This window comes from Paraburkholderia saeva, assembly GCF_907164555.1.
Lineage (GTDB): Bacteria > Pseudomonadota > Gammaproteobacteria > Burkholderiales > Burkholderiaceae > Paraburkholderia > Paraburkholderia saeva.
The window spans coordinates 57,672-173,014 of sequence record NZ_CAJQZC010000009.1; the positions used below are offsets into that span (position 1 = coordinate 57,672).

Consider the following 115,343-nt stretch of genomic DNA (forward strand, 5'->3'; position numbering starts at 1 on the left):
CAGAACCTGCAGGTCGCCCGGAGCGGCAGCACCCGCTCCACCCGTCATGACGAGCAGGCTTTGCACGACCGGCGCCGGGTCGGCGGCAAGCGAATCGTGTGCGGCGCCGGCCAGCGCGTCGAATCCATCGGGCATGGTGGCGTTCGCGCTGCGCGCCATCGACGCGGTCAGCAGAACTGCGATCGCTCTGCCGCGGGCCGTATCCGCCTGCGCGAAGACGACACTGTCGGACGCACCGAACGTATCGGCGTGGGTATCGACCGGCTTCGCGCCCTCGAGTGCCAGTTGAGCGGCCACGCCAGAGAGCGGTGTGGCGATGGGCAGCCCCATCTGCTGCATGAACCAGAGCGCGAGCGCGCGGTGCAGCAGCGGCTCCTTGCTGGCCGCATCGCGGTAGACGTCCATCGCGTGCTGCCAGTTGCCGGCGGGCAGCGAAATGCCGAGGCTGCGACTGGCCAGCCAGTCGGCGTAATACGCGTACGCGGTAATCAGTGCACTGCCGCGCGCGGTGTCGCCCCACCAGCCAAACGTACCGCCGACGCCCGCGAGCATCGCCAGACGCTGGCGCTGGTTGCGCAGCAGCGCATCGATGCCTTGCGTCGAACGGGTCGCGTCGCCACGACTGAGCGCGTCGCGCGCCAGCGTCAGCGGAATCAGCCGGCTCGACGTCTGTTCGGCGCAGCCGTACGGATACGCGATCAGATCGTCGGCGATGCGCCCGAACTGGCTCGCTGCGCTGCCCATCAGACGCACGCTGATGTCCTGCGCATCGGGCGCCAGCGTGAGCGGTTTTTGCGCGGCGTCCAGCGAAACTGCCGTCTCGTGGAGATCGAGCCAGCCGGCCGCATCGAGCGCGAGTGTCGTCTGCAGGCGATCAACATCCTTGCCCGCCTGTCGCAGGCTCGCGTTCACCACGCCGGGCTTCAACGCGCCGCCCGGTAGCTTCAGATAGTTCGCGCCCGGCTTCAGGGTCACCTTCTGGTTGACCGACAGACCGCCGCCTTCGACGATCCACCCTGCGTCCACATCGGCCGTTGTCTGGTTGAACGCGAGCATGTCGATGACGGGCTGGTCGTTCGCGCGGAAATGCGCCGGCCCGCTCCATTTCAGATACAGCGCCTTGTCCGAACGAACGTATGCAGTGCGCTGGCCGACCATGCCGTCGCCGTTGACCGCGCGGACGGTAATCCGCCAGCGCGCGAGCGCGTCCGGCATCCGGAACGTCATGCGGGCGTGGCCGTCCGCGTCCGCGTGCAGGCTGCCCTCCCACGCCGCGGTGTCCATGTCGTCGCGGCGTGGCCGCTCCAGAACCTTCACGCCGCGTTCGTTGTACTGGCCGCGCTGCGGACCGCCTGGCGCGCCGCGCAACGCGGACATCGCCAGATCGTACGTGATGAACGACAGGCTCGACGACGTCCGTACGTTGTTGCGGCGCGGGTGATAGAAGAAGTCGACGATGTCCGGCGCGATCTCCGGCTGCAGCACATAGACCATTTCATCGACGACACTCACGGTCAGGTTCGACGTCACCGGTTTGCCGTTCAGCGCGCTCGTGAGATCGAGCGTGACGAGCTCGCCGGGTCCGTACACCGGCTTGTCGCTTTTCACGCCGATATCGATCGACGGTCTCGCCACCACGACGCCCGCGTTCTGGAACACGTATTCGCCGGCGTGAACGTAGAGTACTGAGAACGTCATGTTCGGCGCGAAGTCTTCGCCGACCTTGATGCGCGCCTTCCATTGCGCAGGCGCGACACGTTGCAGGGTGACCCAGTCAGCGCCCGAAGACAGCAGCGCGCGGCGCTCGACGTTGTCGCGTTCGAGCGTCAGTAACGCATCGTCGACCGCCATCGGGAATGTGATCAATGCCTCGGCCGTGTCGCCCACGCGATAGCGCTCGCGGTCGAACACAATCTCGACGCTGCCAGGCACGGCCTTCACGCCGTCGCCCGCGACCCAGTGGCTGGTCGCGGCGAGCAGATTGCCGGTGTCGTCCCTGACGGACAGCATGTAGGAACCCGGCGCGTCGAACCGGACGGGAAACGCAAGCGTGCCGCCCGCCTTCGCGCCCGTGAGCGTGCCGCCAGCACGCGTCTGCGATTCGAGGCGCACCCATTCCCACGTGGCTGGCGCGCGGGCACCGGATACCGCTGAGGCAAGCGCCTGCAGGTTGAAGCTGACCGCTTCCTTCGGCTGCGAGAACGACTTCGGCGAAGACAATTTATACGGCGTCGCGCCGCGCGCGACCAGCACTTCGCGTGTCACCCGCACGCGGTACGCAGCGCCGTCCTGCGCGAACACCGTCAGCGCATAGCGACTCGGCTCCTTCGCGGCGGGCAGCGTCAGCGTTGCGTTGCCATTGCTGTCGGTCGTGAGCTCCTGCTGCTCCAGCTTGACTGGAAAGAGCCCCGCATAACGCAGCTCGCCGTCGACGATCGTCACACGCTGCGCACGCAACGTGACCGACACCCTGGCGTCGCGCACCGGCTTGCCGTCCGGATAGCGCAACGAAATGCTTCCTTTCGGCGCATCGCCGGTTGCGTAATCAGCCTTGTCCATCGTCAGGTTGACGTCGAAATGCGGCTTCACGTATTCGGCGACGCGAAACGCGCTGCCATACACATCGCCGTTATAGGTGAACCGGAGCGTATAGCCGCCGCCCGTCGCCTCCGATGGAATATTGAAATCAGCCTGTGCGCCGGTATCCGACGAGAAGTGCACCTTGCTCGTTGCGATCGGCGCGCCGTTCGGATCGAGCACGTCGAGGTTGATATCCGCGTCGGCGGCGGGCGTCGAGGTGGTCGCGCTCTGGAACGTCCGGCCGATGAATTTCACGTGTACCAGGTCGCCCGGCCGGTACAGCGGACGGTCGGTGACCGCGTAAATCTTCGTGTTGTAGATTTCGCTGTCGTAGTAAAAATTCTCCGACACGAACACGCCGCCCGCCGGATCGGTCCCGAGCACGTAGCTTCGCTCCGGGCTCACGTGCTGCAACATCAGCGTGCCGTCGCTGCCCGTCGTTCCGCTTTGCAGGACGCCCACCCCGTCGGTCCAGCTCACGGCCGTGCCCGGCACGGGTTTGCCGTTGTCGCGCCGCGCCGTCCACACGAGAAGACTGCCGGACGCGGCCTTCACCACCGCGACGGTATCGGACACGAACAGCACCGTATGCGCGCGATAGTTGCCGATGATCGCCTCGACGAGATACAGGCCCGGCGGCAGCTTGCCGACCGGAATCATCACATTGCCAGCCGATGCCTCGATAAAGTTACTGCTGCTGCCCGCGAGGTCGACGCCCTTCGGCGGCTCGATATTCTTTGCGTCCCAGACCGGATAGCGGAAACGCGCGACCACGTCGTATCCCTTCAGCGGCGCAAACCGCGACGTCGGCTCGAAGTGCGTCGGCTTTCCCGCCTGGTCGCCGAGCCTGAACCGGGGTTGGGCCACGGTCACCTTGCTGCGCGTGGCGAACGACAGCACACGCTGCCATGCGCGCCGCGCCTCGGTGTACCAGCGATCCCACAGATACGCGAGCGTGTTGGCGAGCCCTTCGCCCTGGTAGTTCGGCGCGATATTCAGACGATGGAGATTCTTCTGCGCCTTCAGGAATTCGAGCGGCCGCGGCACGCGATAGACCACGACGTCCGCGCCGCCGTACGCTTCGAGCTCCGACTTGAACTCGCGACCCGGCGCTTCGAGGCGCACCTGCGCGACCTGATCCGCGCTGAAGCTCTTGTCCGACAGCAGAAAGAACGGCTGGCCGTTCACCACCTGGGTGTCGTATCCGCTCGGCGTGGCAGACGCGAGCGTCGGGTTGTCGGGTGAATTCTGCCCGTCGTCGCCGGCACTGGCAGCAGCCGGGTCTTGCGCGGCTTCAGCGGCCATCGCGGGCGACGCGGCCAGCGACACACACAGCGCCAGCATCGATACCAACGCCAGCACCACCGCGCCTGCGCGACGTCGCGCGCCGGCTGCCTGTTCACCGGAAGCAACGTTCAGGAATAGACGGATCACGGCGTGAGAAACGCAATGCGAAAAACACCGACGAAATTCGGATTGCCGTCGAACGGCTGCCAGCGGGAGTCTTTCCATTGCATGAGGTCGGAAACGGCGACGGCCCGCAGACCGGTATCGGTCGGCGTGACGGAGCCTGTGTGATAAGCGATATAGCGGTCGAGCCAGATCATCAGGTGCTGGTCGTCGCCCTGGTCGAAGAAGAGCAGATCGCCGGGCAGCGCCTGATTCACGTCCTTCGCGACAAAACGGCTGTTGCGTTGGACCAGCGCAATCGCGGAGGCATACGGACCCACGCTGCCATCGATGTGCGCCCAGCGATTCGCGAGCGAACGCTGCGACGGCGTGAGCTGGAGTTCCGGCGGCACACGGCTCACGTCGGCGATACCGCTCATGCCGTTGGCGCGCAACCACTTCGCGTCGTGCGGCTTGAGCGCTTCGCCGGCCGCGAAGCGCACAAGCCCTGCGCAGTCGCGTTGCGTCCAGCGCGGCGTCGGGCCAATGCGCATCTGCTGATCGACGATGCGGACAAACCACGCTCGAAACGCGGCCGACTGCTCAGGCGAGAGCGCATCGGGATCGGGCATCACGGTCGTGCCCGACAACGCGTACGCGCTCGATGCAGCAAGCGGCACGACCAGCGGTGCAACCAGCGCCGCAGCCATGCGCGCCAGCCACGCGCGACGATGCGCACTGGCGACGCCCGTGATGTCGCTGGGGTGCATATCAGTCGCTCCCGGCGCCGGGCGGGTCCGGCGGCGTTTGCGCCGCGGCATCTCCTTCCGGGCTCGCAGTAGCCACGCCCGCGCGATCGAAGTGCCATTCGACAGGCACCCACGACACCGACGACGGCAAATCCGCCGGCAAACTCAGCGAAAGCGGCGGATAGTGCGCGAGCGCGCGCAGCTTCGGCGTCAGGTGCGTGCGGGCCGCATTGCGAAAGATCGGTTCCTGATCGGCGGGCAGCGCCGCGCCGGCTTCGCGCTCGATCAGCGCAGCGGCCGTAGCGGGCGTCAGCGTGACGATCGTGCGCGCGAGGCGCTGCGGCGCAAGCGTATCCGCGAGCGCGGGATAGCGCTTGTCGAGCACCGCGAGCGTGTCGTCGACGAGACGCGCGTCGGGCGAAAACACCACGTAGCCGTGCGCGAGCGCGAGCGTCACCGGGAAGTAGCGTTGCGCGGCAAGCTGTGCGCCGAACGGCGCCTTCGCGGCGACCGCCGTGCCCGAGCGGGCACTGACGGGCCGCTGCCAGACAGTGACCCCAGCGCCCTGCTCCTGCGTGGTTACCGGCAGACGACGGTATCCCGCTTGCTTGCCCGCCTTCACCTCATACGCGCCGATCACCTCGCCGAAGGCGCCGGCGAGAGCCGTCTTCAGCGCAGGATCGGCCGGCCTATCCGGCGACTTCAGGCGAGCGATGAAAACCGGCGCGACCAGCGTCGACTTCGCGTACCAGCACACCGCGGCCGGACCCGCGAGACGATCGCTGATTTGCGCCGCCGCTTGCGGACCGCCGGTGATGACATTGCCCAGCAGGCCCGCGACGTCTTTCCAGTCGACCGGCAGGCTCGCACACGCCGCCGGACTGGCCGGCAACGCGCGCCAGAGCCCGGCGCCGTTCCATTGCTGCGGCAGCCGCGCGGGATCGATCAGCGCCGACGTCTGCCAGCTCGCAGCCGCGCCCCCGGTCGACGAAAAATCGAACCGCAGTGCCACGATGCCGGAGAAAAACGCCTGATAGCCGAACGACAGATAATTCGCCGACACGGCCACACGGTGCCCCTTCAATGCGGCGGGCGACGCTTCGAGCCGGAATGCAGAGGCCGCATCGTCATGGCCGGACAGCAAGGTCGTCACAAGCTCAGCGCGTTCGCCGACCGGCGCATTGTCGGCGTCGAGCAGCACGCCTGGCGCCGACAGCACGACGAGGCGATCGTTCTTCGCCGCGAACAGCACGGTGCGGCCAACGGCGAGCCTCAGCGCGTAGACGGGCACCTCGCCCGACAGCTTCGCAACCTGGCTCAACTGCGTGTCGCTCGCGGCCACCGCGCCGAGCCCCTGCAACAGCTTCGCGAGTCCGTTGCGATGCATCGACATGATCCAGTAACCTGGACGGCCGTCCGGCGAGCGCCAGAGCAACACATGCGCGGGCTCGTCGAAGACGCGCCGGATGAGTTCTTCGCGCAGATCGAGTTGATGCTCGAATGCAAGCCGCCGGAGCGCGCCTTCCGCGGAAAGCCGGCTACTGTCCGATTCGTAATAGTCGACGAAGTCCTGCGTCAGCACGTCGTGCAGCAGCGGTACGCGCAGGATGTCGCGCGGCAGGCGCGACAACGCCTCGCTATCGATAATGACGTCGGGATGGTAAATGTCGAGAACAACTTCGGCCGTTTGCACTGCATGCCGTTTGCCGAAATGCCGCAGACCTGCCTGAATGACGACAGCCGCGATAATCAGGGCACCGGCTGCAATAAGGGCGATTTTCCTGCGCGACGTCTTCATCGGATTTGAATGCTTATTGTTGTCGCCCGACACTGCGTTCGGGAAAGCCGCGGACCGACACCCATATCAGCATCGAATCGTTGAATGCCAAACGTCACGCTGAAAACGATTGCCTGCTGACGCCCCCAGCGTTGTTGCGAATTGCGCCAGCGCGGCCTTTGCAGTCCTGCACGCGCCGCTGCGCCGGGCATCCAGCCTGCCTGTACAGGCCGCCGATCGAGGCGATCATAACCGATATTTTTTGGCGAAAACCGCGCCGGTCCGAAATTTGACACGGCTTAACAATTGCCTGATTCAAACGGGAAAATACCGGGATATTTCAGAACCGGGATACCCGAAGCGACCTGAGTGGCGACGTTGTCCGACCGCTTATATGCAACTCGAATAAAACCGTGCAACAGAAACCGGAATGGAGAATCCCGGCAACGAAGCGGATGCCTCGCGCAACGCAGTTATTTCTGTTTCTATTCTTCGCATCGGGTTTTCGTCCGGCCTCAGACCACATTCTTCTCAACAATCGGCCGGTTCTCCAGCACACGCGCAAAACCCAGCGACGACAGATCGAGCGTCGTATAACGCCCGTGCAGGATCAGCTCGCTGATGCCGCGCCCGGTCGCCGGCCCCTGCTGCAAACCGTGCCCGCTGAAACCGTTCGCGAAGATGCAATTATCGACATCGGGGTGATGCCCGATGATCGCGTTCTGGTCGAACACGTTGTACTCGTAATAGCCCGACCAGCTATTTTGCACACGCAGCGCCTCGAACTGCGGCACGCGATGCGCGAGCGCCGGCCAGATCACGTCGTCGAAGAGCGCGTGATCCACTTCGTCGAGCGGCAGATCGTCGGGATCGTTATCCGCCGAAGGCGACGTGCCGCAGATGAACGATCTGCCTTCCGGACGGAAATAAACGCCCGAAGGATCGATCAGCAGCGGACAGTGCGCCAGCTGCGCGGGCGAACTCACATTGAAGATGCTGCGGCGGCGCGCGAAAACGGGAATGTCGATGCCGACCATCGCCGCGACCGTGCGCGACCACGCGCCCGCCGCATCCACGACAACATCGCACGGATACGATTCGCCGTTCGACGCGATCACTTCGGTCACGCGTCTTCCCGTACGACGCATCGCGCTCACTTCGGCGGCCACGTAACGCGCGCCCAGCGCCTGCGCTTTCTTGCGCAGCGCCTGCACGAGGCCGTAGCCGTCGAACCAGCCTTCGCCCGATTCGCCGTATGCACCAGCGGCGAGGTCATCGGTATTCAACCAGGGAAAGCGTGTTTGCAGCGCCTCACGATCGAGCAGGCTGATGTTCGCGCCGAGGCGCTGCTGCAACGCATGATTCTCGCGCAGCGTGCCGAGGCCAGCGGGCGTCGCGAGAAACAGATAGCCGCCTTCGTGCAGATCGATCGAAGGCTTCGCGCCGTCGATCTCGAGCCGCTCACCGATAGAGCGCAGGAATTCGATGCCGTAGAGCGACATCTGGATCGAAAGCGGTGTGGAAAACTGCTGACGGATCGACGCCGCCGATAACGCCGACGACGATCGCGCGTAAGTCGGATCCCGCTCGATCACCGTGACGCTCACGCTCGGGTCAGACGCACGCAGAAAATAAGCAATCGAACTGCCAATGACGCCACCACCCACGACCACGACTCTCGAATCCACGTCTCACTCCGTGATGAAGCTGCGTGCCGGGCGCGCTGCGGCGCCCGGGCGGACGGCCTGAATGGCTAGCCGATGTTGAAGTCGATACCCTGCGCGAGCGGCAGCGCCGACGAGTAGTTCACCGTGTTCGTCGCGCGGCGCATATACGCCTTCCACGCGTCCGAGCCGGATTCGCGCCCGCCGCCGGTTTCCTTCTCGCCGCCAAACGCGCCGCCGATTTCCGCGCCGCTCGGCCCGATGTTGACGTTCGCGATACCGCAGTCGCTGCCCGCGCCGGAGACGAAACGCTCCGCTTCGCGCAGATCAGTAGTAAATACGCACGATGACAAACCATGCGCCGCCGCGTTGTTCGCTTCGACCGCTTCGGCGAAATCCGTGTAACGCAGCACGTACAGGATCGGCGCGAACGTTTCCTTCAGCACGACCGGCGTCTGCTTCGGCATTTCGACGAGCGCCGGGCGCACGTAGTAGCCGTTCTCGAAACCCTTCACTTCGACGCGCTCGCCGCCCGTGATCTTGCCACCTTCGCTCGTCGCCTGCTGCAGCGCTTCCTGCATGCGCGCAAACGACTGTCTGTCGATGAGCGGACCCATCAGCGTGCCCTTTTCGAGCGGATTGCCGATCGGCACCTTTGCGTAAAGCTGCTTGAGGCGCTCGACGGTCCGGTCATACACGCTCTCATGCACGAAGAGGCGCCGCAGCGACGTGCAGCGCTGCCCCGCCGTGCCGACCGCCGAGAACAGGATGCCGCGCAGCGCCAGTTCCTGATCGGCCGTCTGCGTGACGATGCCCGCGTTGTTGCCGCCGAGTTCCAGCAGCGAGCGGCCAAAACGCTTCGCAACTTCGACACCCACCGTGCGGCCCATTTCCGTGCTGCCCGTGGCGCTCACCACCGAAGCCCGCGGATCGGCCACGAGTTTCGCGCCGACTTCGCGTCCGCCATTGATCACGGCCGTGAGCCCGGCCGGCGCATCGCCGAATTCCTTCAGTGCTTCAGCCAGGATATGGTTGACCGCGAGCGCGGTGAGCGGCGTTTTCTCGGAAGGCTTCCAGATCACCGCGTTGCCGCAGACGAGCGCGAGTGCCGCATTCCAGGACCAGACCGCCGCCGGAAAGTTGAACGCCGAGATCACGACGCAGGTGCCCATCGGATGCCACGATTCCGCCATCCGGTGACCGGGGCGCTCCGATGCGATTGTCAGGCCGTACAGCTGGCGCGACAGGCCAACCGCGAAATCGCAGATGTCGATCATTTCCTGCACTTCGCCAAGCCCTTCCTGGAGGATCTTGCCGGTCTCCAGCGTGATGATGCTGCCGAGCGCCTGCTTCTTTTCGCGCAGCCGGTTGCCAAGGAGGCGCACGAGTTCGCCGCGACGCGGCGCCGGTACCTCGCGCCACGCGGCGAACGCCAGCTTCGCGCTGGCAAGCGCCGTGTCGACTTCAGCGGTGGTGTTGCTGGCCACGCGCCCGATCAGATCGCCGGTGATCGGCGAGTGCACGGCGATATCACCGGCTTCAGCCAGATGGGCAATGCCGAGATCGGCGAGGATGGTCGAAGCGTTCATGGCATGAATCCTTTAATTTCCAATACGAAAAAAAAGTAAGTTCGGAAACTATACACGGGGGGTTTTGGGCCGACAACCCCGGATCCGCCCGGGCATGCGGACATTTACGAGGTGTCGGGCCGAGAAGCAAGCCGGTCTGCGCCCGCGCCCATCCAGCACTGAAGTGCGCGCAGGCCGCCTCCAACTTGCGAAAACCGCTGGAGTTTCTTATCGGAAATTCCGTTTCAGGCGAATCGCAGGAAGACCTGAATCGCAATTGCGGCAATATTTTCTGATTTCTCTTAAAACATTGTCTCCAGAACCGATAACCAGGTGTAAACCATCACCGGATACATACATTTCTTCCGATGAATTGCTTAAAAGCGCTTAATCCATTTAACAGATCAGTATTTTTTTCTGATTACAGTTTCAGCAATTCATGAATACCTCTGGTTTAAGTCAACAATTCGCTTTCAGGATGCGTACAAACCCGAGTCATCGCGAGGCGCGAGGCGGCGGACAGGAGGGATAACTGGGTCTTTTTACGCCCTTTCGCGGAAGACCCTTTGCTAATCTATACGAGTAGCAAAAAATAAGTGTCATGGTTAGACTGCGCGGAATAGACCGCAATTGTGAAGTGCAACTGGCTCCAATAATTTCGCAAATCGGTAATTCGTGCGGATTTACATTTGCCTGATCAAACGATTTCGTCTGGAAACCCATGGCCCCAATTATTGATTACCTGCTGGATCGACAGGTTTCCCCTCAATGGCGCGGCGTGCTCGGTGCACTGGCTGCCGAATTCGAGACGCAGATTGGCCGCGATGACCTCCGGCAGCTGATGTACCGGGTGGGTTGCCGCTTTGCGGACGCGCACCCGCTGCCGCAATGCGGATCAACTGCCGATCTGGCGGACGCATTGAACGCGTGCTGGGATGAAACGGAATGGGGATTTGTCGAGCTTTCAGACGAATCGAATTACCTGCGCATCATCCATTTCTGCGCGCCCTTGCAGGCGTTCGGCACAGGCGCGCTGGCATGGACGCCCGCATTCTTGCAGGGCGTCTACCAGACATGGCTAAGCGCGCTTGGCGCCGAAGGGCTCGCCGTCGAACAGGCGAGCGACTTTAGCGCAGACGCAGTCATTGAATTCCGCCTGGGCCGCCATCCGGTTTAACGCAGTCAGGATGCGCCTTCCAGCAAACCATGAAAAAAATGCCGCACAGAACGGCACACAACAACGGGGCCGCCAGCGAGACAGCAACGAAATCAGGGACCACGCCACTATGACTTTATCGCGCGACATTCAAACGTTATTCGACCATTTCGGCGGGAATGCTGAGGACTATCAGGAGATCGGTCGGGAAAACGAAGCCCGCACGGCGCGCACGCGTTGGCCGCTTCTCGTCACGCTCGATCTGACGCAGCCGGAGATTCCGGCCGTGGCGCAGCGGCGCGAGCGCGCGCACACGGGCAATCTGTCCTCCACGGATGGCGAGCCGGGCGACGCTGCTTCGACCGCGGTTCCGCGTAGCCGTCCACTCTTTGCACGCGCGCATCGCCGTAACATTCCGCCCGTCGCAAATGTCGCGCTACCCGTCGCACCGACGGGCGCCCCGCGCTTTTCCGCTGCGCCTGACGCCACGCCCGAAGAGCAGGCGCCCCCGGGCGCCGCGGGCATGGCGTCTGCAGCGGGCGCGCCGGCTACGCTTCCTACGCATGCGCCGACGCCCTCGTCTGCTGCGATTCCACCCGCGCAGGCTCGCGCACGGCTGGCCACACCGGGCGCGAGCGCGCACGCCGCATCTTCGTTCGGCAGTTTCACACCCACCGCGCCTGCTGCTGCGCGTCCGATGATGCCGGCTGCCGCGGCCGCCCCGTCGATCCTCGGCAGGCTGTTCCAGCCGGCGGCGCCGCAGGCACGGCCGCAACCTGCATCACACGCTCCCTACGCGCCCCCCGTGCCCGCCGCGCCGTTGCAATCGATGTTCGACAGGCTGCGCGGCACGCCTTCGCACGCTGTCTTCGGCACGGCCGCGGCGCCCGCCGCGGCTGAGCGCAACGCACCGCGATCGCCTGCATCCCCGTCCGCGCCTGCCAGCAACGCCTGGCTCACCCGAGGTCCGCGCCGCCCATGAAAGTCATTGCCGTGGTGTCCGCCAAGGGCGGCGTCGGCAAAACGACGCTCGCGGCCAATCTCGCTTCCGTGCTCGCCGCACGCGGACGGCGCGTGATCGCGATCGACCTCGATCCGCAGAACGCGTTGCGCCTGCATTTCGGCGTCGCGCTCGACAGCATCGAGGGTCTCTCGCGCGCCACATTGAGCGGCGACTCGTGGCAGACCGTCATGATGGATGGCGCGGACGGCGTCACGGTGCTGCCGTATGGCGCCGTCGTCGAAGAAGACCGGCGCCGCTTCGAGGCGCATCTCGATCACGAACCGTCGTGGTTCGCGCAGACGCTCGCGTCGCTCGGCTTCGATCCGTCCGACATCATAATCATCGACACGCCGCCGGGATCGTCGACGTACACACGCAGCGCGCTGACGGCGGCCACGTTCGCGCTGAACGTCGTGCTCGCCGACGCCGCCTCGTATGCTGCGATTCCACAAATGGAGCGCATGCTCGCTGCGTATGCATCGCCACGCCCGGACTTCGCCGGCGAAGGCTATGTGGTGAACCAGGTGGACCAGTCGCGGCAACTGAGCAAGGATGTGCTGAAGGTGCTGCGCCAGTTGCTCGGCGCGAAACTCTTCTCAGGCGTGATCCATCAGGACGAAGGCGTCAGCGAATCGCTTGCCTGCGACACGACGGTCATTCACTACGACCCGCTCAGCCAGGCCGCCGCCGATCTGCGCGCATGCGGCGACTGGCTGCTGGCGTCGATCGATGCAGTAGGCATTTCGCCCAGGAGCGTTGCATGAGCACCGCATCTTCAGGCAACGACGCGCCGGCGAATCCCACTTCGCGGCTCGAGCGCTTCGCCGATTCGTGGATCTGGGGCGTGCGCCCGCTCAGCTTTCTGCTGACGTTGTTTGCGCTGGCCGCGCTCTGCTTCGTGTTCACCGTGCCGCTCGCGTTCACGCAGCAACTGGTGTTCGCAACGTGCTGCTTTGTCTGCGCGCTGCTCTTCCGGCGTCTCGAAGGCCAGTATGCAACGCTCGTGATGATCATGCTGTCGATCGCCGCGTCGGGCCGGTACATGTACTGGCGGCTCACGGCAACCACCTATTGGGAACATCCGCTCGACGCGATCTGGGGTCTGCTGCTCGTCGCAGCCGAGCTGTATTCGACGGTCGTGCTGCTGCTTGGCTACTTCCAGACGGCGTGGCCGCTAAAACGCAAGCCCATGCCCCTGCCCGCCTCGCGCGACGCGTGGCCCACCGTCGACGTGTTCATCCCGACGTATAACGAGCCGCTCTCCGTCGTCAAACCGACGATCTTCGCCGCGCTCGCGCTCGACTACCCGCACGACAAGCTGTCGATCCACGTGCTCGACGACGGCCGCCGCCCGGAATTCCGGGCGTTCTGCGAAGAAGTCGGCGTGAACTGGACGATCCGCACGCACAACCGTCACGCGAAAGCCGGCAACATCAATGAAGCGCTGAAGATCACGAACGGCGAATATCTGGCGATTTTCGACTGCGATCACATTCCGACGCGCTCGTTCCTCCAGATCGGCCTCGGCTGGTTCCTGCGCGACAAGCTGCTGTCGATGCTGCAGACGCCGCACCACTTTTTCTCCGCCGATCCGTTCGAGCGCAATCTCGGCACGTTCCGCAAGGTGCCGAACGAAGGCGAACTGTTCTACGGCCTCGTGCAGGACGGCAACGACCTGTGGAACGCGACGTTCTTCTGCGGCTCGTGCGCGCTGCTGCGCCGCTCGATGGTCGAGGAGATCGGCGGCATCGCGGTCGAGACCGTCACCGAGGACGCGCACACGGCGCTGAAACTGCACCGGCTCGGCTACACGACCGCCTATCTCGCGATCCCGCAGGCCGCCGGGCTCGCGACCGAAAGCCTCTCCGGCCACATCGGCCAGCGCATCCGCTGGGCGCGCGGCATGACGCAAATCTTCCGGATCGACAATCCGCTCACCGGCCGAGGCCTGAAGATCGGCCAGCGGCTGTGCTATCTGAACGCGATGATGCACTTCTTCTACGGCATCCCGCGGCTCGTGTTTCTGACAGCGCCGCTGTCGTATCTGTTTTTCGGCGCACACGTGATCGAAGCGGCCGCGAGCACGATCGCGATCTTCGCGCTGCCGCACATGATGCACGCGAGCATCACGAACTCGCGCATGCAGCGCGCCTTTCGCCATTCGTTCTGGGCCGAGGTGTACGAATCGGTGCTGGCGTCGTACATCACCGCGCCGACACTGCTCGCGCTGATCAACCCGAAGCTCGGCAAGTTCAACGTCACGGCCAAGGGCGGCAATATCTCCGACGACTACTTCGACTGGTCGATCTCGCGTCCTTACCTGATCCTGCTGATGCTGAACCTGCTCGGCTTCGTGGTCGGCATCGTGCATATCTGGCTGAACTGGGGCGTGCGCAGCGAAGTGCAGACCACCCTCCTGAACCTGGCATGGACCGGCTACAACATGCTGATTCTCGGCGCGAGCGTCGCGGCTGCGAGCGAGCGCCGCCAGATCCGCACGGTGCACCGCGTCGCGATGAAGATGCCGGTCATGCTCAGGTTCGCCACCGGCCGCACGCTTGCCTGCGAAACGATCGACTACTCGGAAGGCGGCGTCGGCGTGATCCTGCCGGCTGCCATCGAAGTGCCGATGCATGAGCGCGTCACGGTCTCGCTCTTTCGCGGCGACGAGGAATACGCGTTCCCCGCGACCGTGGGTTTCACGGCGCCCGGACGCGTGGGCCTGCGCTTTTCGGCGCTAAGCCGCGAGCAGGAATTCGAGTTCGTCAAAACGACGTTCGCGCGCGCCGACGCGTGGACCGGCTGGGCCGAAGGACGTCAGGCCGATACGCCGCTGCGCGGCCTGTCGCACGTGCTGCTGGTCGGCACGCGCGGCATCGCAGGGCTCTTCGAGCATCTGTACAACGACCTTCGATCCTGGATGGGAAGCCGCCCAGCCGACGTCAAGAAGTTAAAAACCAAAGACTGACTTATATGGGCAAAGGGATGGATAAAGGACGCCTTGACGACACGCAAGGCGCGTGCGGCACGACTTCGCGCGCGACGCATCCGCACTCACGCTGCCTCGTGCGGCCACTCGCGCTATGGCTCGCGTTTCAGACCCTCGCGGCGCCCCTGGCGTCGCTGGCGCTGGCGACACCTGCCCTCGCGGCATCGGATGCCGTCGTGGTCGCCCGTCCGGCAAGCGCCGTGAGCATCGCGGCGCCCACGGGCGCCTCGCAGAGCGCCGCGGGCAATCTGGTTGCCACAGGCGTGGGCGCCGTGCCCGCGCCCGGCCCCGCCGCTCCGTACAACCCGCAGACGATCGCGCAGCCCGCGCTGGCGATGCCCGCGCCCGCGCTTGCCGCATCGACGGTCAAGGCGCTCGGCATGCGCACGCCGACCACGGCCGAACCCGGCACGCTCGTGCCGGGCGGCCGCCGTCAGACGCTGTCGTTCGCCGATCTGGGCGCGCTCGATCCGCTGCAGTTGCGCGGCACCGAAGGGCAGAACGGCGTGCCGTTCTCCGTGCGCAGCGACGAAGTCGTGACCGGCGCGATCCTGCATCTGATCTACAGCTATTCGCCTTCGCTCTTGCCGAACATCTCGCAGCTGAAGGTGCTGGTGAACGGCGAAGTTGCCGCGACGCTGCCCGTGCCGCGCGAGCAGGCCGGTATGCTCGTAACGCGCGATGTGTCGATCGATCCGCGCTTCATCACCGAGTTCAATCATCTGAACGTGCAGCTGATCGGTCACTACACGCAGTCGTGCGAAGACCCGTCGAACTCCGCGTTGTGGGCGACCGTCAGCAACGCCAGTTCGCTCGACATGACGTATGCGTCGCTCGCGGGCAAGCCCGACCTCGGCGCGCTACCCGTGCCGTTCTTCGACCGTCGCGACGTGCGGCGACTCGAACTGCCGTTCGTGTTCGCGCAGAAGCCGGGCGCCGATACGCTCGAAGCGGCCGGAATCGTCGCGTCGTGGTTCGGCTCGCTCGCGGGCTATCGCGGCGCGCTCTTTCCGGCGCAGGTCGACAACGTGCCGCTGTCGGGCAACGTGGTCGTCTTCGCGACCCCCGACCAGCATCCGGCGGGCGTCAACGTGCCGGCCGTGTCGGGGCCGACGATCGCCGTGGTCGATCGCGAGGCACCGGCGCGCGGCAAGCTGCTGCTCGTGCTCGGGCGCAACGAGGCCGAACTGAAGACCGCCGCGAAGGCGCTCGGCATCGGCCAGAACGCGTTGAGCGGCCCGAGTGCGACGATCACGCAGCTCACCGAACTCGGCCCGCGCAAGCCGTACGACGCGCCGAACTGGCTGCCCGCCACGCGCGCCGTGCGTTTCGGCGAGCTGGCCGAAGCACGCGACCTGACTGTGTCGGGCTACGGCGCGGACGCCGTGCGCATCAACCTGCGCGTGCCGCCCGACCTCTTCATGTGGCACAGCAAAGGCGTGCCGATCGACCTGCGTTACCGCTACACCGTGCGCCCGACGCCAGACCGCTCGTCGCTGAACATCAGCGTGAACGACGGCTTCGTGCAGTCGCTGCGTATTCCGGCGGTGAGTTCGTCGATGTTCGATCTGGGCCGCTATTTTGGCCGCGTGCTGCCGGACAAGACCGCCGACGCGCGCCATGAAATCTATGTGCCGCCGCTCCTCCTCACGCCGCGCGCGCAGCTGCGCATGCACTTCTACTACGACGTGCCGAACACGGGCGAATGTCAGGGACGTCTGCTCGAAAACGTGGTCGGCTCGATCGATCCGAATTCGACGATCGACGTGTCGTCGTTCCCGCACTACATGGCGCTGCCTGACCTCGCGGCGTTCGCGAACAGCGGCTTCCCGTTCACGCGCATGGCGGACCTGTCGGAAACCGCCGTGATCCTGCCGAACGATCCGGGTTCGAGCGACTACAGCCTGTTCCTGCTCGAAATGGGCCGCATGGGCGCGTCGACGGGTTATCCGGTGACGGGCGTGACCGTCGCGCTGCCCGATCAGGTGGACCGCTTCGCGAACAAGGACCTGTTGATTCTCGGTGCGCCCGGGCGCCAGCCGCTCCTGCAACGGTGGGCGAAGTCGATGCCGTTTTCCAGCGACGGCGACGCCCGCACGTTCGAACTCTCCGACGTCGTGTTCAAGCTGGAAGACTGGTGGCATGGCGCACAGGGCGTCGAGCGCGCGCCGGCACGGGCCGATCTCACGCTCGTCAGCTCGAACGGCGATGCGCTCGTAACGGGCTTCGAATCGCCGCTCGGCAAGTCGCGCAGTGCAGTCGCGCTGATCAGCGCAGCCGGCCAGTCGGATGCGGACCTCACGTCGGCGCTGCTCGACAACGACGTCCTGCCGGAGATCCAGGGTGCGATGGCCGTGATTCACGGCCGCACGGTCACGGTGACGTCGAACGGCAATGCCTACTACATCGGCCAGCTGTCGCCGTTCGAGTACCTGCGCTGGGCGCTCTCGTCGCATCCGTTGCTGCTGGCGCTGGGCGGGCTCTTCGCCGCGCTCATCTTTGCCGCACTGCTTTACCGGACGTTGCGTGCCATCGCGACGCGCCGTCTGAGGGACTGACATGCAGGCGAGACTCAAACCGACGCCTGCCGCGCTCGTGTTCGGCGTCGCGGCGCTGGTCAGCGGCGCGACCTCCGCGGCCGCTGCGACAGCAACGCCTGCGCCGTCTGCTTCGCCAACGCAGACGCAGACGGGCGCGTGCGACTGGCCGTCATATCGCACGTTCGTCGCGCGCTTCGTGCAGGCCGACGGACGCGTGATCGACTTTTCGACGCCCACGCAGCAGACGACGTCCGAAGGACAGTCGTACGCGATGTTCTTCGCGCTCGTCGCGAACGACCGCGCAACGTTCGACCGCCTGCTCGGCTGGACACGCACGAACCTGGCGGCAAACCAGTTCGACCCGGCGAACGTGCGGCTGCCGTCGTGGCAATGGGGCAAAAAACCGGACGGCACGTTCGGCGTGCTCGATCCGAATTCCGCGTCCGACTCCGACCTGTGGATCGCGTACGACCTGCTGCAGGCAGGACGTCTGTGGAAAGAACTGGCGTACACGAAGCTCGGCGAGGCGCTCGCCGCGCAGATCGCGCGCACGGAAGTGAGCGACCTCGCGGGTCTCGGGCCCATGCTGCTGCCGGGCCCGAAGGGGTTCAAAAATGGCGCCGTCACGCGCCTGAATCCCAGCTATCTGCCGTTGCCGGTGCTGCGCGGTCTCGCGCACGACGCGCCCGGCGGCCCGTGGAACAGACTTGCCGACAATGCGCTGAAGCTGGTGAAGACCACTTCGCCGCGCGGCTTCGCGCCAGACTGGGCGGCATGGCGCGCGGGCCAGTTCGTCGTCGATCCGAAAAACGGCGATATCGGCAGTTATGACGCGATCCGCGTGTATCTGTGGGCGGGCCTCGCCGCTTCCGCCGATCCGCTCGCGAAGCCCTGGCTCGCCGCGCTCGACGGCATGCGCGAGCGCGTCGCGCAGACAGGCATTCCGCCGGAGAAGGTTGCCGCCACGACGGGCGTCGGCACCGGCGAAGGGCCGCTGTCCTACTGGGCCGCGCTGGCGCCCTATTTCCGCGCGCTTGGCGACGAGCGCGGCCTCGGTCTTGCTCGCACGCATCTCGCGGCGCTTGACGCGACAGGTCAGGGACGTGACCCTGTGTATTACGACCGCGTGCTCGGCCTCTTCGGCACCGGATCCATCGACGGCCGCTATCGTTTCGACGAAGCCGGCCGTCTCGTGCCAAGCTGGAGAAACGCATGCGACTGAGCACGCTCGCACTGGCACTGAGTCTCGCCACCCTGGGCGCCGCCACGTGCGCCCCTTCGGCGTTCGCGCAGGCAGCCGGCGGCGATCCCCTGAACGTGCTGATCGATCAGGGCAAATACTGGCAGGCGCATCATCGCGGCGACCTTGCCGAGCAGGCCTGGCTCAAGGTGCTGCGCATCGACGCGAAGCAGCCGGACGCGCTCTTCGGCATGGGCATGGTGCTCGCCGACCGCAAGGACGGCGCGGGCGCGCAGCAATATCTCGCGCGGCTGCGCCAGGTCGCGCCCGACTATCCGAACATCGACGAACTCGGCCGCCGGCTCGGCGAAACAAGCGTGCGCGACCAGACGGTCAACGACGCGCGGCGTCTCGCGCAGACCGGGCAAAGCGCATCGGCGGTACAGGAATATCAGCGCGCGCTGAATGGCAAGCCCGCCACGCCCGCGCTGCAACTCGAGTACTACCAGGCACTGGCTGCCACGCCGCAGGGCTGGGACGAGGCGCGACGCGGTCTCGAACAGCTCACACGCGACAATCCCGACGACCCGCACTACGCGCTCGCCTATGCACAGCATCTGACGTATCGCGACGTCACGCGTCGCGATGGCATTGCACGTCTCACGCGCCTTGTGAGCGACAGCACAGTCGGCGCCGCGGCGATCAAGAGCTGGCGTCAGGCGTTGCTGTGGCTCGACGCACGCCCGTCCGACGCGCCCCTTTACGAAGCGTATCTACAGGGCGCGGGCGGGGCCGACGCCACCGTGAAGGCGCGCTTCGACAGCATGGTCGAGCAGGACAAGGCCGCGCGCGGCCGTGCGCAGGAAAACGCCGCCGTGGATGCACGCGGGCGCACCATTGCCGACGGCTTCGCGGCGCTCGATCGCGGCGACCTGGTGAGCGCGCAGGCAAAGTTTTCGTCCGTGCTCGCGACGAATCCGAACGACGGCGATGCGCTGGGCGGCATGGGCATCGTCGCGCTGAAACAGGAACGCTTCCCCGAGGCACGCAACTACCTCGAACGCGCGTCGCGCGCGGGCAGCCCGGCGCGCTGGAAAGATGCGCTCACGAGCGCCACGTACTGGACCTACACGAGCGAAGCGATCGGCGCGCGCAGCAATGGCGAAATCGCGAAGGCGAAGTCGCTGTTCGAACGCGCCATCGCGCTGAATCCGTCGGACGTCACCGCGCAGGTGCTGCTCGGCGAGACCTTGCTGACGAACGGTGACCCACGCGGCGCGGAACAGGCGTACCGGATGGCGCTGCGTCGCCAGGCCGACAACCCGGACGCGATTCGCGGGCTGGTCGGCGCACTCGCGGCGCAGGGCCGCGGCGACGAAGCGCTCGCGTTCGCGAACGAACTGAACACCGAGCAGCAGGCGAAGGCCGGCGGCATCAACCGTCTGCGCGGCGAGGCGCAGGCCGCGCAGGCGCGCGCCGCCGAAGCGCGCGGCGATCTGGGCGCGGCGCGCAGTCTCTTCGAAGATGCGTTGCTGAACAATCCCGACGACCCGTGGCTGCGTCTGGACCTCGCGCGCATTTATGTGCGTCAGGGCGCGGTCGCGAACGCACGCAGCATGATGGACGGGTTGCTCGCCGCGCATCCCGACATGGTCGACGCGCTCTATGCGAGCGCATTGCTTTCGGCGGAAACGCAGGACTGGTCGGCGGGTCTGCAACAGCTCGACCGCATTCCGGTCGCCAAACGTACCGACGCGATGACCTCGCTGCAGCATCGGTTGTGGGTGCATCAGCAGGCTGATCTCGCGACACGCATGGCGCGCAATGGACAGACGCAGCAGGCGTACGCGACGTTGCGCGCCGCCGAACCCGTCGCGGGGGGCAACCCCGAACTGGCCGGCGTGCTGGCTTCGGCGTATCTCGAAGCCGGCGATCAGAACCGCGCGCTGTCGCTCGTGCGCAGCGCGATGGCTTCCGCGCCTGGCGACACAGGCTTGCTGCTGCAATACGCGGGCATCCTGCTCGCGACCCAGCAGGACGTCGAACTCGGCAACGTGATGCGCCGCCTTTCGTCGATGCAGCTGACGCCGGAGCAGCGCACCGACTTCGAGAAGATCAATCTCGCGATCGTCATCCGGCAGGCGGACAGCGTGCGTCAGCGCGGCGACCTTGCGAGCGCGTACGACGTGATCGCGCCATGGCTTGCCGCGATGCCGGACAATCCCGATCTGCAGGCCGCGCTCGGGCGCCTGTATTCGTCAGCCGGCGACGACCGCAATGCGCTCGCGAGCTATCGCGTTGCGCTAACGCGGCGCCCGGACGACCTGAACCTGCAGCTCGCGGCGGTCGCGGCGGCGACGGGTGCGAAGAGTTTTCGCTACGCCGAACAGATCATGAACCAGGCGCTCCAGGCTGCGCCCGACGATCCCCGTGTGCTCGCCGCAGCGGGCCGGATGTATCGCGCGGAAGGCAAGCTTTCGCTCGCTTCGACCTATCTGCAACGCTCGCTGGTCGCGGCCAATACGCCCGTCGGCGGCACGGGTGCGCGCAGTGCTTCCGGCCAGCAGGGCAACGTCCCGCGCGGCTGGGAAGTCGCGATGCGCAGGATTGGCGCGACGCCGCTGCCCGGCACAAATCCGTTCGAAGGCAAGACGGCAATCGACCAGCCGTCCGCCATGACGGTGCCCGCTTCCACGCCGCCCGCGCAGTCGCGCGGACTCTTCGTCGGCTGGATCGCCGCGCCCCAGGCCGCCGCGCCCGGTTATGCGCAGCCGTCCGCCGCGCAACCTTCCTGGCCGCAGCCAACCACATCGACGCAAACCGTGCCGACCTATCCGCCGCCCCCGCAACCCGCGCCCTATGTGGCGCCCTACGTCGCGCCCGGCGCACCGAACGTCGCACCCGGCGTCCCTCATTCGAGCGCTTACCCAGACAGCTACGGGCAGGACATGACCGGCACGAGCCAGTCGGGCGGCCCCGGCGCTGCGCCGTTGCAGCCGTATCCGGGACAGGGCGGCGTGCAGCAGCCGTCCTACGCACCTGCGGCACCGTATCCGCAGCAGCAACAGCCGTATCCGGCACCGGACACGTATGTGAGCACGCCGTGGCCGATGTCGCCTGCCGCGCGCGAAGCACAGGCCAACGCAGGCTCGATGCCGCTGCCGAACGGCGCTTATGGCCCGGCGCCGACGACGGGTTCGAAACGCGCGTCGTCCAGCAAGAAGCAGACAGCCACGCGCAATGCCACCGCGAACCGCAACGCAACGAACGCAGGACAGGCCTACCCGCAGCCGCCATATCCGCCCCAGCCGGTGTACGGGCAGCCGGCCTATCCGCAGCAGCAGCCGGTGTACGGTCAGCCGTATCCGCAGCAACCTGCGTATGGACAGCAGCCTTATCAGCAACAGCCGGTGTACGGACAGCAGCCCTACCAGCCCTACCCGCCGCAGCAGGCGTACGCACAGCAACCGTATATTCCGCAGCCGCCGGCCGGCTACGCCCAGCCGTACTATCCGCCGCAACCGGGCGCGCAGGGCAACAACGCCCCGATGACGCCCGCACGCATCGCGAGCGCGCAGACACTGGGCGTCGCCGAAGAGCTCGCGCAGGTCAACCGGGAGCAGTCGAGCACGCTCTCGGGCGGTCTCACGTTCCGCAATCGCGAAGGCGAGGACGGCCTGTCGAATCTCACGGATATCGAAGCGCCGATCCAGGGGCGCATCAAGGCGGGCAACGGTCACGTCGTCGTCACGGCGACACCGGTGACGCTCGACGCCGGCACAGCCGCAGGCGATCTGCCGACGCTCGCGCGGTTCGGCTCGGGGCTCTCGTCGCCCGCGCTGGCGTTTCCGGACAACGTCAAGAACCTGTCGAACAACTACGGCTCGCAGCACGCGAGTGGCGTGGGCCTCAGCGTCGGTTACGAAAGCCGCAGCATCGAGGCCGATGTCGGCGTAACGCCGATTGGCTTCCAGGAGACGAATATCGTCGGCGGCGCGAAGTACAACGGCGGCATCACCGACAAGGTGTCGTACTCGCTCGCCGTCGCTCGCCGCGCGGTGACCGACAGTCTGCTGTCGTACGCCGGTGCGCGCGACTCGGGTGCGAATCTCGAATGGGGCGGCGTCACGGCGAGCGGAATTCGCGGCGACCTCGGATGGGACGACGGCACGAGCGGTATCTATCTGAATGCCGCGTTCCAGTACTACGAGGGCGATCACGTAGCAAAGAACTACGCTGGCAAGGGCGGCGGCGGCGTCTATACGCGCGTGTACAAGGATGACGACCAGGTGTTCACCGTCGGCGTGAATACGACGCTCATGCACTACGACAAGAACCAGTCGTTCTACACGTATGGCCAGGGCGGCTACTTCAGTCCGCAGCAGTATGTGATCCTGAACCTGCCGGTCGAATACATGGGCCGCAACGGCCAGTTCACCTATGACCTGAAGGGCTCGATCGGCGTGCAGCATTACCGCCAGAACGCGACGGACTACTTCCCGCTCGATCCGGGTATGCAGAACCAGGCCGCTTCGAACATGAACGGCGTCACCACGGCGACGCTCGACAAGAATGCGGTCTACCCCGGCCAGAGCAAAACCGGTGTGTCATACGCGCTGAACGCGACGGGGGAATATCAGCTCGCGCCGCAGGTCGCATTCGGCGCGACGGCCTCGTTCGGCAACGCGTACCAGTACCGCGAGTGGATCGCAGCGGTCTATGTGCGCTACAGCTTCACGCGGCAGGCAGGGCTTCAGCCGTTCCCACCGAGCGCGTTCACGTCGCCGTATCTGTCGTTGTCGAACTGATCGGGTGAGTTTCGTTGCGATCCCGGTGCGCGTGTAGCACCTGGATGGCTGCGTCAGGAGAGATCGTGGAGGTCCTTTTCGCGTGGCGGTCCGACCTCGAAGTCCGCAAAGTCGACCACCAGCCCCGCGCGTTCCGGCGTGCAGCACATCGGTCCGACGAAATAGCTTTGCGCGACGGGAAACGGCGCAAGCCTCATTAGCGGCCACATCTTGCCATCGGTCGAGAACTGCAGCTTGAGCACGCCTTTCGATACCGTTGCGCGCAGCCAGAATTCGCCCGCCGTAGTGAGGCCCGACCCGACGGCCCAGTCCGACTGACCGGCCGTCAGCACGCTGCTCAGGCGTAGCGCGCCATCGGTGAATTCGACGCCCGCCTTCACCCAGTTCGCTTCATCGACACGCACCATCAGACCGGCCTGGTCGTACAGCGATTCGAAGCCGCCGCGAATATGCACCTGCGCCGTGAAATCGCCAGCGGTGCGTGTGCCGAAACAATGCCCTGAATCGCGCACGAAGCCGTAGTGCGTCCTGCGCCAGAAATCGGTACTGGCGTCTGTGGTGACGCGCAGCAGGTCGTCTTTCAGAACCCACGTCGCGGGCTCGTTCAGCCATTCGCATTGTTCGAACACAGTGTGTCTCCTGTCGACCGGAATTAGCGTTTTAGCCGTCGGTCGGAGTTCGCGCTTCAGCGCGCTACGCCGAGCCCATGCAGAGCACTTACTCGGGTCCCATGCAAGTTGTTGTTCTGAGTGGGTACCGTTCCACACGACGTTTCGCACGAAAGCGCCTAATGCGCAGCCCGCAATGCCTCGTCGGCGACGGCGAGCCGCGAGGCCATCACCTTCACCACGAACCGATGGAACTGCTGCGCCGCCAGCGGATCGTTTTCTTCGAGCGCGCGCAGCGCCGCATGCGAAAGCCGCCGCACGCGCGCGGGACCGTCGGCACACACATCCGCACTGCGCGCCCTCTGCGTATATACCGCCATCTCGCCGACGATCGTCCCAGGGCCGAACGAACGCAGACGGATCGTGCGGCCATCGACAAGCGGCAATGATACGGTCACACGCCCGCGCTCAACGAGATACATCGCATCGCCCGCTTCACCTCGACGAAAGAGCGGTTGCCCTGCTTCGAGCTCCTGCACTTCGAGACACGCCAGCAACGCAGCGAGCGCCTCTGGCGAAAAATGCGGCGCGAGCGTCGCTTCGAAACATTCATCGCCAGGCGCAGCCGGGTTCGCATACGGCGCGAGCAGCCTGCCTTCGATCCACTCAAGACCCGAATCGAGCGTCGCAAACTCGTGAATCCGCAGATTGAGCGTGCCAGTCCTGGCGAGCAGATCGCGCGAGCGCGCGGGCAACGCAGTCAGCACGAGATCCGCGTCGTTCGTCGCGCACATCTGCCGCAACTTCACGAAGCTGATCGAAACCGATGCATCCATGCCGTTCGTCGCCGCAAAATCGAGCACGACAAAACGGACCGGCGCCGCACCGCGCGCCGCCAGCCGTTCACGCATGCGCTGCAGGATCGAGTTCGCGGTACCGAAGAACAGGAACCCCTGCAGGCACGCGCCGCACACCTGCGGCCCGAGTTCGTGCAGCCGCTGCATCTCCTCGATGCTGCGTTCGACGTTCGACGTGCGCGTGCCCGCATCGAACTCCATGCGCACGCAACTGACGCGCCCATACAGCAGCGCGAACATCACGCACGCCGCGATGACGCCGACCACGACGCCCGCCACCACACCATAGAACACAACGACGCCAAGAATGACAGGCACGAGCAGATACTCATGCCAGTTCAACCGGCCATACGCGGTAAAGAGCCACTGGATCAGCAACCGCAGGCCCATGAAAAACTGCAGGCCCACAAGAACGGGCACAGGAAAGAGCGCACGAGGTCAGGCGAGACGGCCAGCACGACAAGACACGCCAGCGAGGCGAACACGCCCGCCATGCGGCTCGTCGCACCGGCACGCATGTTGAGCACCGAGCGGTTGAACGATTGATAGCCGACCATGCCGCCCAGCATCCCGCTGGCAATATTCGCAATGCCCGCCGCGCGCATCTCGCGATTCAGGTCGACTTCTTCGCCCGTTTCCGCGCCAAGTGCGGTCGAGTTCATCAGGATCGTGATCGCGGACACCGAGGTCACGACGAGCGTCTCCGGCAAATGCGAGACGATGGCCGACCAGTCGATCGCGCCCTGCACCACTGAAGCCCGCAGATGCAGTTCAGGCAACTGCATCGCGTGCATCGGCACATGCGGCAGCAGCAGGCCCATGTGCCGCGCGTCTTCGATCGAGAGGCCCGAGATGTTCAGCAGGAAATAGAACAGCGCGATGCCGCACGCGAGCGTCAGCGGTAAAACGGCCGCATGATTCCACACGCGCGACAGCACGGTGAGCAACACGCCGATGATCACCGCGGGCACCCATGCGAGCCAGTGCAGATGCGCGAGCGCGGCGAGCAACGTGTGCCACTGTGGCGCTTCGCCGGTCATCACGCGAAACGCGCCGGCCAGCAGCAGATAACCCGTGCCCGCCAGAAAACCGCCCACCACCGGATACGGCAGGAACTGCAGCGAGCGGCTGCGCTTCGAAGAACCGATGGCGAAGAGGATGATGCCCGTCACGATCGAACAGAGCGCGATGGCGATGAGGACCGTCAGCAAAATGGTGCGCGGCGAGCCGCCATTGGCGCGCACGCTGCTCGCCACACCGGCCGCGACGCCGACGAGAAACGCCGTCGCGTTGCTGTCCGGGCCGCCGATGTTCGCGCGCATCGAACTGGTGAGCGCGATCACGAGCGCCGTGACCACGCAGCTGACGAGCGCCGTCGGCACGCCGAGTTCGGCGTAGCGCGCGAGATCGGCACTGAAGATCATCGTGCCGAGACTCATTGCGTAGCAGAGCATCACCAGCGTCGACACCGCGCCGGCCGTCAGGTCGCCGATCAGGGCGACGGCACGCGGCCGGGCGCGTGCATCGGTGGCGGAAGTTGTCGGACCTGGCTTCACGGGCGCTCTCCCGATGACTGCGGGTCAACTCCTGGCCGCACGAGTATCCGCCGCTGCGCCGCAACGTGTCAATTTCCCCGCATCCGGTGCCCGCTTAAAAGTGCGCGACGTACACTAGCCGTGGCGCTCATTCATGTGACTGCCCGCACCCGAACCCGTTTTAAGGTCGGCGGCTCTGCTGCAAAACCCGCTTCAGGCGACGGCGATGGATATCGATCAGTGGCTCGATACGTTAGGGCTTGGGCAATACGCGGACACGTTCGCCGCGAACGACGTCGACGTGGCCATGCTTGCCCAGCTCACCGATGCCGATCTCAAGGAACTCGGCGTGCTCTCGCTGGGCCATCGAAAGCGCATGCTGGCGGCCATTGCCGGCAACACCGTCGCGCCGCCCGCGCCGGCCGCCGAAGCGGCTGCATCTGCTGGATCCGCCGCCGCATCCACCATTTCACCCGCCGCGACCGCCGCCACGCCTTCAGGCGAACGCCGGCAGGTGACGATTCTCTTCGCCGATCTCTGCGGTTTTACGGCGCTTTCACAGACACTCGACCCCGAAGAACTTCGCGACCTGACGGGACGCTACACGGCGCTCGTCGATGGCATCGTGCTCGGCTATGGCGGCACGATCGACAAGCACATCGGCGACGCCGTGATGGCGATCTTCGGCGCGCCGCGGGCGCATGACACCGATCCGTTGCGCGCGGCCCGCGCCGCGCTCGACATTCACGAAGCGCTGGCGGGCTTGAGCGAAACCGCCACGCGCCCGCTGAAGGCGCATGTGGGCATCGCCAGCGGCGAAGTCGTCGCCGGCACGCTCGGGCGGGCCGACGCGCAGGACTACACGGTGCTCGGCGATTCAGTGAATCTGGCGGCCCGTCTCGTCGCGGCCGCGGGTCCTGGCGAGACGCTGCTTTCCGACAGCGTGCACCGTGCGCTGGGCGGTTGCGTGTGCGCCGATGCCGTCGCCGAAATGCGCTTCAAGGGCATCGATACGCCGGTTCGCGTCTGGCGCCTGCAGGGCATCTCGGCCGAAGCCGTCGCCGCGAGCCGCAGTCAATTCGTCGGACGTAAGGCGGAACTGGAGCAGTTTCGCGGCATCGCACGTGCCTGCCTCGAGCAGCGTGCCGGACAGGTCGTCTATGTGCGCGGCGAAGCCGGCATCGGCAAAACACGGCTCGTCGATGAAATGCGCCGCTTCGGCGCGACGCTGGGCTTCGGCATCCATCGCGGGCTCGTGCTCGACTTCGGCGTGGGCAAAGGGCAAGGACCATTGCGCGCAATCGTCAGCAGTCTGCTCGGCCTCACGCCCGCATCCAGCCTGAACGACCGCACGGAAGTGGTCGCGCACGCGGTGGCTTCGGGTGTCATCGAGCCCGCGCAGCTCGTGTTTCTTCACGACATGCTCGACGTGCCGCAGGCGGGCGAATGGCGCACGCTGTACGACGCAATGGACAGCGCCGCGCGCATTCGCGGCCAGCGCGGCGTCGTGGCGACGTTGACCGCGCACGCGTGCCGGCGCGAGCCGACGATGATCGTCGTCGAAGACCTGCACTGGGCCGATCCGCAGATGCCCGGCTTTTTGTCCGCCTTCGCAACCGCCGTTGCCGATGGACCGGGGCTGCTCGTCATGACGTCGCGCGCCGAAGGCGATCCGCTCGATGCCGCGTGGCGCGCGAGCTGTCGCGGCACGCCGCTCGCCACGATCGATCTCGGACCGCTGCGCAGCGACGAGGCGTTGAGCCTCGCGGGCTCCTTCATCGATGCGACACAGCGCATTGCGCTTGCCTGCGTCGATCGCGCGGGTGGCAACCCGCTCTTTCTCGAACAGCTGCTGCGTCACGCCGAAGAAGGCAGCGGCGAGGCCGTGCCGGCGACGATCCAGAGTCTCGTGCTCGCGCGTATGGACCGCCTCGCGCCGCTCGACCGTCAGGCGTTCCAGGCCGCCGCCGTGATCGGCCAGCGCTTCGATCTCGCGCTGCTGCGCAGCCTCATCGATACCCCTGATTACGAGTGCCATGGTCTCGTCGCGAATGCACTCGTGCTACCCGAAGGCGACGATTATCTCTTTGCACATGCGCTGATCCAGGAAGCCGCGTATTCGACGTCGTTGCGCGCTCGCCGGCGCGAGCTGCATCAGCGCGCCGCCGAATGGTTCGCCGCCAGCGATCCGATCCTGCATGCGCAGCACCTCGACCGTGCCGGCGACGATCGCGCACCCCACGCGCTCCTTGAAGCCGCCACGGCGCAGCGCGCCGCGTATCTCACCGATTCCGCGCTGCGTCTCGTCGAACGCGCGCTCGCCATCGTGGAGCGGGACAGCGACCGTCACGCGCTGATCTGCCTGAAGGGTGAACTTCAGCGCGACCTCGGCGACATCGCGGGATCGATCGCGACGTATCGAAAGGCGCTTTCGATGGCGCCGGACGAAGCGAGGTTGTGCGAATCGCAGCTCGGACTCGCGGAAGGCCTGCGGGTCAGCGAAGGCCTCAGCGAAGCGCTCTCACTGATCGATGCCGCCCAGCACATCGCGGAGCGCCTCGATCTCGTCGCCGAGCTTGCACGGCTGCATCATCTGCGCGGCAACATCTTTTTTCCGCTTGGCCGGATCGACGAATGTCGCACCGGCCACGAACAGGGGCTCGTGTATGCGCGCCGTTCGGGTTCCGCGGAAGCGGAGGCGCGCTCGCTCGGTGGCCTGGCCGACGCGGCGTATGCGCAGGGCCGCATGCGCACGGCGTTCGATCACTTCAGCCGCTGCGTCGCCCTTGCGCGCGAACACGGCTTCGGAAGGATCGAAGTCGCAAACCGCTCGATGGTCGGATTCAGCCGGGTCTATCTGAACGAGGCGCGCCTCGCACTCGAAGACGGCGCCGCTGCCGCGCGCGTGGCGGCGCTCGTCGGACAGCCACGCGCCGAATTGCTCGGTGAGACGATGGGTGTGTTCGCAAGCCACGAACTGGACGACACGGCGGCGATGCGGGTCCATCTCGAACGCGCGATGCAGCTTTCGCGCCAGTTGGGCGCGCGGCGCTTCGTGGCGCAGACGCTGGAAATGGAGGCCCGCCTCGCGCTCGACGAAGGCAATCGCAGCGAAGCCATTGCAGTGCTGCACGAGGCACTTGCCATCTCGCGCGAGGTCGGCGCGCAGTTCTCGGGACCGAAGATCCTGGGCGCCCTCGCCTGCGCAGCGCAGGACGATGCGGAGCGCGCGCAATGCCTCGCCGAAGGCGCGGATCTGCTCCGACGCGGCGCGGTGGGCCATAACCATCTATGGTTCTATCGCGATGCCATCGACGCGATGCTATCCGCGGGCGACGCTTCGGGCGCACTGCAGTACGTCACGGCAATCGAACACTACACACATGCCGAGCCGCTTCCGTGGGCCAATCTTTTCGCCGCACGCGGACGCGTTTTGGCGCGCGTGATGCTGGGGCACCAGGACGACACCACGCGCCGCGAACTCGAACGGGTTCGCGACGCGCTCGCCGAAGCGGGATACCGGCGCTACCGGCCGGCCGTGGAGGCTGCCCTCGCCGGCTATGGCGACATCGATGCAACCGATGCCGCCCGCCCGTAGCGGCGCGAACTAGCGCTCGTTCTCGGGAAAATCCGCGCCCACGGTCGTTGCTTCCCACGCATCGAAGTCCTTCTTCAGCAGATCGATCTTGCCGCGCGCGAGATCGAGCGCCACGCGGCCGAGCAGCAGTCGCAGCGGCGGCTGGTCGGACAGCGCGGCATCGATGATTGCCTGCGCGGCACGCACCGGATCGCCCGCCTGGTTGCCACTGCGAGCCTCGGTCTGCTTGCGGCGCTCACCGGCCGTCGCGTCGTAATCGGCAATACGTGTGGCCGATTGCTTGATCGACGGCCCCGCCCAGTTCGTGCGGAAAGGGCCAGGTTCGACGATCAGCACGTCGATGCCAAGCGGCCTCACTTCCAGCGCGAGCGATTCGGAAATGCCCTCCACCGCGTATTTCGTGCCGTGGTAGTAGCCCGTCGCGGCAAAACTCGCGATGCCGCCAATCGACGACACGTTCACGACCAGACCGCTGCGCTGCTTGCGCATCTGCGGCAGTACAGCCTTCGTCATGTCGACGAGACCGAATACGTTGGTCTCGAACATCGCGCGCACGGCGTCGTCCTCGCCTTCCTCGATGGCGGCGAGATAGCCGTAGCCCGCGTTGTTCACGAGCACGTCGATGCGGCCGAACTGCAGCTTTGCCTGCGCGACGACCTCATCGATCTGTCCGCGCTTCGTCACATCGAGCGGGAGCACCAGCGCGCGCCCTGCGTGTCCTTCGGCGATGTCCTGTACCTTCGATACGTCGCGCGCCGTGACGACGGCCCGCCAGCCGCGTTCCAGCACGAGTTTTGCCAGTTCACGTCCAAAACCGGTCGAACAGCCTGTAATGAGCCATACGGGATCGTCTCGATTCATCATGTGAGAACTCCAGTGGGTGTGGGGGGACAAACAGGAAAGGGAGAACGCGAGGGGTCAGGCGCGCACCGTGCTAGTACTACGGTAACAAAAATCCGGACTTCGCGACGGAGTCCATCACGGGAGGAACCATGCGAAAGCCGATTGTCAGCAGCCTGTGCGCAGGCGCGGCCGCCCTGCTGATATTGCCCGCGGCATCTTCTGGACAGTCTGCCGGGGCGTTCACGAACAGTCCGGTGAACCTGTATGCCGGGCCGTCGCAGGAATATCCGGTCGTCGCGCAGTTACAGGGCAACGTGCCCGTGCAGGTGATGGGCTGCGTGAGCGGCTATTCGTGGTGCGATGTCGAGGTGTCGAACCTGCGGGGCTGGGTCTACGGCGCCTATCTCAGTTACCCGTATCAGGGCAGCAGTGTGCCCGTCATGACGTATGGGCCGACCATCGGCTTTCCGATTGTGACGTTCGCGATCGGCACGTACTGGGGCCGCTACTACCGCAACCGTCCGTGGTACCACGATGAGCCGCGCTGGGAGCACAGGCCGCCGCCCTCGGCGTCGCCTCATGGGCGCCCGCCTGGGCCGCCGCCTCCGCACGGGGGACCGCCGCCCGGCCATGAAGGCCGGCCGCCTGCGTCGCCGCCAGCGCACGGTGGACCGCCTCCTGGTCATGGTGGACCGCCGCCGTCGCATGGGGGACCGCCGCCCGAACCGGTGAACAATGCCCGCCAGCCGCCCGGGCAACAGCCGGTGCACGGTGGGCCGCCACCCGGCCCGGTGAACAACGCCCGCCAGCCACCTGGACAGCAACCGGCACAGGGCGGAGGCCGGCCAGCAGGCCCGCCTCCTGGTCAAGGTGGCGGTGGACATCCCGCCGGACCACCGCCCTCGCACGGCGGCGGAGGTGGCGGCGGCGGTGGCGGTCATTCCGGACCGCCGTCCAGCGGCGGCGGTAACGGTGGTAACGGCGGCAATGGCCCGCCGCCTCAGCACTGAGAGCGCGAAGCAACGCGCCGCTCCCGCACCGTTCGCGGGAGCGTGTGGCACGTACCTCGCTCAATCTGGATCCGGCATGCCTGGAAAGAGACTCGATCCGTCTTTCTCTTCGACGTCGGAAAGGTTGTATTCGGCGCGAACCGCCTTGAGTACCGTTTCGATATCGCGCTCGTAGCCGATCGCGCCGCCGAAATGCTTCATGGTCCAGTTGCAGCCCGACGCATCGGGCTCGATCTTCTGCGGACGCGGCACGCGGATCTTCACGCCGTCTTCGACGATTTCATGAATGCGGTGAAGGCGCCGGCTCACTTCCGCCTGCAGGCGCGACGCATTGAGCAACTTGCGTAGCACGACATTCTCCTTCTGGTTTCACTGTGCAATACAACAGCGGTGTGTTGTTCAACTCAGTATTCGTTCAGTGGCGGAAGCGGCCGCTTTTCCAGCCGCTTTTTACGCGTCTTTTTTGTTACCCGGCGCAGCGCCGCCTCCGTCTCGTTCCATTGCAGCGAAGCGCCCGCACGGCCTGCATAGTAAGCCCTGACCGCCTCGATCAGGCGGCGGACTGGCGGATCCTGCGTGGCATCGATGGCATCGATGGCATCGACGCGCGCGGGGTGGGCGAAATCCGGGCTTCGATCCATCCATCGATAAAGCAGCGGAATGGTTTCCTTCAGCGACCCGCCACGTGCCGCACGACGCAACGCGCGCCACGCGGGCGCATCGCCCTGCGCGTAACGAGTGCGCGTCGCCGCCAGCGAAGCGCTCAGGCGCCGGAACAACGCGCGCACCCGTGGCCAGGCCCACACAAGTGCCAGCACCACAGCCAGCACGAGCGCCGCAACGGTAATCTGCGTCCGGTCGATCACAACGATGCGGTGCGCAGCGCCCTTTTCGATTGCGTCGACGGGAATATCGAAGAGCGGCTTTTCCTTCACCGCGACCGCCGAGAAGCTCACGGCAGGCAGGACGATCGTCTCCTTCTTCTGCGTCGCGGTGTTCCACCATTCGATCGACACGGACGGGAGCGTGTAGTGTCCGCTGCGATTGACAACATAAGTCATCGTGTCGGTACGCTCGCCAGCGACGAGCCCCACGCGATCCTGCATGATGTTCTTCGTCGCCTGAGGCTTCGGATACGGTTTGAGTCCCGCCACAGGCGCGAACGCGACCGGTGGAATCAGCATCGATTCGGTGGCTTGCGCGTGTTGCGTGATCGTGCGCGTAATCGCGTCGCCCACTTTCACCCGCGACGACGATGGCTCGACTGTCTGCGTCGCGATCAGCTTCGGCGTCGGGAAAAACACGCGCATGCCTTCGGCGCCTGCGGGCACGGTCGCGACGAGTTTCAGCGCTGGCGTCGTGAGTTTCGATGTGCCCGTCGTGCCCGTCATCCCGCCCGGAAAGACCTCGATGGTCACAGGCGGAATGTCGAACGTTTTCGCTGTTTGCGGCGCGATCCGGTACGCACGGCTCACGCCGAACCAGCTCACGCCGTCGATCACTTCGTGCAGGTTGACCGCCTGCTCGTCCGGCAGGCTGACAATCGCGCCGGGCACGGTGAAGAGCGGCCACGTCGGCGCTTCGGTGAACCACGTCGTCGTCAGCAGATCGACGACGAGCTTGACCTGCGTGCCCGCCACCACCGTTCCGGCCGGTTCGAGGTGCGCGCGCGCCATTAATTGCGGCGGCGTGTCGGCGCGCGCGTAACCTGTGGCTAGCAACGCGAACATCGCGCACGTCGCGGCCAGCAGCAGGCGGAAAGTTCGCAGCGGTCTCATTGCGCACCCGTATTGTCGATGCCCGATTCCTGCTCGAAGCGTTGACGCAAAAACACCGCCGGCGACGTGTTGAGGCTTCGCATCCACACATCTTCCGAAGGCGTGGCGATCAGCGTGCTTTGCGCGAGCTTGCCCTTCTTCTTCTTGATCTTGACGTCGTCCGACTCTTCGTCTTCCTCGTCCTTTTGCGGTTCCTGTTTTGGCGCTGCGAGCAGTTTGCGCATCAGGTCGCGATTGTCGCCGGCTTCGCGAAACACGGGCTGCATCGCAAGCGTACGCTCATAGGCCTTGAGCGCACCCGCGTAATCGTCGAGATGCGCGAGTGTGTTGCCGATGTAGAAATACGCCTGTGCCGTTTTCAGGCGCGAGAACGATTGCAGCGCGGCGGCATAGTCGCCATCGAGATATTGCGCGCGGCCTTTCCACATCGGATCGTCGAAGTGTGCGGCCGCTGCCTTGTAATCGCCGTGCCCGAAATACCAGCGGCCCTGCTGGTCGTGCGTCGCGAAGAGGTCGATCCAGTGCCACGCGGCCGCACCTGAAGCCGCGTGGGCTTCGCGCGGTGTCGAACCGAACGCAAGCGCAAGCAGCACGACGGGCAGCCACTTCACCGTCCAGCCGCGCCGGAACGCCAGCAGCGCAAGCGCCAGAAGCGGAATCACGAGCCAGTAGCCCGTTTCCTTCCAGCGCGCAATCCGCTTCGATTCATCCGCTTCAGCGAGCGCAGCCTGCGCGCGACGCATCACCCACGCGACGTCGTCATCGTCAGCTCGCATGCTGGCAAGCGGCACGCCCGCTTCGTGCGCGACCTTGCGGATGCCGTCCGCGTCGAACGTGCCCATCAGCGGCAGCCCTTCTTCATCCATTTCGACGCGGCCGTCGGCGCCGCGAATCGCGCCGCCGTTTTCAGTGCCTACCGCGAGCCACAGCAGTTGATGCTGCGTATTTTTCGCTTTCTGCACGAATGCGTCGGTCTGCTTTTCATCGAAGCCGTCGCTCATGAACACGATCGTGCCCGTGGCGGGATCTTTTGCGAGCAGACGCTCCGCGATGTCGAGACCCGCGGTCGCGTTCTTCCCGTCACGCGGCATCACCGAAGGCGAGAGCGCGGGGAGGTACAGTTCCAGCATCGCGGGATCTTCGGTGGGCGGCACGACCAGATGTGCGGTGTCGGCGAACACCACGAGACCCGTGCGCGCGCCCTTGCGCGCATTCGCGAGATCGAGCACCTTCTGCTTCGCACGCTCAAGACGCGTCGGCGCCACATCGGTCGCGTCCATCGAACGCGCCACTTCGAGCACGATGACAAGCGGCGCCTTGTCCTGATCGAACGGCGGACGTTCCTCTTCCCATGTCGGTCCCGCCACAGCAATTGCGGCAATGGCGATGAAGAGCGCAAGCGTGTGCACCGGCTGGATCCGCCGGCGGCTCGCGTCGCTGACGATCAGGTGTTCCAGCAGGTGCGGCGCGATGATGTTGCGCCAGCGCGAGCGCACGTTGTTGCGACGGAACCAGAGTACGGGCAGCAATACGGCGGGCACGAGCAGCCACAGAAAGAGCGGACGCAGGAAATGGAACGCAGTGAGATCAATTGCCATGACTCGCCTCGCCCATCTTCACGCGCGCAGGGGCCGGTTCCTGACGCGGCGCGCGCATCATCGCGAGCACGAGCGCGAGACAGTGATACAGCGTGTAGACGAGAAGCGCGAGCGCCAGCGGAATCCAGTAGTAATCGCGCTGTGGCCGATAGATTTCGCGCTTGACCTTTTCCGGCGTGATGCGGTCGAGCGTCGTATAGACGTCGGCCAGTTCCTGCTGGTTGCCCAACGCGCGAAACGCGCGGCCGCCCGTGACGTCGGCTATTTTCTGCAGCGCGTCGAGATCGACCTTGTCTTCGCCGGTTGCGTTGGGGTCGCCAATGCCTATCGTGTGCACGACGAGTTTGTGATCCTTTGCGATTTCAGCGGCACGTTCGGGCGGAATCGCGCTGCTTGTGTCGTTGCCGTCGGTCAGCAGGATCAGCACCTTTTCCTGCGCGGCCGATTTGTCCATCAGCTTGACTGTCAGGCCGATCGCATCGCCGATTGCCGTGCGCTGCCCTGCCATGCCGATCTGCATCTGGTTCAGCAGGATCAATACGCTGTCGTGGTCGAGCGTCAACGGCGCCTGCGGATACGCCGCCTGTCCGAACACGACGAGCCCAATGCGGTCGCCCTTACGCTTCGCGACGAAATCCGCCACCACGCGTTTCACCGCCGTGAGCCGGTCCATGCGCTCACCCGTAGCGGTATTGACAAAATCGCGTGTGCTCATCGACCCCGACAGATCGATGCCGAGCATCAGATCGCGCGCAGGTTCCTCGTGCGTGACAGGCGCTTCGACATAGACGGGTTTTGCCGCTGCGGTGACAAGAAGCACCCATAGCAGCGGCATCATCAGACGCTGCAGCCAGTTACGACGCAGACGGACGCCACCGGGCGCAGGGGTTTCGCCGGCCGCTTCGGCCATTTCGTGGAAGAACGGCATGCGCACGGCGGAGGCCGTCGTGCGCCACGCAGGCACCAGCCACCACACCAGGAGCGGCACGGGCAGCAACAGAAACGCCCACGGAAAATCAAATTTCCACATGATGATTGCGGATCCAGTCGCGGGCGTGTCCGACGAGCGCTTCGGCATCGTGTTGTGAAACGGCACCAAGCTCGCTGGGTGGCGCGTAGCTCAGGAACGACAGCAATGCGCCGCTTCGGGTGTCGAACTGCCCACGTGTACGCGCGAGAAACGCTAGCCATGCGTCACCTGTCAGCGACGCGACGCGCTCGCGCGGCGCGGCAGCGAGCGCCGTGCGCTTGATGAGCGGCGCAATGGCAGCGAGCGCGGCGTCGCGACGCGACGCGTCGTTCAGGCGCGCGGCGATCGCGTCGAGTTCAGCAAGCGCGATCTTCCGGTAGCGCTCTCTCTGGTGACGACGCCATGCGATCCAGCCAATCCACATTGCGATTGCCAGCATCGCGAGCGCAACGGCCAGCCAGCCCGGTGTTTGCGGCGCCCACGAAACGGGCGCGGGCAACGGCAGTTCTTTTAGCGGCTGAAGTGCGAGCGATGTGTTCGCGGGCGTCAGCGGACTAGCGGAAGCAGCAACGCTCATATGCCGCTCCCCGTCGACGGCCTTGCGCGCTGGCCGAAGAGACGCCGCACCTGCTCGACCGTGGGCTCGTCCGTCGAAAGCGCCATGAGCGGCACGCCGCTCGAACGCAGCAGTTCCGCGACTTCAGCCGTGCGTCCGCTAAAGAGGCTCGTGAGCGGCGCGCGCACGCGCTCGTTCTGGATGCGCAGTTCCACCTGCAACTGCCCTTCGCTCACCACCAGCGCGCGATGCTCGGGCATGCGCTGCCACAGCGGATCGAACACCATCGCCGCGATCACGTCGTTGTGCCGGGCGAGTTGCCGCAGCAGCTGGCGCGTCCGGTCGCCCGCGCCGGCAAAATCGCTCATGATGCAGACCAGATAGTCGTGCCCGGCGAGCTGCAGCACGCCTTCGAGCGCGTCGTCGAGCTGGCTGTAACGGGTCCGCGCCGTGCTGTCCGCGTGCAGCGCGGAATTCATGCGGGCGATCGTGCCAAAGAGCGTTTTGATGCGCGCGCGGCTGCGCAACGGCCGCACGGGCACAACGGCGCTGTCGTTGAAAATCACGCCGCCGACGCGATCGCCCGCGGCAAATCCCATCCACACGGCGAGCGCCGCCGCTTCCGCTGCGACCACCGATTTGAACGCGCGCGTCGAGCCGAAAAACATGCTCATGCGCTGATCGACGACGACGAGCAGCGGCCGGTCGCGCTCTTCGGTGTACGCGCGGATCTGCGGCTTGCCCGTGCGCAGCGAGACTTTCCAGTCGATGTGACGGATATCGTCGCCGGGCAGATAGCCGCGGATCTCTTCGAAATTCAGCCCGCGTCCGCGCAGACGCGACGCGTGATTGCCCGACAGAATGCTCGACACCGGCGCAGGCGCGACGAAGCTCAGGCCGCGCGCGCGAAACTCCAGCTTCGCGAGATGCGCGGCGTCAACGTACACACTGCCGATTGCCGGTCCGGACTGCGTTGCCACGGCCTTCCCCTTGTTAGTGTGTCGACTTCGTCAGGCGTATCACACAGGCTCACGCGGGCACGGCGACCTTTTCGACCAGCCGGTCGATCACCGTGTCGGCGTCGATGTTTTCCGCGTTCGCGTCGTACGACAGGATCAGCCGGTGACGCAACACCGGATGCACGACCGCACGCACGTCGTCGGGCGTCACGAACGTGCGGTCTTCCAGCCATGCGTGCACGCGGCTCGCGCGGTCGAGTGCAATCGCCCCGCGCGGGCTCGCGCCGATGTCGATCCATTTGCCGATGCCGGGGTCGAGCGTGCCCGCGTGCCGGGTGGCGTTCACGAGCGACACGATATATTCGTCGATGGCGGGCGCCACCGTAATCTGGCCGACAGCCCGCCGCGCGGAAAATATAATCTCCTGCGAAAGCGTATCCACGACGGCTTTCACATCGCTGCTTTCGCGGCGTAATAACTGCAGCATTTCCCGTTCACTTTCTGGAGACGGGTACGTAATCAATACCTTGAAAAGAAAACGGTCCATTTGCGCTTCCGGTAATGGATAGGTGCCTTCCTGTTCGATCGGATTCTGCGTCGCCATTACCAGAAAAAGGTCAGGCATCGTGTGTGTCTTTCCAGCCACGGATATCTGGCGCTCTTCCATCGCTTCGAGCAGGGCCGACTGTACTTTGGCCGGCGCGCGGTTGATTTCGTCGGCGAGAATCAGATTGCCGAAAATCGGTCCCGGCTGAAACGTGAGGGTTCGCTCAGTGCCGGACTGCAAAAGCGTTTCACCGCCCGTAATGTCGGACGGCAACAGGTCGGGCGTGAACTGGATGCGCCGCATCACCGCCGCAAGCCGCGCCGCGATGGCCTTCACGGTGCGCGTCTTGGCAAGTCCGGGCAGGCTTTCGAGCAGCACATGGCCGTCCGCGAGCAGCGCGATCAGAATCTGCCTGACCACCGCTTCCTGTCCGACCACCGCTTCGTTGACGCCCGCCTCGAAGCGCAGAATAGTTTCACGCATGGTTGTCTATTCCCCTGATTATTGCATTTTAAATAGCGCGAGGTCGTACCACTAAAAGCCTGATGCCAGTGACGTTAAAGTAGCTGGAGCAATTCGTCAAAGCACTCGTGCATTAAAAAAAGCGTGAAATGTCATCGGAAAATTGTTAGCCTGTTTCCGGCAATAGCTATCAAACACGAAATCCAGCTGTCAATTCGCATTGAATTGAAACGCGAATTCAGGGATTTCAACCGCTTCACATGCACGTGTCATTTCGTATTCATGCGTGCATCGTTCTGAAACAGGCAGACAGTTCAGGGTAGCCAGCGGTCGAAGCGGCACCCATGCGTTGACGAATCTGTTTCGCCGGGTACGGCTCGCGGGCCGCTGCCCCGGCGAAGCGCCGAAGGTTTAAGCGGGTGCGGGTGCAACGCGAGGCAACAGATGCCCTGCGGCACGCTCACCGGCGTACGGGACCAGAGCCATGAGCGGAAGAAAGCGGTTAGCGGCAGGCGCGGGCGGCACGGCGAGCCTCCACCCCAGTGTATCCCCTCCATCGCAACGTCCTTCCGGCGCGAGCCCTTCGCCGGGTTTGACGCGATTGCGCAAGCTGATCCTGTGGGGCGCGGCGCTCGTGCTACTGCCGGCGGCCGTCGGTGCGGGCATCGTGTGGAAACTGTCGTCGCACGCGCAGCCGCATCCACAGGTCGTATACGGCGACGGTACGAACGGGCCCGCCGGCATGGCGCTCATTCCCGGCGGCCAGTTCCTGATGGGCAGCGATTACAAGATGGCGCAGGCCAACGAACGCCCTGCGCACAGCGTGCGCGTCCATGCGTTCTGGATGGATCGCCATCACGTCACGAACGCCGAATTCCGCAAGTTCGTCGAAGCGACGCATTACGTCACGACCGCCGAAAGAAAGCCCGACTGGGAGACGCTCAAGCCCCAGTTGCCGCCTGATACGCCGCGTCCGCCGGACAGCGCGCTGGTGGCGGGCGCAATGGTGTTTGTGGGCACGAACCAGCCGGTGCCGCTCGAAGACTATTCGCGCTGGTGGCGTTACGTGCCGGGCGCGAACTGGCGTCACCCGACGGGACCGGACAGCACGATCGAAGGCAAGGACGATCACCCTGTCGTGCAGGTCTCCTACGAAGACGCCGAGGCATACGCCAAGTGGGCCGGCAAGCGCCTGCCGACCGAAGCCGAATGGGAATTCGCCGCGCGCGGCGGGCTCGAACAGGCAACCTATGCATGGGGCAACCAGTTCTCGCCGGAGGGCAAGCAGATGGCGAACGTCTGGCAGGGCCAGCAGCCGCAGGCATTCCCCGTCGTCAACCCGAAAGCCGGTGGCGCGCTTGGCACAAGCCCGGTGGGCAGCTTTCCGGCGAACGGCTACGGCCTTTCTGACATGACCGGCAACGCATGGCAATGGGTCGCCGACTGGTATCGCGCGGACCAGTTCCGTCGCGAAGCATCGACGGGTGGCGTGATCGACAATCCGCAAGGCCCGACCGATTCGTGGGACCCGGCAGACCCCGGCGTGCCCGTGAACGCGCCCAAACGCGTCACGCGCGGCGGCTCGTTCCTCTGCAACGAAGCGTACTGCCTCAGCTATCGCCCGAGCGCACGGCGCGGCACGGACCCTTACAACAGCATGTCGCATCTCGGCTTCCGGCTCGTGATGGACGAAGACAAATGGACCGAGTTGCACAAGCGGCAACAGGTAGCCGGCCAGGCCGCGACACCGGGAGGTTAGGCGCCTCTCCCCTGGCAGTAGATCGCATTCGCGTTTCGGATACACAACATCAACGGGAGTCCGGATGCAGTTGCCTTTTCGTCGGAGCGGAACGTGTCGTGCGTGGAGCGTAGCGGGCGTTGCGCTGCTGGTCTTTGCACTCGCAGGTTGCGCGGGTCAGGGCGCCTCGACAGGCGCGGCGGCGCCAGGTGCCGCGAGCGCGGCGAATGCCGCCACGGCGTTGCCTTCGTGGCGCGACGGCGTGGCAAAACAGAACATCGTGAAGTTCGTCAACGACGTCACGCGTGAAGGCTCGCCCACGTACGTCGCACCGGCCGACCGCATCGCCGTTTTCGATAATGACGGCACGTTGTGGAGCGAACAGCCGGTCTACTTCCAGTTCGTGTTCCTGCTCGATCAGGTGAAGGCCGCCGCGCCCAGCCATCCGGAGTGGAAGAACAATCCCGCGTACAAGGCGCTTGTCGCGAAAGATTACGGCGCGCTCGCCAGCCAGCAAAAGGCGCTGATGCAACTGGTCGGCGTGGCGAACAGCGGCATGACCGTCGACGAATACGACGAGACCATCCGCAAGTGGCTCGCCACGGCGCAGCATCCGAAGTTCAGGCGTCCCTATACCGAACTCGTCTATCAGCCGCAGCTGGAACTCCTTGCGTATCTGCGCGCGAACGGCTTCAAGACGTTCATCGTCTCGGGCGGCACGATCGAATTCATGCGGCCATGGGCAGAAAAGGTGTACGGCATTCCGCCCGAGCAGGTGATCGGCTCCAGCCAGCTCGTGCAGTTCGAAATGCGTGACGGCAAGCCCGTGCTCGTGCGCAGGCCGAAACTCGATTTTGTCGATGACGGTCCGGGCAAACCGGTCGGCATCTACCGCGACATCGGGCGCAAGCCGATTCTCGCGTTCGGCAATTCCGATGGCGACCTGCAGATGCTGCAGTACACGGCATCGGGCGCGGGTCCGCATCTCGCGCTCCTCGTGCATCACGATGACGCGGTACGAGAATTCGCCTACGACCGTCAGTCGAAGGTCGGCAAGCTCGACAAGGCGTGGCATGAAGCCGTCACCGATGGCTGGACGGTCGTCAGCATGAAAGACGACTGGGCAACGATTTATCCGGCACCGAAGCAGTAGGCCATGCGTGTGCGGGTTGAAAAGCGGTGGGTATCAGGCTGTTCGCAGACATCGCGATCAAGGAGAAAGCGCTTACCAGGCGCACCGTTTGAGCTGTTGTAACTCCATTGGAGCAACACAATGAAACTGTTCTCTGGAAAGGGGCGATACGCGATCGGGGCGTCGTTGTTCGCACTCGCCGTCGCCTTCGCGGTTATCGAGCCCCACGTTTCTGAAGCCCAGACCCAGACGCAGGGCACCGCCAAACCGGCACAGCCTGCGCCGAAACCCGCGCCCGCGGCTCAGAAAACCTCAAAGCCGAATATTCTCGTGATCTTCGGCGATGACATCGGGCAGTCGAACATCAGTGCCTATACGCATGGCCTGATGGGTTACAGGACACCGAACATCGACCGCATCGCGAACGAAGGCATGATGTTCACGGATTACTACGCCGAGAACAGTTGCACAGCGGGACGCTCATCGTTCATCACGGGGCAGACGCCGCTGCGCACCGGCCTGTCGAAGGTCGGCTTGCCGGGTGCGCCGGTCGGCCTGCAAAAAGGCGACATCACGATTGCCCAGGCGCTCAAGCCGCTCGGCTACGCGACCGGCCAGTTCGGCAAGAATCACCTTGGCGACAAGAACGAGTACCTGCCGACCAACCACGGCTTCGATGAGTTCTACGGCAACCTGTATCACCTGAACGCCGAGGAAGAACCGGAGCGTCCATACTGGCCGAAGGACAAGAACGACCCGTATGTGAAGAACTTCTCGCCGCGCGGCGTGATTCACGCCACAGCCGACGGCAAGATCGACGATACAGGCCCGTTGAATACCAAGCGGATGGAAACCATCGACGATGAAACCGGGCAGCACGCCGCCGATTTCATCCGCAAGCAGGTGAATTCGAACACGCCGTTCTTCGTCTGGATGAACTTCACGCGCATGCACATCTACACGCACGTGCGCCCTGAGTTCCGCGGCAAGAGCGGCATGCCCGGCAACGAATACGCGGACGGCATGTGGGAACACGACCAGGACGTCGGCAAGCTGCTCAAGCTGCTGGACGACCTGAAGATCACGCAGAACACGATCGTCGTCTACACCACGGACAACGGGCCGAACATGTTCACGTGGCCGGACGCCGCGATGACACCGTTCCGCAGCGAAAAGGATTCCAACTGGGAAGGCGCGTTCCGCGTGCCGGCTATGGTGCGCTGGCCAGGTCACGTCAAGCCGGGTGAAGTTTCCAACCAGATGATTTCCGGGCTCGACTGGTTCCCGACGCTCGTGGCCGCCGCGGGCGATGCAGGCGTCAAGGACCGGCTCCTGAAGGGATGGGCACCCAAGGCGGGCAGTACGTCGTTCAAGGTCCACCTGGATGGCTATAACCAGTTACCGTTCATCACCGGACAGACGACGAAGGATCCACGCAACGAGTTCTACTACTTCAACGACGATGGTGAACTCGTCGCCATGCGCTTCGATCAGGACGGCAACGCGTGGAAGGCCGTGTTCTGCGAGCAGCGCGCAAAGGGCAACCTGAATATCTGGCAGGATCCATTCGTGTGTCTGCGATTGCCGAAGATCTTCAACCTGCGCATGGATCCGTACGAACGTGCCGACGTCACGTCCGACCAGTACAACGACTGGCTCACGAAGAATGCCTATCTGACGGCGATTGCATCGATGAAGGCAACGGCTTTCCTGCAGACGTTCGTCACGTATCCACCAAGCCAGCGTCCTGCCAGCTTTAGCGTGGATCAGGTGCGTCGCCAGGTCGATAAAAAGATCGACGAGTCGTTCAGGAAACGCGGACTCGAATAAAGTAAAGTAGCTGTGTCCGCTGCGCCCACCGGCCTTCAGGCGGTGGGCGCCGTCGTTTTCAGCATCACCCTTTTCGAGGTGGATTCCCGCTTGCCGACCGACAAACCGATGACCTCCTCGCTGGCCGGCCGCGCCAAAACCCCACGTCGAGAACGGCGCGAACAGGAACGCGCGCAACGACGTGCCACGCCCGGTTCGAACGACACGCAGGCGCCGTCCGGGCAATCTTTCACGCCGACGCTGCCCGTCGCATGGCCCGCGCTGCTGCTCTTCATCTCGGGTGCTGCCGCGCTCATCTATCAGGTGTTGTGGATCAAGCAACTGTCGCTTGTGGTTGGCGTCGAAGTGCAGGCCGTGACGACCGGCGTCAGTGCATTTTTCGCGGGGCTGGCGCTCGGCGGCTGGCTGTTCGGGCGGATCGCCGACCGCAGCACGCGTCCGCTTCGCCTCTATGCGCTGCTGGAAGCCGGCACGCTGTCCGTCGCCGTGACCAGCACGTTCGCGCTTGCGCACGCAGCGGCACCGTTCGCGATTCTGCAGAACCACGCCGGTCTGGTTGCGTGGGCCATTCCGTTTGCGCTCGTGGGCGTGCCCGCCGTGTTGATGGGTGGAACGCTGCCTGTGTTGATGCGCTCGCTTGCGCCGCGCGAGGGCGACGTCGGCCGTGCGGGCGGGCGGCTGTATTCGGCCAATACGCTGGGTGCGATCGTGGGCACGCTCGCCACGCCGTTCGTGCTCATTCCTTCGCTTGGCGTGCACGGCAGCGCGTGGGCCGCCGCCGTGCTGAACGGCATCGCGGGCGCCGGCGCGATTGTGCTCGCGCGTCGCAGGCACGCGGCCGTACCCGCTGTTTTGCCTTCGTCCGAACATAAAGACGCGCGCGGAAACATTGCGCAGCTACGTGGTTCGCGGCTCGCGCTTGCGCTGTATGCGGTGGCGGGCGGCATTGCGCTTGGCTACGAAGTGGTCTGGTCGCAGACCATCGTGCAGTTCATCAGCACGCGCAGTTTTGCGTTCGCAATCGTCCTCGCCACCTACCTGTGCGGTCTCGTACTGGGGAGCGCCATCGGTTCGCGTTACGTCGATCGCGCGCGCGATCCGTGGGGCGTCTTCGCGATCCTGATCGCCTCGGCGGGCGTAATCGCGGTGCTTGAAATTGCGGGCCTCGGCGGATGGCTGCTGCAAGGGCAGTCGATGGTGGCAGGTGTGGTGCTCGAATCGACCGGTAGCCTGCTCGCCGCCATGTGCGCGCGTTTTGCACTCGCGGGCGTGAGCATCGTTTTCATCCCGACGCTGCTGCTCGGCGCCGCGTTTCCGTTCGCGCTGCGCCTCGGCGTGAACGCGCGGCGCCTGGGTCGCGATGTCGGCGCTGTGGTCGCACTGAATACGGCGGGCGGCATCGCCGGCACCGTGATTGCAGGCTTCGTACTCGTGCCGGTGCTCGGTCTCGTGCGCGCGCTGGCAGCGCTCGCGATTGCCGCCGCGCTCGTGGGCGTCGTCGCAGCATGGCGTGGCTCGCGCGGCATACCGGGCGCAACGCACGTCACGCGCTGGAGTATGGTGGTGCTTACCCTCGTCGCGATCGCAACGGGTGTGCTCACGCCAACGGACCGCCTCGCATCGCTGCTCACTGCGGCGCGCGGCGGCACGCTTTCGCTCTACGAAGAAAGCGAGGGCGGCACGGTTGCCGTCGTCGAACAGTCAGCCGGCGAGCATACGTTCCGGCGTCTCTACATTCAGGGTGTGTCGAATTCCGGCGACGCGATGACGTCGCTGCGCTACATGCGTCTGCAGGCGCTGTTGCCGCTCATCATCCATCGCGATACACCGCACTCCGCGATGGTGATCGGCCTTGGAACCGGCATCACCGGGGGCGCCCTCCTCGCCTGGCCCGGTCTCGATCAGCGCGTCGTCGCGGAACTGCTTCCCGCTGTCAAACGCGCGGTGCCGCAGTTCAAGGGCAACTACAACCTGAGCACCGACCCGCGCATCGACATCCGCCTGCGCGACGGGCGCCGCGAGCTGCTGCGCAGCACGCAGCACTATGACCTGATTACGCTGGAACCGCCGCCGCCTTCGGCGGCTGGCGTCGTCAACCTGTACTCGACGAACTTCTACAGGCTCGCGGCATCGCGTCTTCAGGCCGGTGGCATCGTCGCGCAATGGCTGCCGTTGCCGACGCAAAATGAAGACGATACGCGCGCACTCATCAAGAGCTTCGTGCAGGTGTTTCCCTACGCGTCGCTCTGGACAACCGAACTGCACGAGATGATGCTCGTCGGTTCGATGCAGCCGATGGAACTCGACGCGACGCGCATTCAAGACCGCTTCAACCAGCCGCCGGTGGCCGCAGCGCTGCGCGAAGTCGGCATCAACTCGCCGGCGGCGTTGCTCAGCACATGGATCACGGATCGCGCAGGCCTCGAGTATTACGCGGCCGATGCGAAGCCTGTGACCGACAACCACCCGCGCATCGAGTACGCCACGTGGGTACGCCGCGACGATTTTCCGCAGACACTCACGCATCTGCTCGCGCTGCGCACCGAGCCGCCCTTGCGCAACGCCAGTGACGCCCTGCGCACGGCCATGCAACTCGAAAGCGGCACGCTGCAGATGTTCTACGGCGCGGGCCTCGATGCGATACGTGGCGACCGCGACGCGTGGCAACGCGATATCAGCAACGTCATGCATGCGGACCCGGACAATCCTTATTACCGCTGGTTCACCGGCGGCCCCGGCTGACAGACGAAAACGTTTCGACACACATGCGGCGGCACTACTACGATAGAGTACGCACCGCACGGCTCGCGCGACAGGCGCAGCGCAGCACTAACCTGTTCTGGAGGGTAGCTTGAACCAACGCGATCCGATCGATATTGCCCGCATCCTGCTTGTGATCGTCATTCTGGTTGCACTGACGGTCGGCAGTATCTACGTACTGAGTCCGTTCATTCCGGGCCTGATCTGGGCGACGACGATCGTGGTCGCCACGTGGCCGCTGATGCTCGCCATCCAGCGACGCTGCGGTAACCGGCGGTGGATCGCCACGCTCGTAATGCTGCTGTGTCTGCTCTTCGTCATCGTGCTGCCCTTGTACCAGGCGATCTCCACGCTTGCGTTGCATGCCAGCGAAATCATGGGGGCCATCAAGAGCCTGCCGAATTACGCATTGCCGCCGCCGCCCGACTGGATCCGCGAGATTCCGCTCGTCGGCGCACGCATCGGCACGGAATGGCAGGGACTTTCGGATGCGGGCCCGGGCGGCCTGCTGGCCAAGATTGAACCGTATGTGAGCATCGGCGCGCGCTGGATGTTCGGGCATGCCGCTGTGGTCGGCGTGTTCGTGATTCACATGTTCATCACGATCATCATTTCCGGCATTCTCTACATGAATGGCGAAGAGGCAGCGGCATTCATGGTGCGCTTTGCGAACCGTGTCGCCGCGCAACGCGGCGAAGGCGCAATCAAGCTCGCGGGCCTCGCGGTTCGCGCCGTGGCGCTCGGCATCGTGGTCACGGCGGTTACGCAGTCCGCGCTGGGTGGTATCGGTTTATGGGTGGCAGGCGTGCCCGGCGCGGGGATCCTGACCGCCCTCATGCTGATGCTGTGTCTTGCGCAGATCGGGCCGCTTCTGCCGCTGCTCGGTTCCGTCGCGTGGCTCTTTTTCCACGCGTCGCATCTGGTCGCGATCCTGCTGCTCATCTGGTCGATCATGATCGCGATGCTCGACAATGTGCTGCGCCCCATGCTGATCAAGCGCGGCGTCAACCTTTCGATGCTGCTGATTCTCTCGGGCGTGCTGGGCGGGATGTTCGCGTTCGGCATCGTCGGCCTCTTCATGGGGCCGGTGATTCTCGCCGTCACGTCGACGCTGCTGAATGCGTGGATCAACGAAAAGCCGGTGCCGCCCGGCGTTCAGGGCGTCGACGATCCGGCTCACGTCAAAGGGGAAATCTAGCGCGCGGACGGGACGGGCGCCACGCCTGTCGCGTTCGAACGGCCTTACGCGTAGCGCAGGTGTTCGTCCTTGAGCTCGGGCGAAGCAGCGATCGCCGCTTCGAGTTTTCTGCTGAGTGTGTCGGCATGGCGGATACCGGGCAGACGACGCATCGGGCGCCTTCCGTCGCCGGTGTCGAGCACGATCGAACCGGTACCGAACGCGCGCTGCCAGCGCGGATACACCACCGACACAGTGCGGATACGCGCGAGTTCGAGACTCGACGTACGCCGGCTGAAAATGCCCTGCGTCCACGTAATCCGCTCGGTATCGATGACAATTTCTGTCGACGCTGTCTTCAGAAACGGCATCGCAACGCCGATCATGATCGCGGCGGCCTGAACCAGCACGAGCGGCCACTGAAAGGGAAAATCGCCTGCCGTCACCAGATCGATCACGCCCACCAGCGCCATGACAACGCCGCCCTTCAGAAAGGCCGGGATATTGATGACCTGTGAAGGCGTGCCGCTGTAAATCACCTGCCTCGCCATCGCGTGTGTCCTGTTCGATGCCCGCTATTGATCAACTGCCGTAGTTTTCTGTCGAGAACGGCAACTCGCCCTGAACCGGTAGCGGTGCGACAGGCTCGCTGCCTGCGGGCGACAACGCCGATACGCGTACGCCAAGCAGACGCAATCTTCGATCGAGCGGTACACGCTTCAGACATTCTGTTGCAGCGCGGCGAATTTCGGTTGCGTCCGCCGTCGGATGCGCAATGGTCAGATCGCGCGTGACGGTCTTGAAGTCGTCGTAACGCAGCTTGATGCCCACGGTTCTTCCAGTATAGCCTTTGCGCCGCAGGTCGTCCGCGACCCGCACGCACAGCCCGGTAAACGCCTCGGAAAGCGTGGCCCGGTCGCGCCGCGGGTGCAGGTCGCGCTCGAACGTCGTTTCGCGGCTCATCGAGCGCGGCTCGGAACTCACCACCACCTGCCGCGTATCGATGCCCTGCGCGATGTCGGCAAGCCACGCGGAATAGCTCCGGCCGAAGTGCGACTGTAGCAATTCGGGCGCAGCCGCCGCCAGATCGCCAACCGTCGCGATACCGATCGCCGCGAGTTTTTCGCTCGCTTTCGGGCCAATGCCGTTCACCTTGCGCGCCGGCAACGGCCAGATGCGCTTTGGCACGTCGTCCATGGTCAGCAGCGTGAGGCCGTCCGGCTTGTCGAGTTCGGAACCGATCTTCGCCAGCAGTTTGTTCGGCGCAATGCAGATCGAACACGTGAGGCCGGTCGCCTCACGAACCGCCGCCTTGATGCGCGTACCGATATCGGCCGGCTCACCCGGCACGTCGGTAAGATCGATATAGATTTCGTCGATGCCGCGGTCTTCGATCTGCGATGTAAACGTTGCCACTGCCGCCTTGAAGAGGCGCGAATAGTGACGGTAGGAATCGAAATCGGTGGGCAGCAGGATTGCGTCGGGCGCCAGCTGTGCCGCCTTCATCATCCCCATCGCGGAAAAGACGCCCAGCGCGCGGGCTTCGTACGTCGACGTCGTCACGACGCCACGGCCCGCGTAGTCACGCAATTTCCGAAAGCGCCGGGTGCCGTCTTCGAGCGTCTCGGGCACGGCATTGCGGCCCCCACCGATCACCACCGCCTGGCCGCGCAGCTCGGGATAGCGCAATAACTCGACGGACGCGTAAAACGCGTCCATGTCCAGATGCGCGATGCGGCGCGTGTCGGGCATGGCAGGCGTAGCGGAAACGGAATTCATCGTCCGGACATCGTACCTGAAGCGGCTAGCGCAGGCGCCCCGTCACGTCGGCAATCCGGTCAAGCAGCGACTGCAGCGAAACGGGTTTGGCCAGATGTCCGTTATAGCCCGCGCGGATCGCGCGCGCGATGTCCTGCTGGCGCGTGAAGCCGGTCATCGCAAGTGCCGGCACGCACCTGCGCACCACCAGACCGCGCAGGTTCTGGCACGCCTGTAGTGATTCGACTGCGTCGTCGGCGAGCAGAATCCGCATGCCTTGCAACAGCGTCGATCCCACCTCACGGTTCCCCGGTGTCTGGGGACGGCGCATCGGGCGTCGGCGTCGGCGAAGAAGCGGGCTCGGCGGCGCCAAATCCACCGGTTTCCTGCGGCGCGCTCGCAACGACCGGCGGCAGAAGCGGCGGCAGCGCTCGCGGCGTGGAAGCCACCGAAGAGGCAGGCGCCGAAGCCGCTGCTGCAGCCGAAGACGCCGCCAACGGCGTTGTGACCGCCGGACGCGGACGCGGCGTGTGACGCGTACCGGCCGCCACTTCAGGTTTCGGCTTCGTGGCGAAAAGCTGTCCAGCCCATTCGCGCGCCTTCGCCAACCACACGGAGAACGTGCCCGGCTCTTCCTTCGGGAAACGCGCCTGCGGATCGATCACACGCGAGCGCAACGCGCGCTGGTAAAAATCGCCCACAACCGGCAACGCACTGTGCGCGCCCTGCCCCCAGTAATCGCTGCGCAGCGTCACGCGGCTGTCGTTGAAACCGACCCACGCGCCCGCGACGAGTTGCGGATGCATCAGGATGAACCAGCCGTCGGCGTTGTCCTGCGTCGTGCCGGTCTTGCCCGCGACATCGCCACGAATGCCGAAGCGCGAACGGATCGTCGAACCGGTGCCGCGATTGACGACGTCGCGCATCACGTCGAGCAGTGTCTGGTCCGCGTCGACCGATAACGCCTGGCTACCGGTAACCGGCGCGAAATCGGCCAGCACCTCGCCGTTACGGTCCTCGATGCGCGTCACCATCACCGGCTCGATGTAAGCGCCGCGATTCGCGATCGTCGCGTAAGCGGAGACCATTTCCTTCAGCGTGACAGGGCTCGTGCCGAGGCCAAGCGACGGTACTACATCGAGCCGGCTGTCGCGCACGCCCATCGCACGCGCAAGACGCGCGACCTTCGAAGGCCCGACCTCCTGCATCAGTTGCGCGGTGATCCGGTTGCGCGAATACGTGAGCGCATCGCGCAGCGTCATCGGGCGGCCGGTGGGCGCTTCGTCGTCGGAAGGTTTCCAGACCTCGCCGCCCGCGAGCGGGATTTCGACGGGCTGGTCGATGAACGTGTCGTCGGGTGTCGCGCCGTTTTCGAATGCGGCGCCGTATACAAACGGCTTGAACGTCGAGCCCGGCTGGCGACGCGCCTGCTGGACGTGATCGAACGGGTCCTGCCCGAAATCGCGGCTGCCGACCCACGCGCGGATCTGCCCGTTGCGCGGATCGATCGCAAGAAAATCGGCCTGCACGCGCGTCTTGCTGTCGCACAGCGCCTGCATGAAATGGCGATCGGACGCGAGGCGCCTGAGCGCGTCCTCATCGCTCAGTCCCGAATCTCGCGCGGCATGGTAGTCGGGCGTTTCGCGCACGAACGTCTGCATCAGGTCGTGCCCGTTGCTGCATCCGGCGCGCGCGCCCCATGCCGAATTCGCGATGCCCTGCAGCGAATTGCCCTGCAGCATGACGGCCTGGGTCGCCATGGTCTGAAGCCGCGAATCGATCGTCGTGCGCACGACCAGACCGTCGGAGTAGACGTTGTAGTCGTTGCGGTCGGCCCATGAAATCAGCCATTTGCGCAGCTGCTGCGCGAAGTGCGGCGCGGGGCCGGGCGGTTCGATCTGGCGTTCGAAATCGACGCGCAGCGGACGTTTGATGAGCGACGCATACGACGCCTGCGAAAGACGTCCGTACTTCACCATTTGCGCCAGCACGATATTGCGCCGCTGCAGCGCGCGATCCGGATTGATCACCGGGTTGTAGTAGCTGTTGCCCTTCAGCATGCCGGCGAGCGTCGCGCTTTGCAGCACGTCGAGATCGTCGGCGGATTTGTCGAAGTAGGTGCGCGCCGCCATCTCGATGCCGTACGCGTTGTAGAGAAACGGCACCGTGTTCAGGTACGTTTCGAGAATTTCGGGCTTGGTATAGACCGCTTCGATCTTGAACGCGGTGATCGCTTCCTTCAGCTTGCGCGTGAGCGTGGGCGCGCGGCCCACTTCGTCGGGATACAGGTTGCGTGCGAGCTGCTGCGTGATGGTCGAGCCGCCCTGGCGGTCGCCCGAGAACGTATGCAGCGCCGCCGACGCGGTGCGCCGCCAGTCGAGGCCGTGATGTTCATAGAAGCGATGGTCTTCGGTTGCGATCAGCGCGTCGACCACATGCGGCGAGATATCGGCGAGCTTGACCCATTCGCGGTTGCTCGGCTTAAACTCGGCGAGCAGTTTGCCGTCGGCGGAAAAGACGCGCGCCGGCTGCTCGACCTTCGCCTTGCGGATGTCGCCAATGCCCGGCGTGAACGGAATCAGCACCAGCACATACAGCAGCATGAGCGCCGGAAACGCGGCGAGCGTAAGCGCGACGCCGCGAAGCGTCGGATGACGCATGCGTTGCAGCCGGTCTGCTACAACCGGCTTGATCCGGGCGATTTGAGCCTGGCAATAGTCACGAACAAATGACGTGTTTTTGCGGTCCACGCGGGCCTGCCATCAGCTTGAAAAGGCTGAATCGTACCAAAAGCCGTGGGACGTCAAGGCTTAAGGCCAGAAATCGCGTGGAACAAAAGCCCTTACCACGGGTTTGCTAATGCGTTGACCCTCGCGGGTCGGCATAGGTATCGCCGACCATCAGGCGCACGATCTCTTCGCCATTCGTGCCCGCCACGAGCCGCTCGCCCGCCACTTCGCCACGACGCAGCACGACGATACGATCGGCAATCGCGAAGATATCGTGCAGGTTGTGCGAGATCAGAATGACGGCGACGCCCTCTGCCTTCAGCGCGGCGATCAGCTCCATGACCTTGCGCTGTTCGGGAACGCCGAGCGCGGCCGTGGGCTCGTCCATGATCAGCAGATGCGCGTTCCAGTAGATCGCACGGCCAATCGCAATCGCCTGACGCTGGCCGCCCGACAGCATCTTCACGGGACCGCCCAGCTTGCGCTCGGGAATCACGATGTCGAGCCGCTCCAGCACTTCGCGCGCGACCTGCGCCATGCGTTCGCGGTCGATCACCTGGATGCCGAACTGCCGGCGCACCGGTTCGCGCCCGAGAAAGATGTTGCTGCCGACATCGAGATTGTCGGCGAGCGCGAGGTCCTGGTAAATCGTTTCGATGCCCTGCGCGCGTGCGTCCTGCGGATCGCGCAACTGCATCGGCGTGCCGTTGAACAGCAGCTGGCCGGCGTCGGCATGATAGACGCCCGAAATCACCTTGATGAGCGTAGATTTGCCCGCGCCGTTATCTCCGGCAAGCGCGAGCACTTCGCCCGGCATCACATGCAGCGAGACGCGCCTGAGCGCCTCGACGCCGCCAAAGCGGATCGAAATGTCGCGTGCTTCGAGTATCGGGGTGCTCATTGCGCACCTCCAAGCCGTTCCTTGTACTGGTCGATCAGCACCGACATGATGATCACAATGCCCACCACGATGAACTGCCAGAACGCGTTGACGTCGATAAACACCAGCCCGAATTCGATCACCGCGATGATCAGCGCGCCAATCAGCGTGCCGATCACATTGCCCGTGCCGCCAAAGAGACTCGCGCCGCCAATGACCACTGCCGCGATCGAATCGAGCAGCATCGGTTCGCCGGCGTTCGCGGCGCCCGCGGCAAAGCGCGACGTATAGACGATGCCGCCAATCGCAGCAAACGCCGCGGCGATCAGGTAGATCACGAACAGATGTCGCCGCACGTTGATACCCGCGCGAACCGCCGACTGTGGATTGCCGCCGATGGCGTACGTGTACTGTCCAAAGCGGGTTTTTGAAAGCACGAAGTGCATGATGAGCAGCAGGATGGCGGTCAGCACGACGGGCGTCCAGCCATGACCGAACCACGCGAGACCGGGATTGTTCACCGGCACCGTCATGCCGCTGCCCGCCGCGAGAAACCCCACGCCGCGCGCGACGCCATACATGCCGAGCGTGCCGATAAATGCCGGCACGCCAAGCCGCGCGATCAGCACGCCGTTGACGAGCCCCGGCACGAGACACACGAGAATCGTCGCCGGAATCGAAAGCAGCACGATCCACGGTGCGTTGCCGCCGGGAATCGTGAACTGTGCGACGCATACGGCTGCAAGCCCCATCACGAAGCCCACCGAAAGATCGATGCCCGCCGTGATGATGACGAACGTCTGCCCGATGGCAAGCAGGAGCGGCGCGCTGGCCGCGAGCCCGATCGATTGCAGGTTGTACGCGTTGAATATGAACGAGCGATGATCCGAAATCTGCGCCCAGACTTCGAAGAACACCAGCAGCGCGCACAGGAAGAGCCAGGGCCAGATTCTGCTGATAAGCGCGAGCCGGTCGAGACGTGAGTTTTCCATGAATTGTCCGGTGGTCCGGGATGGCGGGAGCGGCGCCCGTGCGCGCGTTCGCACGCACGGGGCGTATGGCCTGATTCGCAGGCGTTCTGCGGGTCCGGCCCGTTCAGCTAGTTCGAATAGATGTACTGCTTCATTTCCGGCTTGTCGACGTTGTTCTTGTCCAGCACGATAAAGCCCGTGCTCTTCATGGTCGGCACCTTCTTGCCGCGGATCACGTCGGCGGCGAACTTCACGCCGTAGTAGCCGATTTCATCCGGACGCTGCGCAATCGCGATATCGACGAGGCCGCTGCGGATCTGTTCGTCGATGCCCGGCACGGCATCGAACACGACGACCTTCACGACGCCCTGCTTGCCCGCCGCCTTCACGCCCTGCGCCGCGCCGCTGCCCGAGAACGTGTTGGCGCCGAACACACCAGCAAGATCGGGGTTGCGTGCGAGCACGGCGGCCACGTGCGATGCAGCCTTGTTCGCGTCGTCCTCGTTGTATTGCGTTTGCAGCACCTTGATGTTCGGGTGCTTCTTCATTTCATCCGCGAAGCCTTCGGCGCGCGCATCGGTACTCGAGATGCCAGGCTTGTTGTTCTCGCAGTACACGGTGCCCTTGTCGCCGATCGCTTTCGCGAGCGCGCGTGCGGCGACGCGTCCGCCTTCGAGATTGTCGGAAGCGATATAGGAGAGCGGGAAATCCGCGTCGCCCTTGCCCGTCTGGTAATGGCCATCGCCGATGTAGGTATCGACGGTGATCACCTTGATGCCAGCATCAGCGGCTTCTTTCAACGGTCCGATCAGCTGCTGCTTGTCGACGGGCGAAACCAGCAGGACGTCCGGGTGTCTCGCGATATACGCCTTCAGAATGGGCACCTGCTCCGTGGTGTTCCATGCCTTGGGCACCTGGAACAGCAACTCGACGTGCTCTTCCTTCGCGGCACGCTCAGCGCCGCGGTGCATCGTGAAATAGAAAGGATCGGTGACGCCAGGCAAGAGCGCGACGACCGGATGCGCTGCGTCCGCGTGCGCGAGACCGGCGAATGAACAGCCAGCAACGGTTGAAAGGGCAACCAGATAGCGGGATACGATGTGCTTCATACCTGTCTTCCTCCTGTTGAGTCCGACTGACGGTGCCTGGCCATCCTCATCTTCCCAAGGCTTCTAACGCCGGGCAGTGGGCCAGTATACCCACGCACGCCTCAAGCGGCCCTGGTGTTTTCCTGCATCGAATCCGCATGAATGCATCCGTCTGGACGTGACGCTGCGGAGCGACAACTTCCGTTGTCACGCTGTAGCGTTCAAATCGTGGGACGCGCCGAAACGGCCTAGAAGATGAAGCCCGTATTCACGAACTTCGACTGATGGTCGTTCACGATTGCGTCGAGCAACGCCTTGCTGTCCTCGGTCTGCTTTGCGGCGACCATCGAGCGGATCGAGAACGCGCGCAACGCGTCGGTTACGGAAAGCGTGCCTTCCGCCGAATCCTTGCGGCCGGCAAACGGGAATACGTCGGGCCCGCGCTGGCACTGACAGTTCAGATTCACGCGGCACACCTGGTTCACGAGCGGATCGACCAGTTCGCCAATCTGCGCCGGATCCGAACCGAAGATGCTGACCTGCTGGCCGTGATCGGACGTGATCACATATTCCAGTGCGGTTTCGATGTCGCTAAACGTCGTCACCGGGATGAGCGGGCCGAACTGCTCCTCGCGATAGAGCTTCATCCCTTCTTTCACCGGATAAACGACCGCCGGATAGAACAGCGTCTGGCAGAACGTGCCGCCCGCATCGTTGACGACGTGCGCGCCCAACGCCCTGGCATCGTCGATGGCGTCTGTCATATACGCGGTTCTGTGCAGGCCCGGCAGCGGTGTGATGTTCACGCCCGTTTCCCATGGCATGCCGACCTTCAGCTTGCCTAGCGCTTCGGTAAAGCGTGCAAGGAATGCGTCGACAATCGATTCGTGCACGATCAGCATCTTGAGCGCGGTGCAACGCTGACCGTTGAACGACAACGCGCCTAGCAGACATTCTTTGACCGTCAGATCGAGATCGGCGTCGGGCAGGATGATCGCCGCGTTCTTGGCGTCAAGACCCAGGATCGCGCGCAGACGGTGCGATTTCGGATGTTGCTTCTTGAGATGGTCGGCGACCTTGCTTGAACCGATCAGCGCGAGCACGTTGATCTTGCCGGTCGCCAGCATGTGCGGCACGACCACGGCGCCTGGTGCATAGATCGTGTTGATCACGCCTTTAGGGAAGGCGTCACGGAAGGCCTCAAGCAGTGGATAGAACAGCAACGTGCCATATTGGGGCGGCTTGAAGACCACCGTGTTGCCCATCAGCAGCGCCGGAATCAGGGTGGCGAACGTCTCGTTCAGCGGATAGTTGTAAGGACCCATGCACAGCACGACGCCAAGCGGCGTGCGGCGGATCTGGCCAATCGTGCCTTCGGCGATGATGAAGCGCGAATTGCTGTTGTCCTGCTCCTTGAGCGCCTCGATGGTAGCCGCCATGTATTCGACGGTGCGGTCGAATTCCTTTCGTGAATCGGCAAGGCTCTTGCCAATTTCCCACATGATGAGGTTAACAATCAGCTGACGCTGCGCCACCATGCGTTTGATGAAATCCTGCATGCACGCAATGCGCTGCGCGACGGCCATCGTCGGCCATTCGCCGCGGCCCGAATCGTAAGCCTTGACCGCCGCATCCAGCGCGGCTTCGCTTTCGGTGTCGCCCATCACCGGGTAGCTGCCGATCTCGACCTGCTGCACGGAGCCGTCCGGCTGCTGCACGCAAATCGGCGACAGCACGGTCTTGCACGCGCCGTCCCAATTGACGAACTCGCCGTCGACGAGCGAAATGCGTTGATGGATCGGCGACGCGAGGCGAAACTCCTCCGGAATGTCAGCGGCCGCAGGGAAGCGTTGCTTCAGCGTTTCGAAATCGATCGTGGACATGGTTTTCCCTTCGGGTCGTTCGCGTGAACGGCCATTATCACGTCAAAGATCGATCACCTGCATCCTCGAAGGACGGGAAAGCGCATCGCCTTACTGGCAGGCTGTCACATACCTGACATCGCAGCGGCCCTGTCGCTCGCGATCGCAATGTCGGCGACCGGCACCGATAGCAGTTGCTGGTCATGCAGCATCAGGATCGCGGCGAAACGGTCTGCCGTCTCCCGTTCAAGAAACCATTCGCCGGCCTGCTGGCCGCGTGCAAACGCAGCGCTCGCGCCGTTCATCGCGCTCAGGAATTCCGCCGAAGGATATTCGCCGTACCCCGCTTCCACGAGGACGTACGTCAGCATCAGGATCTGTGTGACGTACGAGAGGTGATGGTGCGAACCGTGTCCGGCGTCGAGCACCGCGAGAGAAAGGTGATAGCGCAGCGAAAGCGCGTCGGCGGCCTGCCGTGGCAGCATCATCACGCCCGCGCGCGCGTGGAGCGCCCGCACGACCGGAGCAGCGTGATGAATGGAACGGCTCACCGACATACGTTGTGACCCCTGGATTGCATAGTCCGGATAACGACAGCCATGTCGCAATCTTAAGCAGCGTCATCGGCTGCAATAACGGCATAACGCGATCCGGTGACGATACTGTGACTAATCAGGGAACATGATCGTGCGCGGGCGTCAGGCAATATCGGTTTCCGATGGGAAAAGAAGGGGCCTTTCCGGGGCAGGAGCGTCAAACCCTGAGCCGGGCCCGCGCCGCTCACGCAATGTTATGATCGGAAACACATTGCGCCTGAGCGCGCGCTTTTCGCATCGTTAAATGGATACCCACACCCTCAAGCCGGTCGAATCGCCCACGTCCGATCTCGGACGGCGCGTGCGCGCGGCACGCCTCGCGCACGACCTGACGCTGGAGAACGCCAGCCGCCTGTGCGGCGTTTCACGCTCGACCCTCTCCAAAGTCGAAAACGGCCTGATGTCGCCGACGTTCGACGTGCTGCAGAAAATCGTAAACGGCCTGAAGATCGATCTGGGCGAACTGTTCGGCTCGACACCGAAAGTCAGCGCAAGCGGGCGGCGCGCGCTCACGCGCAAGGATGCGGGGCAACGTCACGCGTATCGCGGCTATCAGATGGAACTGCTCGCCACCGATCTCGCGCACAAGGCAATGCTGCCCTTCCGCATTCGCATCTCAGCGCACACGCTCGACGCGTTCGACGACTGGGGTCGTCACGAAGGCGAAGAGTTTCTGTATGTCATCAGCGGCAGCGTGTGCCTCTATTCCGAGCTGTACGCACCGACGCATCTGAACGCCGGCGACAGTCTTTACTTCGACAGCCGCACAGGGCACGCAGCGGTGTCCACCAGCGAGGAAGACGCCGAAGTGCTCTGGATGGCGACGGGCTCGGACGTCCCGCAGCCCCCCATCGAATCGGCGGCAAAGAAATAGGACCGTTTAGCGCGCTTCGGCGAGCGCCTTGAGATTGCCTTCGCCGAAACCGTGATGACCGCGCCGCTGGACGATTTCAAAGAAGATCTCGCCGGGGTTCCGCTTCACAAACGTCTGGAAGAAAAGCAGCGGCACACCATCGGCGCCAATCTCGCCGTCCACAAGAATGCGGCCGCGCCGCAGCCGCTCGACATCGAGTCCGTGGCCAGGCAGCCGCGCGTCGATCTGCTCGTAGTAGCGCGGCGGCGGTTCGACAAACGACAGGCCATTCGCGATCAGCGCGTCGACGCAGCCGAAAATATCCTCCGTCGCGAGCGCGATGTGCTGCACGCCTTCGCCCGGATGATCGGGCAGATAGTCGTGCATCAGGTTCGTGCGCGGCGTGCCTTCCTCGTAAAGCGGAATGCGGATCGCGCCGCACGGCGACACCATCACACGCGAATCCGCCGACACATGCCAGTTCGCGTGCAACTCGTGAATCTCGCGGAAATTCAGCAGCCCACGATAGAAGTCGAGCCATTCCTGCATACGGCCCGCGCCGACTGTCTGCGTCAGATGATCGACGGCGATGAGCCCGTTTCCCGCGTGGCTCAGATCGGCTCGCGCGGTGTCGATGTCCACCGGACGAAAGTCGATGTCGTAGATCGAGATGTCGCCGAGGCCGCCCTGCTGGCCACCGCGTCCGCGCCAGCGGTCGATGAAATAGATGTGTGAATCGCCGATGCCCTGAATGGCGGGTATCCACAACTCGTTTCTGCCGACGTTCTCGCCTTCAAATTCCCACGCCCCAAACTCGATCGCGCGATCGAACGCCTGCTGCGCGTTCGCCACGCGAATGCCGATCGCGCACACGCCCGTGCCGTATTCCTCTGCATAGCGCGAGGCGAACGAATCCGGCTCGGCGTTCAGCAGGAAATTCATCTCGCCCTGCCGGAACAACGTGACGTCCTTGCTGACGTGCCGCGCAATCGCCTTGAAGCCGAGCTGCGTGAACGTGCGGCCAAGCGCCAGCGGATCGCGCGCGGCGAACTCCACGAACTCGAGGCCCGCTGTGCCGAGCGGATTGTGTTCGACGTCGGCGATGGCACTGAGGGCAGCGGTCGGACTGGGCAGATCGCTGGGCATGACTCTCTCCTTGACTGTTGCGGTAACGCCTGACTCCCGTGCGCGCCGGTAACCCATCACACCCGGCGCCTTTTGAACCGTGTTTGTACACCGTCCGCGTGATCTCCCGCAACCCGCATTTTGTACCGGACGGTTCACACTCGTCCAGACTGGCGACCGCCGTGCTGCAATGGCGACCGACAGCAACCCGTAGCAATCAGCGCGCCGGGCCGCGGTGTTTGCGCGCCCGCGGCTTCCCGGCGACGGGCGCGATGCGCTGCCGCGTGACGGCGCGCACGGCGTCGATCAGGGCGCGCGCAACGGGCGAAGGCTGCGTATCGGTGCGCAGGATCAGCCCGACGGGCTCTTCCGTTCCCGCGAACGGTAGCGCAAGGCGCACCAGCTCACCGCGCGACAGATCGTATTCGACCGCGCTGACGGGCACGAACCAGACCGCGTCGTTCTCGAGCGTCAACGCGCGTCCGACCGATACCGAGAGCATCTCCACAAACGATTTTAGCGGCGGCACGCCCCACGCCGCGAGCAGGCTTTCCGCCGACTGGCGGATCAGCGTGCCGTACTGCGGCAACACAACCGGAAAGCCATCGAGAAGCGCAGCGGGCGGCGCTGTGCGCGTCGCGAGCGGATGCCCGGCCCGCACGACCGCAACCAGCGGCTCACGATAGAGTTGCTCGAAGCTCAGCCCGACCATTCGCTCCGGATCGGCGAGGCGCCCGATCGCGCACTCGATCGCACCCGCCTTCAGCCTCGCGAGCAATTCCGTGTTCGAAGCCGTCATGAGCCGCACCACGACCTGCGGCCATTGCGTTGCGAAAAGCTTCAGGACCGGCGGCACGAGCGCGTTTGCGACGGTCGGAAGAATGCCAACGTCGAGGGTGGCGGGCGCCGCGCCTGCCTCCCGCGCCAGCAGATCGACGCCCTGGCGCAGCGCGCTTACGCAGGCGCTCGCATGGGGCATGAAAAGCTGCCCTTCGCGCGTGGGCACGGCGCCATGCCGGCCGCGCTCGAAAAGCCGCACGCCAAGGATCGACTCCAGCTCGGCAACCGTCTTCGAGACGGCCGGCTGCGTAATCGACAGGCTCTCCGCGGCCTTCTGCACGCCGCCAAACTGCGCGACGGCAAGAAAGCACTGCAAATGACGGAATTTGACGCGGCTGTCCGCGAGACTGCGTTGCATAACGTCAGGTTATACGAAACTCAAGAAAACGTCATTTTGCATAACCGCTCAGGTTCGATAAAGTCGCGTCATCCCCAGCCATCAAATCAACATCAGGAGACACCCGATGGACGATTCCCTCCTTCTGGCGCCGCGCGACTTCGCGTCCCACCCGGCGTACGTTTACCCCGGTTATGGATCTTCCGTGAAGCGCGGGCCGACCCGTCCGCTGATTCCGTTAAAGGAACGGCTTCGCGACCAGCATGTGCCTGTCTATGGCGCCGAAGACCTGGGCGCGCTCGACAACGACCTCACCCGCAATGCAGCAAAAAACGGTGCGCCGGTAGGCGAGCGCATCATCGTAACGGGCCGCGTGCTCGACGAAGGCGGCCGCCCGGTGCGCAATACGCTCGTCGAAGTGTGGCAGGCGAACGCCGCAGGCCGCTATGTGCACAAGACCGATCAGCACGACGCGCCGCTCGACCCGAACTTCCTTGGCGCAGGGCGCTGCCTGACGGACAACGACGGCCGCTATCGCTTCATGACGATCAAGCCGGGCGCGTATCCGTGGGGCAACCATCCGAACGCGTGGCGTCCGAATCACATTCACTTCTCGCTCTTTGGCGACCACTTCGGTTCGCGTCTCGTCACGCAGATGTATTTCCCCGGCGACCCGCTGCTTGCGTTCGACCCGATCTTCCAGGGCACGCCGGAGCAGGCGCGCGAGCGGCTGATTTCGCGCTTCTCGCTGGATGTGACTGAAGAGGGCTTTGCGCTTGGCTACGAGTTCGACATCGTGCTGCGCGGCCGCAACGAAACACCGATGGAGCGTTGATCATGACTCTCAAACAGACGCCTTCACAAACAGTCGGCCCGTACTTCGCTTACGGACTGTGCCCCGAGCAATACAACTTCGATCTGAAGAGCCTTTTCACGACAGTGCTCGTCGACCACGAAACGCCCGGCGAACACATCACGATCGTGGGCCAGGTATTCGACGGCGACGGCAAGGTGATCGGCGACGCGATGGTGGAAATGTCGCAACTGGATGCGGCCGGCAACTACCCGAAGTCGCACGCCGATATCGGGCGCACGGGCTTTCGGGGCTTTGCACGCGTGGGTACAGGAACGGACCCCGAAAAGCGTTTTATCGTGCAGACGGTGAAGCCGGCCGCGGCGGCCGGCGATGACGCGCCGCACGTGAACGTGATCGTGCTGATGCGCGGCATGCTGCTGCACACGTTCACGCGCCTCTACTTCGAGGACGAAGCGGAAGCAAACAGCAAGGACACAGTGCTGGCGTCCGTCCCGGCTGAGCGCCGGCATACGTTGATCGCACGGCGGGAAACCGGTGCGGGAAACGCCGTGTACCGTTTCGACATCCACATGCAGGGCGAGAACGAGACGGTTTTCTTCGACCTGTAACGCATGTAGCGGCGAGGGACCAGCAAGAACAGACCGCAAGCGTCTTCACGAAAGTTTCACACTCGCACTTCAGAATGCCCGTGCGAAAACTTCGCGAAACTCCAACGTAACCTTTTGCCCGCCGCGAGCGGGCATTTTTTTTGGGTCTTCGCGGCGCGAGGCAAAGGGGAAAACCTAGCTCTGGTAATCCACCGCGCCCTGATCGACGAGCCTCAACGCCGCCTGCCAGGCAAGTTCGGCGATGCCGTCGGAATCATCGCGTTGAAACTGGTCGGCGGTGAGCCGGCAAACCGCTTCGGACGGAAAACTCAGTTCCGCGCCGCCAGCAAGCGCCTGGACCTGAATCTGACATGCGCGTTCGAGGAAATGAATTTCCTGGAACGCCAGCGCGGCGGACCGTCCGCCCACCAGCAATCCATGATTTCTCAGGATCATCGCGTTGCACGAACCGAGATCGGCCACGAGTCTTTCGCGCTCGCCCAGATCCAGCGCGATGCCTTCATAGTCGTGATACGCGAGACAGCCGTAAAACTTGAGCGCGTGCTGGCTGATCGGCAACAAGCCCTGCTTTTGGGCAGATACAGCCGAACCCGCCGCGGTGTGTGTATGAATCACGAAATGCAGATCGGGCCGCGCGGCATGCACGGCGGAGTGAATCGTGAAACCAGCGGCGTTCACGCGATATGACGCGGGATCGCGCGCGGCGCTCTCCGCATCGACGACGCGGCCCGCGCTATCGATTTTCACGAGATCGGATGCGCGCATTTCGTCGAACAGCACGCCGTAGCGGTTAATCAAAAAGTGATGCCCTGGGCCCGGTACACGCGCGGTGATATGCGTGTCGATAAGGTCCGTCATCCGGAAATGGGCAATCAGGCGATAAAGCGCTGCAAGCTCGCAGCGGGTAGCCCATTCTTCAGCACTGAAAGCGTGCGAAGGCGCGACCGTTGCCATTTTGTGTCTCCGATAATCGCGCAATGACGGCGCGTTTAAATCAGCACCGGAAATGATCGATATTCTGTCCGGCGTGAATGGCACGTGTCAGCCATTCCGGCCTGTCGCCTTCACCGTCCCAGGTATTTCCGTACGCATCCCGATACATCGGCGCCTTTAATGCGGCTGCGTCGGCTTCAATGGCCGCTGCGAGGTCCGTCATTGTGATGCCGTACTCTTCCATGCGGCGGCGTATCCACACGATCAATCGATCGCGCGCTTCTCCGTCGGCGTCGAACATCCGCTGTTCCTCCCGCTCCATCATGATGCACCGCTCCCCTTGCGGGAAAGGCGTGCGCTGAATAGACAAAGGCCCCGCAATTGCCAGCGAAGCCTTTTATTGGTGTTGACGCGGCCCCGGTGAATGAGATTCACGCGGCATTTCCGGCGAAACCGGGTTCCGGAATTTCCGGAAATGAGAGTGGGCCAGTCAGCGTGTCAGAAAAAAATCCGGTCGGCATTGCGGGACCGGATGACCCACTGTTGCCAATTGTAAAGCAACGCGCGGCGCGCCGCCCTTTTTACGCCATTATTGTTCTGGCGCGCGCCGCGCAATGAGCTTTCGTTCGACATAACCGCGAATCGCGCGCGCCATCTGCGGATACCGATAGCCCGGCACTGCGAACAGCACGAGCGCACCGAGCGCCAGCAGGCCGCAAAACACAAACGTGCCGCGATAACCGAACGTTCCGACGAGCACGCCCGACAAAACACCCGACAAAATCGACCCGAGCCGCGCCGCATTGAAGAACAGCGCGGTCGCCTTGCCGGGCGATGCCGGCATCAGATCCTGCACGTAGGTCATGCCGAGGCACGACGTGACGGCGACCACAAACGCGTTCAGGAGCTGCATCGGGATCAGCACGTCCACGTTGCCCGCAAGCGCCATCGCGACGAAATACACCGCGTGCACGGCCGCGCATGCGGCGAGCCAGGTCGGCTTGTGCAACGTGGACGAGCGTGCGCCGAGCGCGAGCATCATCGGGATTTCGCTCAACGCGCCGAGCCCGAGCATGATCGACACGTCGAGCCGCGATCCATTCAACCCGTGCACGATGTAAAGCGGCAGCACGATCATCGTCGCGTTCGCGGCAAGCCCGATCAGCGTCAGTGCGACGACCGCGCGCCAGATGTCGTTTGCCGAGGCCGCGGCAATACCGGCTTCGTGGGCGTCGTCGCCAGGCGCTTTCAGCGGCGGCACGGTGATCGACGAAGCAGGCTCAGAGGCCGTATCTGCGACCGTATGATCGCCGAGGTGCCCGGACGGCTCTTTCGTGCGCGAGACGATTGCGGCACACGCCGCGAAGCTCGCGGCGGCGAAGAGGAAGAGCCCGTAGAAGCCGGTCCCCGCGAGCACGAGCGCGCCCACGGCCGGCCCGAACACCCACGCGGCCGACAGGATCGTGCGTAACGAGGCGCTCGCGAACGCGCGCCCGGCGTCGTCGGCGACGGGCAGCGCGGCGCGGCTGAACGAGAACACCAGCGAAATCGCCGAGCTGCCCGCGCCGATAAAAAGAACGCCCACCACCAGCAGCAGCCGGTAGTCGCGCACAACGCACAGACACAGGTAACCGAGCGTCGCCGCGCCGAGCGAGGCGAGCAGGAGCGGCCGGTGACGCCCGCTTGCATCGCTCCAGCGGCCCGCGAGCGTGCTCGCCAGCACGCCGCTTGCCGCGATCAGCGTCATGAACAAGCCGAGGCGAAACGGCGTCATGCCTGCACGTTCGATACCGAAGAGCGAAAGATACGGGGCGGTAAACGACATCGCCACGCCGAGCATCAAGGTTGCGCCCGCAAGCGGCTTGAAGCCGGGGATGCGCAACAGATCGAAAAAACGTGAGTTCTTCAGCACGGAGCGAGAGTCAGGTGAAGGCACGACAGGGAGCCCGGCATGGGCAGAACGCAGGCTGCGACCGGCTGGAACGCCGCGCCGGCATGATCGCGTTCAATGACGAAGCATTATCGGGTGTAGCGGTCCGATCGGTAAACCCGAAGTCAACGTTCCCAACATTCGTACGTGCGCGAGCCATTCATGTCGCATGGAAGTCGCGGGGCCTGCGCGGTTGAACACAGGCATCGGGCAGGTGGTTCATAATCCCGTGGAACATTGCAGGCACCCGGATTGCGGCCGACTGGCACAGATTCTGCGGCGACGCCTGGATCATCGAACTTCAACCGGACTCACGATCATGCCAACATCATCTGTCAGCCGCCGCGCTGCGTTCCGACGCAGCGTGAATGAACGCCGGGGCCTTCTGGTACCCGGCGCGTTCAATGCGATGAGCGCACGCATCATCGAGGACGCCGGTTTCGAGGCGCTCTATCTCACGGGCGCAGGCGTTACGAACATGTCGCTCGGCCTGCCCGATCTGGGCTTTGTCGGCCTGAACGAAATCGCCGAACACACCGCGCGGGTGCGCGATGCTGTGGAATTGCCGCTGATCGTCGATGCCGATACCGGTTTCGGCAATGCGCTGAACGTGCGGCACACCGTGCGCACACTGGAGCGCAGCGGTGCCGACGCGATCCAGTTCGAAGACCAGGTAACGCCGAAGAAATGCGGCCACTTCTCCGGCAAGGAAGTGATCGCTGCGGGCGAGATGACCGGCAAGATCCGCGCCGCCGTCGACGCGCGCGAGGACGGCAACCTGCAGATCATCGCCCGCACGGACGCGGCCGCCGTGGAAGGCATCGAAGCGGCGATCGAGCGCGGTCACCGTTTTATCGAAGCCGGCGCGGATATTCTCTTTATCGAAGCCACCGAATCGCTCGCGGACATCGAGCGCCTGCCGGGCCTCTTCGCAAACACGCCGCAGCTCATCAACATCGTGATCGGCGGCAAGACACCGGTGCAGTCGCGCGACGTGCTCGCGAAGCTCGGCTACGGCATCGTGCTGTATGCGAACGCCGCACTTCAGGGTGCCGTGCTCGGCATGCAGCGGGCGCTCGGCACGCTCAAGGAAAACGGCCGCCTGGACGAAGACCCTGCGCTTGTCGTGCCGTTCGGCGAGCGCCAGCGGCTCGTCAACAAACCGCTCTACGACCAGCTCGACAAACAGTACGCCGCCGACGGCAAATAAAAACACGCTGCACGACATGACGACCCACACGACCCCACCCGCCTCACCGGTACCGCACATCGGCCTGTTGCCTTACATCGTTGCGGCGACCTTCTTCATGGAGTACCTCGACACGACAGTGATCGCCACGGCGCTGCCGCAGATGGCGCACTCGTTCGGCGTCGGGCCGAACAGCCTGAGTCTTGGCATGACGGCCTACATGCTCGCGCTCGCGATCTTCATTCCGGCGAGCGGCTGGGTCGCGGACCGGTGCGGGTCCCGTACCGTGTTCTTCAGTGCGATTGTCGTGTTCACGCTGGCTTCGGTGCTGTGCGGCATCTCGCAAAACGAGGTGCAGTTCACCGCGGCACGCGTGTTACAGGGCATGGGCGGCGCGATGATGGTGCCGGTCGGCCGGCTGATCGTCGTGCGCAGTACCGACAAAAGCCGCCTCATGCAGGCGATCTCGACGATCACATGGCCCGCGATCGCCGCGCCCGTGGTCGGGCCGCCGATCGGCGGCTTCATCACAACTTATGCGTCGTGGCGCTGGATCTTTCTGCTCAACGTGCCGGTCGGGCTTGCCGTGCTGGTTGCCGTCGTCGCGCTCGTGCCGAATCTGCGTGGCGGCGAACGACGGCCGCTGGATGTCGTCGGTCTCATGCTGAGCGGCGCGTCGCTGACCGCAATCCTGTTCGGCGCCGAACTCGCGAGCCAGCCCGACAGCAATGCGTGGCACGCTGCGGGTCTCGTCGTCGCGGGATTCGTGCTGGGATGGATCGCGTTCCGGCACGCGCGCAATCATCCGCATCCGCTCATCGACGTCTCGACGCTCAAGATTCCGACGTTTTCCGTGACGATCGTGACAGGTTCGCTCACGCGGATCGGCATCGGCGCGGTGCCGTATCTGATGCCGCTGCTGTTCCAGATCGGCTTCGGGCTTTCCGCGTTCAAATCGGGCTTGCTGCTGCTCGCGAGCGCGCTTGGCAATCTCGGCATGAAAGCGCTGACCACGCGCATCCTGCGACGCTTCGGCTTTCGCTATGTGTCGATTGTCGATGTTGCGATGGCGGGTCTTTTCATCATCCTGATCGGTCTGCTAACGCCCGCGACGCCGCTTGCGCTGGTGTTGTTTGTCGTGATCGTCTATGGCGTCGGGCGTTCAATGCAGTTTTCGCTGCTCGCGACGCTCGCCTACGCCGACGTCCCGCAGCCGCAGATGAATGCCGCGAGCACGCTGTGGAGCGCAGCCGCGCAGATGACCATCGGTCTTGGCATTGCGTTTGGAGCGGTGTCGCTGCGTCTCGGTGCACTGCTCAATGGCGAAGAAAGCGGGCGCGCATTTACGCTCGACGACTTCCGCCTCGCGTTCCTGTTCGCCGGTATCGTGACGCTCCTTTCCGTGATCGGCTATATGCGCATGGCACACGACGCGGGTCACAGCGTCGGCGGCGGTGCGCGCCGGCAAGGCGCGTCATGAAGGTGTGATGTGCAGGAAAAGCGGGACCTTTACCCGCTTTTCCTGCCTCACCGCGTTACAGCGACTGCACCTGAACCGCTGCACCCGGCTTGCCGCCCACCGAAGGCGCAATCACCAGATAACGGCGGCGGTCGCTGGTCGTTGCGCCGTTCGTCGTCACCACCTGACGGATCTGTCCGATCGCGTTGACGATCGCCGAACCCGCCGGGTTCGTCATGAACGACGCGAGGGGCTCGATGGTGCCGCTGCCATCCGGCGCGTCGGCCAGCCCGAGAACATACGGCTGCTTCGGCTGCAACCCGGTTGCCGACGCCTGCAATACCTGCAGCAGACCCTGATCGAAGAGCGCAACACTGGTCGGCGCCGTGGCACCGGCAGTCGTGCCTGCGCCTGATGTGCCCACCGACACGAGTGTCAGATGCCCGGCCTGCCCCGCTACGCCCAGCGGTTGCGTGTTCTGCGTGCCGTCGCCTTCGGGGACCGCGTTCGGCACATAGGCAATGGCCTGCGGCGCCTGTCCGACCGGCACCGTCGCGACGACCTTGTTGGTGCGCGTATCGATCGCCGTCAGCGCATCGGCGTTTTCGAGGCCCACATAAATGCGGCTGCCGTCACCCGAAGGCCACACGCCGTGCGGCAGATTCCCAACCGGAATCGTTGCAACCTGCGAATAGTCGTCGGTGCGGAATACCTTCACCACGTTCAGGCCGCCGACCGTCACGTACGCAAACGTGCCTTTCGCATTGTGCGCAAAGTTCACGTGATTCGTGATCGGACCGGTATCGATCGTCTTCAGCAGCGCGAACGGCGGACGCGCATCGAATACCTGCGTCCTGCCCACATCCTTGAGCGTGAACCAGACCTGCTTGCCATCCGGCGTCGCGGCGATGTTCGGGCAGAACGGGCTCGCCTGCTGCACCTTGCCGACGATCTGATGACCGGCCACCGAGATCACATCGACTTCGGGATTGAACGACGAACACACGTAGCCGTATTTGCCATCCGGCGAGAAGATCTGCATGCCTGGGCCTGCGGGCACGATGATGCGGGTCTTTTCCTCATACGTGTTCGCATCGAGCACCGACACGTAGTTTTCGCCGCGCACGGTCACCCAGACTTCGCTGCCATCCGGCGTGAAAAACGCTTCATGCGGCGAGCGGCCGACATACGTCGTGTGCTTCACGGCATTCGTCTGCGTGTCGATGAACGTCACCGAGTTTGAACCGATCGACACCACGGCGAGCGTGCGATGGTCCGGCGAAAAACCCATGCCATGCACCAGCACCTGGCCTTTATAGAGCGGACTGAAATTGCCCGGCGACGGATCGCCCAGACGAATCACGCCAATCAGTTTGTTGTCGACCGGGTCGGTCACCGAAACCGTATTCGAGAACTGCTCGGCCGCGTAGACGCGGTCGTGATGACTGACAGGCACGTCGGCGTCGGCGAGCGCGCCGGGCGCCTGGCCGGCCCATGCGAACTGCGCAGTGGCCACCGCGGCGGCGGTCAACATCGTGGAGAGGAAGGACACAGGTTTCATCACGGTTCCGTTGGCGTGGTCATGGAAGGGTTCATCGATGTGGCGCCATGCATGTTGCCCATCGAGCTCATGCTGTGGTCTGACATCGGATGCGCGGATGGCGCAGAGGAATGCGGCGCGCCCTGCTGGTCGGGTGCAGGCAGGGAAGGCGGCAGCGGCTGGTTTAGCGCGACACGCATCGCGACAATCTCCTGCTGCTGCTCGACCACGATTTCCTGTGCGATGCGGCGCAACTGCTCGTTGTGCCCGTGGCGCAGTTCGGCCTGCGCCATGTCGATCGCGCCCTGATGGTGCGGGATCATCATCGCGACGAAATCCTCGTCGACGTTGCCGGTCGGTTTGATCGACATGTCGTTCATCATTTTCGTCATCGCGTCGTCGTTCTCGGCAATGAACGACGACTCGTCCGTGTGAATCGTGGGGGTAGGTCCGGCATCGCCGGCGAACGCGGGCGATATCATCAGCCCATTGCAGAACGCCAGCGCGATCGCCGCACGTACGCAGTAAGGTAAGCGGGACTGCATGAGAGATGTCTCCTCTGCGGCAAGACGTGTTTGTTATCTGCGCGAACACGCGCATGCAGGTGTTATTCCACGCCTTTTGCGCTTTATTTGCGCATTCGTCGTTCAGCGCGATTCGCGATAGCATGGCGACCAGCGCGGCGACAACAGGGAATAAACGAATGGCGTTCGATGAACGGGTGCTGAACGGAATGGGCGTGTTGACAGCGATCGTCGACACCGGCAGTTTTGCCGCGGCGGCCGAGACGCTCGATATGTCGCAGTCCGGCGTCAGTCGTTCCATTGCACGGCTCGAAGCGCGGCTCGGCATTCGCCTCTTCGATCGCACGACGCGTTCCGTCACGCTCACCGACGAAGGCCGGCGCTTCTACGAGCAGATCATGCCGCTGCTGTCGGGTCTCGAAGAAGCCGCGGCATCGGCGACGCTTGGCGCGACTGCCGTGCGCGGACGGTTGCGTATCAACGTCGATCCGTTCTTCTCGCGACTCTTTCTTGGGCCACGTCTTGGCGCGTTCATGGAACGCTATCCGGATCTGTACGTTGAACTCGTGACACGCGATCAGCTCGGCGACATGGTGGCAGACGGTTTCGATCTCGCGATACGTTTCGGCGAACCGCGTGCGTCGACACTGGTTGCACGCAAGCTGCTCGACACGCGTATCGTCACGGTCGCCTCGCCCACCTACATCAAGCGGCACGGACGACCGCTCGCACCCACGGATCTCGAACGCGAACCGCACGTCTGCATCAAGTTTCGCGAACCGAAGACCGAGCGGCCGTTTCCGTGGGAGTTTCATCGCGGCAAGAAGAAGGTCGTCATCGAAGCACGCGGGCGCCTCACGATGAACGATGGCGGCACGTTACACAGTGTGTGTCTGGCAGGTTATGGCATTGCGCAGATTTTCGCGCTGGGTGCGGAGCAGCTGATCGCGAGCGGCAAACTCGTCGACCTCTTTCCCGACTGGGCCGACGAATCGTATCCGCTCTATGCGATTTATCCTTCGCGCCAGCATGCCCCCGCCAAAGTGCGGGCGTTCTTCGATTTCATCGCCTCGCTGACGGACAGCCCTTTCGACACACCTGCGATGTAGTCCCGACAGGATTGGCAGCGCGTGCCCCGGATCAGTTCGTACCCTGCGTGGCCGAAACACCCGAAGGCGCTGTGCCGTTCGCGGTTAACTGCGCGTACACATCGTGCGAAAGCTCAAGCAGCGCCTTGCGATCGATGCCGCCCGACACCGCGTAGCCGAAATCGCCGTCGATCCAGTAGAACACGTTCACCGGGCCATCCTGGTAGAGCTTGAACGCGGTCGTATCCGAACTGACCTTGCGGTGCGAAATGCACAGCGTGATGCGTTCGCCCTTCGCATCGTGATACATGAATTGCGCAACGGGACCATCGACGCCCGGCAGCAACCGTCCGCCCATCAGTTCGAAACCGGTCCGTGTGAGAACCGGCGGACGTACGTTCGTGCCCATCCGGTTCGACACCCACGTCACCAGTTCCTGTTCACGGTCGACGCCCACTTCCACCGGCCGCATCACTTCCGGCGTGTACAGCACGTGCGCAATCGCCGATTGTCGCGCGAACGATTCCGGTCCCTCGACGCTGACACGACGTTCGATCGCATTGCCCGCACCGTCAGTCACAATGGTGACAGCCTGACGGCCCATGTTCGTGCCCACGCCGATACCGACGCCAAGCATCAGCGCAGCGGCCATGCCAGCGAACTGCGGCCAGTTCAGTGCGTCGTGCCAGCGCCGCTTCACGGAGGGAAGCAGGCGCGCGGGCACCGGTTCGCTGAGCACACGGTCATAGCGCTCATGAAACATGTTGTTCAGCGAAAAATAGTCGCTCACGCGTGCGGCCAGTTCGTCGTTCGCTTCGAGCAGACGGTCGATTTCCTCGCGGCGATGGGCGGCCAGCGATCCGTCGACATAGGCGTGCAGTTCTTCTTCGCTGATCTGATGTTGATCGTTCATCGCACCACCTTCAGTTTCGCACCCGGCTGTTTGCCGGACATCAGCGCGCGCAACCGCTCGCGTCCCCGCGAAAGGCGCGACATCACCGTGCCGATCGGCACGCCAAGCGCCAGCGCCACGTCGGCATAGCTCATTTCTTCGAGACCGACCAGCAGCACGACCTCCCGTTGATCGTCAGGGAGGCGCTGCAGCGCGAAGTCGAGATCGCGCACTTCCAGCGACTGCGACGGGTTCGCCGCCACCGCGAATTCGCTTTCCGGTACTCCGTCGTCGACCGATACATGCACCGCGCGGGAGCCCGCCTTGCGGACCTGATTGATGAACACGTTGTGCATGATCGTGAAGAGCCATGCGCGCAGGTCCGAGTCCGGCCGGAACTGCCCTGCGTTGCGCAGCGCGCGCTCGAGCGTGTCCTGCACCAGGTCGTCGGCCAGCTCGCGATTGTTGATCAGCGCGCGCGCGTATCGACGCAGCCGCGGCACCTGATCCATCAAACCATCACGGACGCTCATCGCGCTTCCCTCTTCCTTTCAGTTCCGGTGCTGCCGGCTCGAACGCAGGATCCATATGATACAAACCGCCCAGTGAGCGCTTTATTCCGCGCGCGTTGCATTTTTTCTTCCGGCCCATGCACTTGCTATCGCGGGGCCAGCAGATCGGCTGCGCGCATCAGGCCGTGCGTCGTGGCGCCGCCGGCAAGCACATAGCGGGTATGCCCCGCACTCCATTCCAGCACGCGACTTCCACCCACCCGGCGCGCCTGCCACTGCGGTTGCGCAGCCGCCGTCATATCGCGCACCGAAAGCAGTACCGCCCGCTCGCCCGCTGCATTGCTATAGACATAACCCCGCGCCTCCGCAAACGCGCCTACCGGTAGCGACGAGACGGCAATCGCCCGGAAGCCGACGCTGGAAAGATCGGGGGCGTCGGCCAGTAATGGCGCATCGTTTCGCCCGTCGACGGGCGTATGCGCGGCGTTTGCCTGTTCGAGCGCCATGATCGCGCCCGCCTCCAGCGCCGCGGCGGGCACGCGCATCGCGTACAGCACGGCGGTTACCGCGACGCCAGCCAGAAGCAGGATGATCGTGATGCTGCGGGCGTGCTGCCGCAACCACCCCCCGAGCGTTGCCCGATACAGCGCGAATGTGGCGTGCCGCGAACGACCGCCCTCGTCAGCGTGCTGAAAGGTGGAATGCATGCGCAGATTGAGTTTGCCGTAAAAGGCCACGCGGCGCGCTTCGTCGGGACGCTCCTCCAGATAGCGCTGGATCTGCGCGGCACGATCTGGCGCCAGCAGGCCATCGACGAACGCCTGAATATCGGCTTCGGTAACAACGGCATCGGAGGGGGGCTGGATGGGGCGCATACGGATATGAAATGGAGCATCAGGTCTTCAAGGCACGAACACGTATGTGCACTGTTTTATTCCATTCGTTGCCGGCTTTATTTTTCGACGTTCGACGCGCTGAAAACCAGCGCGGCCAGAGAGTGTTAACCACCGTTCCAGCCGGTTTATTTCCATTCAGTTCGACATCCTCTGCAGATATCCATTTTTTTCGTTCATACGTGTTTTCCCGTGTTTTTGCGGGAATTTTTGAAGGCACGCCTTTGTTATCCCGAGTGCGTACCGCGCAACTCACTCAGGAGCCGAACATGAAAAAGCTTGTCATGGTGTCTTTCTCGCTGGCCCTCCTCGCATCGTCGAGCGCATTTGCCGAAGGCAAGACGCGCGCCGAGGTCTACCAGGAACTGATCGAGGCACAACAGAACGGACTCGCTTACGTCACCGATGCGTCGTATCCGGATGTCAGTCCGGCCTTCACCGGAACCGTCGCGTGGATGAAGGCCCAGCGTCTCGCGAAACAGGAACAAGCCGCGGATATGGCGAGCGGCGCCAGCGCGGCGCCTCGTGTGCAGTGATCGCCACGGGCTACCGGCCAGGACGTTAACTGCAAGGTAGGGGGGCCAGACCGGAATGCGATCTGCTCACCATGTAGATAAAACGAGGATTAAAAAACAGGACGGGTATGAACCCACCGCGTGGCATTTCGCCATGAAACGCGGCGTTGCGCGGCAGGGTGGCGCGGGTTTTCGCGCCATCTGCCCTCTTCTGCCTGCGGCTAGCCCTTGCCGCCGGGCGACTGGCGCAGGTTATCGCGCACACGCTTCGCGACGAGGACGGGCAGAAAGTCGCGAATCCGCGCGCCGTTGTCGTACTCTGCCCACGTGTCGGCGAACATCTTCGACACGGTTTCAGGCGGCGTGCGGGTCTCTTCGGCGATTGCGTTGACAACTTCCTCGACGTTGGGTTGGGCCATGATGGTGCTCGCTCCAGAACAGGGACGGAAGGATGGGAAAGACTGGCAGAAGGATCATTACAGGACGCAACGGTAAATGTTGCAAATTGAATTCATCAATCAACCGGTGGGTTGGCTTTTTGTGTTCCGTCTGGTGAGATGACGCTTACGGATGCGCAAGGTGACACCTTGAACGCCATCAGGAGCCCAGGTTCCGATCCGCCGATGACGCGCCGCAACACGCGTTTTCGATAGTAACCCTTCCCGACGCTACGCGTCTGCCCGTGCGGCGAGTACGTCCTTCGCCGCGAGCGCAGCGTTGATCGCGCGCGGAAAGCCGGCGTACACGGCGATCTGCGTGACCACTTCGACGAGCTGTTCGCGTGTTCCGCCCACGTTGAGCAGGCCATGCATATGGACCTTCAACTGCGGCGTGGCCGAACCCATTGCCGCCAGCGCCGCCACGCTCGCGAGTTCGCGCGACAGCAGATCGAGACCCGGTCGCGTGTAGATGTCGCCGAATCCGAACTCGATGATGAACCGCCCCAGATCCGGTGCGATCTCGCGCAGCGAATCGATCACATGTTCGCCCGCCGCGCCATCGATTTTCCGGAGGCTCGCAAGACCGTCGTCGTAACGCGCGGTGCCTTGCGCAACCCGGCTCGTGTTCGCCACGATGCCCTTTTCGCTGAACACCGCCTTCGCTGCGAACACGCCGTTGAGCGCCGCAGGGAAACCCGCGTACACGGCGAGATGCATCATCAGCTCGACGACTTCCTCGGGCGACGCGCCCACGTTCAGTGCGCCCGCGATATGGAACTTCAGTTGCGGCTCCGCGCCGCCCATCGATGCGAGCGCCGCAACCGTCACGAGCTGGCGCTGACGCAAATCGAGGCCCGGCCGCGAATAGACCTCGCCGTACGCAAAGCTGATCGTGAGGCCCGCGAGATCGGGCGCGATGCCTCCGAGCGATTCGACAATCGAAGGATGCTGCGCGCCTTCGATCATCGCAAGATAGTGGAGACCGATAGCATGAGCGGAAAGTGCGTGGTTCATGGTGTCCTCAGGGCGATGGACCGTGCGTGATTGCCGGTCCGCTGAACACACGATATCGGCCTCGTTTGCGTGGCGCCAATTCATTCGGTGTGATACCTTTTACGTATCAGAACAGGTAAGGAACGTGAACGATGCAGGCACGCGTCGAGCTGTGGCAGCTGCAATACTTTGTCGCCGTCGCGGAAGAGCTGAGTTTTCGCCGTGCGGCCGAGCGTCTCTCGATCACGCAGCCGCCGCTCACGCGGCAGATCCAGGCGCTGGAGGAAACCGTCGGAGCGCGGCTTTTCGAGCGCGACCGCAGCGGCGTGGTGCTGACGGCAACAGGCACGCATCTGCTGAAGGAAGCACGCAAGCTGCTGGGCGACGCCGACGCGATGCTTGCCCGCGTGCGGCAGCGCGCGGAGCAACGTCTTGAACTCAGGCTGGGCATCACGACCGTGCTCGATCCCGCGCTCTTCACATGGCTCGAAGGCGCACTGAAGGCTCGCGATCCCGCGCTGCAACTGACGCAAAAACGCCAGTACTCGAAACAGTCGGTGGCGGACCTTCGGCGAGGCGCGCTGGACGCGGCGCTGATCGGCCTGCCCTCTGAGGTCGCGGATCTGAAGGTGCAGCGTCTCTTCGTCGACCCGCTCGTGGCGGCGTTACCGCGCGGGCACGAGCTCGCCCGAAAAAAACGCATCTCGCTTCTCGACCTTTCCGCCGATACGCTGTTCTGGCCGCAACGGCGCGCCAATCCGGCCTGGTTCGATCACTATGAGAAGCTGTTCAGGGCATGGCAGTTCGATCCGCCGCGCGCGGCGGAACCCGCCGATCATCATGTAATGCTCGGGTTGATCGCGGCGGGCGAAGGCGTCGCGCTGATTCCGGCGTCGCTCAAGTCGATGTCGCGCGAGGGTGTCGTGTATTGCGAGCTGAAAGAGCACGCGGATCTGCGCGTGGACGTCGCGCTTGCGACGCTGCCAGACGCCGCGAACCCGGCGTTGTCGTTACTGATGACCGTGCTGCGCACCCGTTACGGTCAGGCAAAGTTGACTTCGCAACGACGCTGATTTCAAAGCACGAGTCGCGTCGCGAGGAAATCGAGGAACGCACGCGTTCGTCCCGACATCGCCGCGCTCTGATAGAACACCGCGCTCACCGGTTGACGCGCATCGACGAGCACGTCGTCGAGTATCGTCTGCAGCCTGCCCTCGCGTACGTCCGCGCCGGTCATGAACTCGGCCAGACACGCAATGCCGCCGCCCGCGATGGCCAGTTGCCGGATCGTCTCGCCGCTGGATGCCTCGATGGCCGGCTCGATCTTGAAGACGTTACGGCTGGCGTCCCGCAACGGCCAGTCGTTCAGGCTTTCCGGCGCGGTAAAGCCGATCAGCCTGTGACCCATCAGTTCCTGAACGGTGCGCGGCTCGCCGGATTGCGCGAGATACGCCGGGCTCGCCAGCACACGCAAACGGCTGCTGCCGAGTGAACGTGCGTGCAGCGTCGAATCCTGCAACGCGCCAATGCGAATCGCGATGTCCACGCGCTGTTCGAGCAGATCGACGATCCGCTCGTTACTGCTTAATTCAAGGGATATTTCCGGATATAGCGTAGCGAACTCCACCACGTGCGGCACCACGCAATGAAGCATGAAGGGCGACGCAGCGTCTACACGCAGGCGGCCAGCGGGACGCTCGCGCTTTCGCACGATCAGCTCTTCGGCGTCTTCCATTGCGGCAAGAATCGCACGTGCGCGCGCGAGGAACAGCTCGCCCTCGTCGGTGAGCTGAAGGCGACGTGTGGTGCGATGGACCAGCGTCGCATCGAGCTTCTTTTCCAGACGCGTCAGCGCGCGGCTCACGCCGGAGACGGTCTGCTGCAATGTCTCCGCAGCCGCGGTAATCGAGCCGGCGTCGATCACCGAGACAAACGCCAGCAGTTCTTCCGTGGTGGTTTTCATTGTCGATGCGCGGCGCGCGACAGTCGTTTCATTGATGCGCCACTGGAAAGCCGGCGCTGCAATGGCAGACTATAAATGAATCCAGCCGGATTCAGGATGTCGTCGATGCGGGGTCGCGAAATGGAAAGCACCTGCATTCTCACAACGCGCGATAAGAATCGCAGCAATGCTTCGTTGCCGCGCAAAGCGCTCCTCGTTTAACGTGGACATTTGCGCGCGCCGCCCGCGCGCGCGCTTCGTTCTGGAGAACGCATGTCCACTATCGAGTCTGTCACACGTCCTTCCGTTTTGCGGGCCACGCTCCCTACGTCTCCGCATCGCGCCGCGGCGTCCGAAGTCACCCATGTCGCCCTTTCGGCAGGCGACGACGCGCTGATCGAGCGCTTTGCGCCCGTGTTCGACCGTATTGCGGCAGGCGCCGTGGAACGTGAGCAACGTCGCGATCTGGCTTATGCGCCCGTCGAATGGTTGCGCGAGGCCGGCTTCACCCGCCTTCGCGTGCCACGCGACTATGGCGGCGACGGCATCAGCCTTGCATCGTTCTTCAAGCTCATCACGCGTCTTGGCGAAGCCGATTCGAATCTGCCGCAGATCCTGCGCGTGCACGGCGGCTTCATCGAGTCGCAGATCGAAAGCAGCGAAGAAGCGTTTCGCGATCACTGGTTCAGGCAGATCGTGCACGGGAAGATCATCGGCGGCGCCGTTTCGGAGCGCACGGGCGTGACGAACAACAGCGTGCGCGTGAGCCGCGCCGAAGACGGCTGGCATCTCGACGGCGAAAAGTACTACACCACCGGATCGCTTTACGCCGACTGGATCGACGTTGCCGCACACGACGGACACAGCGACGTGCGCGTGCTTGTGAAAGCGGATGCGCCAGGTCTGGAGCGCATCGACGACTGGGATGGTTTCGGTCAGCGGCTCACCGGCAGCGGCACGACGCGCTTCACGCGCGTGCGGGTTGCCGATGAGCATGTGTACCGGCGCTTCAATGCATCCGAGCCTCGCCGCAATACACTTCTTACCGCGTACTACCAGACGCTGCACATTGCGAATCTCGCGGGCATTACACGTGCGGTGCTCCGCGATGCGGTGGCGTTCACGCAGGGACGTACGCGCACGTTCGGCATTCCCGGCGAATCCAGCCCGCGGGACAATCCGCTCGTGCATCGCGTTGTGGGCCGGCTTGCGAGCCTTGCGTATTCGACCGACAGCATCACGTCCGCGCTGGCCCGTACCTTCGATGACGTAACGTCCGCCCGCGCCGAAGGTCGTGCGACGGAAGACACTTATATCCAGTTCGACATCGAGGTGTTTCAGGCACAGCAGATCGTGATCGAGCAGACACTGCAGGCAGCCACGCTGCTGTTCGAAGTGGGTGGCGCATCCGCCACCAGCGAAGCACGCCGCTTCGACCGGCACTGGCGCAACGCACGTGTGCTCGCGTCGCATAATCCGGCGATCATTCGCGAAGCCACCATCGGCAATTTTTATCTGAACGGCACACCGAACAACGAACGCTTTGGCGTCGCACGTGAGCCTGGTTAAAGCTGCGACTCGAAATGCGCTGGCCCGCGTCTGGCGGGCCAGCGTGTGGTGTGATTTCATGAGATGGCAGCATTGCCACCTGAATCCGCTTACTTCGCAGTGGGTGTCCAGATGCGGATATCCGTCGCCCTCAACGCATTCGGAATCAGGCCCGCCGCACGATACGTATCCGCGATCCGTTGCTGCTCGCCCAGCTGGTCACGCCTGACGGGCACGATCTCATAGCTGCGGCGACTGTTCGCCAGTTCGACCGTCGGCGTGGGAATGTTGCCCCACAGCGGCCCGAGAATCTGCGCCGCTTCCTGCGGATGCGCCTTCACCCACCTGCCCGTTTCGCCAAGTTCGTCGAATACGGCGCGCAGAACGTCCGGGTGCTTTTCGGCAAACGACGTCGTCGCGGTATAGAACCGGTTGTACTGTGCAACGCCGTCTGAGCCGTCGGCCACGACACGTGCGTGCGTTTCCCGCTGTTGTGCGGCAAGGAACGGGTCCCAGATCACCCACGCATCGATATTGCCGCCGCGATAGGCGGCGAGCCCATCGGGTGCTTCGAGGTAACGCACCTGAACGTCGTTGATCGTCAGCCCCGCTTTGGCGAGCACGGAAAGCAGCAGGAAATTGCAGCCAGTGCCTTTCGCCACGCCTACACGCTTGCCCTTCAGGTCTGCTGCCGTACGGATCGGCGAGTCAGGCGGCACGATAATCGCCTGCGCTGTGGGTGCCGACGTTTCTTCCGCGTAATACGTCAGCGGCGCGTTCGCGGCCTGCGTGAACAACGCGAACGCGTCTGCAACATCCGCATGAATATCGACGCTGCCCGCATTCAGCGATTGCAACAGCCCTGCGGAAAACTCGTGCCAGCTGACGTCATAGCCCAATGCGTTGAGTTTCTTTTCCAGCGCGCCCGTGCGCTTGAGCAGAATGAAAAGCGTCGATGAGCGCTGGTAACTGATCGACACCGTTTCATTGGCATGCGCAACGCCTGCGCAGAGCACGCCGCAAATAACGGACAGCGATACGATCAGTCCTGGCAAACCGGGAAAAACACCACGAAAAAAACGCATTGAACAGGACCTTTGACGAACGAAGAGTCCCTGACTATAGAAAGAATAGTGCGCAACCCAAATACGGATTTCATCGATCGATATGGAGACAAATTAGATCGCGTTCCGACGCTTTTCGATGATCGGTGAGGCATGATTCCCCGTCTAAAGGAACACGATTTCGTGGAGGTTTTCGCTTCATGCCGATATCCCCTGTCCGCTTCGGCGTCTGGGCACTCGTTCACGGCAGCCGTGCCGCGCTTCAGGATCCAGACGAGCCTTATGACGCATCCTGGGCGCGCAACAAGGCGCTCGTGCTCGAAGCGGAGCGCCTTGGTTACGACTCAGTGCTCGTCGCGCAACATACGGCCAATCCGCACAATCCGGAACTCGACCAGCTCGAAGCATGGACTGCCTCGGCTGCATTCGCCGCGCTCACGGAGCGGATCGAGATCATCGCGGCCATCAAGCCGTATCTGTATCACCCCGTCGTGCTCGCGAAGATGGCGCAGCAGATCGAGCACATCAGTGGCGGGCGCTTTGCGATCAATCTCGTCAACGCGTGGAACCGCCCGGAGCTGGAACGCGCCGGCATCGGGTTTGCGGAACACGACGCGCGCTACGCCTATGGCCGCGAATGGATCACGGTGGTCGATTCCTTGCTGCGCGGCGAACGCACGCGCTTTAACGGCGAGCACTTTCATATCGACGACTATCTACTGCGCCCCGCCGATCCATTTCGCAGCCGCCCGCGTATCTATGTCGGCGGCGAATCGGAGCCTGCGCGCGAACTGGTCGCGGACAAGGGCGACGTGTGGTTTATCAACGGGCAGCCACTGGAAGATGTCGAGCGCCTGATCGCCGATGTGGCCGCACGCGCGCGGCCACCGGCGCATTCGCCATTGCGCTTTGGTCTGTCGGCATTCGTCATTGCGCGCGAATCAGACGCTGAAGCCGAGCGGCATCTTGGGCATCTGTTCGAACTTGCCGCTAAAGACACGCCGCTGCGTGAGCAGCAAAAGGCCAATACCGATCCCCAGGCGGTCATGTTCCGCACGTTCGCGCAGACACCGCGGGTCGGCTCGAACGGTGGCACGGCGGCGGGACTCGTCGGCAGCTACGATACGGTCGCGCGCCGTATCGCGGCGTTTCATCGCGCTGGAATCGAGCTCTTCATGCTGCAGTTCCAGCCGTTCGAAACGGATATGCAGCGCTTTGCGGAACAGGTCGCGCCGCGGGTTCGCGCACTCATTGCGTGACGGCTAAACGAGGGCCTGAGAAAGCGCAGTTGCCTATTATCCCGGCAAAGCGGCAACCAGGCCCCCAACGCCCGCCTCACGGGCCGTTCCCGCCGGCCATACCTCAAAGGCATGGCCACGAGCCTGGAAAGTCTTTTTCACGGCACCAATAGCCGGCTAGATTACACATCAAGGCAGCGGCACGAGACGAAACACAGCGCCGCCTCCCACCGGCTCCCGGGCGCTTTAGCGCGACCGCCAGCGCGATTTTCCATGCGGCCTTATGCTCACGGAAACGCGCTCTCCGGGCACGCGGCAGGCCGCCCGCGGGCGGGTGCCGCGAGCGGGCGCTGAACACCAGCCGTCCTTAACGCAAACCCCTGATTGATCCACCTTACGAGGTCGACATGTCGAACACCACGCAGCAGCCCGCACGCACCGTGAAAATACCGGGCCCCGATCATCCGATCACGATTGAGCCGAATGCCACGCGCGTCGTCGTTTCCATCGCGGGGCGCACGCTCGCCGATACGCGTCGCGCGCTGAAACTGCGCGAGGCCAGCTATCCGGCCGTGCTGTATATCCCGCGAGAAGACGTGGACATGACGCTGCTCGAACGCACCGATCACGCGACGTACTGCCCGTACAAAGGCGAATGCGCGTACTACTCAATCCCGCTTGGCGGCGAGCGCTCGGTGAACTCGGTATGGACGTACGAAAGCCCGTACGATGCCGTCGCGCAGATCAGGGATCACGTCGCGTTCTATCCGGACCGCGTCGATGCAATCGAGGAACGCGATCCGGCCGCGTAAGCGTCCCGACGTTTGCGCTTCAAAGGCGCGCCGCAATCGCCTTGCCGACTTCCGTCGTATTCGCGCGGCCGCCCAGGTCCCCCGTGTGGGGACCTTCCTTGAGCACCGCTTCGATGGCGCCCAGCATCGCGTCGTGCGCGTCATGCTCGACGCCCTCGCCCTTGCCAAGGAAATCGAGCATCATCGCCGCGGACCAGATCATCGCCACCGGGTTCGCGATGTTCTTGCCGGCAATGTCCGGCGCGGAACCGTGCACTGGCTCGAACAGCGAAGGAAACACGCGATCGGGATTCAGATTGCCCGACGGCGCAATGCCAATCGTCCCGGTGCACGCCGGGCCGAGGTCCGACAGGATGTCGCCGAACAGGTTGGTCGCCACCACCACGTCAAAACGATCCGGGTTCAGCACGAAGCGTGCGCACAGGATATCGATGTGCTGCCTGTCCCATTTGACGTCCGGATAAAGCGCGGCCACTTCTGCGGCGCGTGCATCCCACCACGGCATGCTGATCGAGATGCCGTTGCTTTTGGTCGCCACCGTGATCGTTTTCTTGCGGCGCTGCGCAAGATCGAACGCGAATTTCAGCACGCGCTCGGAGCCCTTGCGCGTGAAGATCGACTGCTGCATCACGAGTTCGCGCTCGGTGCCTTCGAACATCGTACCGCCCACCGACGAATATTCGCCTTCCGTGTTCTCGCGCACGATCATGAAATCGATATCGCCTGCCTTGCGCCCGGCAAGCGGTGAAGGCACACCGTCGAACAGTCGCGCGGGGCGCAGGTTGATGTACTGGTCGAACTCGCGGCGAAATTTCAGCAGCGATCCCCACAGCGAGATGTGATCGGGCACGGCATCGGGCCACCCGACCGCCCCGAACAGGATTGCGTCGGCATCCGCGAGTTGCGCTTTCCAGTCGTCGGGCATCATCTTGCCGTGCTGCGCGTAGTAATCGCAGCTCGCCCATTCGATGTGCCGGCAATCGAACGCAATGTCGAAACGCCGGCTGACCGCATCGAGCGCGCGTAACGCTTCCGGCATCACTTCCTTGCCGATGCCATCTCCTGGAATCACAGCGATGCGGTATGCAGTGCGGGGCATGCGAGTCTCCTTTATGTAGCAATTGCGATCGCGATTGTGGGTGCGACGACCATTCTATTGCGAATGGTTTCCCGCGGTGTTCGCGTAGCGCCCTCCACCCTTGTCGTTGAAATCCGCGCGGTGATGTCTCGTCTTTCAAATGGTTGACGCTGACTTACGGCAGTGAACTTTCATTGACGGCAGCAGCGCCGATTGAGCAGGCATCCGCCACACCACGCGGAGGCCGGGTCACGGATTGCCTTTTTGCATCCCTCAATCCTCTCCGAGTGGAGGTCGCGATGGTCAGCAGATCGAGTTCCGGCAAGGGCGCGGCAAAGCCCGCTGCCCGCAAAACCGGTGTCAAGGCAAAGGCGCCGGACGATCCGGTCGTCCAGGTCCGGCTGATCGGCACGGACGTGGCCGCATTTAAACAGTTTATCGAGACGACACCGCTCAATTTCGCATGTGCAGGCCCGCGCGTGAACGCCGAAGGCATCGCTACCGCGCACGTCCTGATGAAACGCAGCGTCGCGGACGAAGCCGCGAAACGCGGCATCGTCAAGGTCGAAATCACGGCCGAACTTTCAGCGAACAGGGCCGGACAGGCAGCCCAGATCGGCAAGGGCAACCGGTTCGCGGACCCCAACGTGCTGCCCACCGGCCGCGGCGTTTTGCTGAGGAAGCCATCATGACCTACCTCAACGTGGTCGAGGTCGAGTCAGCCATCTCCAACCTCGCAAACGCCTACCCCAGCCTGACGAGCCTCCTCACGCTGCCCCATCCGTCGATTGAAGGCCGTACCTGCCGCGCGTTGCGCATCTCGAACGGCGGTTTCGGCACGCGCGATGCCGTCATGATGATCGGCGGCGTGCACGCGCGCGAGTGGGGAAGCTGCGACATCCTCGTCAACTTCGCAACCGACCTGCTTTCCGCGTACACGAATAACGCCGGCCTGCAATATGGCGGCAAATCGTTCGATGCGCCGACGGTGCAGGACATGGTCAACGCGCTGGAATTCGTGGTCTTCCCGCAGGTGAATCCGGACGGTCGCCTGTACAGCATGACGCACGACGTCAACGACCCGAACGGCTGGCGCAAGAACCGCAACCCGGCTTCGAACAACGGCGACCCTGACAGCATTGGCGTCGACATCAACCGCAACTACGAATTTCTCTGGGACTTCGCGACGAAAATGGCGCCGTCGGCGCCCGGTGCGTCGGCCGATCCGGAAAACGAGACGTTCCATGGCGCCGCGGCATTTTCCGAGCCAGAGACCCGCAACGTCCAGTGGCTCGTCGATGCGGTGCCGCGCACGCGCTGGTTCATCGATGTCCACAGTTTCTCCGAACTGATTCTCTACAACTGGGGCGACGACCAGAACCAGACGACCGACCCGTCGCGCAACTTCCGCAACACGGCGTGGGACGGCAAGCGCGGCATCGGCAACGACGTCTACGCGGAGTACATCCCGAGCGACGACCAGGCCGTCGCAGCGGCGCTCGCGAACCGGATGCAGGCGGCCATCACCGCCGTGCGCGGCAGGAACTACACGGCCGAGCCGTCGTTCGGCCTCTACCCGACTTCGGGCGCAAGCGACGACTACGTGTACGCGCGTCACTGGGAAAATCCGGCGAAATCGAAGATTTATGGCTTCGTGATCGAATGGGGCACGACGTTCCATCCGGACTGGAGCGAAATGGCGTTGATCGTCGACGACATCACCGCCGCGCTCATCGATTTCTGCAGTGCGGCGCCGTGCGCGGGCGGCATGATTGCCGTCGGCCCGCTGACAAACCAGCTTTCGTTCGTCGATGTTCCCGCCGGCACCGGCACCGCCCGCGCGATCGTCTTCTCGGCACAGAGTTGCCAGCCGCTCACGTTGCAGGTTACGGCCGGGCCGGCGCTCACGTCAGGCCCGGGCACGCTCGGCCTGCCGCTTGGCGGCATCGTGTCGTTGCCCGCCGCGTCTTCCGCTGCGGCCCGCCAGGCGCTCATCTGGGTCAGCTATACCGCCGGTGCGGCGAACACCAGCGCGGCCGGCAGCGTGACGGTGTCGTGCCCGCAAACCGGCGCGCAGTGGGTCATTCCGATTACGGCGAACGCGATCGTCAAGCCGACCGTCGCTTCCATGCTCGTACTCGACCGCTCGGGCAGCATGGACAGCCCGTCCGGGATCCCGGGCAAGCGGCGCATCGATGTGCTGCACGACGCCGCGCCGACGTTCGTCGAACTGCTGGGCGATATGGATGGCATCGGCGTCGTCGCGTTCGACCAGAACGCTTCGCTGCAAATGGCGCCGGTGCAGGCCGGTCCGCTCGGTTTCGTCAACGGCCGTGTGCTGGCGAAGAGCGCGATCGCGGCGCACGTGACGAATCCCGCGGGCAGCACGTCGATCGGCAACGGCGTCGAGCTGGCGCACGACACGCTGGCCGGTACATCCGGCTTCGATAAAAAAGCGGTCGTCGTATTCACGGACGGCGAAGAGAACACCGCGAAATTCATCGCCGACATTGCGTCGAAGATCGACGACCGGGTCTACGCAATCGGCCTTGGCACGGTCGGCGAACTGAACCCGGTTGCGCTGTCGCAACTGGTCGACAACACCGGTGGATATCTGATGCTCACCGGCGCGCTGGACGCGTCCGGCCAGTTCCGCGTCGCGAAGTACTACCTGCAGATACTGAGCGGCGTCGTGAACAGCCAGATCGTCGTCGATCCCGATGGTTACATCGCGCCAGGCCAGGTGGTGCGTATTCCGTTCAACCTGACCGAAGCCGATACGTCCGCCGATGTCATCCTGCTTTCGCCGTGGCGCAAATACATCGACTTCAAGGTCGAGACGCCGGCTGGCGATCTGATCGACGCCTCCGTTGCGGCGGCGCTCGTCGACTCGGCGTTCGTGCCTGGCGCGAGCCTGGACGCGTACCGTGTGTCGCTGCCCGCGATCTGGCCGACGCACGCCGCGCACGCCGGACAGTGGTACGCGCATCTGCAGATCGGCGATTCGCGTACCGGCCCGTCGATTGCCAGTTCATATCGCGAGGCCGATGCCGGTCGCAGCCAGCTCGTCGCACATGGCGTGCCGTTCAGCGTGTCGGTGCAGGCGCAGTCTTCGCTGGCGATGTCGGCAAGCGCCACGGCGCAGCGCGCTGTTCCCGCCACGACGATCGACCATCGGGTGCAGTTGAGGCAACTCGATATTCCGCTCGATACGCCGTGTTCGGTGAGCGTCGAGGCGACCGACCCGAACGGCGTGACCAGCACAGCCGCGCTGATTGCGACGGGCACCGGCACGTTCGCCACAGCCACCGATGCGCCCGTCGCGGGTGTCTATGCGTTCCATTACGTGGCGCGCGGCACGAGCTTCGCGGGTGTTGCGTTCACACGGGAGCAGGTGCGCACGGTCGGCGTGTGGGCGGGCGGCGACGCGCCGCCGCCGCGCTCGGGGCCACGCGGCGACGACGGCTGCTGCACGAACGTCGTGGCCTGTCTGCTGGAAGAGCGCGGCGTGCAGGCGCTGCTGAAGCGCTACGGAATCGATGCGGCTTCGATTGTGCGTTGCCTTGAGAAACACGGCGGCAAATCCTGAGGTATTCCGCCTTGAAAAGCCGGCATCGCCTGAATGTACGGGACGATGCCGGCAATTTCTTTCACAGATACCACCACGCCCGGGCACGCATCGCTGTCAGAGGTTGCTGCCTGCAAGCTCGGGGAGCGGAAACGTCCCGCCTGGAAGACCGTCGTACGCCCGCTCGACAAGCACAATATCGCGCGCCTGACTGCTCGCATGGATACCGCGCAATTGGGGCACCGGCAGTTCGATCGCGTGGCACGCCGGATAGTCGCGCACGCGCAGCGCGGGTTCGATCGTCGTAAAGAATGCGATGGTGGGGACGTCGAAGCCCGCTGCGGCGTGCACGGCCGCTGTATCGCCGCTCATCACGCAGCGCGCGCCGCGGATCAGCGCAAGAAAGTGCGCCGTGTCCGTGGACGCGGGTTGCACGTCGATATAACGCGCGTGCTTGACGGGCCCGAATCCGAGTACCGGCAGATCGTATCGCTGCACGAGTCGTTCGACGAGATCCGCGCGCACGCGTTGGGGAATGCTGCGCACCGCCGTACTCGCTGATGCGCAGAACAGGACGTACGGCTGGTTCTGCCACGCGGGCGGCAGCGGCGGCAGCGGTACGCCGGCACAAGCCAGCGGTTCGCTTTCTGGCTGGACGTCACGCTCGATGCCTCGACGCCCAGCGCGCCCAGAAAGAAATCGATCATCGGGAGCGCAGCGAAGTCCGGCCAGAAAAGATGATTGCCGATATCGATGACGGTCGCGCCAACCGGAAAATCGCGCGGCGAAAACGGCAGCGCGATGCGCGCCGACACGAGATGTCCCGCTAGCGCATAGAGTTCCTCGACGTATCGAGGCGCGCGGCCCGGGCGGTAGAGCGTGAACTTCACGTCGGGGAACGTGTGCTTCAGGGCCGAAATCGCCGTGAGCCCGATGATCGAATCGCCGAGCGTGACGCCCATGCCGTTGACGATGTGAACATCAGGCTTCGTGCGGTAGTCGATCCTGAACGCCTTTAAACCCGCATTGAAAATGCCGGGCTGATGCGCGGCTGCCCGGTAGCCCGCGATACTGCTGTCGCCCTCTTCCAGATCGTACGAAGCCACGAGGCGTCCGTCCGGGGACAGGAGCGACCCGGGAAATGTCAACGCTTCGGCGGGGCTCAGTCGTTTCACGCAAGCACTTCCGTTTGAAGACGCTGGACGAACCAATTGATCAGCCACGTCGCAGGCGGGCATCGAAGTGCCCGCGCGTGATTGATTACGCGGCTTTCGCTCAGCCTGGCAGCAGACCGCGCTTGCGCAACATCGGCGTGGCCTGCGGATCACGTCCGCGAAACGCGCGGAATGCAGCGCGCTGTTCGCGGCTGTCGCCCGCGCTGTAGACGTAGCGCTGCAGCTTCTCGGCAAGAGCCGGATCGAACGCGTTACCGGATTCCTCGAACGCTTCAAATGCCTCGGCTTCGAGCACCTCCGCCCACATGTAGACGTAGTAGCCCGCCGCGTAGTAAGACCCGCCAAAGATGTGACCAAAGTGCGGCAGACGATGACGCATGCCGACTTCGCGCGGTACGCCGAGACGTGCGTATTCCTGCGCCTCGAAGCGCGCGATGTCGATCGATGCCGGATCGTCATGCAGATGCAGCGCGAGATCGATCAATGTCGACGCCGTATACGCCACCGTCGAAAAGCCCTGATTGAACGTCTGCGATGCGCGAATGCGTTCGATCAGCGCGGCCGGAACCGGCTCGCCCGTCGTCACGTGGCGCGCGTGTTTTGCCAGCACTTCCGGCACCGTCGCCCAGTTCTCCATCAGTTGCGACGGCAGTTCCACGTAATCCTGCGGAACATGTGTACCGGACAGACGCCTGTAGCTGACATTCGACAGCAACCCATGCAGACCGTGGCCGAACTCGTGAAAGAGCGTGCGCACGTCGTCAAAACTCAGCAACGTAGGACCGTCGCCGCCATTGGCAAAATTATTGTTATTGATGACGATGGGAATGGCGTCGCCGCCGTTACGCTTCTGCGTGCGGAAAACGTGCATCCACGCACCGCCCTGCTTGTTCGGACGCGCGTAGTTGTCGCCGAGGAAGACACCGACTGTTTTTCCGTCGCGCCGCACTTCCCACAGACGCACATCCGGGTGGTACAGCGACACGCCATGCTGCTCGACAAACTCAATGCCGAAGAGGCGGCCCGCGCAATCGAACATCGCGCCGAGCATTGCGTCGAGGCTGAAGTACGGTTTGACTTCGGCGTCGTCCAGCGCGAAGCGTTCCACGCGGACTTTCTCGGCCAGGTAATACCAGTCCCACGGCTCTACAGCGGTGGGCAGATCCAGCGCCTTGGCCTGCGCCACCAGTGCCGCGCGCTCCCGTTCCGCGCTTGCCTTCGCGGGCTCCCACACCTGATCCAGCAGGTCATACACCGCGGAAGCGTTGCCGGCCATGCGGTCGGCCAGCGCGTAATCGGCGTAGCTGTTGTAGCCGAGTAAACGCGCCTGCTCCTGGCGCAGTACGAGAATTTCGCGCGCGAGCGGACGGTTGTCGCGCTCCGGCGTTTCGCCACGACAGGTCCACGCGCGCCACGCGGTTTCGCGCAGATCGCGCCGCGTGGACCAGGTCAGAAACGGCACCACCAGCGAGCGCGACAGCGTGACGATGTGACCGTCCACACCACGCTCGACGGCCGCGCTGTGGGTCGCCTGACGCAGAAAATCGGGGAGCCCGGCAAGATCGGCTTCGGTTGTGAGCGACAACTGGTAGCTCGATTCATCGGCCAGCACGTTCTGCGAGAATTGCGTATGCAGATTCGCGAGCCGTTGCGCGGTTGCTGCGAAGCGTGCACGCGCATCGCCTTCCAGCTTCGCGCCGGTGCGCACGAAGTCTGTGTGGATGCGTTGCAGGAGGCGGCGCTCCTCTTCGTTCAGATCGAGCGAATCCGCCTTGCGGAACACCGTGTCGAGCCGCGCGAAAAAGCCGGCGTGCATCGAGACGCGGCTGTCGTGAGCCGCCAGCAACGGCGCCATCTCGCGCTCGACCGCCTGCAGTTCGGGCGATGTCGCGGAGCCACACAGGTTTTCGAACGTCAGGCGGACGCGGTCCAGCTTCGCGCCGGCGGCGTCGAATGCGGCCACCGTGTTGGCGAATCCGGGCGCATCGTCGCTCGCGACGAGTGCGTCGATTTCCGCCAGATGCTGTGCAAAGAGCGTGTTGAAGGCGGGGACGAAGTGTTCAGGTTTGATCTGCTCGAAGGGTGGCAACTGCCAGGGCGTGTGCCAGTCCTCCAACAGCGGGTTGCTGTGTCCGGTCATGTCGATCCGCCTTGTGGGCGTGAGCGTGGGAGAGCAAACATGATAAGACAGGATACGAAGACCGGTATGGCCAGCGACTAACGGCGCTGAGTGTCGGCTGTCGGCCTTCGGCGGCGCCAGCAACGGCGCCGTACGTGTTTTCTACGCGCGCCGGTCGAGATACGCATCCACCAGTTCGACGAGCCGCTCCCGCCCAAAGCTCCCGTCATGCCCCGCATGAACGACCTGCACAGGCAGTTCGCGCAGGCGCTTCATCGTGCGCACGTAGGTCGGGATGTCGGCGCCGCTGATCTCGTCGAGGAGCGGGCCGTCATAGAGCGCGTCGCCGGAAAAGAGCGTGCCCGTCGCCGCTTCCCACAGGCCGATGCTGCCCGGTGAATGGCCCGGCAGGTGCAGCACCTCGAAATGCCGGTTGCCCAGATCGACGACGTTGCCCTCGTTGACAATTTCCGTGACCGTCGCGGCGCGCACGCGATAATCGGACATCGCGTAATCAGCCTCAGGCAGCGCGGTAATCAGGTCGCCGTCGAACGGATAGCCCCAGTCGCGATAGCGGCATATGGCCTCTTCGCCGAGTTCAGAGGCGAGCAGCGTGTTGCGCCCACCCGGCGCGCGGAGGTTGTCCGCTTCCAGTTCGTGGACCAGCGTGTGCTCGAACTCGTGATGGCCGCCGATGTGATCCGAATGCGTATGCGTCGCGACCGCCGTCACGTTCTTCTGCAGCAGGTGTCGCGCGGCGTCACGCAGGCTGGCGATGCCCATGCCGGTGTCGATCATCAGATCGCGGTCGCGGCCGCGCACGTGCCAGATATTGCAACGCATCAGCGGAACGACATGCGGCTCCCACAGGAGCGTGATGTCTTCGCTGATGCGTCTGATTTCGAACCACCGGTCGGCGATCGGCAAGAGAGTCATGCGACGGGCTCCACAGGAATAAGCCGCTACTGTGACACACCCTGCGCGTCCGCGATCAGCCTGCGCGATTTGCGTTCAATAGTATGGGTACGGTGCGTACATGACGGGCGGCGCAACGTAGCGCGGCGGCGGCGCCATGTACACCGGTTGCGGCGCGTAATACTGCTGCGGCTGCGCAATCGTGTTGCCCTTCGACGTCATGCACTGCGCGTAGGCCGCGTCGTAACGCCCCTGCAGACTGGCCGCTGAATACTGCGCGCCGTTCGCGCCTGCCGCGCCGCCGACCAGCAACCCGCTGCCGGCGCCGATCGCAGCACCGGCGCCCGGATTGCCCGCCGCCGCGCCCAGCAGCGCGCCCACGGCCGCGCCGCCGAGTGTGCCGATTGCGGCGCTATTTACGCCGCTCGCTGTTGCGCTTTGCGACGCGCCAGCGGCGTCGCTGGCGTGGAACGCGTAGTCGCGGCACGCGTAATCATCCTGCTGGAACTGGTTGAGCGGCTCGCCGCTACGCGGCAGTGCGACGATGCTCGGGCCGCTCGGCGGCACGACGGCGCAGCCGCCGAGCGCCAGTGCGACGAGCATGGCAGGTAGTGCGATGCGAATCATTTTCGGGCTGTGACTCATGGTGGCGCGGAGGGAATGACATCAGAGTCATTACGTTAGGCCAATCGTCCCGTTTTGTGGTTACGAGATCGTTACTGAAAGTTTTTTTGCTTACATTTGGACGTTCCCGCCCGCCCCGCGACAAGGGATCCCGATGCAGGGTGTGGCGCCTGCCGGCTGCGGCTATCCGGCGAGGCGCCTGCTGGCATTACTTGCCGATGCTGATCAGTTCGACTTCGAACGTCAGATCGCTGTTCGGTGGAATCGCGCCGACACCGCGTTCGCCATAGGCAGTCGCTGCGGGGCACGTGAGCTTCGCCTTTTCGCCGACCTTCATCTTTTGCACGCCTTCCGTCCAGCACGGAATCACGCGGTTCAGCGGGAAGCTGGCCGGGCCGCCGTGTTTGGACGACGCGTCGAACTCGGTGCCATTCGCGAGCGTGCCGCGATAGTTGACCGTCACGACGTCGGTGGCCTTGGGCTGCGCGCCATTGCCTGCCGTCAGGTGTTCGACGATCACGCCTGAAGGAAGCTTTTCCGTGGTGGCTGCCATGGCGGGTGCTGCGGTGAATGCCGTCGAAACGAGAACGGCGGCTGCGAGTGTGCCAACGATAGATTTCAAATGAACCTCCAGTTAAGTGCGTCGCTATTGTAAAAGACGCCGCTCCGAAATTCTGTGAGCGGATGTTGCAGCCGCCGATTTGATCGCGGCCGTGCCCGGCGCGCGCCTGCACACGAAATCCGGCGGACAGTGTAGTGGATAGCGCAACACCGCTATGAAAAAACGCTGAACACGTTGTGCGGGCCGCAGAAAACGCGTCGAGCGCATGATGCGCCCGCCGGCGTCGCCCGCTATGCGTATTGAACGCCCAGGGTATCGCCGCGTTTGCCGCGAGCGAAGTGGCCGCTGGCGGCAAAAAGCTGACGTGGAAGACGCACGGCGATTCGCTGGACACCACCGTGATCCGAACCGGCCGGCTATCTCCGGAAGACCGCAGGATCACGCTGACAATCTCGCCGGATCTCGTGTGGACGGCATCCGATGGCAGCCGTGTCGAAACGAGCCTTGTCAGCAGCTACACCGCGCCTGAAGACATGGGCGCTGCCTGGCAGTTGTACAAGGTGACCCGCAGCAGCGGCGACGGCATTCTGGCCGGCGCCGCATACATCCAGCGTGTGATGACGGACGGCGGACTGCCTCCCGCAGGCGCGCCCAGGTCAGCGGGCGCGACTGTACGTACGGCGTTCACCGCACAGTACGTTCTGTCTGGAAAGGAGCGGCCTTGAGGACGGAGTCAATCCGACGCGCAGAGATCAGGCGTGACCGACGCCGGGGCAGTCAAGCCATCGCCAGATGCGATCGTCGTGCTCGCCCAGCAGCACACGCGAAAAAGATGCGCCACAGGCAACGCAGCGATAGTGCTCCACCGCAGTCTCACCGCATAACGCGCCCACGCCGAGCAGGGCAAGCCCCTGACGCCATCCCGTCGCGGACGGAGAGCCACTGAGGTCCAGACAGTCGTCACAAGGGGACATTGCGCGGCTCCTTCTGCTCTGCCCTTCCGCATTGCAGTCCAGCCGTTCAATGTCCGGCCAGGTACTTTGAAAACAAGGAAGGATTGCGTGGACATCCGCCCGCTCTGAAACGTGATTCGTCTGCTGTTTAAAGCGGTTTTTATCCGCGCTTTAAAGCAGCAATCCACGTTCGCCGAAGCAGCGATCTATTGGGATACTTTAGGCGCAAGCATGCTGCGACGCAACAGTCATGAGGCCCGATGTCGCTTTCACGGTAAAAGAAAAAACGCGGGAACCCTGCGTTCAGACGGGTTCCCGCGTTATTCATGCAGTGCGCCAGAACGTCAGCGCCTGATCGTCGGATCAATTCATCCGGCAGCTTGCAGAAGCGCCCTCAGGCAGCCTTTGCGTCCGAAAGGGTTTGCTCGCGCAGCCGCATGTAGTCGACCTTGTCGACCGGTGTAGCGCTGCGTTCGCCCAGATCGTTGAGATGAATACGGTACGTTTCACGCACGCTGTACGCAGCGATCGCCGAGATGACCGTGATACCCAGTGTGATCGAGCCAATCATCATCGGAACGTTGGTCGATCCCGGCGGCGCGACGGTTGCAAACAGGGCCGGCAGCAGCGCGGTAATCGTGGTGCCGACGTTCTGCGCAATCGCCATCGCGGAAACGCGCGAGCGCGTCGGGAAGAGTTCCGGATAAAAGCTCGGGAAAATCGCGTTGTAGCCCTGGTAGACCACGCCCCACATCAGCAGCGACATTACGATCGCGAGCGGCACACTCTGAATGCTGATGGCGTACAGGTAGCCGAACGAAAGCAGCCCTGAACCGAGCGCGCCACCGATGATGAGCGGCCGGCGGCCGATCTTGTCCGAGAGATTGCCAACGAACGGAATCACGAGCACGGCGACGATGTTGCCGAGCACCGGGATCCACAGATAAACGCTCTTGTGAAAGCCGATCCCGTACGACGGCTGCACGGCATAGGCCGCACCGAAAATCGTCGTGACAACCGGAATGACGTTCATCAGCGCGCAGCACACCACGACAAGCATTTCCTTCCAGTTGAACTTGAAGGCCTCGACGATCGGTGAGCGCGGCGCAGCACCTTCCGTGGCGAAGGCGGGTGTTTCCCTGACCTCGCGACGGATGATGTAGCCCGCAACCAGCACCACGGCACTCAGCAGGAACGGAATGCGCCAGCCCCATGCGTTGAACGCGTCTTCGGGCATGTAGTGCGCAAGCGGCAGGAACACGGCGGCCGCCAGAATCTGGCCGGCCTGCACGCCCTGCAGCGTAAAGCTCGCGTAATAACCGCGTCGCCCGAACGGAGCGTGTTCAAGAATCATCGAGCTTGCACCCGAAATCTCGCCAGCCACCGCAAAGCCCTGGATCAGACGCAGGATGACGAGCAGCACCGGCGCGAGCATGCCGACCTGATGGTAAGTCGGCAGCAGGCCGACAGCCATCGTCGAAAAGCCCATCATGAACATGCAGACCAGCAGCACGTTCTTGCGGCCCTTCGTGTCGCCCCAGTGCCCAAGGACGAACGCACCGATGGGACGCGCGACGTAACCGACGCCATAGGTCGCGAGCGAAGCAACGATCGCGATCTTCGGATTGCCTGAAGGAAAGAACAGCTGCGGGAAAATCAGCGAAGCCGCAGTCGCATAGATGAAGAAGTCGTAGTATTCGAGCGCAGAGCCAATCCAGCCGCTCACGGTCGCCTTTCGTGTCTGATGTGCGCCTTGCGGCTCGTGTTCGGTCAGGCTGCCAGCCATTTCAGTCTCCCATATTGATATGTAACTACGGTGGTTCCGCACTGCAGCGTCAGCTAAAGCCATCGAGGCTGGCTGAACGCTTCCGGGTCCGGTCAGTTGAAAACAGATCATCAGCGAAATGATCCGACCCCGGTCGCACTTCATACACCGCAATGCCGTGCGCCGCAAGTCTGGGTGCGCAAGCTTCAAGGGCGTCCAGATCGCGACCATCGACATCAGCGCATGTCGGGAAATTACCCGTTCACTCCCCACACCACAACGGCGTCCAGCATAAAATGGGCGCTATTCGCGCACGCCGCGCGAACTTCGCCCGTAATTCGGGTTTCCACGGAGCGGCACGGTGAACGATAAAGATCGAATTGCAGGCGCGACGAAGGCCCTGGCGGTCATTGAGGCGTTCGACGAAGACCATCCCCGCATGAATCCGGCGGCCGTCGCGGCGCTGACCGGCCTGACCCGTACCGCAGCCCGCCGCTATCTGCTGACGCTCGCCGAAGCGGGTTACGCTGAGACTGACGGAAGGCTCTTCTGGCTCGCACCCCGTGTGCTGCGCCTCGGCACGGCGTATTTTTCGTCGGCCCGTCTGCCGCGTATCGCGCAGCCCTTCCTGCAGCGCATCACCGCCGCCGTGCAGGAAAGCGCGCTGCTGGCGGTGCTCGACGGCGACGATGTCGTCTACGTGGCGCGCAACGGCGCGAGCCGGGTCACGACAGTCGGCTTTGTGCTCGGCTCGCGTGCGGCCCCGCCGCTTTCATCGGCGGGCATGATCGTGCTTGCCTACCAGCCGCCCGAGCGCGTGACGGATTTCCTCGAACGATACGAACCCAAGGTGTTCACGCCGCACACGATCGTCGACAAGTCGCGGCTGCGGGCCCAGATCGACCAGGTGCTTCAGAATGGCTACGCGATGTCGGAAGAACAGCTCGAAGTGGGCATGCGCGGCGTCGCCGTGCCGCTGCGCAACCACAACGGCGTCGTGATCGGCGCAATCAGCGTCAGCATGCAAACGGGCAAGGAGACAGGCAGCGAGGCGCTCGCACGCGTGCTGCCCGTGTTGCAGGAAACCGCGGCCCTGTTGCGCGCCGTGGTGTAACGGCGCGGCACCGGAAATCGCTAAAGCGCCGCGTCCATGCCGATCACCTCGACGGCCTTGCGCTCATAACCGCCCGTCGCCAGCAGCAGGCTGCGCGTGTAGTCGTTGTCCACCTGCTGCGCGCGGATCGCTTCGATACCCAGTTCCTCGACGATCTCGCCGTTGCGCATCACCGCCACGCGCGAGCAGAGAAAGCCGATCACCGCAAGGTTGTGGCTCACGAGGATCATCGTGAGATTGCGTTCACGGTGCAGCCGCCGCAGCAGGTTGAGAATTTCGGCCTGAACCGATACATCGAGTGCGGACGTCGGTTCGTCGAGCAGCAGCACGCGCGGCTCGACGATCAGCGCCCGCGCAATCGCCACACGCTGCCGCTGGCCGCCCGAAAGCTGATGCGGATAGCGAAACCGGAACGCCGCGCCGAGCCCCACTTCCTGCAAGGCAGCGACGATGCGTTCGTCCTGCCGGTCGATGCCGTTGATCGCGAGCGGCTCGCGCAACGTCTGGTCGACGGTAAAACGCGGATGGAGCGACCCATACGGATCCTGGAACACCATCTGCACGTCGCGACGAAACGCGCGACCCGCCCTTTCACCGGGTACGTGAGAACCGGTCTTCATCGTGCCGGCGGCAGCGGCTACAAGACCCGTGAGCGCGCGCAGAATCGTCGACTTGCCGGAACCCGATTCGCCGACGATGCCGAACACTTCGCCCTCGCCCACATGGAAGGTCGCGTCGCGCACCGCGTCGAAGTGCCCGGTCTTCGTCCTGAAACGCACTGTAAGCGCGCTGACATCGATCATTCGAACACTCCCTGCGATTCCTTGAGCCACGCCGGATCGCGCTTTAACACGGTCAGCTCTTCCGGCGGATTCACGAGCGGCGGATTCGCCGCGAGCAGCCCGCGCGTATAGGGATGCTGCGCATGCGCGAGATCGCGCGCCGCGCAGGTTTCCACCACGCGCCCCGCGTACATCACCACGACGCGGTCGCAGAACGACATCACGAGCGGCAGGTCGTGACTGATGAACAGCAGCCCCGTGTCGTGCTTTTCGATCATCTCGTCGAGAATGCCGAGCACCTGCATCGAGACGAGCACATCGAGCGCGCTGGTCGGCTCGTCGGCAACGAGAAGACGCGGCCCGGACGACACCATCATCGCGATCATCACGCGCTGGCCCATGCCGCCCGACAGCTCGTGCGGGTACGCATCGGCGACACGTTCGGGCGCACGGATGTGCACCGCTTCGAGCGCGGCGACGATCTTGCCGCGCATCTCGCGACGCGAGACTTTCGGGCCATGCAGCGCGAACGCCTCAGCCATCTGCTGCGCGACGGTCATCACCGGATTCAGCGAATATTTCGGGTCCTGCAGGATCATGCCCATCTGCCGGCCGCACAGCTTGCGGCGCTTCGCGGCGGACATCGCGAGCAGATCCTCGCCGTCGAACTTCAGCGTCTTCGCCGTGCAGTGCGCCGCAGGCGGCAAAAGGCCGAGCAGCGCGCGCCCCGTCAGCGATTTGCCGGAACCCGATTCGCCGACGATGCCAAGCCGCTCGCCGCGTCGCACCGACAGGGACAGGCCGCGGACGGCATCGACGGGCGTGCCGTCGTGGCCACGAAAGGCGATACGCAGATCGTCGATTTCGCACAGGTGCTGCGTGGTTTCTGATTGCATGTCAGCCTCCGTGGCGCGGATCGAAGACGTCGCGCAGGCCATCGCCGAGCAGGTTGAACGCGAGACTCACGAGCAGGATCGCGAAGCCGGGAATCGTCGCGACCCACCACGAATCGAGCAGCACGTTGCGGCCCGATGCGACCATGAAGCCCCACTCCGGCGCGGGCGGTTGCGCGCCGAGGCCGAGGAAGCCGAGACCGGCGACAGTCAGGATGATGCCGGCCATGTCGAGCGTCGCACGCACGATCACCGACGACGAGCACAGCGGCACGATATACCGTAGCAGGATGCGCAGCTTCGAAGCGCCTTGCAGACGCGCGACGTGGATGAAATCGGCCTCGACGAGCCGCAGCGTCTCGGCACGCGAAAGTCGCGCGTACGCGGGCCACGCCGTGATTGAAATTGCGATGACTGCGTTGATGACACCCGGCCCAAGCGCCGCGGCGAACGCCAGCGCGAGCACGATCTTCGGAAACGCGAGCGCGACATCGGTGACCCGCATCAGCACGTTATCGACCCAGCCGCCAAAGAAGCCGGCCGTGGTGCCGATCATGAGGCCCACCGGCACGACGATGACTACCACGAGCATTGCAATCGAAAGCGTGAGACGTGAGCCGTAAATCAGGCGCGAAAGAATGTCGCGACCAAGCTGGTCCGTGCCGAACCAGTGCGACGCGGAGCCCGGTGGCATGAGCCGGTCCGACAGCACCTGCTGCAATGGATCATGCGGCGCGATCAGCGGGCCGATTGCCGCGATGATGATCAATACCGCCAGAATCACGAAGCCGAACACAGACAGCGGATTGCTCGCAAAACGCTGCCAGCGCCGATATGCGAGACCGAGGGCGGCCTGTTTGCGCGACGCAGGCGTATCGGTCAGCAGCCAGCTTTTCCAGTTTTGCGGTGCAGCGTTCATCGATAGTTCCGGGTTTTGCGTAGCGTGATCGGAAGACGACTGCATCAAATGTATCTCCGGGTCATCAGCGGGCGCGCGGATCGAACACACGATAAAGCGCGTCGGTCAGCAGGTTGAGCGCGATGAACGTCACGCCGATCACAAGCGTACTGCCCAGCACGGCGTTCATGTCGGCATTCAGCAGCGCGCCTGTCAGATAGGAACCGATGCCAGGCCACGCAAACACGATCTCGGTGAGCACCGACCCTTCCAGCAGAAAACTGTACGAGAGTGCAATCACGGTCAGAAGCGGCACCGCGATATTGCCGAACGCGTGACGCCAGATCACGCGTCGCTCGGGCAAGCCCTTCGCGCGCGCGGTCGTGATGTATTCCTGGCTCAGCTGTTCGAGCATGAACGAGCGCGTCATGCGGCTTAGATACGCGACCGAGTAATAGCCGAGAATGGCAGCCGGCAGCGCGATGTGCGAGAACGCGTTGAAGAACACGTCCCATTCGCCCGCGATGATCGAATCGACCAGCAGGCTGCCGGTGTGTGTATCGACCATTCCATCGAACACCGGATCGATACGCCCTGGCCCCGAGACCCAGTGCAGCTTCGCGTAGAAGAGCAGCAGCCCCATCAGGCCGAGCCAGAACACCGGCACCGAACTGCCCACGAGCCCCACGAAGCGCGCGACGTGATCGATCCACCGGTTATGACGCACCGCCGCTATCACGCCAAGCGGCACACCGATGATCACGCCGAGTATCGTCGAGAGCGTCGCGAGTTCGAGCGTCGCGGGAAACACGCGCTGGATGTCTTCGATGACGGGATGCGCGGTCAGCAGCGACATGCCGAAGTTGCCGTGCAGCACATCGCGTGCGTAGATCATGAACTGCACGAAGAGCGGCCGGTCGAGACCCAGCTGGAGACGCGCGGCCGCATAAGCGGCCGCCGACGCGCGATCGCCGAGAATCGCCAGCACCGGATCGATCGGCACCTTGCGGCCGATCACGAACGTAACGGCAAGCAGGCCCGTGAACGTGATCACGAGCGTCACGATCCAGCGCAAGAGGCGCAGCGTCCAGCGGATGCCAGAGCTTCGCGCGGAAAGCGCGCGCACGCGCCCGGGCGTGGTGACAGGCGTCGACATGATGGATTCCCGGTGTCGGCCAAAACGATCCGGCGAAGCCTCAACGGCTTCGCCTTCATTCGCTTTCGCCCGATACGTTACTGCTTCTTCAGGTCGCGATACGACACGAGGTCATTGATCGGACCCACCTCAAGACCCGTCACGCCCGGGCGCGCCGCCACCTGCGAAACCTGCTGGAACATGATCACGAACGGCGAACGGGCCAGCATCTGCTTTTGCATCGTCTGGTACAACTCCGCGCGCTTTGTCGTCGACGATTCGGCGAGCGCGGCATTCGTCTCTTTCGTCAGATCGGGAATGTCCCACGAATTACGCCACGCGAGCATCTTGTAGCTCGATTTGTCTGAGTTGTCCGGGTTCCACGCGAAGCCCTGCGCGTTGCTGTGCGGATCGATGTAATCCGCCGCCCATTCGCCGATGTAGATGTCATGCGAGCGCGAGCGGTATTTCGCCAGCGTCTGCTTGTTGTCGCCCGGAATGATCTGAACCTTGATGCCGCCCTGCGCCAGATTCGCCTGCACCGCTTCGGCGATTTCGCTGTACGGGTAGCCGTTGCGCACATCCATCGTCACGGAGAATCCATTGGGAAGGCCGGCCTTGGCAAGCAGCGCCTTCGCCTTCGCGACGTCCTGCTGATACGGATTCGTATTGAGTGCGCCAAGGAAGCCTTCGGGCAGGAACGTCTCGTGCACCTTGTACGTCGTTTTGGCCACATTGGTCTGGATGCCCTTGTAGTCGATCAGCCATTTCATCGCTTCCTGGACTTCCGGCTTCGCGAGATTCGGATTCTTGACGTTCAGGCCGAGGTACAGCAGCGTCGCCTGCGGCACGGCGCTCGTATGCGCCTTGCCCGATTTTGTCAGCGCGACGAGATCGTCCGGACTCAGGTTGCGCGCAACGTCGACGTCGCCGTTTTCAAGCAGCAGACGCTGGCTCGATGCTTCCGGCACGTGACGCAGCACGACGCGCTTCATGGCGAGCGGCACACGGTAGCCATCGAAACGCTGCAGCACGATGCTGTCGTTCGCGGTCCACTTCACGAGCTTGTACGCGCCGGAGCCTGCTTCGTTGGTACGCAGCCAGTCGTTGCCAAAGTCATTGCCCTTCTGATGCTGCATCAGCAACTGCTTGTCGACGACTGACGCCGGCCACGCGCCGAGCACGTTCAGTATGAACGTGGGCGCATATTTCTGGTCGGTCGTGACGCTCACGGTGGAGTCGTCGATTTTCTTTACGTTGGTGAGCGCGTTGTCCTTTGTAAGGCCGATACCTTGCAGCACGGCCGCCGCGCCCTTGTCGAGCAGGACCGTGCGCTGGATCGACCATGCGACGTCATCGGCACTCAACGGATTGCCCGAGTGGAATTTCAGGCCCGGCCGGATCTTGAACGTGAACGTCAGGCCATCAGGGCTGACGGTCCACGACTGCGCGACGTCGCCATTGAATTTCGACGGGTCTTTCAGATCGACTCGCACGAGCCTGTCGTAGGTATTCGCCACGTATTCTTCGGGCACGAGTTCGTAGACTTCGCCCGGATCGAGCGTGGTGAATTCGTCGAGGAACGTGGCCATCACGAACATGTCTTTCGGCGTCGCGGCGGCTGCGGGACCCGCGGCCGTGAACGACACCGCAAGAACCGAAGCCACTGCCGCCGCTGCCAGCGCATTGCGCAAAACCAGTTTCATACCCGCTCCATAAGAAGTGTTGTAGAGCCTTGCAGGGAACTGCGGATGCTGGAAACCGGCCCGCGCTACATGAGACGCAACGGGCCGCTCTCACTGTTGTCGATAAGGCGCAGCGAACGGGAACCGGGCAACTCGTAATGCCACCATTCGCTCTTGATATGGGTGAAGCCCGCCGCATGCATCACGCCGAGCAGCAGCAGCCGGTTGCGCTGCACGTGCTCGGGCAGGCCGGGATGAAAGTGTTCCGATTCAATGGTCATCGCGTCGAAGCCGGTGCCCATGTCGATTTCGTTGCCGTTCGCGTCGAGCAGCGTCAGGTCGATCGCCGTGCCGCGACTGTGATTAGAACCGAGACCAAGGTCGGCGATGTAGTTCGGATCGGGCAGGAAGTCCCACAGCACCTGCTGTGCCTGGGGCGGACGGTACGCGTCAAAAATCCGCAGCTTCATGCCGACCGTCTTCGCGATTGCCACGGCCTTGTGCAAGGCCGCCTCGGCGGGCGTGAGCAGCAGGCAATGCGCGGCCTTGTAGATCGGCTTGCCCGTGAGGTTGCGGTCCGTGGCATAGACGAGGTCGATATCGACATCGTGCGTTTCGGGCGTAATGTGGATCAGTCGGTGGGCTTCTGTCATGGGGTGCGCGCGGTTGGCGTAAGCGTGCCGAAGTGGGCTAGAGATCAAATTGATCGAGTTCGCGCTGCAATTCACGATTGCGCGCGACGCGTTCGTCGATGGCCGGGCCAAGCCGCTCGACGACCGACGTGATCAACAGGTTGAACAGGCAGGTCAACGGTGCAAGCGAATCCCAGAACTGGCCGACGTCGGTCTTGACCTGCAGCAGGTCGCACGGGAAGTCGCGCGCCCACGGGCAGTACAGGTCGGTGACGAGCGCAAACGGCAGCCCGCGCTGCGTCGCCGCCTCGCAGTAGCTGCGCGCGATGCGCGAGTAAGCACGGATATCGGTGACGACAAGATAGGGCGAAGCAAAACCGGAGTTAAGCGAATCGACGTACGAACCCGACATACCGTCCGAATAGAACACGCGCGGGCGGATGTATTCGAGGTAGCTCGAAAATGCGTTGCTGATGCCGCGGGTCGACTGGATGCCGAGGATGTACACCGCATCGGCGGTCGCCAGGCGTTCGGCGACGTGCGCGAAGGCAGGCGTCCGGGCAAGCTGGTAGACGTACTGGACGGCGTCGAGCTCGAGATCGAGCGAGCGCCCAAGCGTGCTGCCAGCGCCCACGCTCTCGCCCGTCGCTACGCCGTCGAACCGGGCCATGGGCTCCTGCGGATCGGCATGCCGCGGCTCGCGCGTTTGAGTTTGAGTTTGAGCCGCTAACCGGCGATATTCCTCCAGCCGGTCGGTGATCATCCACGGACGCTCCTGCACGCCACGCAGTTCGCGCTTGAGGTCATCCAGGTTGCGATAGCCAACGCTGCGCAGGAAGCGCCCCACGGAAATCCCGCTCGTGCAGGTTTGCTGCGCGATCTGGTCGGCGGTTTCGAGCCCCAGCCGCTCGAGGTTCGCCAGCATGTAGCTCGCGATACGTTTCGCGGTCGGGGTCAGCCCGGCGTAACGCGATTCGACAGTCTGTGCAAACGCGGTCGGCATCGTGGCTGGCGGCATTGGTTAGATATCTGTCATTCTTTTCTCGATTGACATCTATCTGACAAAACCAATAAAGTCAGCGCCAGCTTAAAAAATCTATCAAAAGAGACCGGTTAATAGGCGCACGGGCGCCTGCTGACCCTGCCTACTGTATGGGGATTCAGACAAACAGGCCACCAGGGCCCGCCCCGGATGCGACGAGACTCAGCTCAAATTCAGGAGACACTTAGTTATATGTCGTCGTATAACTATATGACGAACTGAAATATTTGCCGCATATTCAAGCTTCCTGCCTTACGGAGCGCGGCATTGCCCTGTTCTGCCCGCTTCTCGCGGACGAAAAAGGAACCAGGCGAAAACCGCCGCTCAGGCCGCGCGCTCGCGCCATACGGGTAATTACCCGGTGTACATCCTGTATCTCATATAGATAGACTCACGCAGTCATAGGACAACATACAAATCCACCCAGCTTTTGCCCTGTGCAAGGCCGGATGGCCGAGTGACCGGAGACCACGCCATCTCCAGCGCCACATTTCCCATGGCGGCTGGTCGAGAAACGAGAGCCGGGATACGGGCCAGGACCGTATCGCAGCTTTTGCAATCGATCGATGGTTTATTTTCAGAGGAAATATCGCGATGAAAAACAACTTTAACCTTTCCCGTGTTTCGTTGATGGTGGCGGCGTCGGTGCTGGCCTTGAGCACCGGTGCAGCACAGGCGCGCGTCTTCCGCGTGGCCGATGTGCACAGCGACACCTACCCGACCAACATGGCCGTGAAGTACATGGGTGAGCAGATCTCGAAGGGGACCGACGGCAAGGATTCGGTCAAGGTCTTCGGCAACAGCTCGCTCGGCTCTGAAAACGACACCATCGACCAGGTCCGTATCGGCGCGCTCGACATGACGCGCGCGAACGGCGCAGCGTTCAACGAAATCGTGCCGGAATCGATGATTCCGTCGCTGCCGTTCCTGTTCCGTGACATCGACCATTTCCGCAAGGTCATGTACGGCCCGGAAGGCCAGAAGATTCTCGACGCCTTCAAGGCGAAGGGCATGATCGCGCTGACCTTCTATGAAAGCGGCGCACGTTCGATCTACACGAAGAAGGCGATCCATTCGCCGGCTGACATGAAGGGCCTCAAGGTCCGCGTGCAGCCGTCCGACCTGATGGTCGACGAAATCCGCGCAATGGGCGGCACGCCGACGCCGATGCCGTTCGCCGAGGTCTACACGGGCCTGAAGACGGGTCTCGTCGACGCAGCGGAAAACAACCTGCCGTCCTACGACGAAACGAAGCACTTCGAAGTCGCGCCCGTGTTCTCGGAAACCCAGCATGCGATGACGCCGGAAGTGCTGGTGTTCTCGAAGAAGGTGTGGGACACGCTGACGCCGCAGGAACAGGAAGTCATCAAGAAGGCTGCAGCTGACTCGGTGCCTTACTACCAGAAGCTGTGGACGGCACGTGAAGCCGATGCTGCGAAAACCGTGACGAAGGGCGGCGCCACGATCGTCGCTTCGTCGCAGATCGATCGCGCTGCGTTCGTGAAGGCGATGCAACCGGTCTGGACCAAGTACGAAAAGACGCCGGCGATGAAGCAGATCGTCGACGAAATCCAGGCGGTCAAGTAAGTCTCACCCGCAGGTGATGGCGGAATGTCCGGCAGTGTGTCTTGCCGGACGTTCCGCCACAAGCATTTTCCCGCCGGCCGCCAGCGGCCGCGCGGGGAAGTCTGAATGGGCAGGATTAGTCCGTTGTATGGAAGGATGGAATAAATGACCTTCATGAAACGCCCGAACGATTTTATTGCCCGGGTGCTGGCTATCGTGGCGTCGATCAGCCTTGCCGTGTTGACCGTGCTGGTCTTTTACGGCGTGGTGATGCGTTATGTCTTTAACGATGCACCCGATTTCGTCGAGCCGATCGCCCTGCTGCTGGTGATCGTCATCGCCATGTTCGGGGCCTCGCTCAAGGTTCGCGAAAGCGGGCATATCGGGCTTGATTCGCTTGTCAAGAAGCTGTCGCCCAAAGGGCAGATCGCCGCCGAGGCCTTCCAGCATCTTTGCCTGATTGCGCTTTCCGTCGCGATTTTCTCTGGCTGCCTGCAAATGGCGGAAACGACGATGGAAGACCGGATTCCAATTCTCGGCCTGCCCGAAGCAATCCGCTACTTCATTCCCGTCGCTGCCAGCGTCTGCATTATTCTTTTCTCGCTCGAACATCTGCTGAAGCTGTTCGCGCGGGAACACAACTAGAGCAATCATGGAACTTGCCATTCTGTTTGTCAGTTTTATCGTGTTCCTCGTTCTCGGGGTTCCGGTCTCGTTTGCGTTGGGGCTCTCGTGCGTCCTGACGTACCTGTTTGAAGGCCTGCCCGCGGCAACCGCGATGCAGTCGATGATCTCGGGCATGAACGCGTTCTCGTTCCTCGCGGTCCCCTTCTTCATCTTCTCCGGCGAACTGATGCTGCACGGCGGTATCGCCGACCGCATCCTGAAGTTCGCGCAGGCCGCCGTCGGGCACTTCCGCGGTGGTCTCGGCATGGCCAACGTCGTCGCCTGTACGCTGTTCGGCGGCGTGTCGGGTTCGCCGACAGCCGATACGTCGGCAATGGGCGGCGTCGTGATTCCGCTGATGAAGCGCGAAGGCTATAGCGCGGCGTATGCGGTCAACGTGACGACACACTCGTCGCTCGCCGGCGCGCTGATGCCGACGTCGACGAACATGATCATCTATGCGTTCGCTGCACAGGGGATCACGGGCACGTTGAACGGACAGACGCTGAGCGGCGTTTCGATCGGCGACCTGCTGTTCTCCGGGCTGCTGCCGGTGCTGTGGGTGATGGGTTTCGTGCTGATCGCAGCCTACTGGCAAGCGGTTCGTTTCGGCTACCCGCGCCGTGCTGACGGTTCGACCGGCGTGCAGAAGTTTCCCGGCTGGTTCGCGGTGGGCAGGACGTTCCTTGGCGCAGTGCCGGGCCTGATGGTGATCGCAATCATCCTCGTGTGCGTGGCAAAAGGCATTGCAACGGCGACAGAAGCCGCGGCGATTGCGGTGGCCTATTCGCTCGTGCTGACACTCCTCGTCTATCGCACGATGACGATGAAGAAACTGTTCGTGGCGCTCTCCCGCGCAACCAAGACGACTGGTGTGGTGCTGCTGCTGATCGCCGTGTCGAACATGCTGCGCTTCCAGATGGCTTATCTGGAGATTCCGGACGCGATTGAACGTCTGCTCGAGCACGCAACGACGATTCCGTGGCTGATGCTGCTGTACATCAACATTCTCCAGGTCTTCCTCGGTACGTTCGTCGACATGGCTGCCCACATCCTGATCACGACGCCGCTGTTCCTGCCGATGGCGATGCATGCCGGCGTGGGTCCCGTGCAGTTCGGCATCATGATTCTCCTGAACTGCGCACTCGGCCTGGTTCACCCGCCGATCGGCTCGGTGCAGTTCATTGGCTGCGCGATCGGTAACGTCTCGATCGGCGAAACGACGAAAATCGCGTGGCCGTACTATCTGGCCATCTTCAGCGCAATTAACGTGGTCACCTACATGCCGTTCTTCTCGACGTGGTTGCCAAGCGTGATTAACGGACACCCGGTGTATTGAGGTCCAAGGGTTTTATCAGGCAGATACGAACAGCCCCGCACATGCGGGGCTGTTTTCTTTTGCGCCCCGCGTTCGTGACGCTGGCCGCTTTCCTGCCTGACGAAAGACCTGCGTGCGGCTCAAGTTACTTCTCCACCACGCCAAGCAGCGCCTGCTTTCCTCCCACGTATTGGTAGAGCGAAATCACGCCGTGCCGCAGATCGCCCTTCGGATCGAACTGCGTCTGGCCGAGCACGCCCTGATGGTCGGTCGCGGGCATTGCCGCGAGAATCTTTGCCGGCTCGGTGGACTGCGCGCGCTTCATCGCATCGACGACGATACCTACCGCGTCATACGCGAACGGCGAATTGAGCACCGGCGCGAAGCCAAAGCGCTTCTTGTAGCGCTCGACGAACGCGGGACCGTCCGCCATTTTCAGCAACGGCGCGCCGGCAATCGAGCAGACGACGTTGTCTGCCGCATCGCCTGCGAGTTTCGCGAGATCGTCAGCGCATAGTCCGTCGCCGGCCAGCACCTTGACCGTGATGCCCAGCTGTTTTGCCTGTTTTGCGAACGGGCCGCCCGTGCCGTCGAGTCCACCGTACATGATCGCATCCGGTTTTTCGCCCTTGATTTTCGTGAGAATCGCGCGGAAGTCGACCGCCTTGTCCGTGCTTGCGTCATGCGAAAGTACCGTGATGCCATCGAGCTTCGCCTGCTTTTCGAACTCGACGGCGAGACCCTGCCCGTATGCAGTCGAATCGTCGACGATTGCGATCGTTTTGACCTTCAGCGTTTTCGCGGCGTAGTCGGCAAGCGTCGGTCCCTGCTGTGCATCGGTGGCGACGACGCGATAAGCGGTCCGGAAGCCCTGTTGCGTGTAGGCCGGATTCGTCGCGGACGGCGACACCTGGACGATGCCTGCGTCGTTGTAGATCTTTGAGGCTGGAATGGTAGATCCGGACTGCATGTGGCCGATCACCGCGACAACCTTGTCGTCGACCAGTTTCTGCGCGACCTGGGTCGCCTGACGCGGGTCACCCGCATCGTCCTGTGCGTCGAAGACGAGCGTCACCTTGTGTCCGGCGATTACGAGACCCGCCTGGTTGATTTCCTCGATCGCGAGCCGCGCGCCGTTCTCGGTGTCCTTGCCGAGATAGGAGGCAGGCCCCGTGACGGGCGCGGCCTCGCCGATCTTCACCCTCTCGTCCGCATGGGCCACACCGGCTGCAACGACCGCCCACGCCCCCAGAATGCCGACGGCCGTCACGCCGCGACCCAACGCTGTGAATTTGCTCATGCTTCACCCGAAAAAGAAGTGTGGTTAGCTGGGCGGACGGTGCGCCAGTCTGCGCAGCGCCGTCCGCACCTCGCAGTGCGATGTCGTTCGATTGCGGGTTCCAATTTATGCAGCCAGAAACGCGGGGCATTGCATCGATCTGCCGCAAAATAGAAGAATTGCGACAATACTGCCGGGCGATGATCCGTCGCGCGTCGCCGTATAATTCCGACGATTCATCCATGAGGTTGCGCATGCCGGCCGCCGAAGAATCCACCCGCGTAACCCCCGCTGCTCAGGCACTCGTCGAGCAGCTGGATGCGCTGCCACGAACGACGCAGGCGCTGCCGAGTCGCTCCGGCGCGGAGCTGAGCGTCGGCATTCTGTTGTGGCCGCGCTTTCCCATGCTGTCGCTCGCCGGGCTGTGCGATGCGTTACGTCACGCAGCGGATCGCGGCGACCAGAGCCGGCAATTACGTTGCCTGTGGACGATTGTCGGCGCCAAAGGTGAGTCGGTCGAAGCGAGTTGCGGCATTCCCGTCCAGATTCAGTCGGTGTTTCCAGACGTGACGCAGTTCGACTATCTCGTCGTTATCGGCGGCCTGCTGCCCCATCTCGATCAGGTCGACCGGCGCTACTGGGACTATCTGCATGAAGCGGCCGATGCGGGCATTCCGCTCGTCGGCATGTGCACAGGCAGCTTCGTGCTGGCGCGCGCAGGCTTGATGGAAAGCCGCGTGGCCTGCGTGCACAGTTTCCATCTCGACGACTACCGGCGCATGTTTCCCGCACTGCGCGTCGTCACGCACGCCGATTATCTGATCGACGGGAACCGCATCACGTGCGCTGGCGGCATCTCTGTCGTGGAACTGGCGGCGCGTCTGATCAGCCTTCATTGCGGACCGGACCGCGCATCGAAGGTGATTCATCAGATGACAGTCAGCCGCCAGGGCGGATCGTCATTTATCGAGCGACGTGCGGCGCTCGGCTATCTGTCCGTCGAGGACACCACCGTGCGGCACGCGGTTCTGCTGATGGAAGAGAATCTGGAGGCGCCGTTGAACATCGTCGTCATCGCGAAGATGATCGGCACCAGCGTGCGCAATCTCGAACGCGCTTTCATGAGCGAGATGAACACGTCGCCTAACGAGTTCTACCGGCGAATGCGCCTGCGCTACGCGCGCTGGATGCTCGTGAACACGTCGCGCAGGATCACCGACATCGCCTATGAATGCGGCTTCGCCGATTCGGCGCATTTCATCCGCGTGTTTCGCGAGGCCTATGGCGTGACGCCTGGCAAGCTACGTGGATCGCGCAGCGCGGCCGCTGCATGAGACGTCCGCATCGGCAACACCGCGGGCCATGACGTTCGCCTCACAATGATATCTGTCGCGTTTCTTCTGTTTTCCGGCAGATCGGTGCAATGCCTGCCCATTGCGACCGCTCTACAGTTCAGGCGACGGGACGATGCGGCATGCAGCGCGCGCCCGATACATCTCACAGACCCGGAGTCGAGTTTAGCCGTATGCGGATATTGATCGTGGGCGCGGGCGTTATCGGTCTCGCGAGTGCTTATTACCTGGAAAAAGCGGGCCACGACGTGACCGTCGTGGACCGGCATCCGGGCGTTGCCGGCGAGACCAGCTCCGGCAATGGCGGCCAGCTGTCGTACAGCTATGTCGCGCCGCTTGCCGGTCCTGGCGTGGTGTCGAAGCTGCCCCGATGGCTAACGCGACGCGACTCTCCTGTGCGCTTTCGTCCAAGGCTGAACATCGAGCAGTGGCGCTGGTGTTTCGAGTTTCTGGCAGCGTGTACGCGTGAGCGCAGCGAACTCACAACGCGCAACCTGCTGTCGCTGTCGTTCCTCAGCCGCACGCTGATGCATGAGCTGATCGCAACCGAACCGTCGCTCAATTTCGATTTCACGCAGTCGGGCAAGCTCGTCCTGCACCGTGACGCAGGCGCAATGCAGGACGCGATCAAGCTGCTTGAATTCCAGCGGACGCTCGGTTGTGAACAGCACGCGCTAGGCGCCGATGCATGCGTCGAACTCGAACCGGCGCTCGCCACTACGCGTCCCTTGCTCGCGGGCGGGATCCATACACCAGGCGAAGACACCGCCGACTGTCAGCGCTTCTGCGAATGCCTTGAGACCATGCTGCGCGCACGCGGCGTGCGCTTCCTGATGAATACGTCCATCGATGATCTTAAAGTCGACGCATGCGGCAATGTCGGCGCCTGGTGCAATGGCGCGCAGCTGGACGCGGATCACATCGTCATTGCTTCAGGTGCGGGCGCGACGCGGCTCCTGAAGCCGCCAGGCATTCGCGTGCCGGTGTATCCGCTCAAAGGCTACAGCCTGACGTTCGATCTGCAACCGGAAACCGCTTCGCCCCACATCAGCATCACCGATTTCAGCCGCAAGGTCGTCTATGCGCGCTTAGGCGAGCGCTTGCGTGTCGCGGGAATCGCCGACATCGACGGCTATTCGCTGGAACCGGATGCAACGCGTCTAGCGACGCTGCGCAGCGAAACGGCCGCGGTGTTCCCCGAAGTCGCCCGATTGCCGATAGCCCAGGCATGGACCGGCCTGCGCCCGGCAACACCGCGGGGCACGCCCATCATCGGACCCACGCGTTATCGCAACCTGTGGCTCAACATCGGTCATGGCGCGCTCGGCTTCACGCTCGCGACAGGCTCCGCCGCGCTTCTGACGGAATGGCTTGCGGGCAGAGACGGTCACAATTTGCGCGACACGTTTGCCCTTTCGCATTGATGGCGCGAGGCGCGTCCTTCATGGCGTTACCCATTCATCGCAACATCAAAGACCTCGCATGACAGCAAAGGCCAACATCGCGGTGATCGGCACGGGCGGCACGATTGCCGGTCAGGGCGAAGCCGCCGTCAACACGTCTGCCTACGCGTGCTCGGTGCTCGGCATCGACGCAATCCTCGATACGATTCCGCAGGCCCGTGCGCTGGCAAATCTGCGCGCGGAACAGTTGCTGCAAATCGGCTCCGAGAATTTCGACAACACGCACCTGCTCGCAATCGGCAGGCGTCTCTCGTCTCTGCTTGCGCAGGATGACGTCGACGGCGCCGTGGTCACGCACGGCACCGATACGATCGAGGAAACCGCGTACTTCCTTCATCTCACGCTGAAGAGCGCCAAGCCCGTCGTGGTGGTCGGTTCGATGCGGCCGCCCTCCGCGTTGAGTTCGGACGCCGCGCTGAATCTGTACGATGCGATCGCGGTCGCCGCGCACCCGTCGTCGCGTGGTTTAGGCACACTGGTTGTCGCCAACGACGAAATCCACACCGCACGCGATGTCGTGAAGAGCAACAGCTTCAAGCTGGAAGCCTTCCGCTCGCCGTACGGCATGCTGGGCTACGTAATCGAGGGGCAGCCGCGCTATTACCGCAGCCCGGCCCGCGCTCACACGCTCGCGACGCCGTGGTCGATCGACACGCTTTCCACGTTGCCCAAGGTCGACATCGTCTATGCGTATGGCGCACTCGATCGCGGTGCCGTCGAAGCGATTGCAGCGGGCGCGCAAGGGCTGATCTACGCGGGGACGGGTAACGGCAACATCGCGGGTCATCTGCTTGAACCGTTGCGGGACGCTGCCAGACGTGGCGTTCGCGTGGTGCGCGCGACGCGCACCGGCAACGGCATCGTGCTGCGCAACGGCGCGCAGCCGGACGACGAGTACGGCTGGCTCACCGTCGACGACCAGATTCCGCCCAAGGCACGCATTCTTCTGGCGCTCGCTTTGACGCAGTCCAGCGACGCGCGGGTATTGCAGGCGATCTTTGAACGCTATTGAAGCGCCTTGAGATAATCGACAAACGCGCGCAACGGTGCAGGCAGATGTCGCCCGCCGGGATAGTAAAGAAATGGGCCCGAAAAGCGCTGCCACCAGGGCTCAAGGACAGGCTCGAGTTCGCCGCTGTCGAGATGCGGGCGCAGCATGTCCTCGAAAAGATGAATGATGCCCACGCCCGCCAGCGCAGTTCTGAGGACAAGCTCAACAGCTGCAGCGGGCCTCACCACAAGCGGTCCTGGCGGATCCAGTTGAAACACCTCGCTGTCACGCTCGAAGTTCCAGGTCGCCAGCGCACCCCCGGCGAACTGGGCGCGCAGACACGCATGCCCTAGCAGATCGCGTGGATGCGTGGGCCTGCCAGGCGCGTCGAGATAGTCCGGCGTCGCAGCAGTAGCGAAACGCTGCACACGGGGCCCGACTGGAATCGCGATCATGTCCTGTTCGAGACGTTCATCGTAACGAATGCCCGCGTCGCAACCGATCGAAAGCACATCGACAAAGCCATCCTCGACGACCACTTCCACGCGGATGTCGGGATACGCTTTCAGGAATGGTGCGATCACGCCGGGCAGTACGCTGCTCGCAGCGCTCGAAGGCACATTGAGTTTGAGCGTGCCCGTGGGTTTGTCGCGGAAGCCGTTGAGGACATCGAGCGCGGCTTCCATCTCGCTGAAGAGCGGCGTCAGCTTTTCAATGAGGCGCAGACCCGCTTCGGTCGGCGCGACGCTGCGCGTGGTGCGGTTAAGCAGACGCAGACCCAGCTTCGCCTCCAGACGCCGCACCGCGACACTAAGGCTTGAAGCGGACACACCGCTGATCCGGGCGGCGTCGCGAAAACCGCCTGAGCGCGCGACCGAGACGAATGCAGCGAGATCGTTCAGTTCCATGGCGATTGTGCAATTTTTTGAACAACCCGTGCACGTTAAACCTGTTTATTTAACAGCGCAATCGCGTTCATACTGGCGCTCCACCTTCCCAAAGGAGCACGTCATGTCAAAGGTCACCCCCGAAGCTACGTATTCTCTCGCCGCTCATACGGTGCGTCGTATGGGCTACGGTGCGATGCAACTTGCCGGCCCCGGCGTATTCGGTCCGCCGAAGGATCGCAACGAGGCGATCGCTGTTCTTCGGGAGGCCGTGGCGTCGGGCGTCAACCACATCGATACGAGCGACTTCTATGGGCCGCACGTCACCAACCAGATCATCCGGGAAGCACTCCATCCTTACCCGGACAACCTCGTGATCGTCACCAAGCTCGGCGCCGTGCGCGGCGAAGACGCCTCGTGGCTGCCGTCGATGGAACCACAGGACCTTGAGCGCGGCGTGCATGACAACCTGCGCAACCTGGGGCTCGACGCGATCGAAGTCGTCAACCTGCGCATCATGGGCAAGGTCCACGCCCCCTCTGAAGGCACGATCGCGCGGCAAGTCGAGGCACTCGCCGAACTTCAGCGCAAGGGGCTCGTGCGCCATATTGGTCTCAGCAATGCGACCTCGACCCAGGTTGCCGAAGCGCAGGGGATCGTAGACATCGTCTGCGTACAGAACCAGTACAACCTGGTTCAGCGGGAAGACGACGCGCTTGTCGATGAACTCGCTGCCAAAGGTATCCCTTACGTTCCGTTCTTTCCGCTAGGCGGATTTACGCCGCTTCAATCTTCGGTGCTGTCTGGCGTCGCCGAACGGCTCGGCGCTACGCCGATGCAGGTGGCGCTTGCGTGGCTGCTGCATCGCTCGCCTAACATCCTGCTGATTCCCGGTACGTCGTCGCGCGGGCACCTGCGCGAAAACATGCAGGCCGCTCAGTTGAATCTTTCCGATACGGTGCTTGCAGAGCTCGAGGCGATCGGGCGCGCTGCTTAAGGAATTGATTGGGGAAGGTGTTTCGTGCCGGGCGAATGCAATGTCATTCGCCCGGTGCACTTCATTGTCGTGCGGCTATTTCCCCAAACGCAGCACGCGCTCGCGCAGCCAGTTCGCGGGCAGGATTTCGCTTTACGCTGTCTGCCAGCTCACTGTATGCAATTGCGCGATGATGGCTGCATCGTTTGCTGATGGATCGCGCAGCAGGATTTGTTGGTCTGCCATGGAGATTTTCCAGCCGGATAATTGCGCAAGTTTAGCAATCCGGTTGATTCAGGCCGCCATACGCGGCTGCGGAATCTCGACATGCCCCGTTTCCAGCAAGAGGGCAATTGCCATGAATCAGATCGACCTCTCCACCGTTTACCGCGGCTACATTGCCTGCCTGAACAGGCAGGACTGGCCGGCGCTTGCGCAGTTCGTTCATGACGACGTGCATTACAACGGTCGGCAGACCGGCTTGTCGGGTTATCGCGCGATGCTGGAGCGGGACTTCAAGGAAATTCCAGACCTTCATTTCGACATCGAACTGCTTGTTTCCGATTCGCATCATGTAGCGAGCCGGCTGGCGTTCGCCTGCTCGCCAAAGGGAACGTTCCTTGGGCTTGCAGTGAACGGGAAGCGCGTTTCGTTTGCAGAGAACGTCTTTTACCGGTTTCGCAGCGACAGGATCGAGCAGGTATGGTCCGTCATCGACAAGGCGGCTATCGAAGCTCAGCTATAACGCAACAGCTTTTTTGCGCCTGTTGCGTAGCGCAAGCGTCACGCGATGCGGGATAGTATTGCGCCAGCGCCAACATTTCCGCCCGGAGCAGGCTCAAGTTTCCGCCAGACGAGCCGTTAATCCCGACACGGAAAACTTTGACACGGGGCCTGGAAGAAGAGCATGACATGCACGCCCTGCCACGCCATGAAACCAGCCATCACAATGCTTGTCTCGACCCTCATCCTTGGCGGATGCGCTTCTGCAGTCAGCGATCGTGTATCGACGAACTACACAGCGGTGGGCGCCGCGGCCGAAGCGCGCGGCGACTGGGACAAAGCGCGTCAGGCTTTTGCCCGCGCGACGCTGAATGCAGATCAGGCGGACCTGCCGCCCGCGCGCAAGGCCGTTGCGCACTATGAGTACGGGCGCACGTTAGGCGTCACCTGTTTCTTCGACGAGTCGGAACGCGAACTTAACGTCGCTTATCAGCTGGACAAACAGGCGGGCCAACCTCTCTTTCTGTCACTCGTTGAACTGGCACGCCTGAATCTCGACCAGCAGAAGTTCGCGCAATCCGCCGGCTATTTTGAACGCGCGTTGCCGTATCTGGACAAAGCGGGCGCGGCGACCCGGGCACCGACGGCGTACGCCGATATTCTCGATGAGTACGCGCGCGCCCTCTCCGGTGCGGGGCGCTCCGCCGAAGCGAAAGCGCTGGCGGATCGCGCAACGGCGCTTCGAAACGGCACGCCTGGCAAACATTCGATTACCGACCGCACGCCTTACGGCAAATTCTGCGCGAAATCATGATCTGCAGCGCGTGCGGGACGCGCCCCTTACTTGACGCCCACTATCATCGAATCGGGCCCGACAAGTGGTTCGACACGTACCGCTGAAAAGCCGGTCTCTCTCATCCATGCGCAGCATTGCGCACCGGTGTAGTCGAATCCGCCGGGCGTCTCGATCAGCATGTTCAGGCTCATTAAAAGACCAAATGTGTTCTTGCGGCGCTCGTCGTCGATGATTGCGTCGTACACCACAAGACAGCCGCCTGGCGGCAGCGCTGCGTAGCACTTGCCCAGCAGTTCCATCTTCTGCGGCAACGCCCAGTCATGCAGGATGTGACCCATCACGAGGACGTCGGCGATGGGGCACGGGTCTTTAAAGAAATCGCCGGGATAGAAACGCAGCCGGTCTTCAAGGCCCTGTGCCGCAATATATTCGTTAAACACAGGGCCAACGGCCGGCAGATCGAAACCGCCGCCGCTGAGATGCGGATGGGCGAGCGCGATCTGCACGGGCAACGCGCCTTGAGCGGCGCCAAGATCGACGAACGTGCGGTAGTCGCTCCATGGAAACTTTTGCGCCATCGCGCGTGCAGCGCCGAGACTGACGCCGCTCATCGCATGCAGGAAGCCGCGCAGCGACGCTTCGTCGCGATAGATGGCATCGAACAGGTTGCCGCCCTGCTTCACTTCATTTTGCGGCAGACCCGTGCGCAACGCTTCGGTCAGCGCGCCCCAGAAGGGGTAAAGGCGCGCATTCGCCATTTCAAGCAGGCCGCCCACATAGCTCGGCTTGGCCTTGTCGAGGAAGAGATCGACGTCGGGCGTATTGCTGTACATCGCGGCCTCGCGTTCGAGCAGTTGCAACGCGACCAGCGTATCGAGAAAATCGAGCGCCGAACGCGGATGCAGGCCCAATGATTCCGTCAGCGCGGCGGCGTCACGCGGCCCGCTGGCGAGTTGCGTGAACACGCCCAGTTCCACAGCGGACAACAACGTCTTCGATGCCCAGAAAGCCATGCCCAGTTGTAGCAGCCGGTCAGGCGTCGGTCCCGA

The 115,343-nt window shown here is 63.6% G+C and carries 92 protein-coding genes and 2 pseudogenes (2 of these 94 cut by a window edge); 38 read left to right on the forward strand and 56 right to left on the reverse strand.

Annotated elements, in window-relative coordinates; genetic code table 11:
* The 5 genes from LPA36_RS21695 to amaB all read right to left on the reverse strand — a co-directional run.
* Positions 1–3,924 carry the 5' portion of an alpha-2-macroglobulin family protein gene (locus tag LPA36_RS21695; RefSeq protein ID WP_228881829.1) on the reverse strand. The gene continues 786 nt to the left of window position 1, outside the view, so only the first 3,924 of its 4,710 coding nucleotides appear in the window; it begins with the start codon at positions 3,922–3,924; the stop codon falls past the left edge of the window.
* A gap of 86 nt (positions 3,925–4,010) precedes the next feature.
* Entirely contained in the window at positions 4,011–4,739 is a 729-nt protein-coding gene (locus LPA36_RS21700) for a DUF1175 domain-containing protein (protein WP_228881293.1), read from the reverse strand.
* A 1-nt stretch (position 4,740) separates the two neighbouring features.
* The gene (locus tag LPA36_RS21705) at positions 4,741–6,516 is read right to left on the reverse strand and encodes a DUF2138 domain-containing protein (protein ID WP_228881296.1); all 1,776 of its coding nucleotides are present in this window, start codon (positions 6,514–6,516) and stop codon (positions 4,741–4,743) included.
* 494 nt (positions 6,517–7,010) lie between these two features.
* Positions 7,011–8,183, reverse strand: a complete 1,173-nt coding sequence (locus tag LPA36_RS21710; RefSeq protein ID WP_228881306.1) for an NAD(P)/FAD-dependent oxidoreductase — start codon at positions 8,181–8,183, stop codon at positions 7,011–7,013.
* 65 nt (positions 8,184–8,248) lie between these two features.
* On the reverse strand, positions 8,249–9,748 hold the full coding sequence (amaB, locus tag LPA36_RS21715; RefSeq protein ID WP_228881317.1) for an L-piperidine-6-carboxylate dehydrogenase: 1,500 nt from the start codon (positions 9,746–9,748) through the stop codon (positions 8,249–8,251).
* 700 nt (positions 9,749–10,448) lie between these two features.
* On the opposite strand from amaB, the gene bcsD reads away from it, so the two are divergent.
* From bcsD to LPA36_RS21750, 7 genes are all read left to right on the forward strand, one after another.
* Entirely contained in the window at positions 10,449–10,904 is a 456-nt protein-coding gene (gene bcsD, locus LPA36_RS21720; RefSeq protein ID WP_228881320.1) for a cellulose biosynthesis protein BcsD, read from the forward strand.
* Positions 10,905–11,013: 109 nt separating this feature from the next.
* Complete coding sequence (bcsP, locus tag LPA36_RS21725) at positions 11,014–11,865, forward strand: cellulose biosynthesis protein BcsP (protein ID WP_228881323.1); 852 nt, start codon at positions 11,014–11,016, stop codon at positions 11,863–11,865.
* Positions 11,862–12,650, forward strand: coding sequence for a cellulose biosynthesis protein BcsQ (gene bcsQ / locus LPA36_RS21730; RefSeq protein WP_228881325.1), 789 nt, complete (start codon positions 11,862–11,864; stop codon positions 12,648–12,650). The genes bcsP and bcsQ overlap by 4 nt, the downstream gene beginning before the upstream one ends.
* The gene (gene bcsA / locus LPA36_RS21735) at positions 12,647–14,854 is read left to right on the forward strand and encodes a UDP-forming cellulose synthase catalytic subunit (RefSeq protein ID WP_228881328.1); all 2,208 of its coding nucleotides are present in this window, start codon (positions 12,647–12,649) and stop codon (positions 14,852–14,854) included. The genes bcsQ and bcsA overlap by 4 nt, the downstream gene beginning before the upstream one ends.
* A 17-nt stretch (positions 14,855–14,871) precedes the next feature.
* Positions 14,872–17,433, forward strand: coding sequence for a cellulose biosynthesis cyclic di-GMP-binding regulatory protein BcsB (gene bcsB / locus LPA36_RS21740; RefSeq protein ID WP_228881330.1), 2,562 nt, complete (start codon positions 14,872–14,874; stop codon positions 17,431–17,433).
* A 1-nt stretch (position 17,434) separates the two neighbouring features.
* Positions 17,435–18,637 carry a cellulose synthase complex periplasmic endoglucanase BcsZ gene (gene bcsZ / locus LPA36_RS21745; RefSeq protein ID WP_228881341.1) on the forward strand — a complete coding sequence of 401 codons (1,203 nt, stop codon included), beginning with the start codon at positions 17,435–17,437 and terminating at the stop codon, positions 18,635–18,637.
* Positions 18,628–23,403, forward strand: coding sequence for a cellulose synthase subunit BcsC-related outer membrane protein (locus tag LPA36_RS21750; protein ID WP_228881344.1), 4,776 nt, complete (start codon positions 18,628–18,630; stop codon positions 23,401–23,403). Before bcsZ ends, LPA36_RS21750 begins: the two co-directional genes overlap by 10 nt.
* Before the next feature lie 53 nt (positions 23,404–23,456).
* On the opposite strand, the gene LPA36_RS21755 is transcribed toward LPA36_RS21750, so the two are convergent.
* On the reverse strand, positions 23,457–24,032 hold the full coding sequence (locus LPA36_RS21755; RefSeq protein ID WP_228881346.1) for a DUF1349 domain-containing protein: 576 nt from the start codon (positions 24,030–24,032) through the stop codon (positions 23,457–23,459).
* Positions 24,033–24,190: 158 nt separating this feature from the next.
* Positions 24,191–26,424: pseudogene (locus LPA36_RS21760) on the reverse strand (SulP family inorganic anion transporter).
* Between the two features lie 205 nt (positions 26,425–26,629).
* On the opposite strand from LPA36_RS21760, the gene LPA36_RS21765 reads away from it, so the two are divergent.
* Positions 26,630–30,001, forward strand: a complete 3,372-nt coding sequence (locus LPA36_RS21765; protein ID WP_228881348.1) for an adenylate/guanylate cyclase domain-containing protein — start codon at positions 26,630–26,632, stop codon at positions 29,999–30,001.
* Between the two features lie 9 nt (positions 30,002–30,010).
* Here the strand turns inward: LPA36_RS21765 and LPA36_RS21770 are convergent, their stop codons facing one another.
* Positions 30,011–30,865: an oxidoreductase gene (locus LPA36_RS21770; RefSeq protein ID WP_228881351.1), complete on the reverse strand. Its 855-nt coding sequence runs from the start codon at positions 30,863–30,865 to the stop codon at positions 30,011–30,013.
* A 128-nt stretch (positions 30,866–30,993) separates the two neighbouring features.
* Here LPA36_RS21770 and LPA36_RS21775 point away from each other — a divergent pair, with 128 nt between their 5' ends.
* Positions 30,994–31,854: an SH3 domain-containing protein gene (locus LPA36_RS21775; protein WP_228881353.1), complete on the forward strand. Its 861-nt coding sequence runs from the start codon at positions 30,994–30,996 to the stop codon at positions 31,852–31,854.
* A gap of 60 nt (positions 31,855–31,914) precedes the next feature.
* Here the strand turns inward: LPA36_RS21775 and LPA36_RS21780 are convergent, their stop codons facing one another.
* Genes LPA36_RS21780 through LPA36_RS21810 form a run of 7 tightly spaced genes read right to left on the reverse strand, consistent with a single transcriptional unit; the run spans position 31,915 to position 38,745 of the window.
* Positions 31,915–32,205, reverse strand: coding sequence for a hypothetical protein (locus LPA36_RS21780; protein WP_228881356.1), 291 nt, complete (start codon positions 32,203–32,205; stop codon positions 31,915–31,917).
* 53 nt (positions 32,206–32,258) lie between these two features.
* Positions 32,259–33,632 (reverse strand): hypothetical protein, encoded by a 1,374-nt coding sequence (locus tag LPA36_RS21785; protein WP_228881359.1) that lies wholly within the window; start codon positions 33,630–33,632, stop codon positions 32,259–32,261.
* The gene (locus tag LPA36_RS21790) at positions 33,629–35,230 is read right to left on the reverse strand and encodes a vWA domain-containing protein (protein ID WP_228881361.1); all 1,602 of its coding nucleotides are present in this window, start codon (positions 35,228–35,230) and stop codon (positions 33,629–33,631) included. The genes LPA36_RS21785 and LPA36_RS21790 overlap by 4 nt, the downstream gene beginning before the upstream one ends.
* Positions 35,220–36,260, reverse strand: a complete 1,041-nt coding sequence (locus LPA36_RS21795; protein ID WP_228881363.1) for a vWA domain-containing protein — start codon at positions 36,258–36,260, stop codon at positions 35,220–35,222. The genes LPA36_RS21790 and LPA36_RS21795 overlap by 11 nt, the downstream gene beginning before the upstream one ends.
* Entirely contained in the window at positions 36,247–36,777 is a 531-nt protein-coding gene (locus LPA36_RS21800) for a DUF4381 domain-containing protein (protein WP_228881366.1), read from the reverse strand. The genes LPA36_RS21795 and LPA36_RS21800 overlap by 14 nt, the downstream gene beginning before the upstream one ends.
* Positions 36,774–37,736: a DUF58 domain-containing protein gene (locus LPA36_RS21805; protein WP_228881369.1), complete on the reverse strand. Its 963-nt coding sequence runs from the start codon at positions 37,734–37,736 to the stop codon at positions 36,774–36,776. The genes LPA36_RS21800 and LPA36_RS21805 overlap by 4 nt, the downstream gene beginning before the upstream one ends.
* Before the next feature lie 49 nt (positions 37,737–37,785).
* Positions 37,786–38,745 (reverse strand): AAA family ATPase, encoded by a 960-nt coding sequence (locus LPA36_RS21810; RefSeq protein WP_228881373.1) that lies wholly within the window; start codon positions 38,743–38,745, stop codon positions 37,786–37,788.
* Between the two features lie 463 nt (positions 38,746–39,208).
* Between LPA36_RS21810 and LPA36_RS21815 the strand changes: the two genes are divergently transcribed.
* The 5 genes from LPA36_RS21815 (at position 39,209) to ydiK (ending at position 47,382) form a co-directional block, all read left to right on the forward strand.
* On the forward strand, positions 39,209–40,483 hold the full coding sequence (locus LPA36_RS21815) for a formylglycine-generating enzyme family protein (protein WP_407674318.1): 1,275 nt from the start codon (positions 39,209–39,211) through the stop codon (positions 40,481–40,483).
* Positions 40,484–40,547: 64 nt separating this feature from the next.
* Complete coding sequence (locus tag LPA36_RS21820; protein WP_228881376.1) at positions 40,548–41,615, forward strand: HAD family hydrolase; 1,068 nt, start codon at positions 40,548–40,550, stop codon at positions 41,613–41,615.
* A gap of 120 nt (positions 41,616–41,735) precedes the next feature.
* Complete coding sequence (locus LPA36_RS21825) at positions 41,736–43,424, forward strand: arylsulfatase (protein ID WP_228881378.1); 1,689 nt, start codon at positions 41,736–41,738, stop codon at positions 43,422–43,424.
* A gap of 108 nt (positions 43,425–43,532) precedes the next feature.
* Positions 43,533–46,166, forward strand: a complete 2,634-nt coding sequence (locus tag LPA36_RS21830) for a fused MFS/spermidine synthase (protein ID WP_228938447.1) — start codon at positions 43,533–43,535, stop codon at positions 46,164–46,166.
* A gap of 109 nt (positions 46,167–46,275) precedes the next feature.
* Positions 46,276–47,382 (forward strand): AI-2E family transporter YdiK, encoded by a 1,107-nt coding sequence (ydiK, locus tag LPA36_RS21835; RefSeq protein ID WP_228881381.1) that lies wholly within the window; start codon positions 46,276–46,278, stop codon positions 47,380–47,382.
* A gap of 44 nt (positions 47,383–47,426) precedes the next feature.
* On the opposite strand, the gene LPA36_RS21840 is transcribed toward ydiK, so the two are convergent.
* The 9 genes from LPA36_RS21840 to LPA36_RS21880 all read right to left on the reverse strand — a co-directional run bounded on the left by LPA36_RS21840 (position 47,427) and on the right by LPA36_RS21880 (position 57,200).
* Positions 47,427–47,912, reverse strand: coding sequence for a PH domain-containing protein (locus LPA36_RS21840; RefSeq protein ID WP_228881384.1), 486 nt, complete (start codon positions 47,910–47,912; stop codon positions 47,427–47,429).
* A 31-nt stretch (positions 47,913–47,943) separates the two neighbouring features.
* A complete protein-coding gene (gene dinB, locus LPA36_RS21845; protein ID WP_228881395.1) occupies positions 47,944–49,140 on the reverse strand; it encodes a DNA polymerase IV in 1,197 nt (398 codons plus the stop codon).
* 25 nt (positions 49,141–49,165) lie between these two features.
* On the reverse strand, positions 49,166–49,417 hold the full coding sequence (locus tag LPA36_RS21850) for a response regulator (protein WP_228881398.1): 252 nt from the start codon (positions 49,415–49,417) through the stop codon (positions 49,166–49,168).
* A 1-nt stretch (position 49,418) separates the two neighbouring features.
* Positions 49,419–51,869 carry a penicillin-binding protein 1A gene (locus LPA36_RS21855; protein WP_407674319.1) on the reverse strand — a complete coding sequence of 817 codons (2,451 nt, stop codon included), beginning with the start codon at positions 51,867–51,869 and terminating at the stop codon, positions 49,419–49,421.
* 106 nt (positions 51,870–51,975) lie between these two features.
* The gene (locus LPA36_RS21860) at positions 51,976–52,749 is read right to left on the reverse strand and encodes an ATP-binding cassette domain-containing protein (RefSeq protein ID WP_228881400.1); all 774 of its coding nucleotides are present in this window, start codon (positions 52,747–52,749) and stop codon (positions 51,976–51,978) included.
* On the reverse strand, positions 52,746–53,720 hold the full coding sequence (locus tag LPA36_RS21865; protein WP_228881403.1) for an ABC transporter permease subunit: 975 nt from the start codon (positions 53,718–53,720) through the stop codon (positions 52,746–52,748). Before LPA36_RS21865 ends, LPA36_RS21860 begins: the two co-directional genes overlap by 4 nt.
* Before the next feature lie 107 nt (positions 53,721–53,827).
* On the reverse strand, positions 53,828–54,808 hold the full coding sequence (locus tag LPA36_RS21870; RefSeq protein WP_228881405.1) for an ABC transporter substrate-binding protein: 981 nt from the start codon (positions 54,806–54,808) through the stop codon (positions 53,828–53,830).
* 227 nt (positions 54,809–55,035) lie between these two features.
* The gene (locus LPA36_RS21875) at positions 55,036–56,670 is read right to left on the reverse strand and encodes an NADP-dependent glyceraldehyde-3-phosphate dehydrogenase (protein WP_228881409.1); all 1,635 of its coding nucleotides are present in this window, start codon (positions 56,668–56,670) and stop codon (positions 55,036–55,038) included.
* A 104-nt stretch (positions 56,671–56,774) separates the two neighbouring features.
* Positions 56,775–57,200 (reverse strand): hypothetical protein, encoded by a 426-nt coding sequence (locus LPA36_RS21880; RefSeq protein ID WP_228881412.1) that lies wholly within the window; start codon positions 57,198–57,200, stop codon positions 56,775–56,777.
* Positions 57,201–57,489: 289 nt separating this feature from the next.
* Here LPA36_RS21880 and LPA36_RS21885 point away from each other — a divergent pair, with 289 nt between their 5' ends.
* Positions 57,490–58,119: a helix-turn-helix domain-containing protein gene (locus LPA36_RS21885; protein ID WP_228881415.1), complete on the forward strand. Its 630-nt coding sequence runs from the start codon at positions 57,490–57,492 to the stop codon at positions 58,117–58,119.
* 6 nt (positions 58,120–58,125) lie between these two features.
* Here LPA36_RS21885 and LPA36_RS21890 read toward each other — a convergent pair whose 3' ends face one another.
* Complete coding sequence (locus LPA36_RS21890; RefSeq protein ID WP_228881417.1) at positions 58,126–59,244, reverse strand: 4-hydroxyphenylpyruvate dioxygenase family protein; 1,119 nt, start codon at positions 59,242–59,244, stop codon at positions 58,126–58,128.
* A gap of 196 nt (positions 59,245–59,440) precedes the next feature.
* The gene (gene pcaQ, locus LPA36_RS21895; protein ID WP_228881420.1) at positions 59,441–60,421 is read right to left on the reverse strand and encodes a pca operon transcription factor PcaQ; all 981 of its coding nucleotides are present in this window, start codon (positions 60,419–60,421) and stop codon (positions 59,441–59,443) included.
* A gap of 106 nt (positions 60,422–60,527) precedes the next feature.
* Here pcaQ and pcaH point away from each other — a divergent pair, with 106 nt between their 5' ends.
* The gene (gene pcaH / locus LPA36_RS21900) at positions 60,528–61,235 is read left to right on the forward strand and encodes a protocatechuate 3,4-dioxygenase subunit beta (RefSeq protein WP_228881423.1); all 708 of its coding nucleotides are present in this window, start codon (positions 60,528–60,530) and stop codon (positions 61,233–61,235) included.
* Positions 61,235–61,825, forward strand: a complete 591-nt coding sequence (gene pcaG / locus LPA36_RS21905) for a protocatechuate 3,4-dioxygenase subunit alpha (RefSeq protein WP_228881832.1) — start codon at positions 61,235–61,237, stop codon at positions 61,823–61,825. The genes pcaH and pcaG overlap by 1 nt, the downstream gene beginning before the upstream one ends.
* 174 nt (positions 61,826–61,999) lie before the next feature.
* Here the strand turns inward: pcaG and LPA36_RS21910 are convergent, their stop codons facing one another.
* From LPA36_RS21910 to LPA36_RS21920, 3 genes are all read right to left on the reverse strand, one after another.
* Entirely contained in the window at positions 62,000–62,779 is a 780-nt protein-coding gene (locus LPA36_RS21910) for a class II aldolase/adducin family protein (protein WP_228881426.1), read from the reverse strand.
* A gap of 40 nt (positions 62,780–62,819) precedes the next feature.
* Positions 62,820–63,083, reverse strand: coding sequence for an H-NS family nucleoid-associated regulatory protein (locus tag LPA36_RS21915; RefSeq protein ID WP_228881430.1), 264 nt, complete (start codon positions 63,081–63,083; stop codon positions 62,820–62,822).
* Positions 63,084–63,347: 264 nt separating this feature from the next.
* A complete protein-coding gene (locus LPA36_RS21920; protein ID WP_228881433.1) occupies positions 63,348–64,670 on the reverse strand; it encodes a sugar efflux transporter in 1,323 nt (440 codons plus the stop codon).
* A gap of 337 nt (positions 64,671–65,007) precedes the next feature.
* Here LPA36_RS21920 and LPA36_RS21925 point away from each other — a divergent pair, with 337 nt between their 5' ends.
* Positions 65,008–65,898, forward strand: coding sequence for an isocitrate lyase/PEP mutase family protein (locus LPA36_RS21925; RefSeq protein WP_228881436.1), 891 nt, complete (start codon positions 65,008–65,010; stop codon positions 65,896–65,898).
* A gap of 16 nt (positions 65,899–65,914) precedes the next feature.
* Positions 65,915–67,357 (forward strand): MFS transporter, encoded by a 1,443-nt coding sequence (locus LPA36_RS21930; RefSeq protein WP_228881439.1) that lies wholly within the window; start codon positions 65,915–65,917, stop codon positions 67,355–67,357.
* A 55-nt stretch (positions 67,358–67,412) separates the two neighbouring features.
* On the opposite strand, the gene LPA36_RS21935 is transcribed toward LPA36_RS21930, so the two are convergent.
* On the reverse strand, positions 67,413–68,897 hold the full coding sequence (locus LPA36_RS21935; RefSeq protein ID WP_228881441.1) for a YncE family protein: 1,485 nt from the start codon (positions 68,895–68,897) through the stop codon (positions 67,413–67,415).
* Positions 68,897–69,421: a DUF305 domain-containing protein gene (locus LPA36_RS21940; RefSeq protein ID WP_228881444.1), complete on the reverse strand. Its 525-nt coding sequence runs from the start codon at positions 69,419–69,421 to the stop codon at positions 68,897–68,899. The genes LPA36_RS21935 and LPA36_RS21940 overlap by 1 nt, the downstream gene beginning before the upstream one ends.
* A gap of 158 nt (positions 69,422–69,579) precedes the next feature.
* Here LPA36_RS21940 and LPA36_RS21945 point away from each other — a divergent pair, with 158 nt between their 5' ends.
* Entirely contained in the window at positions 69,580–70,509 is a 930-nt protein-coding gene (locus LPA36_RS21945) for a LysR family transcriptional regulator (RefSeq protein WP_228881445.1), read from the forward strand.
* A 31-nt stretch (positions 70,510–70,540) separates the two neighbouring features.
* Here the strand turns inward: LPA36_RS21945 and LPA36_RS21950 are convergent, their stop codons facing one another.
* The 3 genes from LPA36_RS21950 to LPA36_RS21960 form a co-directional block, all read right to left on the reverse strand.
* Positions 70,541–71,401 (reverse strand): anti-sigma factor family protein, encoded by an 861-nt coding sequence (locus LPA36_RS21950; RefSeq protein ID WP_228881447.1) that lies wholly within the window; start codon positions 71,399–71,401, stop codon positions 70,541–70,543.
* Entirely contained in the window at positions 71,398–71,913 is a 516-nt protein-coding gene (locus LPA36_RS21955; protein ID WP_228881448.1) for an RNA polymerase sigma factor, read from the reverse strand. The genes LPA36_RS21950 and LPA36_RS21955 overlap by 4 nt, the downstream gene beginning before the upstream one ends.
* Positions 71,914–72,038: 125 nt before the next feature.
* Positions 72,039–72,767 carry an anti-sigma factor family protein gene (locus LPA36_RS21960; RefSeq protein ID WP_228881454.1) on the reverse strand — a complete coding sequence of 243 codons (729 nt, stop codon included), beginning with the start codon at positions 72,765–72,767 and terminating at the stop codon, positions 72,039–72,041.
* Between the two features lie 287 nt (positions 72,768–73,054).
* Between LPA36_RS21960 and LPA36_RS21965 the strand changes: the two genes are divergently transcribed.
* Positions 73,055–73,321 (forward strand): DUF4148 domain-containing protein, encoded by a 267-nt coding sequence (locus LPA36_RS21965; RefSeq protein WP_228881834.1) that lies wholly within the window; start codon positions 73,055–73,057, stop codon positions 73,319–73,321.
* Positions 73,322–73,521: 200 nt separating this feature from the next.
* Here the strand turns inward: LPA36_RS21965 and LPA36_RS21970 are convergent, their stop codons facing one another.
* A complete protein-coding gene (locus LPA36_RS21970) occupies positions 73,522–73,719 on the reverse strand; it encodes a DUF3562 domain-containing protein (protein ID WP_228881455.1) in 198 nt (65 codons plus the stop codon).
* A gap of 249 nt (positions 73,720–73,968) precedes the next feature.
* Positions 73,969–74,754 carry a carboxymuconolactone decarboxylase family protein gene (locus LPA36_RS21975; protein ID WP_228881457.1) on the reverse strand — a complete coding sequence of 262 codons (786 nt, stop codon included), beginning with the start codon at positions 74,752–74,754 and terminating at the stop codon, positions 73,969–73,971.
* A gap of 131 nt (positions 74,755–74,885) precedes the next feature.
* Here LPA36_RS21975 and LPA36_RS21980 point away from each other — a divergent pair, with 131 nt between their 5' ends.
* A complete protein-coding gene (locus LPA36_RS21980) occupies positions 74,886–75,806 on the forward strand; it encodes a LysR family transcriptional regulator (protein WP_228881461.1) in 921 nt (306 codons plus the stop codon).
* Positions 75,807–75,808: 2 nt separating this feature from the next.
* Here the strand turns inward: LPA36_RS21980 and LPA36_RS21985 are convergent, their stop codons facing one another.
* The gene (locus tag LPA36_RS21985; protein ID WP_228881463.1) at positions 75,809–76,696 is read right to left on the reverse strand and encodes a LysR family transcriptional regulator; all 888 of its coding nucleotides are present in this window, start codon (positions 76,694–76,696) and stop codon (positions 75,809–75,811) included.
* Between the two features lie 252 nt (positions 76,697–76,948).
* On the opposite strand from LPA36_RS21985, the gene LPA36_RS21990 reads away from it, so the two are divergent.
* Complete coding sequence (locus LPA36_RS21990; RefSeq protein WP_228881466.1) at positions 76,949–78,244, forward strand: acyl-CoA dehydrogenase family protein; 1,296 nt, start codon at positions 76,949–76,951, stop codon at positions 78,242–78,244.
* 89 nt (positions 78,245–78,333) lie between these two features.
* Here LPA36_RS21990 and LPA36_RS21995 read toward each other — a convergent pair whose 3' ends face one another.
* Positions 78,334–79,308, reverse strand: a complete 975-nt coding sequence (locus LPA36_RS21995; protein WP_228881469.1) for an aliphatic sulfonate ABC transporter substrate-binding protein — start codon at positions 79,306–79,308, stop codon at positions 78,334–78,336.
* A gap of 179 nt (positions 79,309–79,487) precedes the next feature.
* Here LPA36_RS21995 and LPA36_RS22000 point away from each other — a divergent pair, with 179 nt between their 5' ends.
* Positions 79,488–80,546: an LLM class flavin-dependent oxidoreductase gene (locus LPA36_RS22000; RefSeq protein ID WP_228881471.1), complete on the forward strand. Its 1,059-nt coding sequence runs from the start codon at positions 79,488–79,490 to the stop codon at positions 80,544–80,546.
* A gap of 386 nt (positions 80,547–80,932) precedes the next feature.
* Positions 80,933–81,337, forward strand: a complete 405-nt coding sequence (locus LPA36_RS22005; RefSeq protein WP_228881474.1) for a DUF427 domain-containing protein — start codon at positions 80,933–80,935, stop codon at positions 81,335–81,337.
* Positions 81,338–81,356: 19 nt separating this feature from the next.
* Here the strand turns inward: LPA36_RS22005 and LPA36_RS22010 are convergent, their stop codons facing one another.
* Complete coding sequence (locus tag LPA36_RS22010) at positions 81,357–82,436, reverse strand: tartrate dehydrogenase (RefSeq protein ID WP_228881476.1); 1,080 nt, start codon at positions 82,434–82,436, stop codon at positions 81,357–81,359.
* 143 nt (positions 82,437–82,579) lie between these two features.
* Here LPA36_RS22010 and LPA36_RS22015 point away from each other — a divergent pair, with 143 nt between their 5' ends.
* Together LPA36_RS22015 and LPA36_RS22020 are read left to right on the forward strand one after the other, a co-directional pair.
* Complete coding sequence (locus LPA36_RS22015) at positions 82,580–83,107, forward strand: hypothetical protein (protein ID WP_228881479.1); 528 nt, start codon at positions 82,580–82,582, stop codon at positions 83,105–83,107.
* A complete protein-coding gene (locus tag LPA36_RS22020; RefSeq protein WP_228881482.1) occupies positions 83,104–86,004 on the forward strand; it encodes a M14 family zinc carboxypeptidase in 2,901 nt (966 codons plus the stop codon). Before LPA36_RS22015 ends, LPA36_RS22020 begins: the two co-directional genes overlap by 4 nt.
* A 96-nt stretch (positions 86,005–86,100) precedes the next feature.
* Here the strand turns inward: LPA36_RS22020 and LPA36_RS22025 are convergent.
* From LPA36_RS22025 to LPA36_RS22045, 5 genes and pseudogenes are all read right to left on the reverse strand, one after another.
* Positions 86,101–87,158: pseudogene (locus tag LPA36_RS22025) on the reverse strand (glycosyltransferase family 9 protein).
* Positions 87,159–87,258: 100 nt separating this feature from the next.
* A complete protein-coding gene (locus LPA36_RS22030; protein WP_228881484.1) occupies positions 87,259–89,298 on the reverse strand; it encodes a M3 family metallopeptidase in 2,040 nt (679 codons plus the stop codon).
* A gap of 141 nt (positions 89,299–89,439) precedes the next feature.
* The gene (locus tag LPA36_RS22035; protein WP_228881487.1) at positions 89,440–90,213 is read right to left on the reverse strand and encodes an MBL fold metallo-hydrolase; all 774 of its coding nucleotides are present in this window, start codon (positions 90,211–90,213) and stop codon (positions 89,440–89,442) included.
* 75 nt (positions 90,214–90,288) lie between these two features.
* Positions 90,289–90,837, reverse strand: a complete 549-nt coding sequence (locus tag LPA36_RS22040; protein WP_228938489.1) for a YMGG-like glycine zipper-containing protein — start codon at positions 90,835–90,837, stop codon at positions 90,289–90,291.
* Positions 90,838–91,024: 187 nt separating this feature from the next.
* Positions 91,025–91,438: an FKBP-type peptidyl-prolyl cis-trans isomerase gene (locus tag LPA36_RS22045; RefSeq protein WP_228881491.1), complete on the reverse strand. Its 414-nt coding sequence runs from the start codon at positions 91,436–91,438 to the stop codon at positions 91,025–91,027.
* Between the two features lie 239 nt (positions 91,439–91,677).
* On the opposite strand from LPA36_RS22045, the gene LPA36_RS22050 reads away from it, so the two are divergent.
* Positions 91,678–92,103: a DUF3455 domain-containing protein gene (locus LPA36_RS22050; protein ID WP_228881494.1), complete on the forward strand. Its 426-nt coding sequence runs from the start codon at positions 91,678–91,680 to the stop codon at positions 92,101–92,103.
* 27 nt (positions 92,104–92,130) lie between these two features.
* Here LPA36_RS22050 and LPA36_RS22055 read toward each other — a convergent pair whose 3' ends face one another.
* On the reverse strand, positions 92,131–92,352 hold the full coding sequence (locus LPA36_RS22055; RefSeq protein ID WP_228881497.1) for a hypothetical protein: 222 nt from the start codon (positions 92,350–92,352) through the stop codon (positions 92,131–92,133).
* A 373-nt stretch (positions 92,353–92,725) separates the two neighbouring features.
* Positions 92,726–94,117, reverse strand: a complete 1,392-nt coding sequence (locus LPA36_RS22060; protein ID WP_228881500.1) for an MFS transporter — start codon at positions 94,115–94,117, stop codon at positions 92,726–92,728.
* Positions 94,118–94,457: 340 nt separating this feature from the next.
* Between LPA36_RS22060 and LPA36_RS22065 the strand changes: the two genes are divergently transcribed.
* On the forward strand, positions 94,458–95,210 hold the full coding sequence (locus tag LPA36_RS22065; protein ID WP_228881501.1) for an IclR family transcriptional regulator domain-containing protein: 753 nt from the start codon (positions 94,458–94,460) through the stop codon (positions 95,208–95,210).
* A gap of 20 nt (positions 95,211–95,230) precedes the next feature.
* Here LPA36_RS22065 and LPA36_RS22070 read toward each other — a convergent pair whose 3' ends face one another.
* From LPA36_RS22070 to sapR, 7 genes are all read right to left on the reverse strand, one after another.
* Complete coding sequence (locus tag LPA36_RS22070; protein ID WP_228881504.1) at positions 95,231–96,013, reverse strand: ABC transporter ATP-binding protein; 783 nt, start codon at positions 96,011–96,013, stop codon at positions 95,231–95,233.
* A complete protein-coding gene (locus tag LPA36_RS22075) occupies positions 96,010–96,888 on the reverse strand; it encodes an ABC transporter ATP-binding protein (RefSeq protein ID WP_228881508.1) in 879 nt (292 codons plus the stop codon). The genes LPA36_RS22070 and LPA36_RS22075 overlap by 4 nt, the downstream gene beginning before the upstream one ends.
* Position 96,889: 1 nt before the next feature.
* Complete coding sequence (gene nikC, locus LPA36_RS22080) at positions 96,890–97,804, reverse strand: nickel transporter permease (RefSeq protein WP_228881510.1); 915 nt, start codon at positions 97,802–97,804, stop codon at positions 96,890–96,892.
* A 64-nt stretch (positions 97,805–97,868) separates the two neighbouring features.
* A complete protein-coding gene (locus LPA36_RS22085; protein ID WP_228881514.1) occupies positions 97,869–98,939 on the reverse strand; it encodes an ABC transporter permease in 1,071 nt (356 codons plus the stop codon).
* 77 nt (positions 98,940–99,016) lie between these two features.
* Positions 99,017–100,624 (reverse strand): ABC transporter substrate-binding protein, encoded by a 1,608-nt coding sequence (locus LPA36_RS22090; protein WP_228881516.1) that lies wholly within the window; start codon positions 100,622–100,624, stop codon positions 99,017–99,019.
* Positions 100,625–100,689: 65 nt separating this feature from the next.
* Positions 100,690–101,256, reverse strand: coding sequence for a D-alanyl-D-alanine dipeptidase (gene ddpX, locus LPA36_RS22095; RefSeq protein WP_228881518.1), 567 nt, complete (start codon positions 101,254–101,256; stop codon positions 100,690–100,692).
* Positions 101,257–101,293: 37 nt separating this feature from the next.
* Positions 101,294–102,253: a sap1 transcriptional regulator SapR gene (sapR, locus tag LPA36_RS22100; RefSeq protein WP_407674320.1), complete on the reverse strand. Its 960-nt coding sequence runs from the start codon at positions 102,251–102,253 to the stop codon at positions 101,294–101,296.
* Positions 102,254–102,871: 618 nt separating this feature from the next.
* On the opposite strand from sapR, the gene LPA36_RS22105 reads away from it, so the two are divergent.
* The 3 genes from LPA36_RS22105 (at position 102,872) to LPA36_RS22115 (ending at position 105,848) form a co-directional block, all read left to right on the forward strand.
* A complete protein-coding gene (locus LPA36_RS22105; protein ID WP_228881521.1) occupies positions 102,872–103,864 on the forward strand; it encodes a TRAP transporter substrate-binding protein in 993 nt (330 codons plus the stop codon).
* A gap of 144 nt (positions 103,865–104,008) precedes the next feature.
* Complete coding sequence (locus LPA36_RS22110) at positions 104,009–104,488, forward strand: TRAP transporter small permease (RefSeq protein WP_228881523.1); 480 nt, start codon at positions 104,009–104,011, stop codon at positions 104,486–104,488.
* Between the two features lie 7 nt (positions 104,489–104,495).
* Positions 104,496–105,848: a TRAP transporter large permease gene (locus LPA36_RS22115; RefSeq protein ID WP_228881526.1), complete on the forward strand. Its 1,353-nt coding sequence runs from the start codon at positions 104,496–104,498 to the stop codon at positions 105,846–105,848.
* Positions 105,849–105,972: 124 nt separating this feature from the next.
* Here LPA36_RS22115 and LPA36_RS22120 read toward each other — a convergent pair whose 3' ends face one another.
* Positions 105,973–107,127, reverse strand: a complete 1,155-nt coding sequence (locus LPA36_RS22120; RefSeq protein ID WP_228881537.1) for a branched-chain amino acid ABC transporter substrate-binding protein — start codon at positions 107,125–107,127, stop codon at positions 105,973–105,975.
* A 221-nt stretch (positions 107,128–107,348) separates the two neighbouring features.
* Here LPA36_RS22120 and LPA36_RS22125 point away from each other — a divergent pair, with 221 nt between their 5' ends.
* From LPA36_RS22125 to LPA36_RS22135, 3 genes are all read left to right on the forward strand, one after another.
* Positions 107,349–108,440, forward strand: a complete 1,092-nt coding sequence (locus tag LPA36_RS22125) for a GlxA family transcriptional regulator (protein WP_407674321.1) — start codon at positions 107,349–107,351, stop codon at positions 108,438–108,440.
* A gap of 140 nt (positions 108,441–108,580) precedes the next feature.
* Entirely contained in the window at positions 108,581–109,882 is a 1,302-nt protein-coding gene (locus LPA36_RS22130) for a D-amino acid dehydrogenase (RefSeq protein WP_324250963.1), read from the forward strand.
* A 58-nt stretch (positions 109,883–109,940) separates the two neighbouring features.
* On the forward strand, positions 109,941–110,933 hold the full coding sequence (locus LPA36_RS22135) for an asparaginase (protein ID WP_228881545.1): 993 nt from the start codon (positions 109,941–109,943) through the stop codon (positions 110,931–110,933).
* Here the strand turns inward: LPA36_RS22135 and LPA36_RS22140 are convergent.
* Positions 110,927–111,820, reverse strand: a complete 894-nt coding sequence (locus LPA36_RS22140) for a LysR family transcriptional regulator (protein WP_228881549.1) — start codon at positions 111,818–111,820, stop codon at positions 110,927–110,929. The genes LPA36_RS22135 and LPA36_RS22140 overlap by 7 nt on opposite strands.
* A gap of 103 nt (positions 111,821–111,923) precedes the next feature.
* Between LPA36_RS22140 and LPA36_RS22145 the strand changes: the two genes are divergently transcribed.
* From LPA36_RS22145 to LPA36_RS22155, 3 genes are all read left to right on the forward strand, one after another.
* Complete coding sequence (locus LPA36_RS22145; protein WP_228881551.1) at positions 111,924–112,796, forward strand: aldo/keto reductase family oxidoreductase; 873 nt, start codon at positions 111,924–111,926, stop codon at positions 112,794–112,796.
* Positions 112,797–113,133: 337 nt separating this feature from the next.
* Positions 113,134–113,520 (forward strand): ester cyclase, encoded by a 387-nt coding sequence (locus LPA36_RS22150; protein WP_228881839.1) that lies wholly within the window; start codon positions 113,134–113,136, stop codon positions 113,518–113,520.
* A 186-nt stretch (positions 113,521–113,706) separates the two neighbouring features.
* Positions 113,707–114,312 (forward strand): hypothetical protein, encoded by a 606-nt coding sequence (locus LPA36_RS22155; RefSeq protein ID WP_228881553.1) that lies wholly within the window; start codon positions 113,707–113,709, stop codon positions 114,310–114,312.
* A gap of 26 nt (positions 114,313–114,338) precedes the next feature.
* Here LPA36_RS22155 and LPA36_RS22160 read toward each other — a convergent pair whose 3' ends face one another.
* Positions 114,339–115,343: the 3' portion of a methyltransferase gene (locus LPA36_RS22160; protein WP_267478904.1), read on the reverse strand. Its footprint extends 66 nt past the window's final position; the window shows 1,005 of its 1,071 coding nt (coding positions 67–1,071); its start codon lies beyond the right edge, outside the window; its stop codon occupies positions 114,339–114,341.

Excerpts from the sequence above, each read along its gene's own strand:
- LPA36_RS21700 (WP_228881293.1), bottom strand. The coding sequence starts at position 4,739 with ATGCACCCCAGCGACATCACGGGCGTCGCCAGTGCGCATCGTCGCGCG.
- LPA36_RS21705 (WP_228881296.1), bottom strand. The coding sequence starts at position 6,516 with ATGAAGACGTCGCGCAGGAAAATCGCCCTTATTGCAGCCGGTGCCCTG.
- amaB (WP_228881317.1), bottom strand. The coding sequence starts at position 9,748 with ATGAACGCTTCGACCATCCTCGCCGATCTCGGCATTGCCCATCTGGCT.
- bcsD (WP_228881320.1), top strand. The coding sequence starts at position 10,449 with ATGGCCCCAATTATTGATTACCTGCTGGATCGACAGGTTTCCCCTCAA.
- bcsP (WP_228881323.1), top strand. The coding sequence starts at position 11,014 with ATGACTTTATCGCGCGACATTCAAACGTTATTCGACCATTTCGGCGGG.
- bcsQ (WP_228881325.1), top strand. The coding sequence starts at position 11,862 with ATGAAAGTCATTGCCGTGGTGTCCGCCAAGGGCGGCGTCGGCAAAACG.
- bcsA (WP_228881328.1), top strand. The coding sequence starts at position 12,647 with ATGAGCACCGCATCTTCAGGCAACGACGCGCCGGCGAATCCCACTTCG.
- bcsB (WP_228881330.1), top strand. The coding sequence starts at position 14,872 with ATGGATAAAGGACGCCTTGACGACACGCAAGGCGCGTGCGGCACGACT.
- bcsZ (WP_228881341.1), top strand. The coding sequence starts at position 17,435 with ATGCAGGCGAGACTCAAACCGACGCCTGCCGCGCTCGTGTTCGGCGTC.
- LPA36_RS21750 (WP_228881344.1), top strand. The coding sequence starts at position 18,628 with ATGCGACTGAGCACGCTCGCACTGGCACTGAGTCTCGCCACCCTGGGC.
- LPA36_RS21765 (WP_228881348.1), top strand. The coding sequence starts at position 26,630 with ATGGATATCGATCAGTGGCTCGATACGTTAGGGCTTGGGCAATACGCG.
- LPA36_RS21770 (WP_228881351.1), bottom strand. The coding sequence starts at position 30,865 with ATGATGAATCGAGACGATCCCGTATGGCTCATTACAGGCTGTTCGACC.
- LPA36_RS21775 (WP_228881353.1), top strand. The coding sequence starts at position 30,994 with ATGCGAAAGCCGATTGTCAGCAGCCTGTGCGCAGGCGCGGCCGCCCTG.
- LPA36_RS21785 (WP_228881359.1), bottom strand. The coding sequence starts at position 33,632 with ATGAGACCGCTGCGAACTTTCCGCCTGCTGCTGGCCGCGACGTGCGCG.
- LPA36_RS21790 (WP_228881361.1), bottom strand. The coding sequence starts at position 35,230 with ATGGCAATTGATCTCACTGCGTTCCATTTCCTGCGTCCGCTCTTTCTG.
- LPA36_RS21795 (WP_228881363.1), bottom strand. The coding sequence starts at position 36,260 with ATGTGGAAATTTGATTTTCCGTGGGCGTTTCTGTTGCTGCCCGTGCCG.
- LPA36_RS21800 (WP_228881366.1), bottom strand. The coding sequence starts at position 36,777 with ATGAGCGTTGCTGCTTCCGCTAGTCCGCTGACGCCCGCGAACACATCG.
- LPA36_RS21810 (WP_228881373.1), bottom strand. The coding sequence starts at position 38,745 with ATGCGTGAAACTATTCTGCGCTTCGAGGCGGGCGTCAACGAAGCGGTG.
- LPA36_RS21815 (WP_407674318.1), top strand. The coding sequence starts at position 39,209 with ATGAGCGGAAGAAAGCGGTTAGCGGCAGGCGCGGGCGGCACGGCGAGC.
- LPA36_RS21820 (WP_228881376.1), top strand. The coding sequence starts at position 40,548 with ATGCAGTTGCCTTTTCGTCGGAGCGGAACGTGTCGTGCGTGGAGCGTA.
- LPA36_RS21825 (WP_228881378.1), top strand. The coding sequence starts at position 41,736 with ATGAAACTGTTCTCTGGAAAGGGGCGATACGCGATCGGGGCGTCGTTG.
- LPA36_RS21830 (WP_228938447.1), top strand. The coding sequence starts at position 43,533 with ATGACCTCCTCGCTGGCCGGCCGCGCCAAAACCCCACGTCGAGAACGG.
- LPA36_RS21840 (WP_228881384.1), bottom strand. The coding sequence starts at position 47,912 with ATGGCGAGGCAGGTGATTTACAGCGGCACGCCTTCACAGGTCATCAAT.
- dinB (WP_228881395.1), bottom strand. The coding sequence starts at position 49,140 with ATGAATTCCGTTTCCGCTACGCCTGCCATGCCCGACACGCGCCGCATC.
- LPA36_RS21860 (WP_228881400.1), bottom strand. The coding sequence starts at position 52,749 with ATGAGCACCCCGATACTCGAAGCACGCGACATTTCGATCCGCTTTGGC.
- LPA36_RS21865 (WP_228881403.1), bottom strand. The coding sequence starts at position 53,720 with ATGGAAAACTCACGTCTCGACCGGCTCGCGCTTATCAGCAGAATCTGG.
- LPA36_RS21870 (WP_228881405.1), bottom strand. The coding sequence starts at position 54,808 with ATGAAGCACATCGTATCCCGCTATCTGGTTGCCCTTTCAACCGTTGCT.
- LPA36_RS21875 (WP_228881409.1), bottom strand. The coding sequence starts at position 56,670 with ATGTCCACGATCGATTTCGAAACGCTGAAGCAACGCTTCCCTGCGGCC.
- LPA36_RS21885 (WP_228881415.1), top strand. The coding sequence starts at position 57,490 with ATGGATACCCACACCCTCAAGCCGGTCGAATCGCCCACGTCCGATCTC.
- LPA36_RS21890 (WP_228881417.1), bottom strand. The coding sequence starts at position 59,244 with ATGCCCAGCGATCTGCCCAGTCCGACCGCTGCCCTCAGTGCCATCGCC.
- pcaQ (WP_228881420.1), bottom strand. The coding sequence starts at position 60,421 with ATGCAACGCAGTCTCGCGGACAGCCGCGTCAAATTCCGTCATTTGCAG.
- pcaH (WP_228881423.1), top strand. The coding sequence starts at position 60,528 with ATGGACGATTCCCTCCTTCTGGCGCCGCGCGACTTCGCGTCCCACCCG.
- LPA36_RS21910 (WP_228881426.1), bottom strand. The coding sequence starts at position 62,779 with ATGGCAACGGTCGCGCCTTCGCACGCTTTCAGTGCTGAAGAATGGGCT.
- LPA36_RS21915 (WP_228881430.1), bottom strand. The coding sequence starts at position 63,083 with ATGATGGAGCGGGAGGAACAGCGGATGTTCGACGCCGACGGAGAAGCG.
- LPA36_RS21925 (WP_228881436.1), top strand. The coding sequence starts at position 65,008 with ATGCCAACATCATCTGTCAGCCGCCGCGCTGCGTTCCGACGCAGCGTG.
- LPA36_RS21930 (WP_228881439.1), top strand. The coding sequence starts at position 65,915 with ATGACGACCCACACGACCCCACCCGCCTCACCGGTACCGCACATCGGC.
- LPA36_RS21935 (WP_228881441.1), bottom strand. The coding sequence starts at position 68,897 with ATGAAACCTGTGTCCTTCCTCTCCACGATGTTGACCGCCGCCGCGGTG.
- LPA36_RS21940 (WP_228881444.1), bottom strand. The coding sequence starts at position 69,421 with ATGCAGTCCCGCTTACCTTACTGCGTACGTGCGGCGATCGCGCTGGCG.
- LPA36_RS21945 (WP_228881445.1), top strand. The coding sequence starts at position 69,580 with ATGGCGTTCGATGAACGGGTGCTGAACGGAATGGGCGTGTTGACAGCG.
- LPA36_RS21950 (WP_228881447.1), bottom strand. The coding sequence starts at position 71,401 with ATGAACGATCAACATCAGATCAGCGAAGAAGAACTGCACGCCTATGTC.
- LPA36_RS21955 (WP_228881448.1), bottom strand. The coding sequence starts at position 71,913 with ATGAGCGTCCGTGATGGTTTGATGGATCAGGTGCCGCGGCTGCGTCGA.
- LPA36_RS21960 (WP_228881454.1), bottom strand. The coding sequence starts at position 72,767 with ATGCGCCCCATCCAGCCCCCCTCCGATGCCGTTGTTACCGAAGCCGAT.
- LPA36_RS21965 (WP_228881834.1), top strand. The coding sequence starts at position 73,055 with ATGAAAAAGCTTGTCATGGTGTCTTTCTCGCTGGCCCTCCTCGCATCG.
- LPA36_RS21970 (WP_228881455.1), bottom strand. The coding sequence starts at position 73,719 with ATGGCCCAACCCAACGTCGAGGAAGTTGTCAACGCAATCGCCGAAGAG.
- LPA36_RS21975 (WP_228881457.1), bottom strand. The coding sequence starts at position 74,754 with ATGAACCACGCACTTTCCGCTCATGCTATCGGTCTCCACTATCTTGCG.
- LPA36_RS21980 (WP_228881461.1), top strand. The coding sequence starts at position 74,886 with ATGCAGGCACGCGTCGAGCTGTGGCAGCTGCAATACTTTGTCGCCGTC.
- LPA36_RS21985 (WP_228881463.1), bottom strand. The coding sequence starts at position 76,696 with ATGAAAACCACCACGGAAGAACTGCTGGCGTTTGTCTCGGTGATCGAC.
- LPA36_RS21990 (WP_228881466.1), top strand. The coding sequence starts at position 76,949 with ATGTCCACTATCGAGTCTGTCACACGTCCTTCCGTTTTGCGGGCCACG.
- LPA36_RS21995 (WP_228881469.1), bottom strand. The coding sequence starts at position 79,308 with ATGCGTTTTTTTCGTGGTGTTTTTCCCGGTTTGCCAGGACTGATCGTA.
- LPA36_RS22000 (WP_228881471.1), top strand. The coding sequence starts at position 79,488 with ATGCCGATATCCCCTGTCCGCTTCGGCGTCTGGGCACTCGTTCACGGC.
- LPA36_RS22005 (WP_228881474.1), top strand. The coding sequence starts at position 80,933 with ATGTCGAACACCACGCAGCAGCCCGCACGCACCGTGAAAATACCGGGC.
- LPA36_RS22010 (WP_228881476.1), bottom strand. The coding sequence starts at position 82,436 with ATGCCCCGCACTGCATACCGCATCGCTGTGATTCCAGGAGATGGCATC.
- LPA36_RS22020 (WP_228881482.1), top strand. The coding sequence starts at position 83,104 with ATGACCTACCTCAACGTGGTCGAGGTCGAGTCAGCCATCTCCAACCTC.
- LPA36_RS22030 (WP_228881484.1), bottom strand. The coding sequence starts at position 89,298 with ATGACCGGACACAGCAACCCGCTGTTGGAGGACTGGCACACGCCCTGG.
- LPA36_RS22035 (WP_228881487.1), bottom strand. The coding sequence starts at position 90,213 with ATGACTCTCTTGCCGATCGCCGACCGGTGGTTCGAAATCAGACGCATC.
- LPA36_RS22040 (WP_228938489.1), bottom strand. The coding sequence starts at position 90,837 with ATGAGTCACAGCCCGAAAATGATTCGCATCGCACTACCTGCCATGCTC.
- LPA36_RS22055 (WP_228881497.1), bottom strand. The coding sequence starts at position 92,352 with ATGTCCCCTTGTGACGACTGTCTGGACCTCAGTGGCTCTCCGTCCGCG.
- LPA36_RS22060 (WP_228881500.1), bottom strand. The coding sequence starts at position 94,117 with ATGGCTGGCAGCCTGACCGAACACGAGCCGCAAGGCGCACATCAGACA.
- LPA36_RS22070 (WP_228881504.1), bottom strand. The coding sequence starts at position 96,013 with ATGATCGATGTCAGCGCGCTTACAGTGCGTTTCAGGACGAAGACCGGG.
- LPA36_RS22075 (WP_228881508.1), bottom strand. The coding sequence starts at position 96,888 with ATGCAATCAGAAACCACGCAGCACCTGTGCGAAATCGACGATCTGCGT.
- nikC (WP_228881510.1), bottom strand. The coding sequence starts at position 97,804 with ATGAACGCTGCACCGCAAAACTGGAAAAGCTGGCTGCTGACCGATACG.
- LPA36_RS22085 (WP_228881514.1), bottom strand. The coding sequence starts at position 98,939 with ATGTCGACGCCTGTCACCACGCCCGGGCGCGTGCGCGCGCTTTCCGCG.
- LPA36_RS22090 (WP_228881516.1), bottom strand. The coding sequence starts at position 100,624 with ATGAAACTGGTTTTGCGCAATGCGCTGGCAGCGGCGGCAGTGGCTTCG.
- ddpX (WP_228881518.1), bottom strand. The coding sequence starts at position 101,256 with ATGACAGAAGCCCACCGACTGATCCACATTACGCCCGAAACGCACGAT.
- sapR (WP_407674320.1), bottom strand. The coding sequence starts at position 102,253 with ATGCCGCCAGCCACGATGCCGACCGCGTTTGCACAGACTGTCGAATCG.
- LPA36_RS22105 (WP_228881521.1), top strand. The coding sequence starts at position 102,872 with ATGAAAAACAACTTTAACCTTTCCCGTGTTTCGTTGATGGTGGCGGCG.
- LPA36_RS22110 (WP_228881523.1), top strand. The coding sequence starts at position 104,009 with ATGACCTTCATGAAACGCCCGAACGATTTTATTGCCCGGGTGCTGGCT.
- LPA36_RS22115 (WP_228881526.1), top strand. The coding sequence starts at position 104,496 with ATGGAACTTGCCATTCTGTTTGTCAGTTTTATCGTGTTCCTCGTTCTC.
- LPA36_RS22120 (WP_228881537.1), bottom strand. The coding sequence starts at position 107,127 with ATGAGCAAATTCACAGCGTTGGGTCGCGGCGTGACGGCCGTCGGCATT.
- LPA36_RS22125 (WP_407674321.1), top strand. The coding sequence starts at position 107,349 with ATGAGGTTGCGCATGCCGGCCGCCGAAGAATCCACCCGCGTAACCCCC.
- LPA36_RS22130 (WP_324250963.1), top strand. The coding sequence starts at position 108,581 with ATGCAGCGCGCGCCCGATACATCTCACAGACCCGGAGTCGAGTTTAGC.
- LPA36_RS22135 (WP_228881545.1), top strand. The coding sequence starts at position 109,941 with ATGACAGCAAAGGCCAACATCGCGGTGATCGGCACGGGCGGCACGATT.
- LPA36_RS22140 (WP_228881549.1), bottom strand. The coding sequence starts at position 111,820 with ATGGAACTGAACGATCTCGCTGCATTCGTCTCGGTCGCGCGCTCAGGC.
- LPA36_RS22145 (WP_228881551.1), top strand. The coding sequence starts at position 111,924 with ATGTCAAAGGTCACCCCCGAAGCTACGTATTCTCTCGCCGCTCATACG.
- LPA36_RS22150 (WP_228881839.1), top strand. The coding sequence starts at position 113,134 with ATGAATCAGATCGACCTCTCCACCGTTTACCGCGGCTACATTGCCTGC.
- LPA36_RS22155 (WP_228881553.1), top strand. The coding sequence starts at position 113,707 with ATGAAACCAGCCATCACAATGCTTGTCTCGACCCTCATCCTTGGCGGA.